Here is a 111,916-nt window from a genome sequence, read left to right as displayed (position 1 = left end):
GAGCAAATAAGTAGTTCAATTTAAAGGGAGTCAATATGTTTAAGCATTTATTGGTGCCAGTAGATGGTTCAGATGTCAGCAAAAAATCCTTAAAGAAAGTCGCCGCACTTGCTAAGGCAGATGGTGCTGCAGTTACGTTGGTATATGTTTCTGATCCTACACCTCCGATGGTTTATTCAGATAGCACCATGGGTTATGGAATTTCAAAGAAACAGCATACAGAAGCTTGTCAGGCATATGCACAGGATGTATTTAAAAAGTCGACAACGGCGTTGGGAGCTGTCGCTAAAGTGAAAAGTCTTCACATTGAAAATAGCAATCTATCTGAAGGTATTTTGGCTGGCGCAAAAAAAGCGAAAGCGGATGTGATCGTCATGGCGTCTCATAAGCGCACAGGTATCAAAGGGATCTTATTAGGTAGCGAGACCCATGAAGTGATTGTGCATTCCACATTGCCAGTATTAGTTCTGGGTTAATTTACCTAGCTTCAAGTTAAAAGGGTCCAATTGGACCCTTTTTTATATCAGCAGCATTCCTAAATTCATTTAGTTGTGCTTAATAGGGCTACCTAGCAGAAGCATCTCTCTAGTCAGTTGCCCGCTTTCGTTATCGCGCATGGACCATAAATCAAGTTGTGTTTTGGAGCCATAAGGATCTACGTAAATCCCATTTTTTCTTAATTCAAAATGTAGGTGTGGCCCCGTTGATCTCCCAGTTGTTCCTACGTAGCCAATTTCCAATCCGCGCCGCACTTCGTTGCCCAATTCAAGTTCTACGTTGTAATTGCTCAAGTGTGCATAGTAGGTGTGGTAATTGCCTGGATGCTCTAAAACAATTAAGTTTCCAAATGCACCACTAAAGCCTATGTGCACAACTTTGCCATTGGCAACACTAAAGATGGGGGTGCCGATTGGGGCGGCATAGTCAATCCCCATATGGGTGCGATAGCGTTGCTTTGTTGCTGGCGCCTGGGTTGGAGCCACTGACGCAGGATTCTTGCTGCGCTTACTTGAGGAGGCTCTTACCATGCCAACTCCCCGAGAGATACGGCGATAGCTTAATGGATTAGTCCAAAAAGAACGCTCAAGCGATTCTCCAGATCCTGTAAAAAACCCCCCGGGAATGTCACTGCGCTCCATCCAAAAGGCATTTGCATAAACGTCTTTAGTGTTGGGGTCAATAATTTCTGCAGCCCAAATTTGCGCCCATCTTTCTCGATCACCAAAGTCAACAATCAAGCGCACAACGCTGTTAGTATTTTCAAGAGAATTATTTTCTTCAGGATAGATTTGCTTGATCAGGGAATTTAATTCCCAAACCAGCTCAACTGGCAATTGATCGCTTACTTTTCGAGGGTCATACAAGACATCTCTTAAAGGAATCCGAATCTCGGTTAAGCGTTTGGACTCATCTTTGAGATAGTCTTGCTGAATTAAAAACCCACCAACAGCTGATGGTGTAAATGTCCATACTTCAGTTTTACTATCTTGGATTGGGCCATTCATGATGCTCAATGAGTCGAAACGATTACGACTTCCAAAGGCAACCGCGTAAGGGATACAATCTCCACGCATGTGATCAAAAAATGTTTTGGTCTGATTTTTGAAGAATTCAGCAAACTGACGATTATCAATTCCAACGCTAGCCGGTAGGCTATTTTCATTAAAATTGCGTCTTAGGCACCCTTGGGCTACTCGATAGTCAAGGTTTGCATCGCTGTCGAGCATCAACTCATCTGGGGCTTTTCGCTGAAATAGCGATGGGTTCAGACTCATGCTATTGGTTTTTGAGCCAGTACCCGCAGATTTATCTTTGAAGCCAACCTGCCTATTGGTTTGAACGGTAATTTTCTTGCGTGCTTGGGTAGTGCTTTGGGTTTGGCTACTTTGGGCTTGAGCTGCATAAGCCAAGCCCGGAGTTGAGCTAAGAAAGGCGCAGCCAGACAAAATGATTACTCCCCTAGTGAACAGGGAGCTAAGAGATACTTTTTTATTCACCCCTCAATTATCTAATAATGTGGGAGCATCTCTGAATAAATATGCTGTGCCGCAGCAAATTAGACTTAATCTTGATCCGGCGCTATTTTTGAGAGCTTCAAAGACTGCTTTCAGCCTTTGCTCATAATTTTGCTTTACAACGGACGCCTCATCGGCTGGCCAAGGTCTAAAACCGGCAGCTTTAGCAATGTCAGTTTTGCCACTTTTAACTAAATTTGTTGCACAACATGGTGGTTTGAGGATATTGGGGGGGTGAATGTATCAACTTTGCAGCAAATCTAACTTACAAGATGCCTGTTCGGATAGCAACCACTCGGCTCATTTTCGCCATGTGCATTTGTAATGGGATGGATTAATTATTCTTTATTTAGGCACCTGTCGGCACATTAAATTCTCGATACAATCAATTTTTGATTAAGGAGTTTAGATGCCGATTATTGAATCCATCCAAGTTGCCTCTGTAGCAGTACCTTTGGATAAAGTCACTTCATTTTCCACTCGCACTGTTTCTGAGCGTCACTATTGCCTGGTAAAAGTTCGCGGCAAGGATGGTAATGAGGGCATCGGCTTTTGCTATGTCGGCAGTGCCGGCGGAGATATTGCCAAACTTGCTGTTGAGCAATTACTGGCCCCCAAACTCATTGGTCAAAATAGTCACCGCAGTGAAGGTCTCTGGATGGAGATGTATAACGAATCTATTCTCCAAGGTCGTGCAGGTGCCGTCATGCGTGGTATCTCGATTTTGGATACGGCTTTGTGGGATTTAAATGCACGCTCAGTTGGCTTACCTTTGCATCAATACTTGGGTTCAGTGGTTGATGATCGGGTGCCAGCTTATGCTAGTGGTGGTTACTATCTTGAAGGTAAAACGCCTGCCAAGTTAGGCAAAGAAATGGAGTCTTACGTAAAGCAGGGCTTTAAGGCAGTCAAGATGAAGGTGGGGCGTTTATCGCCTTCAGAAGAGGAGGCGCGTGTAAAGGCGGCTCGCCAAGCTGTAGGTGATGATGTATTGCTTACTCTCGATGCAAATAATGCCTGGCGCGATCTACCTACGGCGCTTGAGTATGTACGTCGCTTTGAAGCATACAACCCGTATTGGATTGAAGAACCTTTTTCTCCAGATGCGATTGATTTACATGCTGCCTTGGCGCGCCAAACCAAAATCAACGTTGCTACCGGTGAGATGGAAGCGGGACGCTGGCGTTTTAGAGAGTTGATTGATGCTGGTGGTGCTGCCATCCTGCAATCTGATGCGGCTGTCTGCGGCGGTATTACCGAGTGGAGAAGAATTTCTGCATACGCTGATTTAAAGGGCGTCATAGTTTGTCCGCACTGGATGCATGATTTGCATGCCCCATTGGTGGCGGCTACGCCTAATGCACGCTTTGTCGAATTCTTCTTGGATGATCAGGTGCTGAACTTCCGTAGATTGATCAATAAGCAGCTGACTTTTAAGAATGGGGATTTGATTTTGCATAAAACCCCTGGTTTAGGCTTCGAGTTTGATGAAGCTGCTGTCAAGAAATATGCAGGTAAAGCCGCTTGGACCAAGATCTCTTAAGATAAGCAATTACTAGAAACAATAAGGCCCGCTCAAGCGGGCCTTATTGTTTTGAGGATGAGATCCGTCCACCTATCAGGTGTACCTTAAGAAGATCTGGGATTGAGTTTGAAATGGGTAATCGTTTGAGTCACTAGCACCAGGCCAAATCCAACGAAGCCAACTAAATCTGCCTCTGTGGAGGGGTAGGCAAGGGCAACCCCAGAGATCACCATGATGATTCGTTCAAAGATCTTGGTTTTCTCAATGAACCAACCTTGTAGTCCACCGGCTAGGCAGATGATTCCAACAACGGCCGTGAAAGAGACCCAAGCAATTTGCATCCAGTCCGCCTGCTCTAGAGCGCTGGTGGATCCCATTAATAACAAGCTAACGCCTGACTTATCTAAAACAAACATAAATGGAACCAAAATAGCTGGAGCAACATACTTCCAGGTTTGCAAAGTAGTCTTATAGGGGTTGCCTTTACAAATCGCAGCTGCAGCAAATGGCGAGAGTGCAGTCGGTGGCGATACTTCCGAAAGTACAGCGTAATAGAAGATAAACATGTGAGCTGCAAAAGCAGGCACGCCTAAATTAATCAAAGCAGGCGCTGCGATTACTGCACAAATAATGTAAGAAGCTGTTACTGGAACAGCAAGACCAACTACCCAAACTACAAGGGCGGTAAAGATAGTCGTCAGCAAGAGCGAGCCACCTGCGTACTGAATCACAATCGAGCTAAATTTCAGGCCAAGACCGGTTAAGGTAACGGTACCCACAATGAGACCGGCACCAGCACAGGTGGCAGCGATAGCTAAGACACCAGTTGAACCAGTTGCAAGCGCCTTGGTCAGGTTGGAGTTGTATAGGCCAGAGAGAATGGGCTCTTTGCCTTTAAACCATGCCCAAGGAATGATGGCAGTATCTTCACGCAGCATGCTTGATAAAGCCGAAACTACTGTCGCCCAGAATACGGACATGACAGGAGAGAAGCCCATCAACATAAACACCACAATCGAGATGAGCGAGAAGAAGTGAAACCAGTATTTCTTAGTGAGTTGCCAGGCTGTTTCAGCAGACTCAAAGTGAATGTTTTTCATGCCATATTTGCGTACATCAATTTCGACCATCACAAATAAGCCAAGATAAAAAAGGATAGTTGGGATGGTTGCCATCAGCAATACATCTAAATAGGATATCTTGAGAAAATCTGCAATCAAGAATGCAGCTGCGCCCAGTACAGGAGGCGAGATAATGGCACCAAGACCACCCGCTGCCAAAAGTCCGCCAGCAGCATTTTTCTCGTAACCTACTTTATCCAACATGGGAGCTGCAACTGAGCCCACAGTAACTGTTGTTGCTACACCGGATCCTGATGGTCCGCCGAGCAAGAAGGAGGACATTACGATGGTTCTACCAACCCCAGAAGATTTTCCACCCATTGCTGCGAATGAGAAATCAATAAAGAACTTTCCTGCGCCAGTAAATTGCAAGAAAGCGCCGAAGATGGTGAAGAGAATAATGAGGGTTGCAGAAACATCAACAGCAGTGCCATAGATGCCTTCTAGAGTCATATACATATAACCCACTAAACGATCGAGATCGTAACCCTTGTGAGTCCAAGGCGCCGGTAAGTAGTTGCCAAACAATGCATAGAGCAGAAACAGGATGGTTACCGAGACCAAGATCAAGCCATTGGTTCTGCGCACGCTTTCTAAGATGAGGAGAATTAATGCAATACCCACCATGACATCCGTAGAGTTGGGTGCGGTGTTGCGGTCCATAAAGTCGTCGCCACCACTCAGAATGTAATAGGCAATTCCAACGGATACGAGCGCAAAAACGATATCCCAGGGCATTAAGCGATTTTTGAAGCGATCGGCTATTGGAAAGCTGAGGAATACTAAGAATAAAACCAGAGCAACGTGAATGACTCGCAATTCTTGTGTTGGAACAATAGAATAGGCCGCATATAAATGAAAGAGAGACATGCCTACTGCCACCAGGGTGATGAACTTCGCTAGCAGTCCCTTGTAGTCATTAGAGTCGCCTTCCTCTTGCTTGATAAAAGCGTCTAGTTTTTCTTGGGTTTCGTTGTCAATAACGTTTTGATTCATGTCTCAACCTCTGTAATTATTTTTATGCACTACTTTATTTTTTCACTATCGTAAAACGAAAGGGGTGAGATTGACTCACCCCAGATACAAACATCAACTTAATTGAGTTTGACGTTCTTTTCTTTAAAGTACTTAAGTGCACCTGGATGAAAGTCAACTGGGGTTGCTTTTGTTTTTTGATTTTCCAGGCTGACGTTCATGTATTCCTGATGTGTGCGAACCAGATCAAGTTTGTTGTCAAACATGGTTTTGACAATCTTATAAGCTTGATCATCAGGCATGTTGGCATTGACTACTAAAATATTGGCAACGGCTGCAACTTTATTGTCCTTGGCCATGCCGCTATACATGGCCTTAGGAATAATGGCCGTGAAATACAAATTGCCATATTTCTTATTCATGATAGGTACCTCATCAGAGGTATCCACCATGACAATTTTCATGCCAGGACTATTAGCCAAATCAGTTACAGCTGCAGTTGGAAGGCCACCAACCCAAAAGAAGGCATCAATCTTGCGATCTTTCACCGCATTAACAGATTCAGCTACGCTTAAACGCTCACGCTTGACATCTTTATCCTTATCAAGACCAGCGGCTTCTAATAAACGAAAGGCCATCACTTCTGTTGCGCTACCAGGAGCGCCAGTACTAATGCGCTTGCCCTTGAGGTCTTTCATAGATTTGATGCCGGTGGAATCAACGGTTACTACGTGCATCAGGTTTGGATAAAGAACTACCAGAGTGCGTAAGTCCACTTTTTTACCAGCAAACTTACCTTCGCCAATCTGAGCATCTTTAGCGGCATCAGCCATCGAGAAACCAACGTATGGCTTGCCTGTACCGATGAGGTTTAAGTTATCTACCGAGCCCCCGGTCACTTCTGCAGTAGCAGACATTCCAGGCACCTTGCTCGAGAGAACAGAGGCAAGACCGCCACCCATTGGGTAGTAAACGCCACCTGTACCGCCAGTGGCGATGGAGATATTTTGTGCGCTAACACTTGCGCAAAGAAGGCTAAGCGATAAGGCAATGGCTTTAAACAGTTTCATTGTTGTCTCCTAATTATTTTTTATTTTTTGAATTACAAGCCTGGCATGTTGAAGTTAATTGCTTTGAGCTCGCTGAGCAGTTGCACTTGTTGCTCAGCGCTTAACTGCATCAATGGCGGACGTACTCTGAGCCACTCAGAATCCTTGGTGTAATGGGCTACGGCAGTCTTCATACCTGCGATCATTTGATACTTGGCAAAAATTCCACGTACTTGATCTAAGCTTGCCTGACGATCATCGGCATTCGAATCTTTCCAGTTCGCTGCCAAATCAGCAATCGCTTTTGGATTGACGTTGGCAGTAGCGGAGATACAGCCAACACCGCCAGCACGCAAGGTGCGCATCAGGAATACTTCGCTACCTGCATAGACACGGAAGCCTGAAGGTGCTAATAATTTAATGACCGATTCTGTATAAGACCAATCGCCAGAGCTGTCTTTCATGCCCACGACGGTCTTTGGATACTCTTTTGCTAAGCGCTCAAGCAAAGAGAGGCTTAAGGTCACCTTAGTAACCGGAGGAATGTTGTAGATATAAATCTGCAAAGCAGTGCTACCTACTTTTTGAATCACTTCAGAAAAATAGGCGAATAGACCATCATCAGTAACGTCTTTGTAGTAGAAGGGTGGCAACATTAATACGCCCGCGCATTTATGGTTGACTGCGTGACGTGTCATATTCACCGTGGCATCAATCGATGTTGCTCCAGTACCTGGCATTAAGTGCTCAGGTTTTAATCCACCCTCTACTAATGCTGTTAAGGTGCTCATCTTCTGCGGAGCAGACATCGAGTTTGCTTCTGAATTCGTGCCAAAGATAGCCTGCCCAACACCATTAGCTTCTAGCCATTGGCATTGTTTCAATAACTTAGAAGCATCTGGACTGCCGTCCGCCTTAAATGGGGTGATGACAGGGGATAACACCGCTGGCAAGGTGGAAGGGTGCAGAGAAATCGTCATGCTGGCTCCGTTTTTAGTTATTGACTTCGGATGGAAGTGTTTGTTGGTTAAAGAAGGCTTCTAAATTATCTACGGCTAAGTTGGTCATGGCTATTCGTGTTTCCGAGGTAGCACTTCCAATGTGCGGTGTTAACAATACATTATCAAGTGTTAAAAATTCATGACTTGGGTTAGGTTCGTTCTCAAAAACATCCAAGGCCGCACCAGCAATCTTTTTATGTTGCAGTGCATATAAAAGTGCCCCCTCATCGACCACACTGCCGCGGGCAATATTGATTAAATATCCCGATGGACCCAAAGCTTCTAAAACCCTGGTATTAATCATGTTGTCTGTATCGGGGGTTGCTGGGCAAGCTAAAAATAAGATGTCGCAGGCCTTGGCTAATTCTTGAACATCTGGATGGTAGGTATAGGGCAGAGATTTTTTATTTGGCCCTGAATACGCTATCTCAACTTTGAATGGCTCTAAACGTTTAGCCAGGTCTTGCCCTATTCGACCCATGCCAGCGATACCTACTCGTTTACCAGCCAAGGTGGTGGTGAGCCTAAAGGGCGCTTTTGACCAAGCAGTGCTTTTGACATATTCCTGAGCCTCAGGTAGTTGGCGCAGTAGGGCGAGCATCATGCCAATGGCCAGCTCGCATACAGAATCGTTTAGGACGCCAGGGGTGTTGCTTGCTTTAATCCCTTGTTCTTTGAGATAAGCCAAAGGAAGGTTGTCATAACCAACCCCACAAGTGGTAACCATACGAATACTGGGAATCTGTTTAACTAGGGCCTCGGGCAGCTTGGTATTGGAGCGAATCAAAATCGCCTGAAAGTTTCCGGTGGGAGCGGGCGCTTGAGGATCGGGATGGTGAAAAGGGGTAAAGCGCCGATCTATTTCTGCCTGCATAATTTCAGGGAAATGGCCGACCTGTAGCACCGAATTGACGGGGATCATGTCTCACTAACTTTTTTATTGAAATAATGACCCCATTGTAAGAGGATTTTTCAGAAAAAGTCCGCCCCCTTTTAGGAGAGTATTCATGTTATTTACCCCAGCTGAAACCAAGGTAGTTATTGTCGGTGGCGGCACTATGGGTGCAGACGTTGCAGCCGTTTGTGCACGCGGTGGCTGTGCAGTCCAGGTGGTTGAGCCAACTACAGAGCGACGAGCCCTTCTGCCGGATTATTTTGCAAGCACCATGGGGGATCTCGGTTATGAGCATCGCATTCATTTGCTGTCTGTGGCGGGTTCGCTCGAAGAGGTTGATTGGTCTGATATTGATCTGATGATTGAGTGTGTGCCGGAGCGTCTAGACATCAAGCGAGAGTTATTTGCTAAGTTGGAAAAATATGCAAAGCCTGAGGCGGTATTGGCAAGCAATAGTACGAGCTTCCCAATTAGTGAAATTGCCAACGGCCTAAAAACAGCTGCCCGCATGATTGGCTTACATTTCTTTATGCCTGCCCATTTAGTGCCTTGTGTAGAGGTGGTATATGGTGCAAAGACTTCGCCGATGGTTGGCGAAAGCCTCTCACGTTTAATGACAGCGTGTGGCATGGTGCCTGTTACTGTGAAAAAAGATCTGCCAGGATTTTTGGCTAATCGTTTGCAGCATGCGTTATCGCGTGAGGCTTTTTCAATGGTTGATGAAGGCATCTGTACACCAGAAGATATTGATAAAGCCGTTCGTTTTGGTTTTGGCTTTCGCTATATCGCCGCAGGCCCAGCCATGCAACGAGATCATGCTGGCCTTGAGGTACACGGTGCTGGAGGCGCAACCATCTATCCAACCTTAAACAATTCACCAACGATAGCAAAGTGCTTGAGTGATCGCATCGCTAGTGGCAAGTTTGGCATGAAAACTGGCGAAGGATTTTTCACCTGGACTGCTGAAACAATTAAGGCTGAACGTGAGCGCTATCAAAAAGCATTACGTGCTGGTCTGAAGATTATTCAGAAAGATCTTCCTGAAATTAAATAGCAACTAGTTGTTTAGTTGCTCACTAAGAAATATCTTTCAGATGGAGCTTGCCAAGGTGCGGGGCCAGTCGATAAGTAATCAGGACAATGGCAATCGTCGCGACCCCACCAAATACGATAGATGGCACTAAGCCAATCATGCTGGCAGCAATGCCAGACTCAAGTGCACCCAATTCATTGGATGAACCAATGAAGATGCCGTTAATGGCGCTAATTCTGCCGCGCATATGATCTGGTGTGGTGAGCTGCATGATGCTGCCGCGAATCACCACTGATATCGAGTCAAAGCATCCAGAGATAAATAGAAAGAATGCGCAGAGCCATAAATTGCTGGAGATGCCAAAGGCAATAATCGCTGCACCAAATCCTGCCACTGATATCAGAAGATATTTTCCTGAGTCGTTTAGCACGGGACGCCGAGCAAGGTAGATTCCGGTAATCACTGCCCCAGCCGCGGGCGCAGCACGCAATATTCCTAGGGTTTCTGGGCCCGCATTGAGTACCTCCTTCACAAAGGCTGGAAGAATAGACACCGCACCACCGAAGAGAACAGCAAACATATCGAGCGCCATGATGCTCAAAATAAGTTCATGTTTTCTGACGTAATGAAACCCTTCCAAAAAGCTCTTTAGAAAGTGCTTAGATAAGCCGCTCGATTTTTCTTGCACAGCAGTAATGAAAGTAATTCCGTACAAACCGACTGCTCCACAGAAGGCGGCGAGTAGATACGTCCATTCAAGACCAGCAAAGCCAATCATCAGTCCGCCTAGTCCTGGACCTGCTACTACGCAAATCTGAAACGCTGAAGATGCATACGCTGTGTAACGCGGTAGTTGGTCTCTCGGAATGATTTGTCCAAAAAGCGCTTGATAAGAAGGTCTTAATAAAGCGCGCCCAATACCAATAAATGCTACTGCGGTATAGATCAATGGTATTGGTGGGCTAAGCCATCCCAATGCGATGACCGTTAAAAATAATCCAACCGCAATATGAATGAGGCAGGCGATTGCAGCAATCCACTTGCGGGAGTGGTGATCAACCGCATGACCTGAATATAGAGCCAGCGCAAAGTAGGGAACGAGCTCTGCAAGACCTATCAGCCCGAGTGAAACTACGCTATTGGTGATTTCGTAAAGATGCCAACCCACCGCTACCATCGTAATTTGGTAGCTTAGGGTTGCGCCAACGCGGTACAGCAGTAGGGTTCTAAAGGCTTTGCCGGGATTCATGAATTCCCTCCATTTTAGAGGAGAAGAGGATTATCCTTAAAGGATGAAGAAAATTATTCGAGTATGGGATCTACCAATCCGCGTATTTCATTGGTTGCTGGTGATTTGTATAGCTGGTAGCTTTGTGACCATCAATTTGGGTGATGAATTCATTCAATGGCATGCTTATTTCGGTTACAGCATTTTGACCTTGTTGATCTTCAGAATTGTCTGGGGTTTTGTTGGATCCACCCATGCGCGTTTCACCTCTTTCTTGCCAACTAAAAAAGCGATTTTTGATTACTTAAGTGGAAGTTCGCCTCGCGTTCTTGGACATAACCCGATTGGTGCAATTTCTGTATTTGCACTCATTTTTGTTTTATGCGTTCAAGTGCTGACTGGCTTATTTGTCGACGATGAGGTCTCCTTTCAGGGGCCACTAGCAAAGTATGTGTCTGGTTCGATATCTTCATTTTTATCGGAGATTCACGAAGGTAATCAAGTGGTGATTTGCACCCTGATTGCAATTCATATCGCAGCAATTTGGTATTACAAGAAATTCAAAGGTGAGAATCTCATTAAGCCAATGATTAGTGGCGATAAAGAAATCGACCCAAGCGAAGAGGCTCAATACCTGCCTGCTGACTTGGGTCGTGACTCCAAGGATGGAGTGTTACAGCGCGGTTTCGCTTTGATACTTTTAAGCGTGATCGCGGTAGCGGTCGGTTACTTAATTACGAAATAACGATCACTAAAAATTACTTATTTCTTTTTGAAATCGTCATGGCAGCCTTTGCAGGTTGCTCCTGCTGCGCCAAAAGATTTTTTAATGCTTTCTAAGTCGCCTGACTGAGCGGCTTTATTAAGGTCTACAACCGCCAGTTGCATTTTGTCCGCTGCCGCCTTGAACTTGGCGTTATCTAACCATACATCAGGTTTTGCTTTGCCGCCTTCAGTGCCAGGACCAAAAGCTTGCCAAGGTAAAGTAGACATCATTGCTACGATCTCCGCATTTTTGCTCACATCCTCTTTGTTATAAGGGGCCGCACCTTTAACAACAGCGCCAATTCGTCCGAAATGAGTGCCAATGACTGTCATGACACTTTGACGATATTCAATTGCTTTTTCTGCATTTTGAAATTGAGCAAATGCAGCGCCTGCGCCAATCGCTAAAACAGTTGCAGTACCTGCTAAAACAAATTTCTGTAGTTTCATGATTGCTCTCCCTTGGTCAATTGGACTGCTTATTTTGAGCATATCCCAGAATAGTCATTTTTGCCCACTTAAAAAATCATTCTAAGGGGGGTCATTAGAAGATTAATGATGCCCAGGAAAAAACTGCTGAGGGGCTCCATCCACAGGGTGCCAATAATTCCCGTAAAGACGAGACCGAGCACAATAAAGAATCCCCATGGCTCTAATCTGCCTAGGGCAATAGATTGGCGTGCAGGCAAAAGGCCGGCCAAAATTCTTCCGCCATCAAGGGGTGGCAGCGGAAACAGATTAAATACCAGTAAACCGATATTCCACATTACTCCTGCTTTTGCCATTGAAGTCAGGAAGGGTTCATCAATTCCGAAGCCCTGCACTAGGACCCAAAAGACCGCCCAAATGATTGCCTGTACGAAATTCGATCCCGGTCCCGCTAAGGCAACCCAAATCGAGTCAATTCTGGGGTTTCTGAGTCGTCCAAAATTGACTGGTACCGGCTTGGCATACCCCACCAAAAAAGGAGACCCTGTCAGAATTAAGACGAGTGGAATCAATAGGGTACCTACTGGGTCTATATGTTTAGCGGGATTGAGGCTCACCCGTCCCAGCATGTAGGCGGTATTATCGCCAAATCTGCGGGCTGCGTAGCCATGGGCTGCTTCATGGATGGTGATGGCAAAAATCAGGGGAATCGCATTAATTGCGACAGCTTGGATAGAATAGTCAGTAATCATGGCAATATGATATCCATAGGAGCTCAAAGTGACTGACGAAAAGAAACCCGATTCAAAAACCCCGGCAAAAGCGCTAGCAGCTAAGCCGCCAGCACGTCCACCCGTCCCCAAAGGACCCTCTGGCCCAGCCGGAAGGCCTCAGGCAGGCTTTGGTGGGGGAAAAGGCATGATGCGCAAGGCTGGTCGCGGTCGATAGTGGATAATTACCCTATTCATTAATGAGTTTATAGAGGATTTAGCATGAACGAATGGCATAACGAATCTAAAGAAGAGATCAACAAAAAGATCATTACATTGGTCGTGATGTTGGCCGCTGCTACTAGCTTGGCTATTTTGTTTGCATTGGTTGCGGCTCATACAGGTTACGTATTCGGTTAATCAGTATTAATGACTAGCCATCGCCAACCTGCAATATTTGCTGGTCATGGCAGTCCGATGTATGCCATAGAGCCCAACCGCTATACAGCGGCATGGTCGGCTCTTGGAAAATCATTAAAGCGTCCTGACGCTATTTTGATGATCTCAGCACATTGGGTAACCCGCGGAGTTTGGGTTACTGCAATGGCTAAACCAAAAACGATTCATGATTTCGGTGGCTTTCCACAAGCACTGTTTGATGTTCAATATCCAGCGCCAGGTAGCCCTGCATTAGCTGATCGCGTGCAAGAATTATTGAGCGTCCCCGTCGTACTTGAAGAGAATGAATGGGGTATTGATCATGGCGCTTGGTCGGTTCTGAAATACATGTACCCCAATGCGGATGTGCCTGTAGTGCAGTTGAGTCTCGATGGTGCGATGTCAGCACGTGAACACTATGAGCTTGCTAAGCAATTACGCCCCTTGCGCGATGAAAATATTTTGATTTTATCTAGTGGTAATGTGGTGCATAACTTGCGCACCATCCATTGGCAGGAGGGTGCTGAGCCTTACCCATGGGCAAAAGAGTTCAATGATTTTTTTGCTTCAGAAATGCGTGCCAATCATCATGAGGCATTGATTGACTGGGAGCGTTTTGGTGATGCAGCACACCTCTCTATTCCGACCGCAGAGCATTATTGGCCAGCCTTGTATACCTTGGCCTTGCAGGAAGCGGGAGAGCAGGCCAAAATCTATACAGATGGAATTGAGATGAGTTCAATTGGCATGCTGGGTTTTTCAATTCAATAACAAGAGCAGATTATGTGGCTTCCTATCTTTGCAATCTTTTTTGGAGCAGGCTTCGGCGCTTTATTAAGGGCTGGCTTTAATTTCGCTACCGTTGGGATGGCTTCTGCGCTGCCATTAGGTACTTTTATATCGAATATGGTTGGCGGATACTTGATTGGGATTGCAGTTGCCTTCTTCGGTAACAATCCAAGCCTTTCTCCAGAGTGGAAACTGTTAGTGGTCACTGGTTTCTTAGGGGGCTTGACTACCTTCTCAAGCTTTTCTGCTGAGGTGGTTGGCTTTATGCAGCGCGGGGAATTTACCTGGGCCTTGGGCACGGCGCTGCTCAATCTCATTGGCTCGCTCGCTTTAACTTTCTTGGGTATCCTTACTTATCAGGCCCTCAAATAAAATTGGGGGCACTAAGCCCCCAATGCCACTCAATTTAGAATTCCTTACTCTGGCCTGATATTGGCTGTTTTTACAACAGCACTCCATTTGGCACTCTCAGCTTTAATCAGGCTGGCAAATTCAGCTGGACTCCCTCCACCAATCTCATTCCCTTGTGAGAGCATGAGTTCACGTAGTTGAGGATCTTTGAGCGCCTCATTTGCGGCGGCATTTAATTTATCAATAATGGCTTTAGGCGTTCCCTTAGGAGCAATGAGTCCTTGCCAATTGAGAACCTCTACTTTTGGGTAGCCTAGCTCTGCAAAGCTGGGGACATTAGGTAATAAAGGAGAGCGTTTTTTGCTGGTAATGGCAAGTGGGCGAATCTTGTCAGCCTTAATGCTAGGAACAGCGGAATACATTTGATCGAACATGAGGTCAACGTTGCCACCCATGAGGTCTGTTAGTGCCGCAGAGCCACTTTTGTATGGCACGTGAATCATCTGAATGCCCGCATTTTGTTCAAAGAGTTCGGCAGACAGTTGGTGGCTTCCTCCGATGCCGCCAGAAGAGAATGTAAGCACCCCAGGCTTTGCTTTAGCAGCAGCAACAATATCTTGTACAGATTTGTAAGGGGAGCTTGGATTGACTACTAATACCAAAGGCCCTTTTTCAATCAATATGATGGGTGTTAAATCTATCTCCGGGTCATAACGCAAATTACCAAAGAGCGTTTTATTGACCGACATAGGGGCGAAGTTACCCATGCCGATGGTGTATCCATCAGGTGCGGCACGAACAATCGCTTCTGTACCAATATTGCCACCAGCACCTGGCTTGTTATCTACGATGATTGGTTGCTTCAGAATGACGCTCATCTTTTGTGCAATTTGGCGACTTCTGGAGTCAGCGCTACCTCCAGCACCATAAGGGACGATGAAGTTAATTGGCTTATTTGGGTAATTACTTTGGGCAAAAGCTGCAACTGAAAATAGAGCGAGCAGACAAAGTAGGTGGGCTGAAAATTTTTGTAAAAGTCGCATATTTTTCTCTTAAGCGGTCTAAATAAATCCTAAAACACCCAATGCTCCACCAATAACAATGAGATAGAGTGGGTGCCAGCGTGTGAATAATGTAAAGCCGATAGTCGCAAGGGTCAAGGCGTAGGCTGCCGCGCTATGGTTAATTTGAATAGCAATTTGCCATGCAGAAGAAAGAACCAGCCCAATAGCTAGTGCTGCCGCTGCGTATTGAATAGATTTCTTCTTGATGGGATCTTGAATACCCATAATAAAGCGCTGCAAAAAATAAATCAGGATGGATGAGGGCCATGCAATTGCCAGTGTGGCAATAAGCGCACCTAGTACACCATAAATATGCCAGCCTAATAGCGTGACAGTCATAAAGTTAGGGCCGGGTGCTGCTTGCGCTATGGCAAAGTAATCTGAAAAAGTTTGCAGATCAATCCAATGCTCTTGATAGACGGCTAAGTTCAACAACTCTGGTAGCAATGCATTTACGCCGCCAAACGCAACAAGCGAGAAGGCGGATAGTTTCAGAAAGACACTAAAAAGCATACTCATGAACTAAGCGCTTTTTTACGTGCCAAGAACAGTGCCAGCGGTAAAACAGTAAGCACAACCCAGCCCAGACCGAGATGAAAGTAGGTAACTGCACAGATGGTGATGACCACTACTAGCAGCATCAGAGGAAAGCGAAACTCATCGCGTAGCATCTTGAAACCAGTTGAAGCGATGAGACCTACGCCTACTGCAGAGATGCCCCGCAATAGTCCTTTTACTGTATCCAAATAGCTGTAGTGTTGATAGAGTATGGCGAGTAACAGCACAATGGCAATTGGTCCGAGGGTCAGACCAAGAACTGCAGCTGCCGCCCCTCTTGCTCCCGCAAATCGAGAGCCAACGCAAACAGCGAGGTTAACAATATTGGGGCCTGGAACGATCTGGCAAATACCAAGGATGGCACTAAATTCCTCGGAAGTCAGAATTTTGTCCCGCTCCACTAGGGTTCGTCTAGCCCAAGGGAGCACACCACCAAAGCCTGACATACCAATTTTACTAAAACTAATAAATAGCTGTGACGGCGTTAGGCTACTCATCGAGGTCGCTTTTTGTAAATAAATTATTGAGGCTTAAAGGGGTGCGGTACAGGCTTGTTTTCTAACCATGCTTCGAGAGTTTCTGTAATGCCTTTTGAGAAGGTCTCAAAAATGGGTTCAGCAATAAAGCCTAAATGAGGCGTCACTAAAAGATTGGGAGTGTTGCGTAGTGCATCTTTTTCAGGAAGGGGCTCAACATCAAATACATCGACTGCTGCTTGTCCAGGTCTACCTGCGGCAAGTGCCTTTTGGAGGTCGGGCATATTAATGAGTGCAGCACGTGAAGTGTTGATCAGAATCGAATCTGGACGCATTAGCGCCAATTGATCAGCGCTAATCAATCCCTTAGTTCCGGGGCCAGCTACTAAGTGCATGGATACCACCTTAGAGGTTTTGAGTAACTCATCTAAGCTAACGGCTTTTGCATTTTCAGCTGCTGCACGTTCTGGAGTCATGCGCGGACTCCACGCTACAACCTCCATACCAAAAGCAGCACCAACACGTGCCACACGACTACCAATAGCACCTAAGCCCATAATGCCCAAGCGTTCGCCAGAGAGCATTGGTAGGAGAGAAAACGCATCGCGCCAGCCACCAGAGGCGATCAGTTTATTTTCTTCAATCAGGCGCTTAGATGCGCCCAGAATCAAAGCCCAAGTAAGCTCGGCGGTAGTTTCTTTTGAGGGCCCACCTGGCGTGCAGCCCATGGGGATATTTCTGGAAACTAGAGCAGAGGCTTCTAGGGTGCCATTGCGTTCGCCAGTAAACATTAAAAACTTGAGCTTTGGTAAGCGCGCGATCATGGCCTCATTGAAGGGCGAGCGATCTCTTACGATAGCAATTGCGTCGGCATCTTTTACTGCTTCATATAAGGCTTCATCACGCAAAGGCTCATGGTAGATGGTGAGCTTAGCTTGTTGGTCTAACTTATCCCAGTTAGAGAAGCGACGTAGAGCGCGCTCATAATCTCCAAGAATAACGATGTTCGGTAATGAAGCCATAAATGAAAAAACTTTCAGGTGAAATTAGTCTGGAGTGCAAAGGCTTAAGATTTTCTTGAGGTCTGGCGCTTGTCCTAATTTCCAGAGTGCAGAAATCAGTTGAAGGGTTTTCTCTTTGCCGATCACTGGCTCGGCCAAGCTTGTAAATTTTTGCTCCAAGTTGGCATCGCTCATTGGATTTTCTACAGAGCCAATCGCATTCTTTACAAAGATATGCACTTCTTTACCATCCTTAAGGAAGGCTTTAACGTCCACAGATGCTTCACTAATAGAGGTATCGGTAGTCGCGTTCACTTTGGCGCGCAAAGCTACAACGTCAGGACGGTTGACGATCTCATCCGCATATTCACCTTCACCTGCTTGACCAAACATCAAGCCCACAGCGCAACCGTGATATACGCTGAACTTGCCTTCTAACCCATCTTTAGGTGTTTTCTTGCCAGTTAATTCGAGTACCAGTGGGTGAACACGCAACTCAATGCGTTCAACGTCTTCTGCCTTGACACCTTGGGCGCGTAATTGGGCGCAAGCATCAATGGCTGGGTGAATCACAATTCCACAAGCAAATGGTTTGTAGGTATTTAAAGAAATCTCAAAAGATTTTCCGAGTGCGCGATCAATTTCTGACCAGTCATACTTAGTAGAAACGGTTTGCATATAGCCACGACCCGCTTCAAGCGCTTTAGAGCTTGCAGTAAAACCATGTTTTGCCAACAACGCAGAAAGTTGACCTGCACGTGCAGCGCCACCCGGATGAAAAGGTTTGGTCATCGTGCCAAATTGCTCGCGCATACCAACCGGTTGTGAGGCAGCAATACCCAGAGCCATAATTGTTTTTTGCAGATCAAGACCCATTAAGCGTGAGCATGCAGCAGCAGAACCCAACATCCCTGTGGAGCCGGTGATATGCCAGCCACGATGGTAGTGATCTGGATACATTGCATTACCGACTCGACAGGCAACATCAATGCCCAGAACAAGAGAGTCAATCATTTGGCGACCATTGGCGCCAATGTGTTCGCCTAAGGCTAGGATTGCAGAAGCCACTGGGCCAGCTGGATGAATCACGGTTTTGAGGTGAGTATCGTCAAAGTCAAAAGTATGTGAGCTGATGCCGTTAATCAATGCTGCTCCGCCCATATCTACTTTGTCTTTGCGACCGAGGATGCTGGCTTGTGGCGCTGGTTGAAATTCACGAATAGCGGCTAATGAGGATTCAACACTCTCATGATTAGCTGCACCGATCGCACAACCAAGCCAGTTTAAGAATGTACGATGCGCTTCGTGTTCAACCTCTGGAGACCATCCTTGGCTTGGGTGAGTATTAACAAACTCCGCCAAAATTTTGGTGACTGGTGGTGCATTGAGATCAGCTGCTGCAGCAATAGCGTGAGACATATAAATTTCCTATGAATAAGTGTGAGTATTTTTAAATAAGTGGGTATTGAAAATTAATCGATTTCAATATTGCGGTCTTTGGCAACCTTAGCCCAGCGTGCAATATCTTCTTTGATGTAATTAGTAAATTGAGGAGGTGTCATTGGCATCAATGTCAAAGCCTCGCTCGTCATTTTTTCTGAGAAGTCTGGTAGCGCGAGAACTTTGTTTAATTCAGCATTGAGCTTCGCAACGATGGCGGGGGGTAAATTAGCGGGGCCTACTAAGCCATACCACTGTTGGCCATCAAAGCCGTTATATCCAAGCTCTTTGAAGGTGGGAATATTAGGCGCTACTGGGCTGCGTTTGGCACCAGTAACAGCAAGCCCACGAACCCTATTTGTATTGATGTATGGCAACGCTGCAAATAGAGTAGGGAACATCGCTTGAGTTTGGCCTGCCAATAAATCAGTGTAGGCAGGACCTACGCCACGATAAGGCACATGCACCATAAATATTCCAGCTGCTAGCTTTAGTTGCTCCATGCCGAGATGTGTCAGAGTGCCTGGACCAGCAGATCCATAACTTAACTTGGCAGGATTCTTCTTGGCGTAATCTACAAACTCTTTGAAATTCTTGATTGGTAGATCAGGATTGATAATGAGTACGTTAGGTGTTGCACCAATCATGCCAATCGGTGTGAAATCTTTAATGGCGTCGTAAGGTAGTTTGCGGACAGCAGGGTTAGTGCCGTGTGTTCCTACATAAGCAATCATCAGCGTGTAGCCATCAGCTGGTGCTTTAGCGGTTGCTTGTGAGGCAATGGATCCGCCACCACCCCCCATATTTTCTACAACCACTGTTTGACCAATGGATCGAGAAAGTTTTTCCGCAACAGCGCGCGCAATATTATCTAGTCCGCCACCAGCAGCTACTGGTGCAATCAGTTTGATAGGTTTGGTTGGATAGGTTGCTGCACTTTGCGCCTGCGCATTGAAATGGAATGCCAATCCCAAAAAAGCAAAAAGAAGGGATGACAAAAAAATCGGCTTTTGCCGATTGATCGTATTAGACATGTCTCGAGTCCGAATTGTTGTTGTAAGTTAGTTTTGTACAGCCAAGTCATTTTACTATTGATAGCGTTAGCCCTGCTCAGGCTTGGCTGGCTTTGAGTTTCTTTCGAATGGAGTGTTCTACGGGGATGGAGTCTAGGTTTGGCTCCAATGCCTCACGCTCATCAAAGACAAAGCAACTGCCTTGGTAATGTGCGGAACCCACCTCTTCGAAATATTTCAAAATACCGCCTTCTAGCTGGTAGCTATGCTCCATGCCAATCTCCCGCATATACAAGCCAGATTTTTCACAGCGAATACCGCCCGTACAAAAGCTGACCAGCGTCTTATCGGCTAAATCATCTTTATGTGCAGAAATTGCTGCTGGAAACTCGGTGAACTTTTCAATATTGAAATGCAATGCATTCTCAAAAGTGCCGTAGTCGACTTCAAAGGCATTGCGTGTATCAACCATCACTACAGGGCGACCTAGATCGTCAGTGCCGCGATCTAACCACTCTTGCAATTTTTTTGGGCTAATGAAATTAGCGCGTCCTTCCTCAGGACGAATCGCTGGATGATTCATGCGAATAATTTCATTTTTGAGTTTGATCAACATCTTCTTGAAGGGCTGATCCTCGGACCAACTTTCTTTTGCTTGAAGTGGGGCAAAACGGGGGTCAGTACGGAGCCAATTCATAAATCCACGTAGCTCATCTGTTTTGCCGGCCAGGAACATATTGATGCCTTCACCAGTCAACAAGATGGTTCCCTTCAACTGGCGGGCGGTACATTCATCCAGCATTTTGGCGCGCAGCTCTGGCAAGCCATCTAGGCTGACAAATAAATAGGCTGCAATATTTAGAATCGACTTCATTTTTCTCTCACTGGGCTACAGCAGCATTATCGAGCAAATAGGCTGAGGGGGTGTTAATCTTGAGGTCTTATCTAGAGGAGACAAAGTCCATGCAGGATTTAGTGAAAATGGCTAAAAAAGCCCTTAAAAACAGCCTATTAGCCATTTTGATGGCCTTAGGAGTTAGCGGTGTTGCTCTGGCGCAAAATGCGGGTGTTGGCACATGGCCAACTCAAAAGCCAATTCGTTTAATTGCGGTCTTTCCACCAGGTGGCTCAGTTGACCAGGTTGCTCGTGTATTGGCACCTGCTTTGCAAGCAGAGTTAAAGCAAAACGTGATTGTCGAGAACGTTGGTGGTGCTTCTGGAGTAATTGGCACCTCTGCAATGACTCGGTCCGATCCGGATGGCTATACCTTTGCAGTGGTATTTGATACCCATGGTGTGAACCCTAGTCTCAAAGACAAACTTCCCTATGACACGATAAAAGATATTGCTCCCGTGATTTTGGTTGGCACATCACCGATGGTATTGGTTGCCAGCAAAAAATCTGGTATCACCAGCTTTAAACAATTAGTGGATCTTTCCAAGACAGGTAAGCAATTTAGTTACGGTTCCATTGGAATTGGTAGCTTGGGTCACTTAGCAATGGCGCGCCTTGCAAAACAAGCGGGCTTTGATTGGAACCACATTCCTTATCGTGGTGGCGGTCCTTTAATGCAAGATGCTTTGGGCGGTCAAGTGGAGTTGGCGGTAGGCTCAGAATTTTTGGTGAAGCCTCATATCGATAACGGTGGAGTTATTCCGCTAGTGATTACGACTGCCAAGCGTTCACCATCATTGCCTAATGTACCAACAATTTCTGAGAGCGGCTTCCCGGGCTTTAGTGCCCCAGCTTGGTGGGCAGTATTGGCCCCTGGTAAGACATCTCCAGCAGTGATCGATGCAATGAACAAGGCGTTAAATAAAGCCCTAAAGACACCTGCTGTCGCTGAGAAGTTTAAAATGCAAGGCATTCAAATTGTTGGTGGCACCCCTGTTGCTGCACAAGAGTTTATCGGCAAGCAAATTGGTATCTGGGGCAAGTTCGTCATTGAAAATAATATTAAAGAAACTGCTCAGTAAGAGTTGTTGATAAGCAGTATTAATAAAAGGTAAGTATGTCAGAACGTTTAATTCCGTATCAGCCAATGGATTTGGCAGAGCCAGCAGAGTTGGTCGCTGCTATTCGCACAAGACGTGGTGGTCAATTTATTAATTTGGACCGCATGCTCTTGCATAGCGTTCCTATTGCAGAGGGCTGGAATCACTTTATCGGCGAGATTCGTAATAACCTCTCTTTGGATCCAAAGTTACGTGAATTGGCCATGTGTGGAGTAGCCGTGTTGAACGGTGCTGAGTATGAGTTCTTTCATCATGCGCCACCTTTCAAGAAAGCGGGCGGCACGGAGGAGCAGGTTCAAGGTTTGCGACTCATTGGACAGCCGAATTTTCCAAAAGATCTTTACTCTTCAGTAGAAAATGACGCCGCCGATTTGACTTTTCAGATGACGCGCAACATCAAAGTGGATCCTGAATTAATGAAGCGCTTGCAAAAGGCTTTGGGAAGCACGGATACCGTGGAATTAGTCACGGTAATTGCCGCTTACAACATGGTGTCTCGATTCTTGATAGCGCTAGATGTCAATCCTGAGGATCATCCTCCAGCTTAAAGTTAAAACTTAGCCAAAGCCAAGTCAAAACATTCATCAATATGATCCGCAACATCCAAACTATTATTCCTGGCATTGCCACCTCTGATGGTGCAGGTGTGAAATTGCGCCGTAGTCTGGGCGGTCAAAATCAAGTCAGGTTAGATCCCTTCTTGATGCTTGATGAGTTTTCCTCTAATGATCCAAATGATTATGTAGCGGGCTTTCCAGCCCACCCTCATCGAGGTTTTGAGACGGTGACCTACATGCTAGAAGGCCATATGCTGCATGAGGATCATTTAGGCAATCAAGGCCACCTGAAGACTGGTGGGGTGCAATGGATGACGGCAGGGCGCGGCATTATTCATTCTGAGATGCCACAGCAAGTGAGTGGTGCTATGCGCGGCTTTCAGTTGTGGATTAACTTGCCGGCTAAAGAAAAAATGAAAGCGGCTGGCTATAAGGATATCCAGGTTGAAGATATACCCAAGACTGCTTTGGTAAATGGGGGCTCAGTCAAGGTCATTGCGGGCACATACGATGATGGTGGCAAAGCAGTTCAAGGCCCAATTCAAGGGATCACCACTGCGCCATTATTTCTAGATGTGCATTTACCAACTAATGGTGAGTTCGAACACCGTATTCCAAAAGAGCTAAATGCTTTCGTTTATGTTTACGAGGGCGCCCTAGAAATAGGTGGGCCAATGATGCCCGCCCCAAAGCAGGCAGCTATCGTTCTTGGGGATGGTGATCGCTTAAAGGTGAGGTCTGGAGAGCTAGGGGCACAGTTCATCGTGCTAGCAGCATTACCACTACATGAGCCTATCGTTCAGTACGGCCCATTTGTAATGAATACTCGCGCTGAAATTGAACAAACCATCGATGATTATCAAAACAATCGCTTTGTGGTTTCCTAAGTGACACAATCAGCAACCCTTCAATGGGAAGAGGGCGGACAAATCTGTTCCGCTCATTGGCATTCTGAAAATGGGATTGTGCCGCATAAAAAGATTCAGATTGCGGATGACACGCTGACTGCTGATATTGCTTATCGCTTAGCTTGTGAAGGCACTGCGATGCTTTACAGGGGCGACTTTCAGAATGCGCGGCAACTCTTGCAGGCTTTGGTCAGAAGGGTAGATAAGCCCTCCAAGAAATCCACTAGAGCTGACAGAGTTACCAAAGAGAAAACCAAAAGTCCCTTGGATGCATTCAACCTGCATCGCCTTGCCCAATCCCAACGCGCACGTATTCTGGGAATGATTTTGATACAGGTCAACGCCGACCATAGTATCTCTTTAAGGCGTGCGCCGGATGTTGCTCAGGCCTGCCTTGAGGCTTATGGAGCACAAGAAAATGCTTATGTAATTTCTTTACGTGAGTTGCTTGGCGTTATTAGCGCTCATGAGTGGCGCAAGACAGGTGTTCAAGTTCTGACAAGAGATGATGAAGAGGTTCGCATTCATCCACACTATGGTGTTTTCTCTCCAGTGCGCAGTGAATATATTAGCTTGGTGCTGAAAGCCCCTATACCTCAAGCAATAAAAGATGGCTCTATAGCTTTTGATATTGGGACGGGTACCGGAGTGTTGGCAGTGATTATGGCTCTGCGAGATATTCAGAAGATTATTGCGACCGATCTAAGTGATCGAGCAATTGCTTGTGCGAAAGAAAATATTGACCACTTGGGCTTGAATTCACAAATTGAAATTCAGAAAGCCAATCTTTTTCCAGATGGCAAAGCAGCACTCATTGTTTGTAATCCACCATGGCTACCAGCAAGACCAAGCTCCCTGCTAGAGCATGCGGTGTATGACCCTGAGAGTCAGATGCTGAAAGGTTTCTTGAGCGGTTTAAAAGATCATCTGTTGCCAAATGGTGAGGGTTGGCTCATTCTTTCTGACTTAGCAGAGCAGGTAGGCTTGAGAACAAGAGAAGAGCTTCTGAATTGGATTGAGAAGGCCGGCTTGAAAGTGATTGCGCGTTTAGATACGAAGCCAACGCACAACAAGGCATTTGATAAAGAGGATGCATTGCATGCAGCGAGATCTAAAGAAGTCACTTCACTGTGGCGATTAACCCAAAAGTAGTACCACATTAAATAGCCCTACAAGCCCCGTCCCCATTGGGATCATGGTTGTTAAACCACTACATCATCTTTAAAATCATTGAGAGCAGTAGTTAACTTACTACACATTTTTTTGGTAAGTTGAATATAGTTTTTCTCATTTATTTTTTAAGGGTGTCATTTGCTTTCTGGTGCATTGTCTAGAAATGTATTGCTAATATCAGGGGTAACTTTCTCTCATTTATTAGCACTATTGATACTTTTATCGGGATCATTTGCGGGGTCCACATCATCCGCTCCAGATTTTCTGATGGTAAATCTAGTAGGTAAAAGTACATTGTCATCTCAACAGAAAAAATCCTTGTTTGCACCCCAAATCAAGACACCTTCCAGCAATGAGCGCGATAGTTCCAGTGCTGTAAATGAATCCCATGCGCATAGTGATAGCAAGGGAGTTGGGCGTCACGCATTAGGTACAGCTAGACAGGTTATATACAGCCCTAAACCCCATTACCCCTTAGCCAGCAGACAACTTAAGGAACAGGGTTTGGTTATTGCAAGATTATGTGTAAGTGAGCAAGGCCTTGTGCAAGAAGTTGGTATCACCCAAAGCTCAGGCTTTCAGGGTTTGGATCGCTCTGCCATCAAGGCTTTGGCTCAGTGGAGATTTGAACCCATTTCAATAGCTCCTGCCCAGGTTTCTTTGCAATGCTTTCAAACACCCATTCAATTTACTTTGGAAGGCTAACTTGAGCGAGAAAAATACCTTAGATCTTGATTCAAAATGTATTCGATCAAATCAACTTTTGCCTAGATGCATTCCAAGCGAAACCTTATTGGGCCGCACAAAGCAGATCTTCATTTTGCATGATGGGCATTCATATCAATTGCGCATCACTAAATTAGGGAAACTCATTTTGACGAAGTAAATATGAATTAACTTACTAGCCAGCAAGAGCATTTTCATATGCATATAGCCAGCGATTTTTTGTTTTTATCACTGGAGATGGTATATGAAGCATCAAGAAGTTTTTCGTCCTCGAAATCAGTTAGTCTGGCTTTCATCTTTTGTATTGCTATATGGAGGATCTTTTTCGGTTTGGGCAAATGCTCAAGATATTGAGTTACCTAGGATTGATATTGTTGGGCGAGAGGAAAATGCGCTGTATAAAATTCCTGGTACGGTTGATGTCATTAATCAACAGAGGATGGAGGAGTTGCAACCTCAGTCCCTACAAGATGTATTAAAGACGGTTCCTGGTGTTAATGTCCGCGGAGATGAGGGTGGCCTGGGGTCTATTCCAAATATTGGTATTCGGGGGTTAAATCCGAGTCGCAGCTCCAAGGTTCTTCTTCTGGAGGATGGTGCCCCCATTCAACCAAGTCTCTTTATTTCCAATGCTTCCTATTACAGCCCGCCTGTTGAGCAAATCGGTGGAATTGAGGTTTTAAAGGGCGCATCGGGCCTGAAATATGGCCCATCCAATATTGGTGGCGTAGTGAATTACCTTAGCAAAACACCTGCTCCAGGATTGAAGTTAACCGGTAAAGTGGGTAACTACGGATATCGCTTAGCAGAGCTTGAGGCAGGGGGAAAATCGTCATCGAATGGCGCCATTGGAGGAATAAACCTGATTCAATCTGAGTCCAATGGATACCAGGACAATGGTTTCAAGATGTACGACATCTTGGTGAAAGGGGGAATGGAGATTGCACAGAATCAGTGGTTAAGTCTGAAATACACCCATTACGATAACAATATCAATACCTCTTATGTAGGTCTGCGTCCAAATCAGTACAGCACTCACTCAAGAAATAATCCAGCGCCAAATGACCGCTTTATTACCCAAAGAAATGCAGTAGATCTCAACCATGCTATTGAAATCAGCCCAGAGACCAAAATCAATACCTTGATGTATTGGAGTAGGTTATCTAGGGATTATTGGCGGCAAAGTATTGTTAAACGCACACAGGAATCGACAGTCTTGAGAGCCTGCAACATAGGTACTGATTGTCTGATTGGGCGAAATCGAGAATTTCAAATGTTGGGCATCGATTCTCGGGTAAGTCATGCCTATAAGGCTCTAGGGATTTCTAATGAAGCAGAGTTTGGATTGCGCATGCATACCGAATCTCAAATCAATCAATTAGTGAGCTCCAAAACTTTAGCCTATTCTGGTCGACTCACTTCGCAGGAAGATAACAAGGCTAATTCAGTGGCGGTCTATGCACAAAACCGTTTCTTGCTGAGTAAAGACTTTGCACTTATTCCTGGGGTACGAGTGGAAAGTTATAACCAGACCCGTTCAAATGCTGCCTCTGGTAAAGCCGGTAGCGCCAAGAATGTAGAAACTATTCCGCAAATTGGTGCTACCTGGCAGCTTGTTCCCCAAGTGCAGGCGTACGGTAGTGTTTATAAAGGTTTTGCGCCAGCACAGTTAGCCACCGCAATTGATGACAAAGGAGTTGATCAGCAGTTAGCCCCAGAACGCTCAACTAATGCGGAGCTCGGGCTGCGTGGTCGCTCGGGTGCTTTTACTTATGATTCAGCTATTTTTAGCATGAACTTCAGTAATCAAATTGTGAATCAGAGCTTAGCTGCCGGAATTTCTAAAGCCAATGGAGGTAAAAGTTTGCATCAAGGGGCTGAGATGTCCTTGGCTTATGCGCTAGGAGGAGGGTGGGGCATTAACGGTAATGCTACGTACATCCCGGTGGCTAAGTTTGTTGGCACGAGTTCTTTGGGGCGAGATGGTAATCGCATTCCGTACACGCCTAAATTAACTTCAAATTTGGGTGTTAGCTACGAAAAGAATGGCTTCAATACTTTAGTCAATCTGAATTATGTTTCTACTCAGTATGCGGATTCGGCAAATACGGTTGCGCAAAATGCCATTGGAACTTTAGGCGAGGTTCCTGCTTTTACAACAGTCAATTGGAGTGCTAACTACGCCATCAACAAAGATTGGAAAGTATTTGGAGTGATTAATAATGTATTTAATAAGAGATATATATCCAGCCGGAGTCCTGATGGGATTTTTGCTGGAGCGCCTCTCAATTTCCAAGCCGGAATGAGCTATCAATTCAATTAATAAGAATGATGGATTCTTGAGACAAAAAAACGCCACCCATCTGGGTGGCGTTTGACTGTTACTTCAAAATGGTGGAGTCGGCGGGAATCGAACCCGCGTCCGCAAATCCTCCACAACAAGTTCTACATACTTAGTCATATCATTTAATTTAGCCAGCTAGGCACAGATTGACACGTTCCACGCTGACGATTCACTAAGTTTTCGAATCATTCCCCGTGACATGAAATGATCTTATCTCTTGTAAATGACCCTGATCTAGCTTTCGCTAGCTGACCCAAGAGAGAATCAGTTCAGGGGCAACCGCAATTAAGCGGCTAGTGCGAAACGTTCGTCGTTTGCAGTTAAAACATTCCCATTGATTTACGAGATAACGGGTCCTCGGTATGCCCTTGATGCTTTGTAATCCACGTCGAAACCATGTCGACCCCGGAGTTCATGCATTGGAAACCTTATTTTAAGGCCGTCGACCTTAAATTGCTGAATATCTTTGGTTTATCCCCTGCTGGGAAAGATGATTTGCAGTAGCTCGAGAGGCTTATTGACGATGTAATCGGCCCCCCAAGCCTCTGGAGGCTCTTTACAGCCACAGTAGCCATAAGCGGCTGCGACAGTCTTCATTCCCGCTGCTTTGCCTGCTAGAACATCTCTAATGTCATCGCCCACATAAAGCGATTTTGTAGGATCTACTTTAGCTATTCTGGCGGCGTGCAAGATCGGCTCAGGATGGGGTTTTGAATACGCTGTTGTATCGCCTGAGACCGTAGAAATGGCTCTTTGGCGTAAACCCATTAATTCGGTAAGAGGGTTAGTAAAGCGCTCACTTTTATTCGTAACGATGCCCCAGGGGAGCTTGGCTTGATCCATTTGATCGAGTAGATGGCTCATGTCATCGAATAATTTACTTTCTACCAGCATTGCTTTTTCATAATTACTGAAAAATTCATCACGCAATGAAATGAAATCCGCATGATCGGGGCTAATGCCAAAGGCGCCTTCGAGTAATCCTCTGGCGCCAGCGGATGCATAGGGGCGCAGAAATTCATAAGACTTAGGCGCAAGATTGCGTGCAACCAGCAATTGATTAGTTGCCGCCACTAAATCAGGTGCGGTATCAGCTAAGGTGCCATCTAAATCAAAAAAGATTCCGGCGTAAGGGCTAGAAAGATTACTCACTATTGCATTACTTTCTGACGGCAATCATGTAATTCACATCGACATCATCATTCAAGCTATAGACCTGAGTGAGTGGGTTGTAGCTCATACCCTTCATGCCAAGCATTTCTAAGCCCGCATGGCGAGTAAAGGCTACGAGCTCAGAAGGTTTGATGAATTTAGCGTATTCGTGAGTACCTCTGGGAAGTAATTTCAGAATGTATTCAGCGCCAATAATGGCAAATAAGTAGGACTTAGGACTGCGGTTGAGGGTGCTAAAAAATAAAGTACCACCAGGCTTACAAAGTTTGGCGCAAGCGTGCACTACCGAAGCGGGGTCCGGCACGTGTTCCAGCATCTCCATGCAGGTCACCACGTCATACTGTTCAGGTTGCTCATCAGCGAGTGCCTCTGCTGAGATGGAGCGATAAGTAAGGTTTGCGCCTACCTCTAAAGCATGCAATTCGGCTACTTTGAGAGCTTTTTCAGATAAATCGATGCCCGTAGTGTCTGCGCCTGATTGGGACATGGATTCCGCCAAGATGCCACCACCGCAACCAATATCAACCACCTTCTTACCTTCCAAGCTAACAAAGGACTTAATCCAGTTCAGGCGCAGTGGGTTGATGGCGTGTAAGGGTTTGAATTCGCTATTAGGATCCCACCAACGATGGGCTAGAGCGCTAAATTTGGCGATTTCTGACTGGTCGACGTTCATATGAATTGCTTATCTGTAAGGCTGTAGGAGAAGTCTATGAATATAGCGGAAATAAAAAAGCCCGCTAGAAGCGGGCTTTTTTACAAGTAAAGTGAATTACTTAGCTGCTGTACCAACAACTTCGATGTCAGTACGGCGGTTCTTAGCGCGGCCTTCAGCAGTTGCATTTGATGCAACTGGATTGCTCTTGCCTTTTGATTCTGTGTAGATACGGCTACCGTCAACACCTTTGCTTGTCAGGTAAGTCTTAACTGACTGAGCACGACGCTGACCGAGGGCCATGTTGTAAGCATCTGTACCAACGCTGTCAGTGTTACCTACAGCGATGATTACTTCTAACTTGATCTTGCTTAAGTCAGCAGCGATCTTGTTCAAAGTAGCTTTACCTTCTGGTTTCAAGTCAGACTTGTTGAAGTCATAAAGTGTGTCAGCTTGCAAAGTGATTTTGCTTTGGCTAACGCCAGCAGCAGCAGCTTTAGCAGTCAGGGCACCGTCACAACCTTTAGCTGCAGTTGCAGGAGTCCAGTTGTTATCGCGCCAGCACAATGTGCCATCGCCGTTTTTCCAGTTTAGGGCGCCATCGCCGTTTTGCCAGTTATCAGAAGCCATTGCTGCAGTTGCAGAAACAGTAATAACAGAAGCGAGCAACACTCTTAGGGTTTTGTTCATTTTTAGTCCTCAAAAATCTCTTTTTTAATTAAAGTCAAACTTAAATGTAATTCGCCCTACCTTGATGCAAAAACTGCAAAGCGACACATCTCAATTTCGTACAAACTGACAGAATCTTAGCATAGGGCCTACCTGTCATCAAAATGATATTATTTCTAGATGGAACAAGCCGCTAAAGAAACACTACCAATATCCCTCGAAGACGAAATGCGGCGGTCCTATTTGGACTACGCAATGAGCGTCATAGTCGGCAGAGCCCTGCCAGACGTGCGTGACGGCCTCAAACCGGTTCACCGCCGGGTCTTATTCGCTATGTATGAATTAAACAACGATTGGAACCGAGCTTACAAAAAATCTGCCCGTATAGTTGGCGATGTAATCGGTAAATACCATCCGCACGGTGATTCTGCGGTGTATGACACGATCGTTCGGATGGCCCAGGATTTCTCTCTGCGCTATATGCTGGTTGATGGGCAGGGTAACTTTGGCTCCGTAGACGGCGATAACGCTGCTGCAATGCGATATACCGAGATCCGCCTGCGCAAGATAGCTCATGAGCTTTTGGCCGATTTGGACAAGGAAACGGTCGATTTTGGGCCAAATTACGACGGTAGCGAGAAGGAGCCCCTGATTCTGCCTGCCAAAGTACCTAATTTGCTCATAAATGGCAGTTCTGGCATTGCTGTAGGTATGGCGACCAATATCCCTCCCCATAACTTGGATGAGGTAGTTACAGCCTGTTTACATGTACTTCACAACCCAGAATGCACGATAGACGAGCTGATCGAGATCATTCCAGCCCCGGATTTCCCAACCGCCGGCATTATTTACGGCGTTCAAGGCGTCCGCGAGGGTTATCGCACTGGCCGCGGCCGTGTGGTGATGCGCGCTAAGACGCACTTTGAAGATTTGGATAAGGGCGCGCGTCAAGCCATTATCGTTGATGAATTGCCATATCAAGTAAACAAAAAGAACTTGCTCGAGCGTATCGCTGAGTTAGTGAATGAGAAAAAAGTTGAGGGTATCTCTGATTTGCGTGATGAATCAGATAAATCTGGTATGCGCGTTGTGATTGAATTGAAGCGCGGCGAAGTGCCCGAGGTCGTTCTCAATAATTTGTATAAGAGTACTCAGTTGCAAGATAACTTCGGTATGAACATGGTGGCCTTGGTAGATAACCAGCCACGTTTGTTGAACTTGAAGCAGATGCTTGAGTACTTCTTGCAGCATCGTCGTGAAGTAGTGACACGTCGTACGATTTTTGAATTGCGTAAAGCGCGTGATCGTGGCCATGTCTTGGAAGGTTTGGCTGTTGCATTGGCAAACATCGATGAGTTCATTGCGCTTATTAAAGCTGCTGCGAACCCAGTGATTGCTAAGCAAGAGTTGATGGGCAAAGCTTGGGATTCATCAATGGTGCGTGAGATGTTGGCGCGTGCTGAGACTGATACGCCAGGCGGCCGTAACGCTTATCGCCCAGAGGGATTGTTGCCTGAGTATGGCATGCAAACTACGGGCTTATATCGTCTCTCTGATAGTCAGGCGCAAGAAATTTTGCAGATGCGTTTGCAACGCTTGACTGGTCTTGAGCAAGATAAGATTGTTAACGAATACAAAGAAGTGATGTCAGAGATTTCGGACTTACTTGATTTGTTGGCAAAGCCAGAGCGCGTGACTCAAGTGATTGAATCTGAGTTGAAAGAAGTTCAAGCAGAGTTTGGTATTGCTGGTGGTGATACAGGTCGTCGTTCGTTCATTGAAATGAATGCAACAGAACTCTTCACAGAAGATTTGATTACACCTCAAGATATGGTGGTGACCCTTTCGAATACTGGTTACATGAAGAGTCAGCCGCTGAGTGAATACCGTGCACAAAAACGCGGTGGACGTGGCAAGCAAGCTGCAGCTACTAAGAATGAAGATTGGATTGATACGCTCTTCGTTGCCAATACCCACGACATTATTTTGTGCTTCTCCGATCGCGGCCGTATGTACTGGCTCAAAGTTTGGGAAGTGCCGCAAGGTAGTCGCACCTCTCGTGGCAAACCAATCATCAACATGTTCCCGCTGATTGAAGGCGAGAAGATCACCGTGATTCTGCCGATCAAGGGCTACCAGGATGATCATTACGTCTTTATGGCTACTAGCTTGGGCACTGTGAAGAAGACGCGCTTGTCTGACTTCTCTAACCCACGCAAGGCCGGCATTATTGCGGTTGACTTGAATGAAAACGACTTCTTAGTTGGTGCAGCGATTACCGATGGTCAGCACGATGTGATGTTGTTCTCTGACGCTGGTAAAGCCGTGCGCTTTGACGAGAATGATGTTCGTCCAATGGGTCGTACCGCACGCGGTGTACGCGGCATGAACTTAGGCGAAGGTCATCAAGTGATCGCTATGTTGGTTGCTCCAGCAGAAGCTGCAGAAGGTGCTGAAGCGGCTGTGGTTGATGCAGACGGCATTGCAATTCCAAGTAGCGTATTGACAGCTACAGAGAATGGTTACGGTAAGCGTACGCCAATCGCTGAATACACTCGTCATGGTCGCGGCACGAAGGGCATGATTGCCATTCAGACTTCAGAGCGTAACGGTAAGGTAGTTGCGGCTGCATTGGTATCTCCAGAGGATCAAATTATGTTGATTACTACTGGCGGTATCTTGGTCCGTACGCGTGTTTCTGAAATTCGTGAAATGGGGCGCGCTACTCAAGGCGTTACTTTGATCAATGTGGATGAAGGTACGCGCTTATCAGGTCTCCAGCGTATTGCTGAGAGCGATTCGGACGAAGAAGTTGATGGCGTAGAAGAAGGTGATGTATCTGCTGATCCAACAACCGACTCTAATGACGATACGGCAGGTGACGCTTAAGCGTCACCCTTAGACTAGACACATCATGACTTTTGACCGCCGCATTTTCAATTTCGCTGCGGGGCCTGCTACTTTGCCTGAAGAGGTGCTGAAGCAGGCTGCCGATGAAATGCTCAATTGGCGTGGACTCGGTACGAGCGTGATGGAAATCAGTCATCGCAGCAAAGAGTTTATGGAAGTGTATGAGGAGGTGGTGCAAGATTTACGCACCCTCATGAACATTCCTGATAATTATGAAATTTTGCTCTTACAAGGCGGTGGTCTTGGGCAAAATGCAGCCATTCCCATGAACCTGATGCCTTTAGCCAAGAACGGACCGAAGGCGGATTACATCGTTACTGGCGTGTGGTCAGAAAAATCGTATAAAGAAGCGCAGAAGTATGGCACTGCAAATTTAGCCGCCTCTTCAGCCGCAGAAAAATTCAATACCATTCCGGCAAGATCAACTTGGAAGTTATCTGGTGATGCGGCTTATGTTCTCTACTGTGCTAATGAAACGATTGGCGGTGTTGAGTTCCCAGACGTGCCAGACGTTGGCGATATTCCACTAGTTGCGGATATCTCTAGCAATATTCTTTCTAAGGAAATGGATGTGAGTAAGTGCGCCGTTTGGTTTGGTGGTGCGCAAAAGAATATCGGCCCCTCTGGCGTGACGATTGTGATTGTGCGTAAGGACTTAATTGGACATAGCATGGGCATTACTCCCACGATTTGGGACTGGGCTGTGCAAGCTAAAACTCAGTCGATGATCAATACGCCGCCGACATTTTCGATTTATATGGCTGGCCTAGGCTTTAAGTGGTTGCTTAAGCAAGGTGGAGTGAAAGCCATTGAAATGCGTAATCAAGAAAAAGCGGATTTACTTTATAACTTCTTAGATCAAAGCAGCCTGTATGAGAATCGTGTCACCAAGGAATATCGCTCACGTATGAACGTGACTTTCTTCTTAAAAGATGAGAACCTGAATGCAGAGTTTTTGGCGCAATCGAGCGCGGCTGGCTTGGTTGCCTTGCGTGGCCATAAAGCTGCAGGCGGTATGCGTGCCAGCATTTATAACGCAATGCCTATTGAGGGTGTAAAAGCCTTAGTTGAATTTATGCGCGACTTTGAAAGGCGGGCTTAATGAGTACTGAAGAACAGCGCTTAGCGCCCTTGCGGGAAAAAATTGACGCGCTCGATGCGCAGATCTTGGATTTGCTTACTCAGCGTGCACAAGCAGCCCAAGAAGTAGGCCATGTTAAAGGCGGCTTCGCATCACCAGTCTTTCGTCCTGAGCGTGAGCGCCAAGTTGTCGCACGCCTTCAAGAGATTAATAAAGGCCCATTACTTCCAGATGGTATTGCTGCCATTTGGCGCGAAGTGATGTCTGCATGTAGAGCTTTGGAGGCTCGCCAAACCATTGCTTACCTTGGCCCAGTAGGAACATTTTCTGAGCAAGCAGCACAAACCTATTTTGGTCATTCCATCGCTGGATTGCCTTGCGCCAGTTTGGACGAGGTTTTTAAAGCGGTAGAGAAGGGCGCGGCACAATTTGGCGTAGTGCCTGTTGAGAACTCTAGTGAAGGTGCGATTTCTCGCACATTGGATTTATTGCTCGACTCTTCTATGCGTATTAGCGGCGAAGTCGTATTGCCAATTCGTCATCACTTATTGACTAAGAGTGGCAAGCTTGATGGCGTAACTACTGTTTGCGCTCATGCTCAAGCATTGGCTCAGTGCCAGCAATGGTTAAGCGTGCACGCTCCACAATTAAAGCGTCAAGCGGTGAGCAGTAATGCGGAAGCAGCTCGCATGGCGGCAAGTGATCCAACTCTGGCTGCAATTGCTGGCGATCCTGCGCAAGAGGCGTATGGTTTGCAAGCGGTAGCTGCACAGATTCAGGATGATCCGCATAATCGCACCCGTTTTGTTGTGGTCGGTAACTACGCCTGCCAGCCAACCGGTAAAGATCAGACCTCTTTGGTGCTCTCTGTTGATAACCAGCCTGGTGCTGTCCATCGTTTATTGGCGCCTTTGGCAAAGCATGGCGTCTCTATGAATCGCTTTGAATCTCGTCCTGCACGTAAAGGTACTTGGGAATATCACTTCTATATTGATATTGCTGGTCATGCAGATGATGCGAAAGTAGTGAAGGCGCTTGAGGAGTTAAAAGGGGTTGCAGCTTTCTATAAGAACCTTGGCTCTTATCCCCACTCTACTTAATCCAAGATTAACTGTAACTAACTGTGTATTAGTAAATAAATTAGTAAAGCTCGAATGACTTCTAAGATTGGCTTAAAACATATTCATGCGATCGCCCCTTATGTTGGTGGTCGCCCTATCAGCGAAGTTGCGCGTGAGTATGGTCTTGATGAAAATAAAATTGTGAAGCTAGCTTCCAATGAAAATCCATTAGGCATGCCAAAGTCGGCACAAGATGCCATGCTCAAGGCTGCAGGTGACTTAGGCCGCTACCCAGATTCCAATGGATTTGAGTTAAAGAACGTCTTAGCCGATCGATTGGGTGTGCCAACAGATTGGATTACCTTAGGTAACGGCAGTAACGATATTCTGGAATTGGCTGCACGTGCAGTTGCACAAGCCAGCGACGAAGTGATCTTCTCAAGACACGCTTTTGCTGTTTATCCTTTGGCTACCCAGGCTGTTGGCGCCAAGGCAATTGAAGTGGCTGCTACGGATATTTATGGTCACGACCTACCAGCCATGTTGGCGGCAATCAAGGCATCTGGCGACAAGGCGAAGTTGGTGTTTGTGGCTAATCCCAATAATCCAACTGGTAGTTATTTAACTGCTAAAGAGATCGAGGACTTTTTAGTGGCGCTGCCATCAAATGTAGTTGTTGTGCTTGATGAAGCCTACAACGAGTACCTCACGCCTGAGCAACGCTACGATGCCATTGCTTGGGTAAAGCGCTTCCCTAATATGATTTTGTCGCGTAGCTTCTCCAAGGCTTATGGCTTAGCCGGTCTGCGCATTGGTTATGGGGTTGCACAACCCCACTTAACTGATCTGCTGAATCGAATTCGTCAGCCGTTTAACGTGAATAGCCTGGCGCAGGCTGCTGCTATTGCAGCCTTTCAGGACAAAGAATTTTTGCAGCAAGGTTTTGAGCTCAATCGCGCTGGCTATGCCCAGCTCACCAAAGCTTTTGATGAACTAGGTTTACGCTATCTGCCATCTGCAGGCAACTTTGTTCTTGTCAAAGTGGGTGATGATGACCAAGCTGGTGCTCGTATTAATTTGGAATTACTTAAGCGCGGGATTATTGTTCGCCCAGTTGGTAATTATGGTTTGCCGCAGTGGTTACGCATCTCGATTGGCTTGCCAGAAGAAAATACAGCATTCATTGATTCTTTAAAACAAATACTTTCCTAATGACCATCATTAATCCAGCAAGCAATTACGGTACCGTCACCATCGTTGGTGTTGGTTTAATCGGTGCCTCATTGGGTTTGGCACTCAAGCAGGCGGGTGTGGTGACTAAAGTTTTGGGCGTAGGTCGTAGCAAGGAAAATTTAGAGCAAGCGCAAAAGATGGGTGCTATTGATGGTGTGGTGGATTTGGTTGAGGCCGCTAAGCAATCTGATGTCATCGTGCTTTGCGTGCCTGTAGCGCAAATGCGCACTGCCTTTGAGGTGATGGAGCCACATCTTGAGCCTCGCACCATGGTTACCGATGCTGGCAGCACTAAAGGCGATGTGATTTTGGCTGCCAAGGAAGTGTTGGGTAAGAAGGCATGTCAATTTGTGCCGGCTCATCCGATTGCAGGTGGTGCTCAGCACGGAGCCAGTGCGGCTAAGGCAGATTTATTTCAAGGTAAGCAAACCATTATTTGCCCTTTACAAGAAAATTCACCTGAAGATACGGCTTTGATTACTGGTTTTTGGGAATCCGTTGGCTCTGAAGTGAAAAAGATTGGTGTTGTACAGCATGATGCGATTTATGCAGCGGTTTCACATCTGCCTCATATCCTGTCTTACGCATTAATGGCTAGCGTAGTGAATTCTGAAGACGCTGATCAAAAGCTTAGTCATGTGGGTGCTGGCTTTAAAGATTTCACACGCATTGCTGCATCCAGCCCAGAGATGTGGCGCGACATTTGCTTAGGTAATCGCACTGCAATTCTGAAAGAGTTGGATCGGTATCTGTTGATTGTGAATCACATGCGTAAACTGATTGCTGAGAACGATGGACCTGGATTGGAAAAATTATTCAACAAGGCGAGTAAAGCGCGTCAAGATTTGGATGTACTTTGATGAGCGGTTTGCCAGATATTAGTATTGGTCCATTCAGGCGAGCCGAGGGCTCGATTGTTTTGCCGGGGTCTAAGAGTATTTCGAATCGGGCATTGCTACTTGCAGCCCTTTCCAGTGGCACAACCACTCTCAAGAATTTATTAGATGCAGATGACACTCAAGTTATGCGCAGTGCTTTGCGTCAATTAGGATTGACCGTTACCGATCAACCTAATCAAGTATGCGTAGTCGAGGGTTGTGGTGGTAAGTTCCCGGTGCAGGAGGCGGACCTCTTTATGGGTAATGCTGGTACGGCGATGCGTCCATTAACCGCAGCTTTAGCAATGCAAGGTGGTAACTATCGTTTATCTGGTGTTGCCCGCATGCATGAGCGACCAATTCGGGATTTAGTGGATGGTTTGCGTCAAGTGGGCGCGAAGATCGACTATGAATTACAAGAAGGCTATCCACCGATCAGAATATCCGCTGCAGCGATTCAGATTAAAGATGTCGTTAAAGTACGCGGCGATGTATCAAGCCAATTTTTAACTGCATTGCTCATGGCCTTGCCTCTGGTTGCGATAGAGCCGGTATGTATTGAAGTAATTGGTGAGCTCATCTCACGTCCGTACATCGATATCACTCTGAAGTTAATGGCACGTTTTGGCGTGACGGTTGCTTGTCCTGATAAACAGGCATTCATTATTCCTGCAAAAAACTCTGATTCGGTTTACAAAAGTCCTGGTCAGCTATCTGTTGAGGGTGATGCTTCTTCTGCATCCTACTTCTTGGCTCTTGGTGCCATTGGCGCTGGTCCCATAAAGGTTCTTGGCGTTGGTAAAGATAGTATTCAAGGTGATGTAGCTTTTTCTGACGCGCTTGCGCTGATGGGCGCCAAGATCAATATGGGTGAAGATTGGATTGAAGTATCTGGCGTGAAAAATGCCAATGGCAAACTCAATGGCATCACCATTGATTGCACTGAAATTCCTGATGCTGCGATGACCTTGGCTGTTGCTGCTTTGTTTGCAGAAGGTCCAACGCGTTTGAACAATATTGCTAGCTGGCGCGTTAAAGAAACAGATCGCATTGCGGCAATGGCAAAAGAATTGAAAAAAGTTGGTGCAATCGTTGAAGAAGGTGTCGACTACATTGTTGTGCAAGCTCCTGCATCACCCAGTGACTGGAAGTCTCCAGCTGAAGGTATTGATACGTACGATGACCATCGTATGGCGATGTGCTTCTCACTTGCTGCATTTGGTCCAAATACGCTCAAAATTAATGATCCCAATTGCGTTGCAAAAACCTTCCCGACTTACTTCGCAGAGTTTGCAAAGGTAGTGAACTAAGTTCATGAGTTCTTTTCCAGTCATTGCTATTGATGGTCCAACCGCTTCGGGCAAAGGCACTGTTGCTTTTCTCGTTGCAGAAACGTTGGGCTTTCATTATTTGGATAGCGGCGCCCTTTATCGCCTGGTGGCTTTAGCTAGCGAAAAACAGGGAATTGACGTTAAAAATGGCTCAGAATTAGGACTTTTGGTTCCTAAGTTATTGATTTCATTCAAAAATAGGCGAATTTTACTTAATGGCGAGGATGTCACAGACGCTATTCGCACAGAAAGTATGGGTTTAAGGGCCTCCGCTTTAGCTATCCACCCTGAGGTGAGGTCCGCTTTGGTGGGCCTACAGCGCAGTTTTCGCCAATCCCCTGGGCTGGTAGCCGATGGTAGGGATATGGCCAGCGTCATATTCCCAGACGCCGTTTTGAAGGTTTTCTTGACTGCAACAGCCGCTGCCAGAGCTGAGCGTCGCTATAAGCAATTGATAGCTAAGGGAATTTCTGCTAAACTTGAGGACTTGCTGCAAGATTTGCAGGAGCGCGATGCCAGAGACAGTAGTCGAGGTACCGCACCCTTGTTAGTTGCAGATGGTGCAAAAGTGCTTGAAACATCAGATTTATCTATAGATCAAGCAGTTAAGACGGTTTTAGATTGGTATCAATCGACAATCGCCTAGTTTGTATGTAGCTGGCTGTATGCAGTAGTTTTTGGTGTCTTAAGAAACTCCACAACGCGACTTTTCATTAGCGTGTTTCTTGAAGACTTTTTTAATCTAACCCGTCAGGCCTTCTGGCGGCACAAAGTGAATACACATGTCTGAATCATTTGCAGAACTATTTGAAGAATCATTAACCCGATCGAATATGAAGACCGGCCAAGTTATTTCGGCTGAAGTTCTCCGCATCGACCATAACTTCGTCGTTGTTAACGCTGGCTTAAAGTCTGAAGCGTTTATTCCTGTTGAAGAATTCCATAACGACGCTGGCGAGATTGAAGTAGCTCCTGGCGATTTCGTTTCTGTTGCTATTGACGCTCTTGAGAACGGCTATGGCGACACCATCCTTTCCCGTGATAAAGCAAAACGCTTGGCATCATGGATGAATTTGGAAAAAGCGCTTGAGCAAGCTGAGATCGTTACCGGTACTGTTACCGGTAAGGTTAAAGGCGGCTTGACTGTTATGGTTAACGGTATCCGCGCATTCTTGCCTGGATCACTCGTTGATACACGTCCAATCAAAGACACCAGCCCTTACGAAGGTAAGACGATGGAGTTCAAGGTTATCAAGCTTGACCGTAAGCGTAACAACGTAGTGTTGTCACGTCGTGCAGTGGTTGAAGCTAGCCAAGGTGAAGAGCGTGCTAAGTTGATGTCTAATCTTAAAGAAGGCGCAGTTGTTACTGGCCTCGTTAAGAACATTACTGATTACGGCGCGTTCGTTGACCTCGGTGGTATCGACGGCCTCTTGCACATCACTGACTTGGCATGGCGTCGTGTACGTCACCCAAGCGAGATGTTGACTGTTGGTCAAGAAGTTACCGCGAAGATTTTGAAGTTCGATCAAGAAAAGAACCGTGTTTCACTCGGCGTGAAGCAGCTTGGTGATGATCCATGGGTTGGTATCGCTCGTCGCTATCCACCTAATACCCGTTTATTCGGCAAAGTAACTAACTTGACTGATTACGGCGCATTCGTTGAAATCGAATCTGGCATCGAAGGTTTGGTACACGTTTCTGAAATGGACTGGACTAACAAGAACGTTGCTCCAAGCAAAGCTACTGCATTAGGAACCGAAGTTGAAGTAATGGTTCTGGATATTGATGAAGACAAGCGTCGTATTAGCTTGGGTATCAAGCAGTGCAAAGCTAATCCATGGGAAGAATTCTCACGTGCCCAACAAAAAGGCGATAAGTTATCTGGCGCAATCAAGTCTATTACTGACTTTGGTGTGTTCATTGGCTTGCCTGGCGGTATCGACGGTTTAGTTCACCTCTCAGACCTTTCATGGAATGAGCCAGGCGAAGAAGCTGTTAAGAAATACAAAAAAGGTGATGAAGTTGAAGCCACTGTATTGGCAATTGATGTTGAGAAGGAACGTATCTCTCTCGGTATCAAGCAATTGTCTGGTGACCCATTCAACAACTACACATCTGTCAGCGACAAGGGTAGCCTCGTAACTGGTACTGTGAAAGCGGTTGATGCTAAGGGTGCAACAATTCACTTAGCTGATGAAGTTGAAGCTTACTTACGTGCTTCTGAGATCTCAACAGATCGCGTTGAAGATGCACGTAATGTATTGAAAGAAGGCGATAGCGTTACTGCAATGATCATTAATATTGATCGCAAGTCACGTGTTATCAATCTTTCAATCAAAGCAAAAGACAGCTCTGATCAACAAGATGCAATGAGCAAGCTCCAAGGTGATGCGCAGTCTGGCACAACCAATTTGGGTGCTTTGTTAAAAGCAAAATTGGATAATCAAGGCTAAATCAATATCGCCGCTTTCCATTAGGGGAGTGGCGATTTTTTATTGATAGATCATGACAGATCAAGAGCAACAAGCAATCACCCGCTCCGAACTAGTGGAGAGCCTCGCGGAACAGTTTCCGCAGCTTCTGCCTAGGGATGTGGAGTTGGCGGTAAAAACTTTGCTGGACACAATGACTCATGCTTTGGCTGAGGGCAAGCGTATCGAGTTGCGTGGCGTGGGTAGCTTTGTGCTTCACCATCGTCCTGCGCGTACTGGTCGCAATCCAAAGTCTGGTGAGACAGTATTGATTCCAGAAAAACGCGTTCCCCACTTTAAGCCTGGCAAAGAGTTGCGTGAGCGAGTAGATTACAAGCCGTTGAAGCAGGCGGGCCCCAAAGAGGGTTCTGGTGCCTAAGATTCAGGCTCAACCTCAGTGGTCCATTCGGGCCATTTTTTTATTTAAATTCTGCGCACTATGATCCAGATAGCTACCGCTTGGTTGTTGCTGCTGCCAATGATGTTTGGCATCGGTTGGTTGGCAGCGCGCTGGGATTTGCGTCTTGAAAACCGCATGGATGAACGTGAGCGCATGCGTCAGCAGCGCTCTACCTTTAAAGGCTTGAGTCTTTTGCTCAATGAGCAGCCTGATCAGGCGATTGAAACCTTAGTCAAAATTGCACAATTAGATCCAGAGACTATTGAGCTGCATTTCTCATTGGGTAATTTATTTCGCCGTCGTGGTGAAACAGAGCGCGCTATTCGCATTCATCAGCACTTGGCTAATCGTGATGATCTGAAGCCCCGCGATCGTGATCACGCTGCCTATGAGTTGGGCCGTGACTTTTTGCGTGCTGGCTTGCTTGATCGAGCGGAAGCTTCTTTAAATCGTGTAGGCAATGGCAAGTATGCTGAGCCTGCAAAAGAGAGTTTGTTGGAGATGTATCAGATTGAGCATGATTGGAAAAAAGCCATCATTGCTGCAAGTGAGCTTGAAGGGTTGCAAGGTAAATCGCACCATACTGAAATCGCACAATTTCACTGTGAGCTTGGTCAAGAGGCCTTACGGCGCAAAGACTTGGATGAGGCGGAGCAGTCCATCCAGCGCGCTCTTCAGGCTGTCCCGAATCATGCGCGCGCTTTGATCTTGCAAGGTGATTATTTGATGGCAATGGATCGTCCTGCTCAAGCGATTGAGGCTTGGAGTGTGATTGCTAGTTCTCACCCTGCTTATATGCATTTGTTGGCCGATCGTTGGATGCTTGCTCACACAGCAATTAATAAAGAGGGCGCCGGTTTAGATCGCCTCTGCGAATTGCTAAAAACACAGGCCACTGGTGAGTTGCTCGATATCGTACACAAGCACCTGATGAAAATTCGGGGTCCACAGGCAGCAAATGTAATGTTGTCCGATGTGATGCAGCATTCACCAACTTTGATTGCATTATCTAAAATGGCTGAAACCCGTCTTGCATTAGAGGAGGGTAGCGCTAACCCAGAAAGACTGTTGGAGTTGCAGTCTATTCTGAAGCTTCTGCGTCAACGTACTACTAGCCTAGCTCGCTACACTTGCGGTAATTGCGGTTTTAGAGCGAGAAGATTCTATTGGCAATGTCCTGGCTGCAATCATTGGGAGGCATACTCTCCAAGACGGAGTGAGGGTGCTGCGCCAAGCGGTCCTTCAATGTAAATTAATTAAACCGTCATGATTTCAATGTGTAATGATGTATTCAAATAAAAACTTAATGGAGATCAATTGAAAGTCACCATCATCGGTAGCGGTTACGTAGGTCTTGTTACTGGCGCATGTTTAGCCGAGCAAGGAAACAATGTCTTTTGCGTTGACGTCGACTCCAAAAAGATTGAGATTCTCAATTCTGGCGGCGTACCTATTTACGAGCCTGGTCTTAAAGAGATGATTGAGCGCAACAAAGCTGCTGGCCGTTTGCAGTTCTCGACTGATATTGCAGCCTCAGTTGCTCATGGTGAAATTCAGTTTATTGCTGTAGGTACGCCTCCAGATGAAGATGGCTCAGCTGACTTGCAATACGTTGTAGCAGCAGCGCGCAATATTGGTCGTCATATGACCACCCCTAAAGTGATTGTCGATAAGTCGACTGTGCCAGTGGGTACTGCCGATAAAGTGCAAGCGGCCATTACTGAAGAGCTGGAAAAAAGAAACTTATCTACCGAGCTGTGCTCTGTAGTCTCTAACCCAGAGTTTCTCAAAGAAGGCGCCGCTGTAGAAGACTTTATGCGCCCAGATCGTATTGTGATTGGCACTGAAAGCACTCCAGCAGGATTGCATGCTAAAGAGCAGATGCGTAAGCTCTATGCTCCCTTTAATCGCCACCATGAACGCACCTATTACATGGATGTCAAAAGTGCGGAGCTCACTAAATACGCTGCCAATGCGATGCTAGCGACCCGCATCTCCTTTATGAACGAGTTAGCCAATTTGGCTGACCTAGTAGGCGCTGATATTGAAGCAGTGCGTCAAGGTATTGGCTCAGACTCACGCATTGGCTATGGCTTTTTGTACTCGGGTACTGGTTATGGTGGTTCTTGCTTTCCAAAAGACGTGTCTGCCTTATCAAAGACTGCGAAAGAGCATGGACGGGATCTGAAGATTTTGGATGCTGTAGAAGCGGTTAACGAACTGCAAAAGTACATCTTGGTCGAAAAGATCGAAAAGCGCTTTGGTAAAGACCTCAAGGGTATGAAGTTTGCACTGTGGGGCCTGGCCTTCAAGCCGAATACTGACGATATGCGTGAAGCGCCTAGTCGTGTGATCATTCAAGAATTAGTTAAACGTGGTGCTCAGGTGGTAGCCCATGACCCAGTAGCTATGCCAGAAGCAGGGCATGCGCTAGAAGTAGACTTTAAGGGCAACCCAACAGGCCTTGCCCAAGTATCGATGACCGATGATCCCATGAGCGCCTTAAATGATGCTGATGCCCTAGTTATTGTGACGGAGTGGAAGGCCTTTAGAAGTCCAGATTTTGAGCAAGTGATGGAAAAGCTCAAGCGCCCCATCATCTTTGATGGCCGTAACCTCTATGAGCCCGCTTCTATGCAAGAATTAGGTATTGAGTACCATGGCATTGGGCGACATAATTAAAGTAGACGCAAATGGAAAAAGCAAACCGCGAACAGTTTTCTAAAGCCCGCCTTCTAGTGGTGGGTGATGTCATGCTCGATCGCTATTGGTTTGGCGATACTAATCGTATTTCTCCTGAGGCGCCAGTGCCGGTGGTGCAGGTAAGCAAGATTGATGAGCGTCTTGGTGGTGCTGCTAACGTAGCGCGTAACGTAGCTGCGCTCGACGCCAAGGCAACTATTCTCGGTATTGTTGGTAATGACGAACCCGGTAAGCGTGTAGTTGAGTTATTAAAAGCCGGTGGTGTGGATAGTCAATTAGAAATTGATGCAGACGTTCCCACCATTGTGAAACTCCGTGTAATTGCTCGTCAGCAACAGCTCATTCGCTTGGACTTCGAAGAAACCCCCAGTGCAAAAGCGCTTGCGCATAAATTAGAGCGTTTTGAAAAGCTTGTTGGTGCTGCTGACGTAGTCATACTTTCCGATTACGGCAAAGGTGCATTGGGCCAAGTAGCTCATATGATTGAGCAGGCTAGAGCACAAAACAAAATGATCCTAGTTGACCCTAAGGGTGAAGACTATGAGAAGTATCGTGGCGCCACTGTTTTAACGCCTAACCGTAGTGAATTACGTCAAGTGGTTGGCCAGTGGACAAGTGAAGAAGACTTGACTAAGAGAGCTCAAAACCTGAGAAAGTCTCTTGACTTACAAGCCTTGCTCCTAACGCGTTCCGAGGATGGAATGAGTCTATATACCGAATCTGGTGTGAGTCATGTCAAAGCGCAAGCTCGTGAGGTATTTGATGTTTCTGGTGCTGGCGATACTGTGATTGCAACATTGGCTGTAGCCTTAGCTGCGAAGTGGCCTTTAGAAAAAGCCATGGCACTTGCAAATCGTGCAGGTGGCATCGTTGTTGGTAAGCTGGGAACTGCAACCGTTACTTCAGAGGAATTACAGTGACTATTATCGTAACCGGCGCAGCTGGATTTATTGGTGCCAATATTGTTCAAGCGCTTAATGCGCGTGGTGAGAAAAATATCATTGCAGTAGATGATCTTCGTCCTGCAGACAAGTATCGTAATCTCGCTGATTTGGACATCATTGATTACCTCGATAAAGATGAGTTTCTAGAGGCATTTAGAAGTGGTCGTTTTGGTAAGGTTAAGGCAGTATTTCATGAGGGTGCTTGCTCTGACACCATGGAGACTGATGGTATTTTCATGATGGCGAATAACTATCGCTACACCATGGATTTATTGGATATCTGTACTGAGCAAAAAGTACAACTCCTCTATGCTTCTTCTGCTGCAACTTATGGAGGCTCAGACGTATTTGTAGAAAGTCGTGAGCATGAGAAGCCTCTTAATATTTATGGCTACTCTAAGTTCTTATTTGATCAAGTCATGCGTAAGCGCTTTGCTGAAAAAGCCAATACTGCGCAGGTGGTTGGTTTCCGTTACTTCAATGTCTATGGTCCGCGTGAATCTCATAAAGGTCGTATGGCATCGGTTGCCTTTCATCAATATCACCAATACAAAGCTAATGGTCATGTAAAGCTGTTTGGTGAGTACGGTGGTTATGCACCTGGTGAGCAAAGTCGCGACTTTGTATCTGTTGAGGATGTAGTTAAAGTTAACCTCTTCTTCCTGGATCATCCAGAAATCAGTGGCATCTTTAATTTGGGTAGCGGTCGTGCGCAACCCTTCAATGATGTAGCGCATGCAGTAGCTAACTCTATGCGTAAGTTAGATAAAGCGGCGCCTGCAACCCTTCAAGAATTGGTTAAAGAAAAAGCGATTGAGTACATTCCATTTCCGGACGCACTCAAAGGTAAATACCAGTGCTTTACTCAGGCTGATTTAACCAAACTCAGATCCGCTGGCTATACAGAGCCCTTCCTCAATGTGGAGCAGGGCGTAGGAAAATATATCGAGTGGTTGGAGGCCAATGCTGGTTTTCTGGCTAACCCCCTATAAATAGTCAAAAACACGTTTTTCAAGCATAAATCTAGAGGCTTGCCGGCTTAGCCTAGTAAGCCATTTTTTTGTTATCGTTCTGAGCTACTATATTGCTTATAAAAATTATGACTAGGGGATTCCTATGCGCAAACCTTCTCTGATTCAACTCTTAGCGCTGTTATGCAGTATTTTCATATTTGCAAATCAATCTTTTGCAGCCCCAGGCAAAGATGATGTGGATGTAGAAATTGTTAAGGCGCCACCACGGGATGTGAAGGATATTTTGCTGGTTTTAAATCAGGCTCGTCCCGATAAAACTTTGATTGACAAAGCCACTAAAATTCTTGCCTTGCCAATACCCAGTGCAAGCGACCCAGAAACATTGAATCATTATTACTATCGAAGGGCTAAGGCTGAGGAGGTTTTAGAAAATAGTAAGGGCGCTCTGGATGCAATCAAAAAAGCCGTAACTGAATATCCATCTCCGCAGATTGATTTGCGTATTGATGAAATGGCTCAATATATGATGAGTGAATCTATTCAGGGAAGCTTGTTGCAAGCTAAAAAAATTGCCGAAGAGGCTAAGTCAATGGTTCCCCAAAACCAACGAGGTTGGGTGTTAAATTTTGATAGGCAAATTATTAGCTTTTGCTTGAATTTAGGTGATTTTGATTGCGCAAAGACGTGGTTAAGTACCTTGGAATCAGATTACAGCGCATTAATCAGTGCCGCTAAAAATCCTAATTTTTTATATCGATTGGCCTGGGAAATTAGCTTAGAAATGGGCCGTGGTAGATATTTTCTTTCTGAGAGTAAATTTGTAGAGTCAGAGCGTTCTTTTAGAAGGGCCTTATCACTCAATCAACAAGTACTAGACACTATTAAAGATAGGGGTAGAGATGTTTTAGATAATGATAAGCGCGTACTACAAGACACGACGACGAATGTAAGTGGGTATTACATGCAACGAGCATATCTCATGAATGATATGTCTAAGGCATTTTTAGGACAAAGACGCTTAATTGATTCTGAGTATTGGGCCCGAGAGGCAACGCTATTGTCAATTACGCAGTTTGGCCCTAATTCTGGCAGAACTGCTCAAATGTTGCTAACTCTGACTAGAGTGATTGCTGAACAAGGTCGAAATGCAGAAGCAGTGTTGCTAGGAACTGCTGCATTGAAGGTTGCGCAGCAATCTACCAACTATCCGGGTTCAGTATTAATCGCTAATGCTCGCAAGACTCTTGCATCTACATTGGTGGCTGATGGCAAATATGCTCAAGCAGAAAAAGTCTTTTCTGAAATGGTTGAGGGGGTTAAAGGAGACCCTGAAGTTTCTGCACGTTTCTCTGCTCAGGATTTAGATTGGGCCTTAGCGTTAATTAAGACTGGCAAAGCATCGCAAGCGGCGGTAATGACATCTGCCATGCTTTCGAAGGATGGCGCAAGAATGGAGAAGGGCTCAACAAGACTGGCAATGTTAACAGCCTTTAATGCATCCGCTCTTCAAGCTTCGGGCCAATCTGCACAAGCGCTTTCTGAATTTAAGCAATCGGTACCAATCTTAATTAACCAGGCTCGTAACGATACTGAAAACGCCACTGAGAGTATTCGCCAAACTCAGCGCATGACTTTTATTCTTGAGAGTTACCTGGCATCCCTAGCGCAGCAAGCTAAGGTAGACTCATCTGCAGCAGCTGAGGCTTTCCAGATTGCTGATTTAGCACGGGGTAGTGGCGTGCAGCGCGCATTAACCTCTAGTGCAGCACGTGCTAATATTACTGATCCTCAGCTTGCATCACTTGCTCGTCGTGAGCAAGATATGCAGCAGCGTATTACTACCCTCTCAGAATTGTTGACGGGTTTATTGTCAGCACCCCCTGATCAGCAGCTACCTGCAGTGCAAGCAAAAATCCGCTCCGATATTACCGGCTTTAAATCGCAACGTGATGATCTTAAAAAAGAGATTGAGCGCAAATTCCCTGACTATGCAGAATTAATTGATCCTAAACCGGCTTCAGTAGAGCGGACTCAAAAAGCACTCAAGCCAGATGAGGTTTTGGTATCTTGGTATTTTGCTGATAACGTCGGTTATGTTTGGGCGATTACTAAAGACACTCCTGCACAATTTGCACAGCTCTCTGTGGGGCGTACGCAAGTTGCTAAAGAGGTTGCGCAATTGCGTAAAGCACTCGATCCTGGAGTGGCGACGATTGATGAGATTCCACCCTATGATGTTGCTTTAGCGAATCAACTGTATCAACAAGTATTAGCACCCGTACAAGCGGCTTTTTCTGGCAAAAAAGTGATGCTGACAGTGCCGCATGCTGAGCTTGGCCAGCTACCTTTATCACTTTTGGTGACTAAACCTGTTGCACAGCCCGCTAAGGGTGGTGCCACCCCATTCATTGGTTACAAGACCGTGCCTTGGTTAACGAGAGAGATTGCTGTTGCTCAAGTGCCATCTGTCACCGCTTTGACAGCCTTACGCTCTCTACCTGCCGGTAATCCAAACCGGAAGAATTTTATTGGCTTTGGCGATCCTTACTTTAGTGCGCAGCAAGAGCAGCAGGCGGATAAGCAAGCAAAGGCAACGCAATTAGCAACTCGCGGTAAGCCGCTTAATCTACGGAGTGCGCCAAAGACCTCTGGAGTTAGCTCTGCGGAATTAGCGCTATTGCCGCGTCTGCCAGATACCAGTACTGAATTAGAAGAAATCGGTAAGGCAGTTGGCGCTAGTGATGGCGATATCTTCTTGCACCGTCAGGCCTCAGTGAAGCAGGTGATGTCCACCGATCTATCTAACCGTAAGGTAGTGATGTTTGCTACCCATGGTTTAGTGCCGGGAGAGTTGAATGGCTTGACCCAGCCAGCTTTAGCCCTATCCTCTCCAGATGTCACAGGAGACAAGGACGATGGTCTGCTCACAATGGATAAAGTGCTCACCTTAAAGCTCGATGCTGACTGGGTAGTGCTGTCTGCTTGTAATACTGCAGCGGGTGAAGGTGCTGGCTCTGAGGCGGTCTCTGGCCTTGGCCGCGCCTTCTTCTTCGCCGGCGCTAAAGCCCTATTGGTCTCTAATTGGCCGGTAGACTCTGTGGCCTCGAGAACGATGATGACTGATTTGTTCAAGAACCAGCAGAAGGCTCAAGGCACCAGTAAAGCTGAGCTACTCCGGCAAGCGATGCTGAACCAAATCGACCAAGGTGGCATGAGCGAGGGCGGTAGCATTAAGTATGCCTATGCACATCCCTTATTTTGGGCCCCCTTTGTCGTCGTTGGGGATTGATTTAAGATTGCTACCATTGATATATAAATCTTGAGGCTATTATGAAACTGATTCAACTAACACTCGCCGTAGCTTTGTTTGCTACTACTCAGATGACTAGTGCAGCATCTTTGATTAGCGTCAAAGAGGCCGCTCTTCCACCTGCGGCAGGAACTTTAGCCACTCGGGGTATTTCTCGAGGGCCAGCCATTAAGTTGGCATCACCTGAGGCCGATACACCAGTAGTTGCCCCATTTGATTTCAAGGTGACTTTTGAGCCGCGCGGTGATGCCAAGATTGATCCAAGCTCTGTAAAGGTGGTTTATATGAAGTCACCATTTGTGGATCTCACACCTCGCCTGAAAAGCGCCATCTCTGCAAATGGCATTGATTTTGCAAAAGCGGAAGTTCCTCCAGGGAATCATACGATTCGTGTCACAGTAAAAGACTCTGAAGGTCGTGAAACAAATTCAGTCTTGAATTTGGTAGTAAATAAATAATGAATTGCCCATACTGCCTTTCGGAGGTTTCTGAGGAGGCTTACGTCTGCAAAACCTGCAGTCGTGATATCTATTTGCTGAAGCCAATGGTGGCTAAAATTGCTGATTTAGAAAGTAAAGTAGCGGCAATTCCAAGCCCAGAGCTTTATGAACTCAGAATCGCTGAGCTTGAACAATTGCTCGATGAACAAAATCATCAGCTTGAAAAAAGGTCTTCTCTGCAGTGGATATCCGATATTGCTATATATCTCATCATTCCTCTGCTGTTGCTGCTCGTCGCACATTGGTTAATTGCAGTGGTATACGACACCAAAATGATCTATCTGCGTATTATTTCAATGGTGTTGCCACTTCCATTTGCTTATGCATTATTTAATAAGCATGCGCATAAATTATTTCCTTGGTTTGTTGGCGTAATTTTTTTGGCAATTGCTTCAGTTATTGGCATGAGTTGGATTACTAGTATGGTCGATCATTCCCCAGTATGGCCGCAGAACCTATTTGAGTGGAAAGAAGTACTGGAATATTCCGCTAGTATTGCGTTTAGCTTTTTAACAGGCATGTTGCTTGGTGGCGTTGCTTATGCTGCAAAGCAAAGAGCGCGTAGGGCGGGTCTGGTAAGTTCAATGATGAAAGTTGCCTCACTTAACTTTAAAGATGGCGGGGCTTCTCTACAAAGTGTTCATGGCTTAATGAAGACATTGCAGGAGTACGGTGGCACTATTGTGGCCTTAGGAACTACAGCGGTATCTATATATACCGGTCTCAAGGGCATCATTGGCGCTTAAGTTTTTATTTGCAGCCTGGGTTTATCTTGTGACTGCCACCGCGCAGTCACAAGTAATCGATATTCCTCATCAGCAAGAACCACCCACTAGAACCCTTCTAGTCCCAGCAACAAATGCAAAAGCATTGGTACTATTGTTTCCGGGTGGCGGGGGCATGATGCGACTCAAAGATGATGGCTCAACCAAAAATCAACATACCTTTATTCGTTCAATCAATTTATGGGCGCAGTATCAAATTGATGCGGTATTGGTCGACACTCCTTATGATTTGGGCGATTTAAAACGAGGTGATCTGAGAGGTCGCGGTGACCATCTAGAGAGAGTAGGTGAAGTTGTTCGTTATTACAAAAATAAAACGAAGTTACCCATCTGGATTTTTGGCCATAGCATGGGAACCTCTACAGCTAGCTATTTCGTCAATCAATTCAATGAACAATCTCAATTGCTCTCTGGGGTCGTCATCGCTGGCACAGTTAGAACTGCCACCATTAGTGATAATGTAAATTTGCCTGTTGAGGCGATTCACCATATGAACGATCAATGCCCCGGCACTCCAATATCTGCCTCTGAAAATATTATCTCCGGGCGCCCAAAAAATACCATTGCTCAATTAGAGATTATTGAAGGCGGTATTAGCGCAGGGAACGTCTGCGATTCTTTTGCCTATCATGGCTTTAATCAGACTGAGCCTGAACTCATAAAGCGCGCCGCCCAATTTATTTTGAGTCAATAGACGTGACACCCATCAGTATTTACTGATTAATAGGTATGCTCAGGTTTTAGGTCAACCAAACTCATCACTATTCGTTGTAAACGATCCACGCGCACTTTGTGTCCGTGGATTTTTTATTTACTACTGGAGAGAAGATGATCAAAAATTTAACTTTGGGTAAAGTTCAGACTTTAGTTAGAGCAGTAGCACTAGCATTATCTGTATTGGTATTGGGTTCTGGGGCGGCTTACGCATCACCCATTAATGTCAATACTGCCACTCAAACGGAGCTTGAGAGCATTAAGGGTATTGGTCCTGCTAAGGCAAAAACCATTATTGCTGAACGTTTGGATGGCGGCCATTTTCAGGATGCTAATGATCTGCAGAAGCGGGTTCGTGGCATTGGTATGAAATCAGTTGAAAAAATGGTCGATAACGGATTAACCATTGAGGCACCGAGCTCTTTTCGGGAGCCCAATGGCCGCACGAAGAAAGAGGGCGGGGCCTCTGCCCGACGCAATGCGCGTAATCAAGCTAGTCCTCGCAATCAGCAGGAGCGTTCGGGATCAGGTCGCAGAAATTAAACCCTTCCGTGTGTAAGGCGGCTTATGGCTAAAATGGCTTCATGAGCAAACCTTCCTACCTTACTATTTCGCAGACTGTGGGCAATACGCCTTTAGTTCGCTTGCAGCGTATTCCTGGTTTAGAAAACGAGAATCGCAATAATGTGATCTTAGGTAAGTTGGAAGGAAACAATCCAGCCGGGTCGGTGAAGGACCGACCTGCGCTGTCGATGATCTCACGTGCACAAGAGCGCGGTGAGATTAAACCTGGCGATACATTAATTGAGGCAACCAGCGGTAATACGGGTATTGCTTTAGCAATGACTGCCGCGATGCTCGGTTACAAAATGATTTTAGTCATGCCAGAAAATCAAAGTATTGAACGTCGTCAAAGTATGGCAGCTTATGGGGCTGAATTAATATTGACCGCAGCTTCTGGTGGCATGGAATTTGCCAGAGATTACGCCTTGCAGCTGCAAAGAGAAGGTCGCGGCAGATTGCTAGATCAGTTTGCCAACCCTGACAATCCGAGAGCGCATATAGAAAGTACTGGACCAGAAATTTGGCGAGACACTGATGGGCAGGTCACACATTTCATATCCGCCATGGGAACAACTGGCACCATTACAGGTGTCTCTACTTATCTCAAATCCATGAATCCTACGATTCAGATTATTGGCGCACAACCAGAAGAGGGGTCTCAGATCCCGGGTATTCGGAAGTGGGCGCCAGAGTATCTGCCTAAGATTTATCAAGGCGATAAGGTAGATCTGATTGAGTATGTTTCGCAAGCGGATGCAGAGGAGATGGCACGTCGTCTAGCAGCGGAGGAGGGTATTTTCTGCGGCATCTCTGCAGGAGGTGCTTTGGTGGTGGCTTTGCGCATAGCGCGCCAGGTTGAAAATGCCACGATCGTCTTTATTGTCTGTGACCGTGGTGACCGCTACCTATCTACCGGCGTTTTTCCGGCTTAAGACTTTACTTTTTTCTTAGCGCTGGATTTCTTGGATTTAGACTTTTCAGTAGCTGCCTTTGACCCACTGCTTTTGGTTGGGTTTTCTACTGGCACAACACTTTGGTTTTTATATCCTAAGGCTTGGGCAAACTCAGCAACACTTTGCGCATAAAAATAGCTGCGGTTGTATTGCACAATCGTCAGAAAATTATTTAAGCCAACAAAATATTGCACCTGTTCTACACCATCTTTATCTGGATAGGGTAGGTCAACGATGAAAGCTTTGCTTTGTGGCTCTACCCCACCACTTTGAAGATCGCCCTGTTGCTGAGTCAAGATTTCTTTTTCAATGAGCTCTTGTACAGTAAATTTCAATTGCGGTTCACCATCAGCCATTGCTTTGGCAGTACTGATGCCATTTTCTTGAACTGGAAATGAAATCGGCATACCGGGTTGCCAGCCATGTTTTTTCATGAAGTTGGCAACACTCGCAATAGCATCCTTAGGGCTTTGCCTTAGATCAATTTGACCATCGCCGTCACCATCGACTGCAAAGCTGCGAATACTGCTGGGCATGAACTGTGGCAGGCCGATGGCGCCAGCATAAGAACTATTCTGATTTAGGCAAGCATGAAAGCGTGCGCTATTGATGCCTTGACTACTATTTTTAGAGGGCAACTTGCCACCCGCCCCGGTCCAACACATCAGAATGAGTTCTTTGAGTTGATCCTTGAAGAGTTGTTCACGTGCTGGTTTATTTGGGGTATCTGGGTAACTAAAGGCGAGGGTGGATAAAACATCTTTCACCCTGAAATTACCAGTTTGGCGCCCATAGATGGTCTCGATGCCAATAATGGCCACAATAATCTCAGCTGGCACCCCTGACTCTTGCTCAACTTGGCTCAAAAAGGCTTGATTTTGGTCCCAAAAGACCCTGCCAGCCTTAAGGCGCACGGGCTCAATAAAGCGTTTGCGATAAGCCAGCCAATTCTTCTTAAATGTAACCGATGGGGGTAATACCAATTTCCGAATTGAGGGAACCGTTTTAGCATCTAGGAAGCCCATTTCTAGGGCTGGGAGTGGGATTTCTTGGTTCTGGGAGACCTGGGTAAGGAGTTCGTTGAGGTTCTGGCTAAAACGCGCCTCGGTAGCGACATCGTCAGTCTGGTTTACGATGGGCTGTTGCGATTGGGTTGGTTGTGTGGAGGTGCTAGAGCACCCTGCTAAAAACGCAAGAGCAAGCAGTAGGTAGGAGACGTGAAAGTTCATGCCTAAGATATTTTTATTGGTATTGGATTTTCGAATGTTGAGCACGTTTAATTAGATTATAAAAATAACAAATTTGCTATTGAGGATTTCGAGTAATGACAACAGGATACATAACTCATCCAGACTTTCTGAAACATGAGATGGGAAGCCATCATCCAGAGTGTCCAGAGAGAATTCAGGCGATTAATGATCAGCTGATTCGCAGCGGTGTTGATCAATTTTTGCATCATTTAGATGCGCCATTGGCAACCGAAGACCAATTGGAATTGGTCCATAGTCCTGACCACGTTTCTTTTGTTCGGGATCGTGCCCCAGAGAGTGGGTATTTCATGCTCGATGGTGACACCATCATGAATCCTCATACTTATAGAGCATCACTCAGAGCGGCAGGCGCTGCTATTGCAGGCGTAGATGCTGTGATGAAGGGTGAGGTTGAGAACGTATTTTGTGCCGTAAGACCGCCAGGACATCATGCGGAGCCAACGCGTTCTATGGGTTTTTGTTTATTTGATAACGTGGCGATTGCTGCGCGATATGCAATGGAAACATACGGCATTGAGCGTGTCGCCATCATTGATTTTGATGTCCATCATGGCAACGGTACTGAAGCTGCTTTTTTCAATGACCCTAATGTCTTGATGTGTAGCTTCTTCCAGCACCCTTTTTATCCATACAGCGGCCTTGATCACGCAAACAATATGGTCAATGTACCTTTGCCTGCTGCGACTCGGGGCGATGTGGTGCGCTCCATTGTGGAAGAGCAGTGGTTGCCAGCTTTGCGTAATTTTGAGCCTGAGCTCGTGATTATTTCAGCAGGGTTTGATGCCCATCGCGAGGATGATTTAGGTCAGATGGGCTTGGTGGAGGATGACTATGTCTGGATTACCAAACGTTTAAAAGAGATTGCTAATGAGTATGCGCAAGGACGCATTGTGAGCTGCTTAGAGGGTGGTTATAACCTCTCTGCTTTAGGCCGCAGTGTGGTGGCCCATATTAAAGCGCTAGCAGATATTTAATAAAAAATTTAGTAAAACAGAAATCGAAAGCTGAAGATGGCAAATATTTATGAACAAGGTTTGGCTCGCAATCCAGCCAACTACACCCCAATTACACCGCTCTTATTTTTAGAGCGCTCAGCAGAAATTTACCCCAATAAAACTGCCGTTATTCATGGGAAATTACGTCAGACCTGGGCGCAAACCTATGAGCGTTGCCGTCGCTTGGCTAGCGCCTTGCAAAAGCATGGTGTTGGTTTGGGTGACACCGTAGCGGTGATGTTGCCCAACACGCCTCCAATGGTAGAAGCCCACTTTGGTATTCCGATGGCGGGTGCAGTTTTGAATGCTCTTAATACTCGTTTAGACTCAGAGACAGTGGCTTTTATGCTGAATCATGGCGAAGCAAAGGTAGTCATTGTTGATCCTGAGTTTTCAGGGGTGATGAAAAAAGCGCTTGAGATCGCTAAGAAAGATTCTGGCCGTGATTTCTTGGTGGTGGATGTTGAAGAAAAAGAGTTTGATGTTCCTGGAGAGAAGTTAGGCAAACTCACTTATGAGAAATTACTCTCCGAAGGGGATCCAAATTTTGCATGGCAAGTTCCCGCAGATGAGTGGCAAGCGATTTGCTTGAACTACACATCAGGAACTACTGGCAACCCTAAGGGCGTGGTGTATCACCATCGTGGCGCTGCAATTAATGCCGTTTCCAATGTGCTGGACTGGGATATTAATAAGCATCCCATCTACCTCTGGACTTTGCCAATGTTCCATTGCAATGGTTGGTGCTTCCCATGGACGATCGCTGCTCGCGCTGGTGTCAATGTCTGCTTGCGTCGGGTTGATGCGCAACATATTTTTGCGGCAATTAAAGAGCATGGTGTGACGCACTACTGTGCGGCACCTATCGTGCATAACTTGTTGGTCAATGCGCCGGATGAGCTGAAGGTGGGAGTGCCTACAGGGGTCAAAGGTTTGATCGCGGGCGCCGCACCACCTGCATCCATTATTGAGGGTATGGAAAAGTTAGGATTTGATTTAACTCATGTTTATGGTTTAACTGAAACCTATGGGCCGGCAGCTGTGTGCGTTAAACAAGACGAGTGGAATAATGTTGATATCGGTGAGCGTGCTCGCTTAAATGCACGCCAAGGTGTGCGTTATCACATGCAACAGGCAATTGCTGTTCTTGATCCAGAAACCATGCAGGCCGTTCCAGCAGATGGTGAAACCATGGGTGAAATTATGTTCAAGGGCAATATCGCCATGAAGGGGTATCTGAAGAACGAAAAAGCAACCCAAGAGGCATTTGAAGGTGGTTGGTTCCACTCGGGTGATTTGGCGGTAATAAATCCAGATGGTTATGTGAAGATGAAGGACCGCAGCAAAGACATCATTATTTCTGGAGGTGAAAATATTTCCTCTGTAGAGGTTGAGGATGTACTCTATCGACACCCAGCTATTAACGCTGCTGCGGTGGTTGCTAAGCCTGATCCTAAGTGGGGTGAAACGCCTTGTGCCTTCCTGGAAATCAAACCTGGCTCAGAAGTGACTGCCGAGGAGATTATTGCCCACTGTAAAAAGCATTTAGCAGGCTTTAAGGTTCCGAGAGCCATTGTGTTCTGTGAACTACCAAAGACCTCAACTGGCAAGATTCAGAAGTTTGAGCTTCGGAAACAAGCGGGTTCAGCTACCGCAATTGATGTTTAATTTGGCAAATATTCAGGTAAAATAAAACGATCGTGCTTTTTATTGAGGGTTTATCCTCGATTTATATATATTGGAGAGGTTTGAGGGATGAAAGTCTTAGTGGCTGTAAAACGCGTTGTAGATTACAACGTCAAAATTCGGGTGAAATCAGACAACTCTGGTGTTGATTTAGCGAACGTCAAAATGAGTATGAATCCCTTTGATGAAATCGCAGTAGAGGAAGCGGTGCGTTTAAAAGAGGCGGGTGTCGCAACTGAGGTGGTTGTAGTGTCTGCTGGTGCAACCCAATGCCAAGAAACCCTCCGTACCGCTTTAGCAATTGGCGCGGATCGTGCCATCCTGGTGGAGACAGATGTAGAGCTGCAACCTTTAGCAGTAGCGAAGATTCTCAAGGCGCTCTCTGATAAAGAGCAAGCGCAAATCATCATTCTTGGTAAACAAGCAATTGACGATGACAGCAATCAAACCGGTCAGATGTTGGCTAGCTTGCTGGATATTCCTCAAGCAACCTTTGCTTCTAAGGTTGTAGTTGCAGACGGCAAGGCCACTGTGACTCGTGAAGTCGATGGCGGCTTAGAAACTATTGCGCTAACTTTGCCGGCAGTGATTACCACTGACCTGCGCTTGAATGAACCACGCTATGTCACTTTGCCGAACATCATGAAGGCCAAGAAGAAAACAATTGATATCGTGAAGCCTGAAGAATTGGGTGTCGATATTGCCCCACGCCTGAAAACACTTAAAGTAGAAGAGCCGCCAAAGCGCTCTGCTGGCGTGATGGTTGCTGATGTGGCAGCCCTTGTAGAAAAACTCAAAAATGAAGCGAAGGTGATCTAAATGGCCGCACTTGTTATTGCTGAACACGATAATCAATCTTTAAAGGTTGCAACGCTTAACGCTGTAGCAGCTGCTTTGCAGTGCTCTCCTGAAGTGGATGTACTCGTTGCTGGTAGTGGTGCTGATGCTGCTGCCGCTGCCGCAGCGCAAATTGCTGGCGTGCGCAAAGTGATTCAAATTGATGCCGCTAATTTGGCTGATCAATTGGCTGAACCTTTGGCTGCACAGATCATCTCCATTGCGAATGGCTATAGCCACATTCTCGCTCCTGCAACAGCTAATGGGAAGAATGTTTTGCCACGCGTTGCTGCTAAGTTAGATGTAGCTCAGTTGTCTGACATTACCAAAGTCATCTCAGCGGATTCTTTCGAGCGTCCAATTTATGCGGGCAATGCGATTGCAACCGTGCAATCCACCGATCCAGTCAAAGTGATTACTGTGCGTACTACTGGTTTTGATCCAGTCGCTGCAACTGGTGGTTCAGCTGCTGTAGAAAAAGCTGCTGCTGCTGATAGTAAAGCTTCATCATCCTTTGTTGGTCGTGAGCTGACTAAATCTGATCGTCCAGAATTGACCGCCGCCAAGATTATTGTTTCTGGTGGTCGCGGTTTGGGTTCTGGTGAAAAGTATCAGGAGCTCATTGCTCCTTTGGCCGACAAGCTCGGTGCTGCTTTAGGTGCATCCCGTGCTGCGGTGGATGCAGGTTATGTTCCCAATGATTACCAAGTGGGTCAGACTGGCAAGATTGTGGCTCCTCAGCTTTACATTGCCGTAGGTATCTCAGGTGCCATCCAGCATTTGGCTGGTATGAAAGATTCCAAAGTTATCGTAGCAATCAACAAAGATCCAGAGGCGCCAATATTTGGTGTTGCTGACTATGGTCTAGTGGCGGATTTGAATACTGCTGTGCCGGAGCTAACAAAAGCACTTGGTTGAGCTGAAGATTGAAGTCAAAGATTAATTAAGTATCAAATTGTATAAAGAGGAGTTGTAATGCCATACGTAGCCCCAGTGAAAGATATGTTGTTTGTGATGAATGAACTAGCTGGGCTATCAGATGTTGTTGCCTATCCCTCCTATGCTGACGCGGGTGCGGATGTAGATTTAGCCCCTGCGATCTTGGAGGAGTCAGCCAAATTTAATCAAGATGTAGTGGCACCCCTCAACTGGACTGGCGATCAAAACCCAAGCTCTTTAAAGGATGGTGTAGTGACAACCACCCCTGGCTTCAAACAAGCTTTTGAGCAATACGCTGCTGCTGGTTGGCAAGGCGTAATTCATCCCGCAGAGTTTGGTGGACAAGGCTTACCAAAATTGATCTCTACTGCTTGTTTGGAGATGGTCAATGCAGCCAATCTTTCTTTTGCACTATGTCCATTACTTACCGATGGTGCTATTGAAGCTCTCTTAACTGCTGCTAGCCCAGAACTTCAGGAGCAATATGTTCCGAAGATGATTTCTGGTGAGTGGACTGGAACAATGAATTTGACTGAGCCACAAGCTGGCTCTGATCTTGCGATGGTTCGCTCACGCGCTGTTCCAGAGGGTGACGGTACTTACAAGATTTTTGGTACCAAAATTTATATCACCTATGGTGAGCACGATATGGCTAAGAATATTATCCATTTGGTGTTAGCCAGAACACCTGATGCACCAGAGGGCGTAAAGGGTATTTCATTATTTGTAGTGCCGAAGTTTATGGTGAATAAAGATGGTTCATTGGGCGAACGTAATGATGTACATTGCGTTTCGATTGAGCACAAGTTAGGTATTAAAGCGAGCCCAACTGCGGTTCTACAATTTGGTGATCATGGCGGTGCGATCGGCTACTTAGTTGGCGAAGAAAATCGCGGTCTTGAATACATGTTTGTGATGATGAATGCGGCTCGCTTTGCAGTAGGTATGCAAGGCGTAGCGGTAGCTGAGCGTGCCTATCAAAAGGCGGTTCAATATGCAAAAGATCGAGTACAAAGCCGCGATCTAGCGGGTTCACCGGGCCCAGTTGCAATTATTCATCAGCCGGATGTAAAGCGGATGCTCATGACCATGCGCGCCTACACAGAGGCATCACGTGCTTTAGCTTATTACGCTGCTTCTGCCTATGATGCACAGCATGCCGCCCCTGATGAAGCGGTTCGGAAAGCTAATCAAGCTATCTATGAATTCTTAGTCCCAATCGTTAAGGGCTTTTCTACAGAAATGTCGATTGAAGTCGCTAGTCTGGGAGTTCAAGTGCATGGTGGCATGGGCTTTATCGAAGAAACTGGCGCAGCGCAGTATTACCGTGATGCCCGCATCTTGACGATTTACGAAGGCACTACTGCAATTCAGGCGAATGACTTAGTTGGTAGAAAAACGGTTCGTGATGGCGGTGCGATTGCCAAAGAGCTTTCCCAAAGAATTGCTGCCACTGAAAAAGATTTAGCTGCCAGTGGAAGCGCTGATGCTAAAGCAGTGTTGAAGCAGTTAACATTGGCGCGTGCCGCATTCGAGCAGGCAGTTGCTTACGTTGTAGCTAATGCAAAGACGGACATCAAAGCGGTCTATGCCGGTAGCTATGCGTACTTGCGCTTATCTGGCTTGGTATTGGGCGGTTGGCAAATGGCGAGAGCGCTGTTAGCTGCCGAGGGTTTGCGTGATGGCGATCCAAAATTCTATGATGCGAAGATTGCTACAGTCCGTTTCTTTGCTGAGAATCTCATGCCTCAAGCACAAGCTCTGGCAACCTCGATTGTTGAAAGCGGTCACTCTACCAATGCTCTAGAAGTAGAGCAGTTTTAAAGAAGCACAAAAGAGAATAAAAAAACCGCTCATAAGAGCGGCTCTTGCAAATTAAAGCTATCTGCAATTATTGGGATAGCTTTTTTGCTTCATGGATTTGAGAGATGAAGAATTGCTCAAAAGAGACTGCTAAAAAAGTCATCATCACCCCAGCGCCCAATACCAAAGAGAAAATCACTGTTAGTATCTCGAGCCAGCCAGAGCGGCTGCGTCGGTGATCTTCAATGCCGGGATTAAATTGGGCATCCCACTTCTCATCTAAGCGAAGACCAAAGGCAATCGTGGTTAACCAGCTTGCTTCAATAGTCATAAAACCAAAAGTAACGAGCACCCATCCTGGTGCCGAATGAAAGTGGGTGTCCTTGAGAATGACCCAGCCTACTGCGCCACCTATCAAGGCAAATAGCTGAACCCAGGCCCAAAAAGATTTAAGTCCTTGTAGATAAAAACAATTGAGGCCACTGCCCGGAAGGAGTAATCCGAGCGCGCAAAAAAGAAGTTTGGATTTTTTCATGAATCTTTCAGTGATATTGCTAATGAATAATTGAGTGCTTACTTAGTGTTGTTTGGCTTTTGAATAAAACTGAGTACTTCACGATCAGTGCCGATCATGAGTAATTGATCACCATTGCGCACAATGCTGCGATAGTCATTTAACTCATAGAGGAAATCATTTTCTAATTCCATACGCTGAGGGTTACAAGCCATCTTGGTGCTAGCGATTTGCTTGAGAGAAAAACCGCGGGCGTCTTCATCAAGGGTTGCAGTAAACCGATTGCATCCTGTCGAGCCGCTCAGCCGTTGTCCGCTAGCATCAAAAATGATTTGAATCGGGTTGCTGGCATCGCCTTGCGGAATTTGGCGGGTGCGCACCTCTCCATTGCTATTGGGGGGTAAGTTCCAGCGGGTCAGCTCCCATTTGGTATTTTTGAGTTCGCTGCTTGGTGGGCTTATTTTGGCTCCACATGGGGGGATGACGTTTGCGCAGCCACTTAAAAGTCCAAGACTTAGGCAAGAAAGTGTCAGAAAGAACCCTTTTGAAGGCCTTCTGAGGGAGTCTAAAAGTCTGGATTTAAGGACCATATTTATCTAAGTTATTGTTTTTAATGTAGATTTTATTTAAGCAGACATTCTATTCTACTGTCTTAGATGCTTAAATAGGTGGAAGAAGTAGGGGTTTTCGTCTAGAATATGAGGTTTTCCGGTCTACCGTATCTTTATTTGGTGAGCTGGAGCCCAAGGTTTTTTGTAGAAATTTCATTGGGTTGTAATCAACCTGTTTTCATTTTAGATTTTAAGGAATAAGTATGGTCGTCATTCGACTGGCACGCGGCGGTTCTAAGAAGCGCCCTTTTTACAGCATTGTTGCTACTGATAAACGCAACCGTCGTGACTCGAATTTCATCGAGCGTATTGGTTACTTCAATCCACAAGCAGCGGCAACTGAGCAAGCAATGCGTATTGCTCAAGACCGTTTGACTTACTGGACTGGTGTTGGCGCGCAGGTTTCCCCAACAGTAGTTCGTTTGATCAAAAACAATCCAGCTGTTTAATATTCGATTGCTAAAAACTTCATCGATGTGATGAGGTTTTTAGCGGCAGAATTTATAGTAGTTCTATTTTGGGAAAATAAGGTGTCTTACAAATGAGTACGCCTTCCCTGAATGATTTGATTGAGCTTGGCGCCATATCTGAGGCGCAAGGTTTGCAAGGCCAAGTGAAGGTAAGACCTCACTCATCAGAGCCTGTAGCACTTCTTTCTTCTAGATCTATTTGGCTGTCTCTGATCCCTCGTAGGGATGCGGGCGTTTCTGCGTCTCTAGAACAAGCTTCCTTGACACAATACAAAGTGAAAAGTGCCAAGATGCACAGCGGCAATGTTGTGATGTCGCTAGAGGGTGTAAGCGATCGTGATCAGGCGCTCGCATTAAAAGGTTCTCGTATCTTGGTGGCGCGCGATGCGTTTCCAAAGGCAGATAGTGATTCCTATTACTGGGTTGATCTAATTGGTTGCAATGCCGTGAATTTGCAAGGCGAAGCCCTTGGTGAAGTGATTGATGTTACTGAGAATGGTGCACATGGCGTTATCGCAATTGGTAATCCAGTAACTAAAATGATTGTGTATTTGGTGCCGTTTGTAAAAGAAGTAGTGCAAAACGTCGACTTGCCAAATAAAACGATTACTCTTGATTGGCAGTCTGACTGGCAATAAGAACGCAAAGATCAATTTCAAAATTAATTACCGATATGCGCTTTGATGTAGTCACCTTGTTTCCGGAAATGTTCTCTGCATTGACACAGTGGGGCATTACTGGTCGCGCATGTGGACAATCGTTAGCCAGCGTTCATCTTTGGAATCCTCGTGACTTTTGCGCTGATCCTCGTAAAACAGTGGACGACCGTGCTTATGGCGGTGGACCTGGCATGGTGATGCTGGCCAAGCCCTTAGAAGATACAGTCGCCGGAATTAAGGCAGCCCATCAGGCGGCAAACATCAAATCAGGCCCAATTTGCTTATTGGCACCCCAGGGCGAGCGTTTTTCTCAGAAGATAGCGGCAGATATCCTGGATTACGGCAATTTGAGCTTTATTTGTGGTCGATATGAGGCGATTGATCAACGTTTTGTTGACCGAAACGTCGATTTACAGCTTTCTATCGGTGATTTTGTGCTTTCTGGGGGCGAAATTCCCGCTATGGCGATGATGGATGCGGTGATTAGATTGATTCCAGGAGCACTTGGAGATGGCGAATCTGCCACTCAGGATAGCTTTATGAACGGTCTTTTGGACTATCCGCACTACACCCGCCCCGAAATATATGAAAATTTATCTGTCCCAGACGTGCTTTTGGGCGGACATCACGCTAAAATAGCGGATTGGCGTCGGCAGAAGTCTTTAGAGCTGACGTTCAGGTTAAGGCCGGACTTAATTGAATCGGCCAGAGCCAAAGGGTTGCTAACCCGAGAAGATGAACAATTTCTTCGCTCTCTGTAAATACTTTCAGTAGTGTGCAGTGGTGAAAAGGTGGTTTAGTTTTTGGTTTAGTGAAATTGTTTTAACTGCATCCTCTATTAGGTCCGTTGATTTAAATCTCGGGATTAAACGCTAATACGATGTTTAAGGATTAAAAATGAATTTAATTGAAAAAATTGAGCAAGAAGAAATTGCTCGCTTAAGTGCTAACAAGGTTTTGCCGAGCTTTGCTCCTGGCGATACAGTAGTTGTTGGCGTGAACGTTGTTGAAGGTGCGCGTAAGCGTACTCAGGCGTTTGAAGGTGTTGTGATTGCAAAGCGCAATCGCGGACTCAATTCCAGCTTTATCGTTCGTAAGATTTCATCTGGCGAAGGTGTAGAGCGTACATTCCAAACTTACTCACCATTGATCGCTAGCATTGAAGTGAAGCGTCGCGGTGATGTACGTCGCGCTAAGTTGTACTACTTGCGTGATCGTTCAGGTAAGTCTGCACGTATTAAAGAGAAGCTTCCTGCACGTAAAGTGGCAGTAGCAACTCCAGCCGCATAATTAATGCTGGCTTGATTTAAAAAGGCGGCCTCGGTCGCCTTTTTTGTTGCCTTAGAATATAAATATGCCCAAGACCTCAACACCTGAAGATAATGCAATCAATGTTGCTGCGCCTCCAGGATTTGATGCGCAGGCGATTCCGATTCATGCGGTGTGTGCTGGTGAAAAAAAGGTAGCACCAGAATTTTTGGAGCCCACTGGTTTAAAAGCGCGTTTGCAATCACCGCCCCAATGGGAGCCAGAGATTACTGATGAAAATCGCCATGTGATTGCGGCTGACATTATTGCCAAGCGCCAAGCCGTCGGAAAGGTTACTAAAGCAGCGGTACTGATTCCACTTCTATTGAAGGAGGATGGCTTGTCAGTATTGCTCACGCAAAGAACCAATCATTTACGCGATCATGCGGGGCAAATTAGTTTTCCAGGGGGTCGTATGGATCCTGAGGATCAAAGTCCTAATGAGACCGCCTTGCGTGAGAGCAAAGAAGAAATCGGATTAGATCCTGAGCTAGTGGAGATCATTGGTCATTTGCCACAGTATTTAACGGTTTCTGGCTATAGCGTCACTCCAGTAGTAGGATTGGTCCAAGCTCAGGCAGAATATGTCTTAGATGAGTTTGAGGTGGCCGATGTCTTTGAGGTGCCCCTGAGTTTTTTGTTGGATCCCGCTAATCATCAAGTCAGATTGTGGCAAAGTGAGCAGGGTGGACGACGTTTTTATTCAATGCCTTATGAGAACCGCTTTATTTGGGGTGCCACTGCGGGAATGTTGCGTAACCTTTATCATTTATTGAAAGTATGACTTTCTTTTCTATTCTCTTCGCCCTCATTGCTGAGCAATACCGCCCAGTCACTTCAAGCCATTGGATTGCGCGTGTATGCGCTCGCTGGTTAGACTGGGTCGCCGCTGAGTTCGGTGGTAAGACTGAAGACGGTGCAAGCCCTATCGGTGCTCGCATGGCCTGCTTGGTGGCCTTCATACTGCCAACTTTTTTAGTCTTCATTGTGTATGTCACTTGTATGGTGACTTATCCAATCTTGGGTTTTCTTTGGAATATCGTCATCGCTTATTTGTTTTTTGGTTTTCGTCAGTTCAGTCATTCTTTTACTGCTGTGCATGAAGCAATTGAAGCGCATGACTTACCTACTGCGCGTGCAGCCTTGGGTGAGTGGTATGGCCCTGAATTAGACACTTCCAATCTTTCAGAAACAGAAGTGATTTCTTTGGCACTAGAGCGCGCCATCATCGGTTCACACCACCATGTGTTTGGTGTGTTGTTCTGGTTCATGATGCCAATGGGCCCGGCTGGTGTTGTGCTCTACCGCTTGGCTGATATTGCCTCTCAACGTTGGTCAGAGCGTGGTGACTTTAACCTGAGCGAATCTGCCCGTCATTTCTTCTACGTTTTAGATTGGGTTCCTGCGCGTATTACCGCGATGGGCTTTGCCATTGTTGGCAATTTCGAAGGTGCTGTATATGGCTGGCGCTATCTCACGCAAAAATGGTCAGACTCTTTGTCTGCAGTAATTTTGGCGGCAGGCAGTGGTGCATTGGGTGTGCGTCTTGGTGAACCAATGAGTGAGCCTGATAGTGATGAAGTTTTGCGTATGGCTGAAGCTGGTGAACCGGTTATTTATGAAGTAGGTCTTGAGCCTACTGAGCGTACGATGCGCTCTGCAGTAGGATTGGTATGGCGCTTAGTTATCGCTTGGATGGCTTTGTTGCTAATGCTGACCATCGCTCTTTGGCTTGGCTAATTCCCTGAATTTGTACATCAGCTGTTTTTGAATCCGAGTGCAGCTGTCTAAATAGCGCCAGTCTTTCTGGCGCTATTTCATTTCTATCTACCGCTTCTCTTACTGCGCAATCTGGCTCAGTCAAATGCGCGCAGTTATGAAAGCGGCACTTTCCAAGCAAGTCTTTAAATTCCCTAAAGGCATGCTGCAATTCACTAACAGACATGTGCGCCAAACCAAACTCCTGAAAGCCTGGTGAATCAATCAGGGCGCCAAGCTTACCTGTCGCATCTCTGCCCCAAGCCTCAGGTAATTCAAAATAACGGCATGCAGTAGTGGTATGTTTGCCGGTATCTAGGCGCACAGAATATTCTTGGGTCAGTGCGGCCGCATTCGGTATCCAGGCATTTAATAGGCTGGACTTGCCCATGCCTGATTGGCCTACAAAGACAGAGACCTTGCCCTGCAGAGCAGATTGCAAGGAATCGATTGAGGCTGGATCAAATTTGGCAGAGACTTCGCTGACTTGGTATCCCATGCGAGCATAGGGCGCGATGATTTTGCGTGCGTGTTCTAAATTATCTGTAAGGTCACACTTGTTGAGCAAAATGTGTAGACCAATTTGATTGGCTTCAGCAGCAACTACTGCTCTTCCCAATAAGTCTGGCGAGAAAGCAGGTTGAGTGGCAAGTACTACTAAGATTTGATCTACATTCGAGGCAATCAACTTGCTCTTAAATGCATCCGAGCGATAGAGAAGATTTTCTCGGGGCTCAATTTGGATGATTCGTGCTTGATCAGCTGAAGTCATTTCAAGCAACATGCGATCACCCACAGCTCCGATATGTTGCTTCGCTGGAGTGCTGACTTGTATTAATGGACCATCAGGTGATTCTTGTCCAGCAGCATCTGCAATTAAACGCTGCGCTAAATAATGCCTTCCGTAGGAGGCAATCAGTAGCGCATGAAATTGCTCCATCCTTATGAGCTAAACCGCTGTAAGTTGGCAATGCGCAAGGGCGCAGGTGGATGCGAGCTATAGAAGGCGGTATAGATCGGATCGGGCGTGAGGGTCGAGGCATTATCTTGATATAACTTCACTAGCGCCGCGATTAAATCTTTCGCGGAAGATTTCTCTGCGGCAAATCCGTCCGCTTCATACTCATGCTTGCGTGAAGCTAGGCTAGAAAGTGGTGTGAAGAAAAAACTAAATACAGGTGAGACCAGCATAAAGAGTGCCAATGCGAGGCCACCGTTATAACCATTGAGGTTAGGCATCACGCCTAAGTCAGTGTAGAACCAGACTTTGGTGCTGATCCAACCCAATAGAGCAAACATCCCAAAGCTAAGAGCGAACGAGACCAAGAGACGTTTACGAATATGTTTGCATTTGAAATGGCCAAGCTCATGTGCGAGCACCGCCTCGACCTCGCCCGGATTCAGCTTTTCAATCAAGGTGTCAAAAAATACGATGCGCTTGGCTTTACCCATGCCGGCAAAGAATGCATTGCCGTGAGCGCTACGTTTACTGCCATCCATCACAAATAGGCCCTGGCTCGCAAAGTCGCAGCGTTTTAGTAGTGCTTCAATCTGTGTTTTTAAAGGCCCATCCTCTAAGGCTTGAAACTTATTGAAGAGGGGTGCGATAAAAGTAGGGAAGATCCACTGCATGAGCAAGCTAAATGCTGTCAATACTGCCCATGCCCAAAGCCACCATAAATCACCAGCCTTGGCCATCAATGTCAGGATGACCCAGAGTAATGGAATACCAATGGCGCCGCCTACTGCCATTCCTTTAATCATATCCGTGAAGAATAGTTTTTTACTCATGCGATTAAACCCAAAGCGTTCCTCTAAATGGAACTGCTTGTACCAGGAGAAAGGCATATCAATCACGCCAGAAATGATCACGACGGAAACCAGCAGGGCAATTTGTTGAGCAATGCCTTCGCCCAAAAACTGCAGTAATGCTATGTTCAGAATCTGCAGGCCACCCAATAAGGTGAAGCCAATTAAAATGATAGCGCTGACCCCATTCTCTAAAATACCAAGACGTAATTTAGCGATGGTGTAGTCAGCTGCTTTTTGATGTTCAGCTAAAGTCACTTTTTCAGCGAAATCTGCGGGTACGGCATTACGATGCTGTGCCACATAGCGAATTTGACGTTGGGAGAGCCAATGGCGTAAGCCAAAGCTAGCAATAAAGGCAATTAGAAAAACAATTGTGAATGTCATGAGATCATTATAGATATGAGCGAGCAAACTAACACAACTGCCACGGCAGCAGTCACAGCGGCAACCAAGGCGGCGTCAGCGAATGAACACCTGATTTGGGTGGATATGGAGATGTCAGGCCTAAACCCGGAAACCGAACGGATTCTGGAAATTGCCATTATCGTGACGGACGCCCACCTCAATACTATTGCCACAGCCCCAGTTTGGGTGGTGCATCAGGAGGATGCCGTTTTGGATGCCATGGATGCCTGGAATAAAGGGACGCATGGGCGCTCTGGTTTGATCGATAAAGTGAAGGCATCCACTTTGGATGAGGCAACAGCGGAGGCAGAATGCATTGCCTTCTTGAAAAAATATATTAAGGCTGGTATCGCTCCAATGTGTGGCAATACGATTGGGCAAGACAGGCGTTTTATGGCGAAGTACATGCCGAAGTTAGAGGCTTACTTTCATTATCGAAACATTGATGTTTCTACTTTGAAGGAGCTCTGTAAGCGTTGGCATCCTGAGTTGGTGAAAGGCTTCACAAAGAATCAGGCGCATACAGCATTAGCAGACATAGAAGAGTCTATCGAAGAGCTGAAGTATTACCGCGAGAAGTTTATTGTGCCTTTACCTCAGTAATTTGATGTATGTCTTAATGGGAATAGTAAAAGAAAAGGTCCGCAATGCGGACCTTTTTATTGATGGTTAGAGCCAATCAAGCCCCAGTTTTCTTAAGAGCACTTTTGGGTCTAAAGACCTTAATGACCGTTTCGTCAGTTTCGATATACGGGCCGCCAATTAAATCAATACAGTAAGGCACGGCAGCAAAGATGCCGGGAACAATGGACTTACCGTTTTCATCCTTGAGGCCTTCAAGCGTTTCTGCAATTGCTTTAGGTTGTCCGGGCAGGTTAATGACCAGGGCAGTATGACCATCAATTTCTCTTAGGACGGCTGTCTGTCTAGAGAGAATGGCGGTCGGTACAAAACTTAAGCTAATTTGACGCATTTGTTCCCCAAAACCAGGCATCTCACGAGTGCCGGCTTCACGAGTAGCCTCAGGGGTGACATCTCTTCTGGATGGGCCAGTACCCCCTGTAGTGAGCACTAGATCGCAGCCTAACTCGTCTACCAATTCAACAATCGACTCGGTAATAGCTTCAGACTCGTCGGCAATGAGGCGTTCATGAAAAACACAGGGATTGCTAATGGCCTTAATGAGCCAGGTTTGTAGGGTGGGAATGCCCTCATCCTGATAGACGCCCTTACTGGCGCGATCCGAGATGGATATGAGGCCAATTTTGACCTCATTAGGACTGTTTCGTTTTAGGGCTTCTGTATGCTTCATGTTTCTATTCTAGCTATTATTAGGGTATGTTTACATACACATCTAACCAGTTTCAAGAAATCATCGATTTCATGCTTAAAGAGGCCAAAAGAAGGGGTGCCTCAGATGCTGTAGCGGAGATTTCAGAGGGTCAGGGCCTCTCCGTTACCGTTCGCAAGGGTGAGGTCGAGACTATCGAGCAAAGTCTGGATAAGCAAGTGGGGGTCACGGTATTTTTAGGTCATCACCGCGGTAACGCCAGCACTAGCGATTTCTCTAAAGCATCATTAAAGGCAACGGTAGATGCTGCCTATCACATCGCACAACACACGGCAGAGGATCTATGTGCAGGTCCTGCTGAGGCTGAGCTCTTAGAAAAAAATCCGCTGGATTTAGATTTGTTTCATCCATGGAATATTGATGCAGCTGCTGCCGTAGAAATCGCACGTAGTGCTGAGGGTGCGGCATTTTCAGTGAGCAAACAAATTCAGAATAGTGATGGCGCATCGGTATCCGCACACCATGCGCATTTCATGATGGGAACGTCCCATGGATTTATGGGTGGCTATCCTTTTTCTCGCCACTATATTTCCTGCGCACCAATCGCTAGCGAAGGTGGCAAGAAAGCCCACATGCAACGTGACGATTGGTACTCCAGCTCTCGCATTCCTGAGGAGTTGGCTGATCCTACTGCAATCGGAACCTATGCAGCTCAGAGAGCCTTGTCACGACTCAAGGCTAGATCTTTGACAACTCGACGTTGCCCGGTGATCTTTGAGGCGCCTCTCGCTGCGGGTTTATTGGGAGGTCTAGTACAAGCTGTTTCAGGCGGTGCTTTGTATCGCCGCTCCAGCTTTCTACTCGATAGCCTGGGCAAGCAAGTGTTGCCCAAACATATCAGCTTGTTTGAAGATCCGCATCTGAAGTCAATGAGTGGTAGTGCGCCATTTGATGAGGAGGGTGTCAAAACTTCTGCTAGAACAGTGGTAGATAAAGGAATACTCGAAGGTTATTTTTTATCGACTTATTCTGCTCGGAAGTTGGGCATGAAAACCACCGGTAATGCTGGTGGATCACATCACCTGACTTTACAAAGTAAGAAAACGCCTAAGGGTGGCTTGCCTGCACTATTAAAAGAAATGGGCACCGGTTTATTGGTGACAGAATTAATGGGGCAGGGGGTCAATTACGTGACGGGTGATTATTCACGAGGTGCATTTGGTTACTGGGTTGAGAATGGAGTTATTCAATACCCTGTTGAAGAGGTTACGATCGCTGGTAATCTGCGGGATATGTTGATGGATATTCAGTTAATTGGCAGTGATACCCTCATTCGTGGCACTAAAGAAACGGGATCAATCTTACTGGGCTCAATGACAGTCGGTGGAAAATAATGCAAGACAATCAATGCGAACTCTAAAAATAGTATCAATATAAAACTTCATTATTTTTAAACGGGGTGACGGAAATGCAAAGACGTTCATTTTTAAAGAAAGCCACTATTGGTGCCGGAGTTGCTGCCTTAGCAGCGCCATCGCTTGCACAAAGTTTGCCAACTCTGAACTGGCGTTTGGTTTCGAGCTTCCCTAAATCATTAGATACTTTATTTGGTACGCCTGAAGTATTTGCTAACGCTTTGCGTAAAGCTACTGACGGAAAATTTAACGTTAAGGTATTTGCAGCTGGTGAAGTGGTTCCAGCGCTACAAGTATTGGATGCCGTACAAAATGGCACTGTAGAGTGCGGACACACTGCGAGTTATTACTACCTTGGTAAAAACAGTGCTTTCATATTCGATACCGCTGCACCATTTGGTTTGACCGCACGCCAACAATCGGCTTGGATGCTGTATGGCAATGGTATGAAGTTAATGCGCGAACTCTATGCCAGCTACAACATTGTGAATTTCTTAGGCGGTCAAACTGGTACACAAATGGGTGGCTGGTTTCGCAAAGAAATTAAATCACCAGAAGACCTGAAGGGCCTGAAATTCCGTATCGCTGGATTTGCAGGGCAGGTACTTGCAAAACTCGGTGTAGTGCCACAACAGCTTCCGGCCGGTGAGATTTATTCGGCTTTAGAAAAAGGCACGATTGATGCTGCTGAATTTGTTGGACCCTATGACGATGAAAAGCTAGGCCTGGCAAAGGTTGCCAAGAATTACTACTACCCAGCTTTCTGGGAGGGTGCCGCCGGACTTTCTTTCTTGGTCAATAAAAAGCAGTGGGATTCTTTGCCGCCTGCCTATCAGGCAGCATGGGAGTCGGCTTGTTTCGAAGCCCATACCGATATGTGCGCAAAGTACGATGCGCTCAATCCGCCAGCATTACAACGTCTCCTGCAAAACGGCGCCGTACTTCGCAAGTTCAACACTTCTATCCTAGATGCGTGCTTTAAAGCAAGCCAAGAAACGTATGCAGAGGAGTCTGCCAAGAATCCGCAATTCAAAAAGATTTTTGAGGACTACCGTGCATTTAGAAACATGGAGGCGCAGTGGTTTAATGTGGCCGAGCAAGCATTTGCTCAATATAGTTTTAGCAAGAAACTTTGAGAGTGAAATCAATCAGCATAAGATCTCTCTATTAAAGACTACACTCAAAGGATGATCTTTTCACCGCAACCCATATGAATCTCTCGGAAATCTGGGTCCGCATTAAGCAACATCCTTTATCTCGGGTAGGTCCGGGATTGGTGACGGGTGTAGCGGATGATGATCCAAGTGGGATCGTCACTTATTCTCAAGCGGGTGCGCAATTTGGTTTAAATATGCTTTGGACAATGCCATTTGCATATCCTTTGATGTCGACAATTCAAGTCTTATGTGCTCGTATCGGTAGGGTGACTGGCCGTGGTTTATCCGCCAATATGAAGTTGGCTTTTCCGCCGGTTGTATTGGTTACTCTAGTTTTGCTGCTGTTGATTGCCAATGTTCTCAATATCGCTGCAGATATTGCTGCGATGGGTGAGGTGGCACAGTTAGTTACGGGTGTTAATTGGCACATCATGACCGGTATCTTTGTATTGTTGACTTTGGTTTTGCAGATACTGATTCCTTATCGCCACTATGTTTTCTTTTTGAAGTGGTTATCACTTTCCCTGCTGGCATATGGTGCTGTCCTTTTTACGGTGCATATTCCTTGGGGTGATGTGATCTGGAGTACCTTCCTCCCTCAGCTGACCTGGAGTGCAGATTCGGCTGCAGTAGTGGTTGGTATCTTTGGCACTACTATCAGCCCCTATTTATTTTTTTGGCAATCCTCCCAGGAAGTGGAGGACATGAACTTGCGTGAGCAACCAAGCCTGCTCGAACAAAACAATCCTGAGATAGTTACTGCAGAGCTTAGAAGAATTCATTGGGATACATGGAGCGGTATGCTGTACTCCAATGTGGCTGCGTACTGCATTATTCTAGCTACAGCAGTAACGCTTCATGCTGCAGGCATACGCGATATCAATACTGCTGCTCAAGCTGCATCAGCACTGAGACCTCTCGCCGGCGAGTTTACTTTTCTGCTTTTTGCACTGGGGATCTTGGGCGTCGGGCTGATGGGTGTGCCCGTTCTTGCTGGTTCGGCTGCCTATGCTTTGTCAGAAGTATTTGGCTGGCGCTCTAGCTTGGAAGATAGCGCTGCTCAAGCAAGCAAGTTTTACGCCATCATTGCCTTGAGCGTGTTGATTGCCCTCGCGATTCAATACTCGCCCATTAGCCCTATGAAAGCCTTGTTTTGGAGTGCGGTAATCAATGGGATTGTCGCTGTACCACTCATGGTGGCCATTATGGTTTTGTCATCAAAACAGTCTGTGATGGGGGCTCATGTCGCCTCTTTGAGCATGAGGATTTTCGGATGGCTAGCTACAGGCTTTATGGCCGTAGCCGCTGCCTACCTATTCATAGCTTGGTAAGATCGCTGGATGCTTGATTTACTCTTTACCCCCTTGGTGCAATCTTTTCACGCACATTCACTTGCTTTTTTTGTATGTGCGGTCATCAGCGTGACCATTCTGGGTATATCTAAAAGCGGCTTTGGCGCTGGGCTTGGCACTCTCTCGCTACCTTTGATGGCTAGCCAAGCTCCAATTAATGAAGCCTTAGCAATCATGCTGCCACTCTTAATTGTGATTGATTTAGTGGGTTTGCGTCGATACATTCAAAATGCGAACTGGGGCATTCTTAAGATTGTTATTCCGCCGGCCATAGCAGGTCTTCTGTTGGGAATGATTTTCTTTACTGCCATCACGCCTCAGGTATTGACACTGTCGATTGGTATTTTTACCCTCCTCTTTTTGATTCAGAATCTTGCTATGTCTCGCATAGAGGCGAAGGAGACAAAGTCCTATCCTTGGCTTGGGAGAGCTATGGGGTTGACGTCTGGCTTTACTTCCTTTGTTGCACATATTGGTGGGCCACCGATTACGGTGTACATGCTCAGAGAAAAGCTCTTGCCAATGGTTTACACCTCGACCTTAGGAGTCTTTTTCACGGTTATGAATTTTGGGAAGCTGGGGCCTTATGCCTATTTAGATCTATTAAATTACAAGCAATTGGCAACCTCAATCATCTTGTTGCCTTGCGCACCTGTAGGTGTCTACTTTGGCTTTTATTTGGCTAAAAGAATCTCAATGAAATGGTACTACCGAACAGTGAGATTCTTTTTGCTGATTGCTAGTATCAAGTTAATTTCGGATGGGCTTATTTAGCCGCCAATACTTCTTGCAAGAAGCGCGAGATATCCATGAGCTCTTCATGATTAACGGAGTGTTCCATGGGATATTCATTCCAATCTACTTGATAACCCATTTGTTCTAGTAAGGCATGCGATGCTTGGGCGCGATCAAGAGCAACCACGGGATCATATGTGCCATGTGCCATAAAGATCGGTGTCTTAACATTGGCAGTATGCTTTTCAATATTGGCAGTCATTGCTAAGGGTAGGTAGCCTGACAGGGCAATAATGCCGGCAAGTTTGTGTGGAAAACGTAAGCCAATATGCAAGGCCATTGCACACCCTTGAGAAAAGCCAGCCAACACAATCTTGTCATAGGCAATCCCGCGCTCAGCCTCTTTTTCGATTAACTGAACAATCGCCGCTGCCGATTTTTGAATGCCTGCCGCATCTTCTTGATCCATCAGGTTTCTGCCAATGATGTCATACCAGGCTGGCATGACGTAGCCACCATTAACGGTGACGGGCATGCTTGGGGCGCTGGGAAACACAAAGCGAATGCCAGGGCATCCAGATAGTTTTAACTCAGGAATGATGGGTACAAAATCATTGCCGTCTGCTCCAAGGCCGTGCAACCAGATAACGGCGGCCGTAGGATTCGGGCTGGTTTCCAATTCAATACAAGGGAGCATATTTATTTTCTCTAAAGTATGTTTAGTTGATGATTATCGACGGATACGGGTTTCTTCATTCTAAGTTGATACCCTGAGGGGTCTAAAGATGGGTAGAATCTTCCTGTTCTCCTCATTCATTAGGCCATCCATGAACTCTAAAAAGCTAACTCACTTTATTCTAGGGGCGATGGTCTTGGGTGTCTTGGTTGGCTATCTTGTCAACTTATACGGTGCAGGAACTTCTTTCCCCGATCAGTACGTCCTTTACATTTCAATCTTGACGGATGTCTTTTTGCGTTTGATTAAGATGATCATTGCTCCCTTGGTATTTGCCACCTTGGTTGTTGGTATAGCCAAAATGGGTGATGCCTCGACTATCGGTAGAGTGGGTTTAAAAACCTTCTCTTGGTTTATTTCTATGTCGCTGGTTTCTTTATTGCTGGGCTTGGTCATGGTCAATATTCTGCATCCGGGTGTTGGTGTGGAATTAACTCTGCCGGAGATCGCGGCCAATACTGGATTAAATAAAGCGAGCCTTAATTTTCCAGATTTTGTGAGACATATTTTCCCGGTCAGCATCTTTGATGCGATGGCTAAAAACGAGATCTTGCAGATCGTAGTTTTTGCTGTTTTCTTTGGGGTTGGCGCAGCAGGCATGGGAGCTAGAGCGGATGAGTTCATTCGTAATCTGGATATGCTCTCCCACATCATGCTCAAGATTACGACTGCAGTGATGAAGATGGCTCCTATCGCAGTCTTCTCGGCAGTTTCTTCCGTCATTGCTGAAAATGGTGTCAGCATATTGATGACCTACGGAAAATTCATGCTGAGTTTTTATGCTGCTATTTTCACCTTATGGATCGTCATCATTCTGATTAGTTCCTTGGTATTAAAAAATCGCACTTGGACTTTAGTGAAGATGTTGCGTGAGCCGGCTTTACTTGCGTTTACGACGGCGAGTTCAGAAGCGGCTTATCCAATGACTTTAGAGAGAGTGGAGCGCTTTGGCTGTAAAAACAAAATTGCTTCTTTTGTTTTGCCGGTGGGATATTCCTTTAACTTAGATGGGTCGATGATGTATTGCACATTTGCTGCAATCTTTATTGCGCAGGTCTACGGTATTGAGATGGAGCTCAGCCAACAGCTCTTGATGTTGCTAGTGTTAATGATCACCTCAAAGGGGATAGCGGGCGTACCGCGAGCCTCATTGGTGGTCATTGCTGCAACCCTATCCCAATTTAACTTGCCAGAAGCGGGCGTCCTATTGATCCTTGGGGTAGATCACTTCTTGGATATGGCGCGTTCGGCAACCAATGTATTGGGTAATGGCTTGGCAACGGCCGTTATCTCTAAATGGGAAGGTGAGCTTGAGGGGTAGATATATACCTTCAAATGAATCCCACTTTAATAAAGCTCAGGTGTAAGATGGTTTTATTAACCTGATCTAGCTAAGAAAAATAAGGGGGCTCAAATTGAAACCGTTTTATATCGACTACCCCCAAGAGAAGATTGAAGAGCACCAACATGCTTATCGGTGTCTTCATTGTAAAATCCCAACTACCATTATTTTTGGTTTGCTAGAGAATCATGCTGAGCATTGCGACTACCGAATCCATCAAAGTAAATGGACTCAGCTAGCAGTAAAGCTCCGGCCTCAAAAGACGCATTTTGATGAACCCCATGTTGACGAGGTAGATTGATGAAAACATATCCGATTGCTCTGGAATTAACTGTTTGGGAAGATTTGGGTCTTAATCAATACGAGGTGACGATTGATGAGGTCTCCAAGATTTCTATTAAGCGCACAGATGATGTGCTGCGTACCCGAGAGTTAACGGGTAATGAGGTGAGTACATTAATTGCTGCTATCGAGTCCTTACGCGTTCCTGTCAGTGATGAGCCTAAGGGGGTTGAGAGTAATAAGGTGTCTACTAGTTATGAGCTGATTGTCGAGTCTGCCCATTTCTCCTTGGAGTTCAACTGGGAGGATATTGATACTGGTGGTGTTAATTCAAAAGCATTTGAATCTGTTTCTGCAATGACAGCGGTAGTAGTGAGTCTAGATTTAGCCCACTGAGATCGGAGCTCAGGCTTCCATCACAATAAATTCACCTAGTGAGACTCTTTCTCTAAATTGTGAGAAAGAAAAAAGGGCTTTTATTTTCCGCGTATTGATCACCTCAATCTTCCCATCGGGGGTGAGGTTGGCAAGATAATCCCCCTCAGGAAAGAGGGCCTCAGGAATGCTTTCGGTCTCGAGTATTTGGGCCGGCAATACCAGGCTCTTTGTAATTTTTATACGCATGCACGTATCTTAGGTTTTAATAATTAGAACGATATTTGGCTTTGCACAACTTCAAATCCTATGCACCAAAGAGGGGTTTGGTGGGTGGGAGCCTAAAAAGCCTTTAAAAAATACCCTTCCAGCCAAATCAAGTAGAAAAGAGCCATTATTTGCACTGAAGTAGTGCATTACTTCAGTTTTTTTAGACATTATGGTTAAGCAGATTAATCACCGGTAGATACGGCATTTGCTACATGCCGAGGAATCATTAGATCTCCTTGTGCATTCGGAATGGCTTTAATGGAGACTGTGGGTGTTGACCCTCGCACAGAGCCAAATATAGTAGCAATGGAAGTATCAGCTGCATCCCTGCCGGTACTGAGTCTTACAAATCCCATGGGTATTGCAATTCCAGAGGGGTCAAAAATAAACCAATGACCGCCAAGATATGCCTCTACATACGCATGAAAATCTGTGGGGCCAAGAATGGGGTCTGAGCCATAGTCAATGCCAGTAACAAATCTCGCGGGGATGTTGAGTGCTCTGCATAAGGCAATCATCAGGTGGGCAAAGTCACGACACACACCCGCTTTACTTAAATAAGTGTCTACCGCAGTAGTGTGCTCTGTAGAGGTGTTATTACAAAAGCGAACGTGATTAGTAACCCAATCCTTGATTGCTTGAACGCGACTATAGCCTTGAGCCATATTGCCGAATATCTTTACAGCGATATCTTTCATGAAATCAGATTGGCAGTATCTACTTGGATATAAATAGATCAATACCTCCCCGGGCAAACTATTTATGGACATTTCATATATTTGGGAAGGTGGTGCTAGATAGTGGTTGAGATCAACCGCTCCACCATATTCCAACTTTAAGATTCCGGGAAGCCCTTTAAGGCGAAGCAATTTATTGTGACTACTCGGATCGGTATAACTTCCCAATGGAATATCTTGATTCACATTGAGATATTCGCTAATGATCAGCTGATGATTGGTTTGACACGCCTGAATGCTGAAGATGAAATCACTTCCTGGCTGGTCAATCTCGTAGTTGAGACCAATAGAAAATTCTAATCTGATGGGGTTATCGTTCATGTATATGGTCAGCTAGCTATGATTTAAAAAGAATTGAAGTGCGAAGTCTGTCTGCTGGCGAACACATTACATTCTTCAATTTATTTCTATGTCCGCTAACAGACAGACGAATAAGTCACTCATTCTTTAGAGTAAATGTTCGTAATCTAAAGATAGAAAGAGAAGGTGACTTATGAAAAAAATTGCAATCGTATTTGCAGCTCTATTGACATGCTCAGGCATAGTAATTGCTGCAACTGGATCACCGATGGCGATAAGCACTCAAGAATTAGCTGGCGTCTGTGGCGATCAATCCACTCCGGAGCCTCAGACTTACTGTGATGTATATGGTCAAGGCGTATACGATGGGTATTTGGTAACACGACACCCCAGGAAGGCTCCTGAGTTTATCTGTGTAGTGCAGCCAGCTCCTTCACGTAGGGAGGTGATGAACCAATTTATGGATTGGGTAAAAGCGAATTCCCAGTACAACACTGCACCAGCCGCGGATACTTTGCTGCGCTTTTTAGCGGTGAGATTTCCGTGTAAGTCATCCGTAATGTCTCCTGCAAATGCAGTAAGCAAAATTATTCGCTAAGCAAAAGGTAATTTATATGAAAACTACATTGATCGTGTTATCAACCTCCGGCTTGCTGGCTTTATCGGCATGCACTGGGATGAGTGATACTCAGCAACGGACGCTATCCGGTGCAGCCATTGGCACTGCTGCAGGTGTTGGCGTAGGCGCTCTCACCGGTGGCGGCTTGTTGTGGGGTGCAGCTGGTGGTGCTGCAATTGGTGCTGTCGGTGGTTATGCTTATGACCAGTATGAAAAAGATAAGGTGAAGAATCCTCCTAAGCCTAAATCAACTAAATCTACAGTGAACTAAAGATTCTCGGTAGACAATGTAAAAAAGCCGCTTAACGCGGCTTTTTTATTAGTACAAAGTTACTTGGAAATTACCAGCTTATTGTTGACGGATTTAACGCCTTCAATTTGTTTGGTTACGCTCGCTGCCTGAACTTTGTTTTCTTGAGTGTCAGCAGACCCTGTGAGGGTAACTACGCCATCCTTAGTAACAACCGTAATTTTTAGTGACTGCATTCCAGGTTCATTTAGCAGTGCAGCCTTTGTCTTGGCAGTAATTTCAGTGTCGTCCATAGCTTTGCCAGCAATCTTGCCCTGCTTACTTACAGAGTCATTGGCTTTTTCAGCGGCATTGGAGGTTGAGGTTGAGACATTTTCTACTGCCTGGTCTATTTTCTTGCCAGCTGTTTCTGCTGTCCCTGGTTTATCGCAAGCCACTAACCCGGACACAATCATCATCGAGGCAAAAATCGCTTTAAAGCTGTTATCAATTTTCATTTTATTTCTTTCTTAAAAAGTATTAAATACGGCCGGTCAAAATTAAAATAATGAGGATCACTAAAACTAGACCTAAACCACCGCTTGGTGCGTAACCCCAGTTCTTGCTGTGGGGCCAAGCCGGTATAGCGCCGATGAGCATCAAGATCAAAATGACTAAAACAATGGTTCCTAGCATGGAGAGCTCCTTGGTAAATTGCTACCTACCAATCTACTGAATTAATCTGCGCATGACTGTTCGGTATCAGACCTATAAACATTTTTTTATAAATTGAATGATGCGTTCGGTATCGAACAAAGAATATATTTAGCCTTGAAGTAGGATAAATTTTCGATAGATGTCTTACTAACCAATGCTCAAGATTCCGGTTTTAGTACTTTCCTTGGCGATCACGCTTGGAGCAAGCTCGAGCTGCTTTAGCCAATCATATGGCCCAATAGAAGTCATCACTCCTGCTCAGAAAAATACTCTATGGATTAATCCGGGAATCTATTCATATCACTTTGATCAGAGCAGGGATTTCAATTCAGTCAATTACGGCTTGGGATTGGAGTATCAATTCTCTAGTGTGGCTTCTGTAACGGTCGGCACTTATCGCAATAGCTACTACCAAACATCCAATTATGTGGGTGCTTACTGGATGCCATTGGCTGTAGGCCCTTTTCATCTGGGGGTGGTGGCCGGAGGATTTAATGGCTATGCCAACACTCAGAATGGCGGCTGGTTCCCAGCAATCCTTCCTGTAATTTCAATCGAAGGTGAGCGGGTCGGACTTAATCTCATTGTTATCCCCTCTATTGCAGATCGAGTCGCAGGATCTCTTTCATTTCAACTGAAGGTCAAAGTCTTTGATTGATTCTAGGTTAGCCAATAAACGTAGAGTAGATCTTCCGATTCTGTAGATAGCAGCTACAAGATGCTGCCATCAAAGCGGGGCGATTAAGAATTTGCATTTCGCCTCGCCGATATTCAATTAACCCATTCCTTCTAAATTCTGCAGCCGCGGTAGTAATACCAACACGCCTTACTCCTAACATGAGGGAGATGAACTCATGGGTCATCAGGAAGGTTGTGGATTGGGCGCGATCTTCACTCATCAGGAGCCACTTTGCCAGCCGGGGGCCTATTTCATGAAAGTGTTCACAAGCGGCTGATAGGCTTAACTGCTTAATTCGCACAGCCATATACGAGAGAATGATGTTCTTTAGCTCTATATGGGTCTTAATGATTTCCAAGAAATCATTTTTTTCAAGCCTCAAAGCATTTCCAGAGCCTTGAATCAGGGCGCCGAAAAGATTTTTTTGGATACCTAAGGCAATTTCTGCGCCTAGGACACCCTCTCTGCCAATCATTCCAACTTCCAGTGGGGGATGTTGATCCAAGCTCTGGACTAGTGAGATGAAGCCATCCGTTGGAAAGTAGATATATTCGATGGTCTCATCTACAACGCAGACAATTTTTGATAGGGTGAGGTCAATGAGCTCACCTTTATAAAAAATTAACTCTTGAATCTGCTTTGGCAGTAATTCTATTAAGCTATTCTTATTCATCAGCCTTGACCCCGGAGTTGAATGCGAAACCCTTACTCGGGCAATAGGGTTCAAATGACTTAAGTGATAACTATCCCAAATTCAGTTTCTAGCAATTGGAATCATTTATCTGTCTGATAGCGAACTATAAATTGAATTAAATTGCTAACTTACTTGGAAGTAGACGTTCATATTCGGTTTTCACAACCTTGTAACACTCACAAGTGCGTTTTTCTAGGCCTGCACGATCTAAGATGGTGATGTGGCCACGGGAATACTGAATCAATCCAGCTTTTTGTACCTTGAGCGCTGCTTCAGTAACCCCTTCTCTGCGAACCCCCAGCATGTTAGCTATGAGTTCTTGAGTCATATTTAATTGATTGCTTGTTAAGCGGTCTAAACTGAGCAGTAGCCAACGACAGAATTGTTGATCCAGGGTGTGATGGCGATTACAGACGGCAGTTTGAGACATCTGCGTAATTAATGCCTGGGTATAGCGCAGTAATAAATGCATTACCGGTCCAGAGCGATTAAATTCTTCTAAAAAAATACTTGATTTGATGCGATAGCCATTTCCAGCGCTTTGAACAACGGCTCTGCTAGAGGTAGATTCTCCACCCATAAAAATAGAGATGCCCACAATGCCTTCGTTACCAACAATGGCTATCTCTGCAGAAGAGCCATTCTCAAGCGCATAGAGAAGTGAAACAATTGCGCTAGTCGGAAAGTAGACGTGACTCATCTTCGTCCCGGGTTCGTATAAAACTTTTCCTAAAGGCAATTCAACCTGTTCGATATGGGGAAGCAGTCTTGCCCACTCACTTTCGGGGATGGAGTGAAAAAGATAATTTTGGTCTTTGAGAGCTTTAGTTTCCATACAATTACCTATCTTTTGATCGTCAGCTTTAGACAGCTTCAATGTATTGGCTGGAATGATTAGAGTATGTACGATAGCGCACATATGATGAGCTTACACGATAAAAAACCCACCAAATGAACTGGTGGGCCTAGATTTCTAAATTTAGACGAATTCTTAAAAATTCCCCTCAATTTATTTCAGAAATCGTTTACTTCACTGCTGGTGCTGCAGCAGCAGTTTTTTTGCATGCAATGTCACTATGTTCTTGAGCTTGAATAGTGTGACCTTGAGCAACGGCTGCGTGGTAACCAGCGTGCTTTGCATCACCAGCTTCAACATGTTTAGCTGCTTCTTTGTGGGCCAATGAAGCAGCGTCACAATGTTCTGCTGCTTTAACGTGGTTATGGTGAGCATTAGTTGTATCAGCAGCGTGCGTTTTTGTATCAGTTGTCATGTATATCTCCAAAGAATTTGAATAGAGAGTTCTCTAGTCATGTAAGTAAATAACTCACAGGTCACTCTACGATCAACAATGTAATAGGGTGAGTCTGTTGGCGAACATAGTAGAAAAAAAGCCACCGAATAATTCGAGTGGCTTTTAAACTTCTAAAGTAGAAATAGTATTTCCAAATTAGAACTTATACCCTAGGCCAATCGTAGCAATTGTCGTGCTAGGTTTAAAAGTGACACCAGAGACAGTCGATGAAGAATATTTCACTTGCTGTCCTTCGACCTTCAGATAAATATTTTTATCTAATAAGGTTTCAATACCAATGCCATAACCAATACCGTTCAAATTGCTTGTACCGGTATAGCCGTTGTTATTTAAAGTCCCTGACATACGGTTGTAGCCAAGCAATGCATAAATCATATTGCTGGTACCTAGAACATATCCAGGTTTGAAGTTAATGCTGTAATGCTTCTTACCAACCAGGTTTGCGCTGCCATCAGAACCACCTTTAGTATCGGCTAAATCGTATGTACCAGTTAATCCCAGTGCAACTTCTTTGGTAAGACCAAATGCATAACCAGCATCAATAGTCGGTACAACCGATTGTTGCCCCATGTTTGCGGAACGGGTGCCAGATAGGTCAGTGCTGCCGCCAACGGAGCTTACGCTGACGCCAATAGATGGGCCTTCAAATGGATTGGTCTGTGCGTTGTTTTGAGCCATTGTAGCTGTAGCTGAGATGGAAAAAAGTGCTGCTACTAGTAATTTCTTTTGCATATATATACCTATAGAGAAGTGAGAACTATAGGGACTATAGGACTTGAATCTGTAAACCTTAGTCTGCTGCCGCACACAGTAAAAAATATTCCTTATGTCTGATATCGAACGTGGATACAGGATTATTTCCTTTAGCCTAAATTCGTACCTAAGCAATCACTAGATGATTTGTTGGGCCAATAAAACCATCATTGAAAGAATTTTATGAACCTAATTCAAAAAATTACAGTACTACTATTTTCTGGAGTGTTAATTTCTCTAACCGCTTGCGCTGCTTCGGACACCAAGGAAAGCACAGGGCAGTATGTCGACAATAGTGTCCTTACAGCAAAAGTTAAAACAGCCATTTTTAATGAGCCAACACTGAAGTCTTCCGAGATTACCGTGCAGAGCTTTAAGGGCGAAGTTCAGTTAAGTGGCTTTGTTAGCAGTATTGAGCAAACCAATAAGGCCGTAGATATTGCCAAAACTATTCCTGGGGTTACCTCAGTCAAAAATGATATGAGGGTTAAAGGTAGCAATAACCCATTTTATAAATAATGAATTCAGTTTTTTGTAGTTCCGTTGTTCAACCATATCAAAGGATTTACCATGAATAAAGATCAAGTAAAAGGCCGTGTAGAGACTGTAAAGGGTGCAATTAAAGAGGCCGCAGGAAACCTGGTGGGAAATAAATCGCTGGAGACTAAGGGTATGGTTCAGCAAGTGGTTGGGAAAGTTCAATCTAACCTAGGCGATGCAAAATCAGAGTTGAAAAGTAAACTCTAAATTCTGATTCGGACATCTGTATTGTCCGGAGTTTGGCTAGAAGATAGCGTCCAGTAGTTTATGGGCGCTATTTTTTATCTCATTTTAAGTAGGTCTGATTCGACTACTTTTGCGTGTTTTTTCATAGAAGGCGTCTGGCTTACCTTCTACCCATTGAATAAATTTCTTCATCTCCGGATGTTCTCTCAAAATCTGGGCATGATGGTATTGCTGGGCTAACTCAGATTCGGTAAACAAGGCATGTATTTGCTTATGGCAAATGCGATGAAGATATTCGGTCCTCTTCCCACCCTTAGATTTGGGGATAAGGTGGTGGGCATCCTTCTGGGAATCTGGGATGGGTCGATCACAGATAGGGCAAATGATTGCCGCCGGCTTTTGTATGGCCGGAATCTCTTGAGAAATCAGTTTTTGACGAATTTTTCCAATCATGGGCTCAAGCTAGTTTATTGAATAAGTCTTAAACTTGCAGAGTGCCAAAACTAGCCCCCAAGACCCTCGCAGAACCCGATTTATCTCGCCTCATTGAAATGGCTTGGGAGGATCGCACGCCATTTGATGCGATTGAGAAGACCTTTGGTCTAGGTGAGCCTCAGGTGATTGCCATTATGCGCAAAGAGCTAAAACGCAGCTCCTTTGAACTTTGGCGCAAGCGGGTAACTGGACGAGCAACAAAACATAGCGCTTTACGTAGTGAAGATGTGACTCGGGCCTATTGCCCCACTCAATACAAAAATAAATGAAGCAGCCAGTCAAGCAGCAAGCTAAGCAGCAAACCAAGGAGCCTAAGCGCTTAGTTCTGATTCTAGGGGATCAGCTCGATTTGCAGAGCGCCGCATTACGAGGCTTTGATCCTCAAGCAGATGAAATCATCATGATTGAATCAGCTAATGAAGCTCAGTATGTTTGGTCGCACAAAGCCAAAATTGCTTTATTTCTCTCGGCAATGCGTCACTTTGCAGTTGAGCTGAAAAGGCTGGAATACCCGCTGACTTACGTTCAAGGCTCTCATCTGCCTATTGTCGAGGTTCTCAAAGAGCATATTCTGCAAAAGAAGATAAAGCATTTAGTTTGCATCGAACCTGGTGAATGGCGTCTAAAGCAGTCGATTGAGGCATTAGCAAGAGAGCTCAATATTGAGCTGGTAATGCTTGAGGATGACCATTTCTATTGCTCGCGACAAGAGTTTGTGGAGTGGGCGGCAAACAAGAAAGAACTCCGGTTGGAGTACTTTTACCGCCTAATGCGTAAGAAGCACCATGTGTTGATGGATGCTGATGGCAACCCCGAGGGTGGTCAGTGGAACTTCGATCAAGATAATCGCAAGCCCTATCCGAAAAAGGGACCTGGCATCATCGATGCTCCAGCGGCGTTTGAAGTAGATGCGATTACCAAAGAAGTATTGGCATTCGTTACAAAGACTTACCCAGATCATCCTGGATCTCTGGAGTCATTTAACTGGCCCGTTACCAGAAGCCAGGCTCTCCAAGCTCTGGAGTATTTTGTCGAATACCGCCTCAGAAATTTTGGTGTGTATCAAGATGCTATGTGGACTGATACCCCCTTTGGATGGCATTCTATTTTGTCGAGCGCATTGAACCTAAAGCTAGTAAATCCTCGCGAGGTGATTGATGCGGTCATCATGGCTTGGAAAAAGTATGCTTTGGATCTATCAACAATCGAGGGCTTCATTCGGCAAATATTAGGCTGGCGTGAATTTGTCCGAGGTATGTATTACCTTGACATGCCTAAGATGGCGCAAGATAACTACTATCAGCATCAGCGCTCATTACCCAAATGGTATTGGACTGGGCAAACCCAGATGGCTTGCATGAAAGATGCTATTGGCCAAACATTGCAATATGGTTATGCACACCATATTCAGCGCTTAATGGTGACAGGAAACTTTGCACTTCTAGCTGAAATTCTGCCTCAAGAAGTGTGTGATTGGTATCTGGCAATTTACGTAGATGCGATTGAGTGGGTGGAGTTACCTAATACGGCTGGGATGGCCTTATTTGCCAATGGCGGACGCTTTACTAGTAAGCCTTATATCGCCAGTGGCGCATACATCAAACGCATGAGCAATTATTGTGGTTCATGTAAATACAAGCCTGAGATACGTTATGGGGAAGAGGCATGCCCCATCACAACTTTGTATTGGAACTTTTTGATCAAGCATCGCGCTCAGTTTGAAGCGAGCCCGCGTACTAAGTTAATGACGGCCAACCTCAAAAGAATTAGTGATGAAGATCAAAAAGAAATTGTGCTGCATGCCCAAAAGATTCTGAATCAGCTCGACGCGCTATAAAAATACTCATGAAGACGACGTTTAAGGGAAATAAAAGCGCTCTTCCAAGTAAGATTTGTGTTGTCTGCAAAAAAGAAATGACCTGGAGAAAATCCTGGGCTAAAAATTGGGAATCAGTCAAATACTGCTCTGATGCTTGTAGGAAGAAAAAACTCCCTTAAGACCTGCTTACAAAAGTATTTAATTTGATAGCGTCAACCCACCTTAAGGCTGATCCGTTATGTAGGAAAGGGCTTAATGCCTTTATGAATGGGGGTCTATATGAAAAAAATACTAATATGCCTGCTTACAGGAGTCATGCTTGCGGGGGTGGCCACATCAGCCAGCGCTCATGGTGGTAGGGGTTGGTATGGTGGCTATGGTGGTTGGCGTGGCGGCTGGGCGCCTTTTGCGGTTGGTGCGGTGGCCGGAGTTGCTGTTGCTAATGCGTACTACAGGCCTCCACGCGTCTATTACGCCCCACAATATGTTTATCCACCGCAACCACAAACTGCTGCCTATTGCCCTGAAAATGGACTGTACTATCCGCAGACACAGGCCTGCCCAAGTGGCTGGCAACGGGTGACCTATTAGTTGCTGGGAGTAAAGTGCTTGCATGACGCCCACTTTGTATTCTTATCGAAGATGTCCATATGCCATGCGAGCCCGCATGGCATTGAAGTATGCGGGTATTCAGGTTGAACACCGAGAGATTGAGTTGCGTAATAAACCACAATCGATGTTGCAACTCTCTCCCAAGGGAACCGTCCCCGTTTTATGGGTGGATGATCTCGTAATAGATCAAAGTCTGGATATCTTGCGCTGGGCGTTGCAACAGTCTGACCCGCATGGGTGGAAAGACGTTGATGAGTCTGTCGCCAACTCTTGGATTGAAAAAAATGATGGCCCATTTAAGACTCTATTGGATCAATACAAATACCCTAATCGATTCCCAGAGCTAGATCCAGAAGCAGTGCTCGATGAAGCATTGCAAGTCATGTTGATTCCTATGGAGCAGGTGTTGCAAAACTTCCAATACCTAATGGGGAGCAGATTATCCTGGGTAGATGTGGCCATCTTCCCATTCATCAGGCAGTTTTCAATGGTTGACCCCAAAAAGTTTGAGCAACTCCCTATACCCGCAGTCAAAAAATGGCTCAATCAGCAGCTTGAATCTGAATTATTCGATTCAGTGATGCAAAAACATCCTACCTGGAAAGATTGAGTAACCCCCCACCATAAAAAGAGCTATGTTTTAGGCTAAGAAAATGGACTTTTATTAGATCAATTGCTGATTGATTTAAAGTACCCACTTAGGGCATAAAAGCATAATTCAGAGGATTTGATGGAGCCATTATCAAAGTTAAAAGTCGTAGAGATGGGGCAACTTATTGCTGGGCCATTTGCGGCTAAGACCTTGGCTGATTTTGGTGCTGATGTTATCAAGATCGAACCACCCAAAGAGGGCGATGCATTGCGCAAGTGGCGCCTTCTTAAAGATGGCACTTCAGTCTGGTGGCAAGTGCAGTCACGTAATAAGAAATCACTCTCCTTGGATTTAAGAAAAGCGGAAGCGCAAGATATTGTCAGGACACTGGTAAAAGAGGCGGATGTATTAATCGAAAACTTTCGCCCTGGAACATTGGAGGGCTGGGGTCTTGATCCAGAAAAATTACTCCAGCTGAATCCCAAATTAATTGTTCTTCGTATCAGTGGTTATGGTCAGACAGGTCCATACCGAGATAAACCAGGATTTGGTGTGGTTGCAGAAGCTATGGGCGGTTTGCGACATCTCACTGCTGAACCTGGCAGAGTACCAGTGCGGGTTGGTATCAGCATCGGCGATACCTTAGCCTCTTTGCATGGTGTGATTGGTATCTTGCTAGCTCTTCAGGAGCGCCATAACAGTGGCAAAGGTCAGATTATTGATATTGCATTGTATGAAGCAGTCTTTAATTGCATGGAAAGCCTGTTGCCTGAATACAGCGCATTTGGTGAGGTACGCCAAGCGGCTGGTAGCGCCCTACCTGGTATTGCCCCAACCAACGCCTACCAGTGCGCTGATGGCGGCTATGTATTGGTTGCTGGCAATGGCGATAGTATTTTTAAGCGCCTGATGACAGTGATTGGGCGCGAAGATTTAGGTAATGACCCCCAGCTGGAAACCAATGATGGTCGCGTCAAACGAGTGGCTGAGCTTGATCAAGCTATAGGTGAGTGGGCTAAAACAGTGAGTACTGCCAAAGCATTGGAGGCGCTAGATTCTGTATCCGTGCCAGCCGGAAAAATTTATACCGTTGCCGATATCGCAAGCGATCCGCACTACAAAGCCCGTGAAAATATACAAACAATTCAGATGCAAGATGGCACGAAGTTGGATGTGCCGGGCGTGATTCCGAAGTTATCGCGTACGCCGGGATCCATTAAGACTCTTGCCCCAGATATTGGGCAGAACACCGATGAAATACTCAAAAGTATTGGTTTGAGTGATGATCAGGTCGCCTCTTTAAAAGAGCGCGGCATTGCATTTACTAAATAAAGATAAAACCATGACCAGAATTTATTTCAATGACGTCGTAATGCGGGACGGTTTCCAGATTGAGCCCAATTTTGTACCAACAGACGATAAGGTAAAGCTGGTTGATGCGCTCAGTGAGTGTGGCTTTGCCAAAATTGAAGTGACCTCATTTACTTCGCCTAAGGCGATTCCGATGCTACGAGATGCCGAGGAAGTGATGGGGCGTATTAAGCGTGTGCCTGGAGTGGAGTACACCGTCTTAGTCCCCAATTTAAGAGGTGCCGAGCGCGCTTTGGAATCTAAGGCTGATGAGTTCAATCTAGTAATGTCGACTTCAGAGACGCATAACTTAGCCAACCTACGAATGGGTCGAGAAAAGAGCTTTGCTGGATTGGCTGAAGTAATTAAGTATGTTGATGGCAGAACACCTATTAATGTTTCCCTTTCCACTAGTTTTGGCTGCCCCATGGAAGGGGAGGTTTCTCAAACGGTGGTTAAAGGGTTCGCTAAACGTTTTGCAGACCTCGGTGTAAGAGGTGTAACAATCTGCGACACCACAGGCATGGCAAATCCTGACCAAGTAAAGAGAATGTGCGACTCATTGCAGAAGCAATTCCCAAATCTACAGCTGACGTTGCACTTCCATAACACTAGAGGCATGGGCTTAGCCAATGTCTTAGCTGCAGTACAGTCCGGTATTGTTCGTTTTGACGGTTCATTGGGTGGCCTGGGCGGATGCCCGTATGCACCAGGTGCAAGTGGCAATATTTCCAGTGAAGATGCGATTCATATGCTCGATGCGATGGGTTATGACACCGGCATGAATATTCCCAAGCTAATACAGCTGGCAAGAGAATTGCCAAAGATTGTGGGGCACGAGGTCCCTGGGCAGGTGGCAAAGGCCGGCACTACCCATGCATTGCACCCTGAGCCAGATTACGTTAATGAATTACGCCGTGCTCAATAAAATCTAGATCAGAAGACAAACAGGATTGACCATTTAGATCATTTTGTATTTGAAGGCTAGGGCATGCGCCAGATCTAAAAAAAGATCTTAATGCTGCTAATACACTATCAGCTGTCATGGCAAGAAGGCGGGCATATATGATGGAGTATCACTCTGACCGATCAAACCCTTCGGATGCTATAGATCCCGATATGACAGGGGGATATCCATCTGTCGATGATGTTGAAAATCTTGGGCGCATGTAGGGGGGGGGTCGGGATTCTACTGTGATAGCTAGTTCAATGAAATAAATGAAATACACTTCCTAGGAATTTGACCTCAAAAGAAGCAGCTACCCGAAGGTGGGCTTGTATAACTAGTGGGTCTGGGGAGATTGGCTGCGCCGAAACTACGTTTTCGAGCTCGGGCCCAACGGATTGCCAAGCCACTTTTAACGGTATCTAGGGCTGTTATAAAGGTGATTTGTTGGTAAATAGTCTTTTGTTACTAAAGTAGAGTAAAATACATTTAACGATTTTCAAGCTAATAGTGTTGTTGTACTAGTAATTAATACCGCAGTTCTGCGATAGTTCTTCTTAGCATCTCCCCCGCCATTCTTGACTTTCGCCTCATTTGGGGCTTAGCCCCTTTTATATTTTTTTAAGGAATAGTCATATATGGCAAACGGAATTGTGAAATGGTTTAACGACGCTAAAGGCTTCGGCTTTATTACCCCTGAACTCGGCGGCGAAGATTTATTTGCCCATTTTTCAGCAATTAATAGCAGCGGATTTAAGTCTTTGGCTGAAGGTCAAAAGGTGACTTTTGATATTACTACTGGCCCTAAAGGCAAGTTAGCATCCAATATTCAACCTGTTTAAATCAGCAGCAAATACCAGGCAGAAATTATTTGCCTGGCCTAAAGCCCAGCATGACTGGGCTTTTTATTTTTATTAAGGATGTTAAATGGCAAAAGAAGAATTGCTTGAAATGGAAGGTCTTGTTGATGAAATTCTGCCAGATTCTCGTTATCGGATTACTTTAGATAATGGCCATAAGCTTATTGCCTATACAGCGGGGAAGATGAAAAAAAATCACATCCGCATATTGGCAGGAGATAAGGTTTCTTTGGAGATCTCCGCTTATGACTTGAGCAAAGGCCGTATTACATTTAGACATCTTGAGAAGAAGCAATCTTTCGCTGGTGCGCCGAAGAGGCGATATTGATAGCTTTGAAGTTTAAAACTGCAAGTTAAATGAATGTTTGCAAAGAATCTCAGGCTCTGGTCGATGCTGCCCCAGGCAAGCAAGAAATAGTAAAACCACCTTCGGGTGGTTTTACTTTAATCGCCTATTGCCACCATAAGTTACCGACACATTCCAAACAAGCAAAAGATGGATTAAAAGATGTCCTCATTATGATCAACAGTATTCAAGCTGCTCACTAAAATCTGCCTGATGTCTATTGCAATAATTGGGTATCAGCAGTGCAATTGAGTTGCAAGGTCCGTAAGATCTTTGGCATGGTAAGTGGTAAATTCTTCACGATGCAAGTCTTGCCTTGAGAAGTTAGGGCCAAACTCTAGCGGTCTTTCAATGAAGGCCGTTTGAAGCCCGCAGGCATTTGCTGCCAGAAGATCATCTTTGTGAGCTGCCACAAGCATCACTTGTTCGGGGAGGACATTGAAAATCTCCGCGACACCTAAATAAGTTTCTGGATCAGGCTTGTAGTGACGAAATACTTCTGCTGAAAGAATTAAGTCCCAAGGAAGTCCCGCATTCTTAGCCATATCTGCAAGTAGGCCGAGATTTCCATTGGATAAGGTAACGATAGTAAATTTACTTTTTAATCTTGTCAGCCCTTCGACTGTATCTAGCCAGGGATTGAGGCGATGCCAAACTAGATTTAATTCTTGTACTTGTGATTCCGACAACGAGGTAATATTGAATGTCTTCAATATGTCATCAAGGATCATACGATGCAAATCATCAATCTTTGTCCATGGCAGAGTTCCAGAGCGCACCTTGGCCATTGCTGGTTTATAACCATTACGCCATGCGGTAGCGAATTCATCTGCATCAACTGGCAGGCTGAGTCTTTTGGCTTCGGCCGCGATTGATCCATGCCAGTCAACCACTGTTCCAAAGACATCAAAGGCTAGTATTTTGGGATCTGTACTCATTTTTAAAGTTCTTTTTGGGTTGGTATGTAGTGGAAAGGAGCCCCTCTTATCGGATATTAGCGGAATTCCAAATAAAAAACTCCCGAACTTTCATTCTTAGGCTTCATATCACTTGTGGGTCGGGCGAGATTCGAACTCGCGACCAACGGGCTTAAAAGAAGTCATATCTCTTTAAAACTCTATATAAATTAATGGTCTAAAGGGCCAAAAAATGATTGTGCGATTGGGTGTGCGATTGATCTTTTTTGAAAAGTTAACACTTGCAATCCCAGCCTCGAGTTCTTAAAGTCGATATGTATTTATTGTTGAGTAGCTGGATCTTAGAAATTCTCTGTAGCGCAAGAGACTTTGCCTGATTTAATTGCCTTTAAAAATGTAGCATAGTCAGCTTCATTTTGTTTGCTGTAAGCAATCGAGAACTTGACGAGAGCATCATCTAGGGATTCACTTTTTCCACAATAGCCAGCAAGAACGGCAGGATCTCCTGAACGGGCATGGGCGTTGGCTAATGCCCATCCAAATAGTTTTGCAAAATCAGGAAATACTTTAGTGTTGATGCCGTCTCCCCCAACTGAAATTCCACCCTTCATGTCGCGCAGCTGCCGTACATAAAAATCTAATTCTGCTGTTTTGCCAAAACCGAGAAAGAGGTCTGGAGCTCCTTGGATTAAGCATTGCCCATGAACGACACGTTCTCCTTCAGACTGAAATTGCGTATCAGGGAAAAAGGAAGCTAGAACTGACTTTTGCGCCTGTTTCGTTTGGAGGAAAAGCGGGTCATTTGCATCGCGTCCCTCAAAGTACATTACCCAGCAAGCGGTGCCCACGCTACCAACCCCAACAACTTTTCTTGCCCAATCAATCCATTTATAGCGTGCTAATAAATGTCTGCGATCTGGTGCTAAAGACTGAATGTAGGAATTAAGGCCTTGATCATTGAGCTCAGTAATCCTTCTTCCATGAGGCGAGAATTGGGGGTGCTCTATGAGCGGGGGATTATTAATGAGTCGAATTCCCTCGCTACTTAGTTCAGTGAGTTTTCCAAGCATGCCATGACCACTATTTTTCCGAGCCTTATCCAATAAACCTTTTAAATACTGTTGGCTTGCATCAGTTGCATTTTTTGCTGCGATACTTGTTAATGATTTGTCATCTATATAAGTGCGTTTGAGGTCTATATAGGGTATCGAGGCATATTGATGAAGATTATTTCTATATGCTCTGGAGATATTTCGCACAATATTTTCTCCATAAGTCTGATCTTGACCAAGTAACTTCGAGGCAATCATCGCGCTAGCTGTCAGCCGCTTTAAATCCCAGTCAAAATTTCCGGGAAGAGTTTCATCAAAATCATTAATTCCAAACACTAATTGGTGTTCAGTTGTGGAAAAGAACCCAAAGTTACTAACGTGCATATCTCCGCATAATTGAACTTGAATGGAGGGGCTTGGGAGTTTGGCCAAGTCATGTGCCATAGTTGCAGCGCCGCCTCTAAAAAACGCAAAAGGATCAGCCGCCATTCGAGCATAGCGAATTGGAACGTATTCAGGAATTCGGGTTTTAGCTTGAGCAAGCAGAATCTCAATTGGTCCTTGGCGCTTGCTTACTTCAGTAAATTGTCCAATTGAGGACCTATCAACCTCTTTGCGAATCGATTTTCCTAAAGTAAGTCGCTCTTGAGGGCTTGGATTATTTTTAAGGAATGATTCATATAGTTTGCTGTTCATGACTCTATGATCTCATAGACTCTGGGCAGTAAAAAGCCCCGCAGAGCGAGGCTTAGTAATGCCTAGTGGGTCGGGCGAGATCTGAACTCGCGACCAACGGGCTTATAGAGGTTTAGTTGGCTCAGACAGTGTTCTTGTATGAAATAACAGCAGGTTTGTTGGGTTAGCCGACTGAGGGCAAGGGGCTGCTTTCGACCAGTAAGAGCCCCCTCAATAACCCTTAGAAGAGTTATTCGCTGAGTATCAAAGTAATTCGGTATAGTTGGTACTCAATAATTTTTATAATCATTTCCATTAATAGGCTTTCATGAAAGACTCTTTGGCTCGTATTGTGTTCTGCATATTTTTTGGATTACTTTCCAACACTGTTTATGCTGATCCACCAATGGCGCCTTTTTATGCTGCCGTTATGAAAATGAGTCCTGATGGCAAATTGGGTCAGGTCATTAAGAAGGAAAAAATTAAGTCTGCAATCCAAGGCACACAAGCATGGAAGATTGCTTATATCTCATCAGATGTTGCTGGGCGCAAGACAATTTCCACCGGCTTGATTGTCGCCCCTATTGGACAAGCGCCCAAAGAGGGAAGACCAATCATGGCATGGGCTCATGGCACAACTGGATCCGCTCAAAATTGTGGTCCTTCACAGATCACGAATCCAACCGCCCCTTTAAATGAATATTTTTTAATGGATGGAAATTCTTGGAGCGATTATGGAATTCCTAACGTAGAACAATTTATTAAAGAGGGTTATGTCATTGTTGCTACCGACTATCAAGGCATGGGCGGTGGTGGCAGGAATCAGTATGCAGTTGCAGGAACTAATGCGATGGACACTATTAACTCTGCAAGGGCGGCTAGCTCCATGAAAGAAGTAGGCGCTGGCAAAAAAACCATTATTTATGGTTGGTCTCAAGGCGGCGGAGCAGCCATTGCTGCTGCAAGTCTGATCGATTACCAAGCGCTTCAAGGTACAACTGCGGATAACTTGCAGTATCTTGGGTTTGTTGGTTTGGCCCCAGACGATTTAGCGGCAATGTTGTCTAGGCCCGCTGATGAGGCCGATGCCAATAAGATATTGACTGGTTTTTCCAAGGTCAATGCCGCCAATATATTCTCATTCTCCCATTACTTAATGCTTATTTGGGGTAATGAAGCGGCATATCCGAATATCAAGATGACAGATATTTTGACTGTAGAAGGCGCTAGAGTCGCCGACCAGTTATCCAGTAATAAATGTGTTCATGTCATGGCTGATTCTTTGAACTACGCTTACGGTGATCAATATCAAACCTTGCTTAAGCCGCAGCCCATCAACTCCATGGCTTGGGTGAATGCGTTAATAGATGGCAGCGTCAAGCCAGTCAAGCCTGTAGCCCCAGTGGTTATTTACTGGGGATCAAAAGATACTGGAATTCCTCCAATCATGCATGAGAATTATCAAAAGAAAATGTGCTCCCTCGGGGGTAATGTTGCGACAATTCAATTGCCTGGCGAACAAACTCATTACACAACACCTGGATCCTCGGCGCCTTTTTATCTAGCTTGGGTAAAGGATCGGATTGCTGGAAAACCACTTGAGAATGGGTGCCCAGTTAACTAGATCTAGATATCCTGAGCTTTGGTGGGTTGCACCCGGGCCCCCCAAGAATATAAATGGCCCACTTGTTGGGCTATTTTCTTTTATGGCTTAGCTGAGTTAGGCGTCCTTAATCTCGGATCTCCCCATCAAGAAGCGCCCTTCAAAAGGACAAATCACAATATGGCATCCATGTGTCAGTCGATGTCGTTTAAAACGACAGAATCTATAAGCCCCTAAAATCAGCCAATGAAATGGTTTTTAACACTCGCTTTAACGTTCTTTCTCTCATCGAGCTTTGCTCAAGATAATACCAATCCCTTTGATGTGCAGGTGAACGTGAGTCGTATCGATGGTCAATTTCATGTTCAAGCAAGTTACTCTGTACCAATGAATATCTGTAGTGCCTATACATTCATAACTGACTATGAGGGCTCTAAAAATATCCCAGGAATAGTTGAAGCAAAGATTGTTTCAAGGGTAGGCAATAAAGTTCGCGTGTACAGGGTAGTTGAAGAGCAAATTCTCTTTTTTTCTATTGATATGAAATCAACAGTGGAATATACGGAGCTCCCAAATAAATCTTTAACTTTTGAGCAAATCAGTGGCGATACTAGATCTTACAAAGGTACTTGGAAGCTATTAGAGGAAAAAGATAAAACAGTTTTTAAGTATGACTCTCAAATAGAGCCAAACTCATTTATTCCTTTAGCCATCGTTGAATATTTTATAAAAAACAGTATGCGAGGACGATTTGAATCGATGGCACAAAGAGCCAGTCAATATAAGCCTATTGAAGCTGTGGTCTGCAAATAGCAATTGCCTTTCTGGGTGCGCTAACGTAATCAGCGTCGCCAACTAAGGCTTTAGTCTTGGCGCGGGTTTATGTCCTAGGTCCTTGTTCGATACCGCCCCGGGAAACCAAGAAACGCCAAAACTACCTCCGGGTAGTTTTTCTTTTCCATCAATAGCCTCTTATGGGCCCTCAACCGCCTGCCAACCAACTGCCCATGAAATGTCTGGTTACCCGACAAACTGTCGCGTTTCGAGACGCTCAGTTTCTTCCGGCGCAGTCCATCCCCACTCATTACGGCCCAATAGATCTTCTATTGAGTTTATACAGTTGCCAATACATTCCATCTACCCAAAAGAAAAGGGACCACATTTCTGTGATCCCTTTGTATAACTGGTGGGTCGGGCGAGATTCGAACTCGCGACCAACGGTGTTTAGGCCGTAAGTTGGCGCTGCTTAATGAGTTCTGCGGCAGGGATCCGCACTATCTTGCCATCAATGGTAGTTACGATTGCAGTATTGGTTTGAATTGCCAAGTCTATTGCAGCTTGTCCAGCAAGTTGCATGGCGTAGTAGGATCCAGCAATATCAGGATCTGATGAATTACGTATATCTTTGCTTGGAGTTACCGCAAAAGGCTTTTCTATGGGATTATTTTTTTCCATAAGCAGCATCATGATCTGGTTCAATTAATAAAACCCTTAGGAAATGATCTTCTCTGAAGCCAATTCCCCGGATTGATTTGCTAACTCGAAATGAGTAGAGTGCATCAATGCCTTTTGGTGTGGGAATGCTATGAATCTTTTCCCACTTCAATCCCTTATCGCGGTAAACCTGGTTCCAGGTCAATTGCGTGATTTTCTCAAAAGTGGCTAAGGCTTTCTCTTGTTCGGATGGCTCCAAACTCTCCCAGGTAGATTGGAAGATGGGGCTATTCAGATCAAGCTCAACTAAAGGCTCAGGCTTTGCGTTTTGCGCCATGAGTTTTAGCCATTTTTAGTTTAGAAAGGTCAGTTGCTTTGGCTGGGGTTTTTTGTGCCCAAGCCAAGGCTACTGATAAATCCTTTTTAATGGCTGGCGTATGTACCCAACGCTCATTGTCGGGGATAACTGTGGCGGTACGAATTACCCAAACGCCAGGTTCAGGCGTTTCCACCAATACCTGACGTCCCGCATGCTCTTTGCCAAGCGAGATCTGCCCACTGGATCCAATGGATTTAATAACTTGATGATCTATCACTGCGCCCATGGCATTCTCCTGTATTCATGCTGCATGATTGCATTATAGCATGATATTAAAATAAGATGCTAACTAAGGCCTCAATAGAAAAAGGGTAATGCCAATTAAGCCGATTGGTAAAAGAAAAAGCCCCGCAGAGCGAGGCTTAGTAATGTTTGGTGGGTCGGGCGAGATTCGAACTCGCGACCAACGGATTAAAAGTCCGCTGCTCTACCGACTGAGCTACCGACCCAGTTAAGCCGTAAATTATAGCAAGAAGTTTGTAGGCCTTCCCTGGGTTTGTGGGGTCTGCCCTTCAGCCCTTGTACTTACATGCTCCTAGGAGTTGACCCGTCTGGCCACCGGAGGATTTTTAGAAAAATAGTCCTTTATTCCCTTCAAAATAGCCTCTGCAATCCGGTCTTGGTAGCCATCATCGTTCAATCGGGCCTCTTCCTGCGGATTACTGATAAAAGCAGTTTCTACGAGGATTGAGGGAATGTCTGGAGCCTTCAAAACCGCAAAACTGGCTTGCTCCACCTTCCCCTTATGTAGGGGGGCAAATCCACCGATTTGCTTCAGAATGGAGTTGCCTACCTGTAGTGAGTCTTTGATCTGGGCCGTAGTCGACATATCCAATAGCAAGTTAGCAACTTGCCTGTCTTGAGTCTTGATATTGATGCCGCCAATCAGGTCGGAAGCATTTTCTTTGTTGGCCATCCATCTGGCAGCAGTACTACTAGCTCCCATTTGAGAAAGTGCAAATACAGATGCTCCCTTGGCATTTCTTTCAATAAAGGCATCTGCATGGATTGATACAAATAAATCGGCTTCAACACGTCGTGCTTTTTGAACTCTGACATGTAGTGGGACAAAGTAATCACCATCTCTAGTTAAGAAAGGGCGCATATAGGCTTCGCCTTCAATCTTATCTTTGAGTCTTTTAGCAATTGCAAGTACTACATTCTTTTCTCGTGAGCCTGCTGCGCCAATGGCGCCAGGATCTTCGCCGCCATGGCCGGGATCTATGGCTATTGTGATCAAGCGCTTGTATTTAGCAGGTGCTGGTAGATCCTTCTGTTCTGGAATAGCTTGCGCAACTGGCGCTGCTGGAACTTTGGCGAGTTCTTTTTCTTTCTTGGTGGCGAACTGCGCAATCAGATCCACTTCTTCATTGGATTTTTCAAGAGCACTTTCTTTTTTGGCGCTACTTCTCACTAAAGCCATTAATGGATCTGGTGGCGTAGTGGGGTAGAGGTCAAACACCATGCGGTAGTTGTACTCACCGATGGGATCAAGCGTAAAGAGCTGTGGCTTGATGGGTTCTTTTAAGTCAAATACCAAACGCACCACTCCTGGCTGAAACTGGCCAACGCGAACTTGCGAGATATAGGGATCGTTTGGCTTTACTTTGGCTACCAAATCTTTCAATGTCGGATTGAGTTCTAGTCCTTGCACATCAACCACTAAGCGATCGGGGTTGGTCAAAATCTGTTGGGTAATAGGCAATGGTGTATCGGACTCCAAGGTAACGCGGGTGTAGTCCTCGGAAGGCCAGACGCGTACACCTAAAATCTTGGCACCCCAGGCAATATCCACCTCGGTAAGCAGAAGGGCAAAGCTCAAGAACTTCGCAGAAGTCTTAAGATGCCGCCTTCTAGAGAGGTTGATCTTTTTATTACTCATTCACTATTTAGTCATTACTAAGGGATGTGAATATCATCGACTACAGCTTTACCTTGAATAGATAAGGCATTAATAGTGATCGAGCGCTCATTCTCATCTGCGCCTACAGATAACAGAATCTGAATATCAAATGCAGGTAAAGTGCCCTCGGCTTTTTCTGGCCACTCAATTAAGCAAATACCCGGGACATCAAAATATTCTGCAAATCCCGCCTCTTGCCATTCCAGGGGATCACGCATGCGATACAAATCAAAGTGGTGAACAGTGATTGCTTGATCTTTTAAAGTGAGTGGATAGGGTTCGCACAAAGTGTAAGTAGGACTCTTTACCTTGCCCTCATGACCCAATGCTTGAATGAGGTATCGCGCAAAAGTTGTTTTGCCGGCACCAAGATCACCCTCTAAAGAGATGTTTAAGTGTGAATTAGGCTGCTTAGTCAGAAAGTGCTCAAAACTGGCTGCCAGATGCTTAGCAAGAGAGGCGGTATCGGCTTCCTGCCTACAATAGAGATCTATTGCAGTGAGCGGAATTGCCGAGGTTGCCTGTGTTTGAGCCATTCCCCTAGTTTATTCAATTATTGCGCTACATTCTGTATTCCATATGTCTTTATCTACCAGTTCTCAACCTTTAGATGAGTCCAATCTACGTGATTGGCTTGGGGAGCAGGCTGCATCCTTGGGATTTGATGGCTTACGCATTACCGACACCCATTTAGGGCTTGCAACAGAACGTTTGCAGGAATGGCTGGCTGAGGGACGTCATGGCCATATGAAGTACATGGAGCGCCATGCCGAATTACGCTCTCATCCCGAGCTATTGGTTCCCGGTACAGTGCGCGTCATTTGTGTATCCATGAACTACCTCCCACCCGACACTGATTTCGATACTGAGTGGCAAAGGTTGGAAGATTCTACCCAGGCGGTGGTTTCGATGTACGCCAGAGGGCGTGATTATCACAAGGTACTTCGTAATCGTTTGCAAGAATTTGCCCAACGCATTGAAGAACGGATTGGGAAGTTGGGCTATCGCGTATTTACAGATTCAGCGCCATTGATGGAAGTAGAGTTGGCACGTAAAGCGGGTTTAGGTTGGCGTGGCAAACACACGCTCTTACTGAATCGAGAATCTGGCTCAACATTTTTCTTGGGTGAGATCTTGGTGGATGTACCACTTCCATTGGATCAAGAGATTGAGGAGCATTGCGGCACATGCACCTCCTGTATTGATATTTGTCCTACTCAAGCCATTACTGCGCCATATCAATTAGACGCACGTAGATGCATCTCTTATCTCACCATTGAAAATCCTGAAGCGATACCAGTTGAATTTAGAAGCGCCATGGGTAATCGCGTCTATGGTTGCGATGATTGCCAGCTGATTTGTCCTTGGAATAAATTTGCCAAACGCACAGAGTTACCAGACTTTGCAAGACGTCATGGTTTGGGGCGGGCATCACTTTTACACCTGTGGTCCTGGACTGAGGCTGAGTTTGAGCAACGCCATGAAGGCAGTGCCATTCGCAGAATTGGTTATAGCCGCTGGCGTCGCAATCTGGCTGTAGCAATGGGTAATGCGCTGGCAAGTTCCGCTGTAGCAGATAGCGATAAGTCAGCTATACGCACAGCTTTAAGTGAGGTACTTGCCCAAGCTGATCCTCTAGTAGCTGAGCATATTGAATGGGCCCTAAAGGCTTAGAAGTCCTGCAAAGATTACAATTAAGTCATGTCATCTGCAGACCAGCCCTACATTGATCCTAGCGAAATCGCGCTAGAAGAGTCTGCGGCAGAGCGCTTTAAAAATCCCAGCGATGCATTTTGGTCTGGTATTCGGGATGCGGCAGGTGCTCCTGCGATGGTGCTCTTTGCTGGCATGGTGGGCTTCGGAGCAATGGGTAAAACCAATGGCTTTGATGTTTGGTTTACGACCTTTACTTCCTTCTTTATGTTCGCATTACCAGGGCAGGTTGTCTTGCTCGAGATGGCCATTACCGGCTCATCTGTTGTAGCTATTGCTTTAGCAGTTACGCTCACATCTACGCGCTTCATTACGATGACGGTGACACTCTTTCCGCAGTTTCATCAAAAGGATCGTAATCGCAGTCTGTATGCTTCGGTTCATCTACTGGCGATGACGGCATGGGCTATCTCCATGCGCGAGTTTCATGCGATTGAGGTGAGGCATCGCCTGAGTTATTTTGTTGGTTTAGGATTGCTGTGTTGGTTGATCTCTATTCCGGGAACCATTCTGGGTTTTTATCTGGCAGGAATGGTGCCACCTGCTGTGACCCTAGGTTTGGTCTTTATTAACCCCCTGTTTTTCTTGCTGACATTTACTGAGGTAAAGCCTTGGATTAACCGCATTGCAATTTGCTTAGGGTGCATCTTTGGCCCCATCTTCTTTATAGTTGATCGCGATACCAGCCTATTAACCGCAGGATTAGTCTCCGGAACCATTGCTTACTTTATTGACCGTAAGTTCTTGCGCAAGAAAACTGGAGTAGTTGGGTGATGAGTACGATCAACACCATGACTAACGCGCTCTCGGGTTGGGGTTTGTGGATTGCTTTAGTGGGCGCCTGTCTGGGTACTTACTTCTGTCGCGCAATTGGCGTCCTGCTATCGCAAAGTATCAACCAAGATAGCGAGATATTCCGCTGGTTGGCTGCTGTGACCTATGCGATGGTTGCCGCTTTAACTATACGCTTGATTGTGATGCCACTTGGCCTGATGGCAACCGTACCTTTGTGGATACGAGCGCTGATTTGTTCCTTGGCTATCGGCGTAATGATCTCTAAATCCACCAAGCGATTGGTTCCTGCCTTACTGACGGGAACTTTGCTGATGGTGGGTTACGGCGTAATTCGTTAAATAAAAATACGCCGTCCCATCCTTTTTTGCTCTTATAGGTGCGCCGCTAAAATTCTGGCGATATGCACAGCTTCTCTTTGGGTGCCATCGGCTATTTGATGGCGACAACTAGTGCCGTCAGCTACCACCCAGCTGCCTGGTGATTTCCGAATACTAGGTAAAAGACTAGCTTCTGCCATTTGCTTAGACACTTCAATGTGCTCGGCTTCATAACCAAAGCTACCAGCCATACCGCAGCAAGATGATTCAATTAGCTTAGGTTCTGCATTCGGAATAAGTTTGAGTAATTCCATTGCAGGGGTCACTGCAGCAAATGCTTTCTGATGACAGTGACCATGAAACAGTACTGACTTATCGGCTGCTTTAAGATTCAATTTGAGTTTTCCTGCTCGTACTTCGCTAGCCAAAAACTCTTCGAGCAATTGCGCTTGTTTAGAAACTCTGACAGCACGCTCACCAAAGCCCATCACCAAGGCTTCATCCTTCAAGGTAAATAAGCAGGAAGGCTCTAAACCAATAATTGGAATGTTCTTATCTGCGTAGGGCGCGAGGTGATCAACCAATTCACCAAGAGTTTCCTTGGCCTTATCAACCATACCAGCAGCTAGATAGGTTCTGCCACAGCAAAACTCTTTAGAGCAGCCACTTTTACTTGTTTGTTTGGTGGTGTTGCTTTGACTCTTATGAGGAATATGCACGCGATAGCCAGCAGCATTCAGTACTTTTAATGCTGCCTGGAGATTCTCATCTTCAAAGTAGGCGTTAAAGGTATCTGCCAATAGAACAACGCCTTTGCCATCAGCATTACTAGTCAATTCTTCTGGGCTGTATTGATAAGTGTTTGCCGCTTTCTGATTCCAGAAAGTTGTACTCTTCCAAATCGGCAAACTTCTTTGCGCAGAAATCCCCATGACCCACTCTTGAAGTGTTGCAATAGGTTTAATGTGATTGCGTAAGTTGAGTAAGGCTGGCAAGAATGGAATGGCACTAATCGTGTTGGCATATTTAGGTAAATAGGCAACTGCTAGATCTCGTAATGAATAACCAACACGTTTCTTATAGGCAGATAAGAACTCAATCTTCATCTTGGCCATATCCACGCCAGTAGGGCACTCACGACGGCAGGCTTTACAGCTCACACACAGCTCCATCACATCTTTTATGGCGTCGCTTGCTAATGGAGAAGATTCGGGCGATGTTCCACTTTTTAGATCAAGTTGATTCGAAAGCGCTAGACGCAAGGTGTTTGCTCTGCCGCGGGTGAGGTGTTTCTCATCACGTGTTACGCGATAGCTTGGGCACATCACTTCAGCGTCAAACTTGCGGCAGTGGCCATTGTTATTGCACATCTCCACTGCTTTAGCTAAGCCCATGGCGGGATCACCGCCAGTGCCAGATGCGGTAGTTGCCTCTGTGACGGGATCGTTCTGAACGTTCCAAGCAGACCAATCTAATGCAGGTTGCAATGGAATAACTTTATAGCTTGGTGAAAATCTAAAGTTGCTTGCATCATCCATCTTGGGTGGATTGATGATCTTGCCGGGATTAAATAATCCCTTAGGATCAAAAGCGTATTTGATTTCTGCGAGGGCTTCAGTGATCTTGGGGCCAAACTGCCAAGAGATCCATTCGCCACGACAGAGGCCATCGCCATGCTCACCGCTATAGGCCCCTTTGTACTTACGTACCAAGGCAGAAGCTTCTTCAGCAACCGCACGCATCTTCTGAGCCCCATCTCTGCGCATATCCAAAATAGGGCGCACGTGCAAGGTGCCTACAGAAGCATGGGCATACCAAGTGCCACGTGAGCCATATTTAGAAAACACATCCGTTAAGGCTTGAGTATATTCAGCCAAGCTTTCTAGTGGAACGGCGCAATCTTCAATAAAGCTCACTGGCTTGCCATCACCCTTGAGGCTCATCATGATATTCAGACCCGCTTTGCGTACTTCCCATAAGTTTTTTTGTGGTGAAGCATCGTGCATCGGCACAACAGATCCAGGCAAGCCCAGGTCACTCATCAGTTCTTGTAAGGCTTTGAGCTTCTCAAGCAATGGTGCATGAGACTCACCAGAAAACTCAACCAACAAAATGGCTTCTGGAGTCTGGGCTGCGTGATCAATTAAGGCGGTCTCGATCGTTTTCTTGAAGCTGGGATTGCTACGCGCTAAATCAATCATGGTGCGATCAACCAACTCAACAGCGGTAGGGCCAAGCTTCACAATATGTTGTGCACTATCCATTGCTTTGTAGAAGCTGGCGAAGTTCACAATACCCAGTACCTTATGTTGTGGCAAAGGCGCGAGCTTGAGTTTGAGGGACTTAAAGTACCCAAGAGTACCTTCGCTACCAACTAGAAGGTGGGCCAGATTGACACTGCCATCTTTTGTGTAAGGTAATTCACTCTGTGGATGAAAGATATCGAGGTTATAGCCAGCTACACGTCGCAATACCTTCGGAAAGTGCGCTTCGATTTCTGGTTGGAGGGTGGTGGCTAGATTTTTAACAAAGTCACCTAACTGCTTAGCAGCCCCAGTGCTACTTGCGTAATCGCTGAAGTTGGCAATTCTGCCATCTGCTAACCAGGCATCAATACCCAATACGTTATGCACCATATTGCCGTAAGCAATTGAGCGGCTACCGCAAGAGTTATTACCGGCCATACCACCAATCGTGGCTTGTCCTGCAGTAGAAACATCGACTGGATACCAAAGACCATGTTGCTTGAGTGAGCCATTGAGATGGTCCAGAACAATGCCGGGTTCAACTTCAACATAGCCTTTGTCAAGGTTGAGATCTAAAACGTTTCTGAAGTACTTGGTGTTGTCAATAACTAGTGCTGCACCAGTAGTTTGACCGCACTGACTTGTACCACCGCCACGTGGTAGCACCGGCACGCCCATCTCTGCTGCTATCTGAATTGCGCTAGCAATATCTTGAGCAGTTTTCGGTACAAAGACTGCAACAGGCATTGCTTGATAGATCGAGGCATCGGTTGCATAGCGCCCGCGACTCGCACTATCAGTCATCACTTCACCTGAAGTCTCCTTGCGAAGACGTGCCGCTAAAGCCGCTTGATCAACCATGAGTTCTTTAAGATCTAAGGGTTTATTCATGATTTGGCAGCTTCTGACAGGGATTCTGATTGGAGTAATTGAGCAACGACATCGCGTTTATTTCTGACGTGTTGGATCATAATTTTTCTCATGCGGACACTATCTCGTGCCTTAAGGGCATCAAGCATTTCTTGATGTTCTTCCACAGCCTTTTCCCACTTAACGCCATCTTGATTGGAGCGAAAGCGTAGTGCTTCAATGCGCGCATTTACTTGGGTAAAGAGTTTTGATAAAACAGGATTGTTTGCTGCCTGATTAATCAGATGGTGAATGCGTAAATTGAGTTTGTAATAACTCGATAAATCACGGCGCGCATAAGAGGCCATCATTTCATATTGGAGGGCTTCTAATTCAGAGAGGGTGGCATTGCTGATATTATTGGCTGCCAATTCCCCAGAGAAACCTTCTAGGTCTGCAATGACATCGAAGGTATTCAATACATCTGCAAGGCTGAGTTGTACGGCGATGGCACCGCGATTAGCAATTAACTCCACCAGGCCCTCAGCTGCCAAACGTCGAATTGCCTCCCGAATGGGAGTGCGGGAGACGTTGAGGCTCTCAGCCAATTCACGTTCATTCAATTTGCTACCAGGGGCAATCTTTCCCTCGACCAAGAGGGATCTCAGCTTCTCGAAAGTCGCTTCATGCAAATTTTGTGAATTTGGCTGTTCTACTACCGTCATGGATCAACCTTTAGTTAAGCTCTTGGCTCATTAATTTGTATACAAAATAAGAATAAACGATCTTAAAGCATAAATACAGCCTTTAAATGCTTAATTTAGGCTTTATCCAAAGGATAATTTTAAATAAATTGTATACAAAATGGAAATTTCCCAAAAATTGTCATACACTAACAGCAGAAATAACTACCTATAAACACTTTAAAAGTGAGACAAAGCATGTTGAAACTTGATAATCACGCATCAGGACGCCATTTTTTACATATCCCTGGCCCAAGTCCTGTGCCTCCACGCGTACTTCGCGCTATTAGCTATCAAACTATCGACCACCGTGGTCCAGAGTTCGGTGCATTCGGTCTGAAGGTATTGGAAGGTATTAAAAAGATTTTTAAAACTGAGCAACCGGTCATTATTTATTCCGCATCCGGAACCGGCGCTTGGGAAGGTGCATTAGTCAACGTTCTCAATCCTGGTGACAAAGTGTTGTTCTATGAAACTGGTCAATTTGCAAACTTGTGGCGTGCACTTGGTAAGCGTCTTGGCTTAGATGTTGAGGTGGTCGGTAAAGCGGGGCAAGATTCTTGGCGTTGGGGTGTGGATGCATCCGTGATTGAAGAGCGTTTACGTAAAGACACTGGTCATGAGATCAAAGCTGTTTGCGTAGTGCATAACGAAACTTCAACTGGCGTTACCTCCAATATTGCTGCCGTTCGCAAAGCAATTGATTCCTTAAAGCATCCAGCCTTATTGCTCGTAGACAGTGTATCTGGCTTGGGTTCAGCTGATTACGAGCATGACAAATGGGGCGCGGACGTAACTATCTCTGGCTCACAAAAAGGCTTAATGTTGCCCCCTGGTATCGGCTTTAATGCTTTGTCACCACGCGCAATTGAAGCTAGTAAAAATAACAAAATGCAAAAAGCGTATTGGGCTTGGGATGAGATCTTGGAGTCTAATAAAAATGGATATTGGCCAACGACTCCCAGCACCAATTTGATGTACGGTTTACATGAAGCCATGGACATGATGATGGCCGAAGGATTGGATACGATCTTTGCGCGTCACCAGCGTTTAGCTGCTGCATGTCGTGAAGCAGTCAATGCATGGGGTCTAGAAATTCAGTGTCAAGATAAAGACTGCTACTCACCAGTGTTGACTTGTATTGCAACACCAGAGGGTATGGATGCCGATGTATTGCGTAAACATGCGCTGGAGAAATTCAACCTCTCCTTGGGAACAGGTTTAGGCAAGATCAAAGGCAAGGCATTTCGCATTGGCCATTTAGGCGATTGCAATGAATTGAGCTTGATGGCCGCCCTCAGTGGGGTAGAGATGAGTCTGGGTTCTATGGGTTACAAACCGAAGGCCAGCGGAGTCGTTGCAGCCCAAGAGTTCCTTAAATAAGAAGTACTTAGGGCAACTTAGAGCAAATTAGGGTGGGTGGAGCTAGATTCCTCAGGTTCAATCTGGCTACACCCCTTATAATTCAAGTACTTATATAGAAGTGCATGAAATAAATACACCATATTCGAGATAGAAAGATTAAACATGACTGCAACTAAACCTTACCTCACTCAAGCTGATGCCCAAAAGATTTTGGATGCAGCAAATAAGCATGCGGCTGCCAATAATTGGGCTGTAACGATTGCCGTTTGTGATGATGGTGGTCATATGTTGGGTTTAATTCGTCGTGATGGTTGTGCTCCGGTATCTGCATATATTGCACAAGAGAAGGCGCGTACTGCTGCAATGGGTAAACGCGAAAGTCGCGTCTATGAAGAAATTATTAATAACGGCCGCACCTCTTTCTTATCTGCCCCACATATTTCGGGCATGTTGGAAGGTGGGGTCAATATCGATGTAAATGGCTTTACCATCGGCGCAGTCGGCGTTTCCGGCGTTAAATCGACCGAGGATGCTGAAACCGCTAAGGCCGGCATTGCGGCCATCCTGTAAGTTACCTTGACAAATATTGCTACTGAAATAAATTCTTCTATAGGGGTTAGCGACAGCGCTACCCCTAGTACTACTAACACTGCTCCTCCAGCAGCAATCACTTTTGCTGACTTTGGTTTAGACCCGAAAATTCAAAAAGCTGTTCTTGAGCAGGGTTACACCATTCCTACTCCGATTCAAGCGCAATCCATTCCGCATGTATTGGCGGGTAGTGATTTGATGGGTGCAGCACAAACTGGTACTGGTAAGACGGCCGCCTTTGTATTACCGATCATTCAAAAGATTTTGCGTCACGCGAGTAACAGCGCATCGCCAGCACGTCATCCAATCCGTGCATTGGTTCTCACTCCGACCCGTGAGCTGGCAGTGCAAGTAGCTGAGAATGCGGCAAGCTATTCCAAGCACACTGATTTACGTGCTGCCGTTGTTTATGGCGGCGTCGATATGAAAGAGCAAGTAGCGATACTGCGTAATGGCGTAGAGATCTTGATCGCCACTCCAGGACGTTTACTGGATCACATTGGCTCTAAAGTTGCCAACCTCTCTCAAGTAGAGATTTTGGTTTTGGATGAAGCTGATCGCATGCTCGACATGGGCTTCTTGCCTGACTTGCAACGCATCATTAATTTGATTCCAGCACAAAGGCAGACCCTGTTGTTCTCTGCAACGTTCTCACCAGAAATTAAGAAACTGGCACAAAGTTATCTGCGTACTCCAGTAACAGTTGAGGTGGCTCGTCAAAATGCCGCGGCTGATACTGTGAAGCAAGTAGTGCACATGGTTTCTTCTGCCGATAAGCAACGTGCGATTGTCAAAGTGCTAGAAGCACGCACTCGTGCTGGTTTATCACGTCAGTGCATTATCTTTACCAATAGCCGTTTGGGTTGCGCAAAACTATCTCGTGCCTTAGAGCGTGACGGTATTAAAGCGGGCGCAATTCATGGTGACAAGAGTCAGGGTGAGCGTACTTTAACTTTGGATGCCTTTAAGTCTGGTGCAATCGAAGCATTGGTAGCAACCGATGTGGCTGCTCGTGGTTTAGATATTCCCGATATGCCGTGCGTGATTAATCACGAGCTGCCTTACAACGCAGAAGATTTTATTCACCGCATTGGTCGTACAGGTCGTGCCGGCAGCAAAGGGGACGCGATTGCCTTAGTGGACGCTAGTGAAAAGCGTTTGCTTGACGATATCGAAAAGTTAATGAAGCGCAAGCTGGATGTACAGCCTTTACCAGCAGGCGAGCCTTCACAAAGTCGTCCTTCATCTAGTGGTTATGGCAGCTCCAGTGGTTCTAGCAGCTCAAGAAGTGCACCAGCAAAAATGTCTGACCCTTTCTTCTATAAGCCTTACGAGCCAAGTGCAGCGTCTGTATCTACTGCAGATGCCGCTAAGCCAGACGAGAAGAAGGCGGGCATTACTCCCGCTAAACCTGCTGTTGGTGCTTTACTCGGCGGCTTTAAGAAAAAATAATTAACTGAGTAATTAACTTCGCCATGCATGAGTGGCTGCCAATAGCCACTCTGCAATGGTGACATTCTCGCCATCCGGCAAATTCTGTAATCCCAAATGTGTTGCTGCTTTACGTAGCTCTATCAGCGAGTGCTTCTCATCTTGCATATTAATTTGTGTTGCTAAAGTTTGCTTGCTCAGTTTTTCACCATGCTCATCGAGCACCAGTGGAAGATGAAGATATTCTGGCCGCTTGTATCCCAAAACTTCTTGCAGATAAATTTGTCTTGCAGTGTTGCTGAGTAAATCTTCACCGCGAACAATGTGGGTGATGCCTTGTTCTGCATCATCAACTACTACAGCTAACTGATAAGTAAATAAGCCATCACTCCTGCGTAGGACAAAATCACCCACTTCTGTATTGAGGTTTTGGCTTTGAGAGCCCAGAGCTAAGTCGTTAAATTCAATATGGCACTTTTGGGGAAGGCCAATCCGCCAAGCCCGCTGCAATTCCCCGAAAGATTCTGTGGGATTGCTGATTAAGTGTGCAGGGCGACAGGTGCGGGGATAGACCATCTCTTGATTGCGAGGGGTCTCGATTCCGAGCTTGGCCAGGGCATTGGTGATGGTTTGTCTTGAACAGGTGCAGGAATACAGGCATTGAAGCCCATTTAAGCGCCCTAAAGCCCTTTGATAAGCCTCTTGGCGCTGAGATTGATAAATGACCTCCCCATCCCAAGAAAGGCCGCAGGCGAGCAATTGAGCCTGAATTTGCTCGGTTGCCTGGGGGATGCATCTCGGGGTGTCCAAATCTTCGATTCTGAGCAGCCATTTACCCCCATTTTTACGGGCATCTAGCCAGCTTCCGAGGGCTGCAACCAGGGATCCGGCATGTAGCGGACCGGTGGGCGAGGGGGCAAATCGCCCGCGATAGCCGTCGGTTGGGGATGGAGGGTTTTTGAGGGTGGACACAGCTAAAATCATCTCATGGCTTCACCCCGATTTGTTCATCTTCGCATCCATTCCGAGTTTTCGATTACGGATGGAGTCGTGCGCATTGATGATGCGGTAGCCGCCGCCGTCAAAGATGAGATGGGCGCTTTAGCGATTACGGATTTAAGTAATTTATTTGGTTTGGTGCGGTTCTATACCGCCGCGCGATCTGGCGGGATCAAGCCGATTGCCGGAGCAGATGTTTGGGTGAGCAATCCTCAGGATCCAGATCAGCCTCATCGCTTATTGCTCTTGGTACAAAATCATTCCGGTTACCTCAATTTATGTGAGCTGCTCAGTAGGGCATCTCTCGACAATCAATCCCGTGGTCGTGCTGAAGTCGATTCCGCTTGGTTTGGTGAGCCTGCTGCCAAAGCAGAAGATAAGGCGGCCAAGCGCACTCTCTCTTATGGCTTGATTGCACTTTCTGGCGCACGCATGGGTGAAATCGGCATCGCGCTATTGGCTGGGCAAGAAGATCATGCCAAGACTGTTGCTAGACGCTACGAAAAACTCTTTCCGAAATCTTTTTATATCGAAGTGCAGCGCGGCGGTAATCCTCAAGATGAAAAACAACTCCAGCTTGCTTGTCATCTCGCCAGTGAACTAAATCTACCGGTGGTTGCAACCCACCCAGTGCAGTTCATGCAAAAGAGCGACTTTACGGCGCATGAAGCCCGTGTTTGTATTGCTGAAGGGGAGTTGCTAGGTAACCCGCGCCGCGCTAAAAAGTTTAATGACGAACAGTATTTTTTAACGCAAGATGAGATGGAAAAGCGTTTTGCTGATTTGCCCGCAGCATTGGCAAATTCAGTGGAAATTGCCAAGCGTTGTAACCTCTCATTGGTATTAGGTCAACCGCGTTTACCGGATTTCCCAACGCCTCCAGGTATTACGCTCGACGATTACTTGTTGCAGCAATCGGAAATAGGTCTTAAGCGCCACATGGAGCGCAATTTCCCGGATGCAGAAGAGCGCGAAACAGAAATGAAGCGCTATTACGAGCGTCTCGTGTTTGAGGTCAAGACGATTTCTCAAATGGGATTCCCGGGTTACTTCCTGATCGTGGCGGACTTTATTAACTGGGCTAAAAATAATGGCGTGCCTGTAGGCCCTGGTCGCGGATCTGGTGCCGGCTCTTTAGTGGCGTACTCACTCGGCATTACCGATTTGGATCCGCTCCGTTACAACTTGCTCTTTGAGCGCTTCCTCAATCCAGAGCGGGTATCGATGCCCGACTTCGATATCGACTTCTGTCAGCATGGTCGCGACCGTGTGATTCAGTATGTAAAAGATAAGTACGGTAAGGATGCGGTGAGTCAGATCGCCACCTTCGGAACCATGGCAGCTAGAGCGGCGATTCGTGATGTGGGGCGTGTACTAGAGCAGGGCTATAACTTCGTAGACGGCATCGCCAAACTCATTCCGAATAAGCCAGGTCAGTACATGACCATTGAAATGGCAAAGAAGGAAGAGAAGCAATTAGCCGAGCGCGAAAAGAATGAAGATGAAGTGCGTCAGCTACTATCCTTGGCGCAGCAGTTAGAGGGCATGACCCGCAACGTCGGCATGCATGCGGGCGGTGTATTAATTGCCCCAGGGCGCCTCACTGATTTTTGTCCGCTCTATACGCAAGAAAGTAAAGATCAAGACAGTAGCTCTGTGATCAGTCAGTTTGATAAGGATGACGTAGAGGCGATTGGTCTGGTGAAGTTCGACTTCCTGGGTCTGACTACGCTGACTATTTTGGCAGCAGCTGAGCGCTGGATTAAAGCGTTACATTCTGATCGCAGAGACTGGAATATCGGTGAGATTGCGCTCGATGATGAAAAAGCTTTTGATGTTCTGAAGCGCGCTAATACTGTCGCAGTATTTCAGCTAGAAAGTCGTGGCATGCAAGGCATGCTACGTGAAGCCAAGCCTGACCGATTTGAGGACATTATTGCCTTAGTGGCTTTGTATCGTCCGGGCCCAATGGATTTGATCCCAGACTTTATTGAGCGTAAGCATGGGCGTCAAAAAGTGGAGTATCCCGATCCTCGTATTGAGCCTGTTCTGCGCGAGACCTACGGCATCATGGTTTACCAAGAGCAGGTAATGCAAATGGCGCAGATGATTGGTGGCTACTCATTGGGTGGTGCCGACATGTTACGTCGTGCGATGGGTAAGAAAAAACCAGAAGAAATGG

General features: G+C 45.8%; 119 protein-coding genes, 1 tRNA gene, 1 other RNA gene and 1 pseudogene (1 of these 122 only partly in view). 76 read left to right on the top strand and 46 right to left on the bottom strand.

Annotated features, from left to right (window positions below; all coding sequences use genetic code 11):
* Positions 1-35 precede the first annotated feature (35 nt).
* Positions 36-476 carry a universal stress protein gene (locus tag ICN44_RS02425; protein WP_216262533.1) on the top strand — a complete coding sequence of 147 codons (441 nt, stop codon included), beginning with the start codon at positions 36-38 and terminating at the stop codon, positions 474-476.
* Positions 477-545: 69 nt separating this feature from the next.
* Here ICN44_RS02425 and ICN44_RS02420 read toward each other — a convergent pair whose 3' ends face one another.
* Positions 546-1,997, bottom strand: coding sequence for a M23 family metallopeptidase (locus ICN44_RS02420; RefSeq protein WP_370624850.1), 1,452 nt, complete (start codon positions 1,995-1,997; stop codon positions 546-548).
* A 427-nt stretch (positions 1,998-2,424) separates the two neighbouring features.
* Between ICN44_RS02420 and ICN44_RS02415 the strand changes: the two genes are divergently transcribed.
* Positions 2,425-3,558 carry a mandelate racemase/muconate lactonizing enzyme family protein gene (locus ICN44_RS02415; protein WP_216262532.1) on the top strand — a complete coding sequence of 378 codons (1,134 nt, stop codon included), beginning with the start codon at positions 2,425-2,427 and terminating at the stop codon, positions 3,556-3,558.
* A gap of 86 nt (positions 3,559-3,644) precedes the next feature.
* On the opposite strand, the gene ICN44_RS02410 is transcribed toward ICN44_RS02415, so the two are convergent.
* From ICN44_RS02410 to ICN44_RS02395, 4 genes are all read right to left on the bottom strand, one after another.
* Complete coding sequence (locus ICN44_RS02410) at positions 3,645-5,657, bottom strand: TRAP transporter fused permease subunit (RefSeq protein WP_216262531.1); 2,013 nt, start codon at positions 5,655-5,657, stop codon at positions 3,645-3,647.
* Between the two features lie 98 nt (positions 5,658-5,755).
* Complete coding sequence (locus ICN44_RS02405; protein ID WP_216262530.1) at positions 5,756-6,706, bottom strand: TAXI family TRAP transporter solute-binding subunit; 951 nt, start codon at positions 6,704-6,706, stop codon at positions 5,756-5,758.
* A 32-nt stretch (positions 6,707-6,738) separates the two neighbouring features.
* Positions 6,739-7,665, bottom strand: coding sequence for a dihydrodipicolinate synthase family protein (locus ICN44_RS02400; RefSeq protein WP_216262529.1), 927 nt, complete (start codon positions 7,663-7,665; stop codon positions 6,739-6,741).
* A 13-nt stretch (positions 7,666-7,678) separates the two neighbouring features.
* Positions 7,679-8,608 (bottom strand): 2-hydroxyacid dehydrogenase, encoded by a 930-nt coding sequence (locus ICN44_RS02395; protein ID WP_216262528.1) that lies wholly within the window; start codon positions 8,606-8,608, stop codon positions 7,679-7,681.
* 85 nt (positions 8,609-8,693) lie between these two features.
* Between ICN44_RS02395 and ICN44_RS02390 the strand changes: the two genes are divergently transcribed.
* Positions 8,694-9,635 carry a 3-hydroxyacyl-CoA dehydrogenase family protein gene (locus tag ICN44_RS02390; RefSeq protein ID WP_216262527.1) on the top strand — a complete coding sequence of 314 codons (942 nt, stop codon included), beginning with the start codon at positions 8,694-8,696 and terminating at the stop codon, positions 9,633-9,635.
* A 22-nt stretch (positions 9,636-9,657) separates the two neighbouring features.
* On the opposite strand, the gene ICN44_RS02385 is transcribed toward ICN44_RS02390, so the two are convergent.
* Positions 9,658-10,863 carry an MFS transporter gene (locus ICN44_RS02385; protein WP_216262526.1) on the bottom strand — a complete coding sequence of 402 codons (1,206 nt, stop codon included), beginning with the start codon at positions 10,861-10,863 and terminating at the stop codon, positions 9,658-9,660.
* Between the two features lie 43 nt (positions 10,864-10,906).
* Here ICN44_RS02385 and ICN44_RS02380 point away from each other — a divergent pair, with 43 nt between their 5' ends.
* The gene (locus ICN44_RS02380) at positions 10,907-11,587 is read left to right on the top strand and encodes a cytochrome b/b6 domain-containing protein (RefSeq protein ID WP_216262525.1); all 681 of its coding nucleotides are present in this window, start codon (positions 10,907-10,909) and stop codon (positions 11,585-11,587) included.
* Positions 11,588-11,604: 17 nt separating this feature from the next.
* On the opposite strand, the gene ICN44_RS02375 is transcribed toward ICN44_RS02380, so the two are convergent.
* Together ICN44_RS02375 and ICN44_RS02370 are read right to left on the bottom strand one after the other, a co-directional pair.
* The gene (locus tag ICN44_RS02375) at positions 11,605-12,057 is read right to left on the bottom strand and encodes a cytochrome c (protein WP_216262524.1); all 453 of its coding nucleotides are present in this window, start codon (positions 12,055-12,057) and stop codon (positions 11,605-11,607) included.
* Between the two features lie 68 nt (positions 12,058-12,125).
* Positions 12,126-12,788 (bottom strand): site-2 protease family protein, encoded by a 663-nt coding sequence (locus ICN44_RS02370; protein WP_216262523.1) that lies wholly within the window; start codon positions 12,786-12,788, stop codon positions 12,126-12,128.
* Between the two features lie 28 nt (positions 12,789-12,816).
* Between ICN44_RS02370 and ICN44_RS02365 the strand changes: the two genes are divergently transcribed.
* The 4 genes from ICN44_RS02365 to crcB are packed head-to-tail and all read left to right on the top strand — an operon-like array spanning position 12,817 to position 14,345.
* The gene (locus ICN44_RS02365; protein WP_158009059.1) at positions 12,817-12,984 is read left to right on the top strand and encodes a hypothetical protein; all 168 of its coding nucleotides are present in this window, start codon (positions 12,817-12,819) and stop codon (positions 12,982-12,984) included.
* Positions 12,985-13,028: 44 nt separating this feature from the next.
* On the top strand, positions 13,029-13,166 hold the full coding sequence (locus ICN44_RS02360; protein ID WP_169709848.1) for a hypothetical protein: 138 nt from the start codon (positions 13,029-13,031) through the stop codon (positions 13,164-13,166).
* A gap of 9 nt (positions 13,167-13,175) precedes the next feature.
* Positions 13,176-13,955: a 4,5-DOPA dioxygenase extradiol gene (gene ygiD / locus ICN44_RS02355; protein ID WP_216262522.1), complete on the top strand. Its 780-nt coding sequence runs from the start codon at positions 13,176-13,178 to the stop codon at positions 13,953-13,955.
* A 12-nt stretch (positions 13,956-13,967) separates the two neighbouring features.
* Positions 13,968-14,345: a fluoride efflux transporter CrcB gene (crcB, locus tag ICN44_RS02350; protein ID WP_215358238.1), complete on the top strand. Its 378-nt coding sequence runs from the start codon at positions 13,968-13,970 to the stop codon at positions 14,343-14,345.
* Between the two features lie 44 nt (positions 14,346-14,389).
* Here the strand turns inward: crcB and ICN44_RS02345 are convergent, their stop codons facing one another.
* From ICN44_RS02345 to ICN44_RS02315, 7 genes are all read right to left on the bottom strand, one after another.
* Entirely contained in the window at positions 14,390-15,367 is a 978-nt protein-coding gene (locus tag ICN44_RS02345; protein WP_216262521.1) for a tripartite tricarboxylate transporter substrate binding protein, read from the bottom strand.
* 18 nt (positions 15,368-15,385) lie between these two features.
* Positions 15,386-15,907 carry a chromate transporter gene (locus ICN44_RS02340; RefSeq protein ID WP_216262520.1) on the bottom strand — a complete coding sequence of 174 codons (522 nt, stop codon included), beginning with the start codon at positions 15,905-15,907 and terminating at the stop codon, positions 15,386-15,388.
* Positions 15,904-16,443 carry a chromate transporter gene (locus tag ICN44_RS02335; protein WP_216262519.1) on the bottom strand — a complete coding sequence of 180 codons (540 nt, stop codon included), beginning with the start codon at positions 16,441-16,443 and terminating at the stop codon, positions 15,904-15,906. The genes ICN44_RS02340 and ICN44_RS02335 overlap by 4 nt, the downstream gene beginning before the upstream one ends.
* 23 nt (positions 16,444-16,466) lie before the next feature.
* Positions 16,467-17,444, bottom strand: coding sequence for a D-2-hydroxyacid dehydrogenase family protein (locus ICN44_RS02330; protein ID WP_216262518.1), 978 nt, complete (start codon positions 17,442-17,444; stop codon positions 16,467-16,469).
* Positions 17,445-17,468: 24 nt separating this feature from the next.
* On the bottom strand, positions 17,469-18,842 hold the full coding sequence (locus tag ICN44_RS02325) for an MmgE/PrpD family protein (protein WP_216262517.1): 1,374 nt from the start codon (positions 18,840-18,842) through the stop codon (positions 17,469-17,471).
* A gap of 53 nt (positions 18,843-18,895) precedes the next feature.
* On the bottom strand, positions 18,896-19,897 hold the full coding sequence (locus ICN44_RS02320) for a tripartite tricarboxylate transporter substrate binding protein (RefSeq protein WP_255537345.1): 1,002 nt from the start codon (positions 19,895-19,897) through the stop codon (positions 18,896-18,898).
* A gap of 76 nt (positions 19,898-19,973) precedes the next feature.
* Entirely contained in the window at positions 19,974-20,750 is a 777-nt protein-coding gene (locus ICN44_RS02315) for a sulfurtransferase (RefSeq protein ID WP_216262516.1), read from the bottom strand.
* Positions 20,751-20,839: 89 nt separating this feature from the next.
* Between ICN44_RS02315 and ICN44_RS02310 the strand changes: the two genes are divergently transcribed.
* The 7 genes from ICN44_RS02310 (at position 20,840) to ICN44_RS02280 (ending at position 27,579) form a co-directional block, all read left to right on the top strand.
* Positions 20,840-21,853, top strand: a complete 1,014-nt coding sequence (locus ICN44_RS02310) for a tripartite tricarboxylate transporter substrate binding protein (protein WP_216262515.1) — start codon at positions 20,840-20,842, stop codon at positions 21,851-21,853.
* Between the two features lie 35 nt (positions 21,854-21,888).
* Entirely contained in the window at positions 21,889-22,440 is a 552-nt protein-coding gene (locus ICN44_RS02305; protein ID WP_216262514.1) for a carboxymuconolactone decarboxylase family protein, read from the top strand.
* Positions 22,441-22,481: 41 nt separating this feature from the next.
* Positions 22,482-23,336: a pirin family protein gene (locus tag ICN44_RS02300; RefSeq protein ID WP_216262513.1), complete on the top strand. Its 855-nt coding sequence runs from the start codon at positions 22,482-22,484 to the stop codon at positions 23,334-23,336.
* On the top strand, positions 23,337-24,509 hold the full coding sequence (locus ICN44_RS02295; protein ID WP_216262512.1) for a methyltransferase: 1,173 nt from the start codon (positions 23,337-23,339) through the stop codon (positions 24,507-24,509). It begins immediately after the preceding gene.
* Positions 24,510-24,848: 339 nt separating this feature from the next.
* Positions 24,849-25,235: an energy transducer TonB gene (locus ICN44_RS02290; protein WP_216262511.1), complete on the top strand. Its 387-nt coding sequence runs from the start codon at positions 24,849-24,851 to the stop codon at positions 25,233-25,235.
* Position 25,236: 1 nt separating this feature from the next.
* A complete protein-coding gene (gene hemP / locus ICN44_RS12400) occupies positions 25,237-25,416 on the top strand; it encodes a hemin uptake protein HemP (protein ID WP_216262510.1) in 180 nt (59 codons plus the stop codon).
* 84 nt (positions 25,417-25,500) lie between these two features.
* Positions 25,501-27,579: a TonB-dependent receptor domain-containing protein gene (locus ICN44_RS02280; RefSeq protein WP_216262509.1), complete on the top strand. Its 2,079-nt coding sequence runs from the start codon at positions 25,501-25,503 to the stop codon at positions 27,577-27,579.
* A gap of 69 nt (positions 27,580-27,648) precedes the next feature.
* On the opposite strand, the gene ssrA is transcribed toward ICN44_RS02280, so the two are convergent.
* The 4 genes from ssrA to ompA form a co-directional block, all read right to left on the bottom strand.
* Positions 27,649-28,007: a transfer-messenger RNA gene (ssrA, locus tag ICN44_RS02275) on the bottom strand.
* A 64-nt stretch (positions 28,008-28,071) separates the two neighbouring features.
* Positions 28,072-28,752: an HAD-IA family hydrolase gene (locus ICN44_RS02270; RefSeq protein WP_216262508.1), complete on the bottom strand. Its 681-nt coding sequence runs from the start codon at positions 28,750-28,752 to the stop codon at positions 28,072-28,074.
* 7 nt (positions 28,753-28,759) lie between these two features.
* Positions 28,760-29,449: a bifunctional 2-polyprenyl-6-hydroxyphenol methylase/3-demethylubiquinol 3-O-methyltransferase UbiG gene (gene ubiG / locus ICN44_RS02265; protein ID WP_216262507.1), complete on the bottom strand. Its 690-nt coding sequence runs from the start codon at positions 29,447-29,449 to the stop codon at positions 28,760-28,762.
* 96 nt (positions 29,450-29,545) lie between these two features.
* Complete coding sequence (gene ompA / locus ICN44_RS02260) at positions 29,546-30,118, bottom strand: outer membrane protein OmpA (protein WP_216262506.1); 573 nt, start codon at positions 30,116-30,118, stop codon at positions 29,546-29,548.
* Between the two features lie 159 nt (positions 30,119-30,277).
* On the opposite strand from ompA, the gene gyrA reads away from it, so the two are divergent.
* From gyrA to cysM, 19 genes and pseudogenes are all read left to right on the top strand, one after another.
* Positions 30,278-32,986 (top strand): DNA gyrase subunit A, encoded by a 2,709-nt coding sequence (gene gyrA / locus ICN44_RS02255; protein ID WP_216262505.1) that lies wholly within the window; start codon positions 30,278-30,280, stop codon positions 32,984-32,986.
* 25 nt (positions 32,987-33,011) lie between these two features.
* A complete protein-coding gene (serC, locus tag ICN44_RS02250; protein ID WP_216262504.1) occupies positions 33,012-34,109 on the top strand; it encodes a 3-phosphoserine/phosphohydroxythreonine transaminase in 1,098 nt (365 codons plus the stop codon).
* Positions 34,109-35,188: a prephenate dehydratase gene (pheA, locus tag ICN44_RS02245; protein WP_216262503.1), complete on the top strand. Its 1,080-nt coding sequence runs from the start codon at positions 34,109-34,111 to the stop codon at positions 35,186-35,188. The genes serC and pheA overlap by 1 nt, the downstream gene beginning before the upstream one ends.
* 54 nt (positions 35,189-35,242) lie before the next feature.
* Entirely contained in the window at positions 35,243-36,361 is a 1,119-nt protein-coding gene (gene hisC / locus ICN44_RS02240; RefSeq protein WP_216262502.1) for a histidinol-phosphate transaminase, read from the top strand.
* Complete coding sequence (locus ICN44_RS02235; protein WP_216262501.1) at positions 36,361-37,242, top strand: prephenate dehydrogenase/arogenate dehydrogenase family protein; 882 nt, start codon at positions 36,361-36,363, stop codon at positions 37,240-37,242. The genes hisC and ICN44_RS02235 overlap by 1 nt, the downstream gene beginning before the upstream one ends.
* An 8-nt stretch (positions 37,243-37,250) precedes the next feature.
* Positions 37,251-38,570 (top strand): 3-phosphoshikimate 1-carboxyvinyltransferase, encoded by a 1,320-nt coding sequence (aroA, locus tag ICN44_RS02230; RefSeq protein WP_216262650.1) that lies wholly within the window; start codon positions 37,251-37,253, stop codon positions 38,568-38,570.
* Between the two features lie 4 nt (positions 38,571-38,574).
* Positions 38,575-39,237 carry a (d)CMP kinase gene (cmk, locus tag ICN44_RS02225; protein ID WP_216262499.1) on the top strand — a complete coding sequence of 221 codons (663 nt, stop codon included), beginning with the start codon at positions 38,575-38,577 and terminating at the stop codon, positions 39,235-39,237.
* Positions 39,238-39,373: 136 nt separating this feature from the next.
* The gene (gene rpsA, locus ICN44_RS02220; protein WP_216262497.1) at positions 39,374-41,047 is read left to right on the top strand and encodes a 30S ribosomal protein S1; all 1,674 of its coding nucleotides are present in this window, start codon (positions 39,374-39,376) and stop codon (positions 41,045-41,047) included.
* Positions 41,048-41,099: 52 nt separating this feature from the next.
* Positions 41,100-41,438 (top strand): annotated as a pseudogene (locus tag ICN44_RS02215) (integration host factor subunit beta); the annotation flags it as partial.
* Between the two features lie 66 nt (positions 41,439-41,504).
* A complete protein-coding gene (gene lapB / locus ICN44_RS02210; RefSeq protein WP_216262492.1) occupies positions 41,505-42,716 on the top strand; it encodes a lipopolysaccharide assembly protein LapB in 1,212 nt (403 codons plus the stop codon).
* Between the two features lie 66 nt (positions 42,717-42,782).
* A complete protein-coding gene (locus tag ICN44_RS02205) occupies positions 42,783-44,147 on the top strand; it encodes a UDP-glucose/GDP-mannose dehydrogenase family protein (RefSeq protein WP_216262491.1) in 1,365 nt (454 codons plus the stop codon).
* An 11-nt stretch (positions 44,148-44,158) separates the two neighbouring features.
* Positions 44,159-45,088 carry a D-glycero-beta-D-manno-heptose-7-phosphate kinase gene (rfaE1, locus tag ICN44_RS02200; protein ID WP_216262489.1) on the top strand — a complete coding sequence of 310 codons (930 nt, stop codon included), beginning with the start codon at positions 44,159-44,161 and terminating at the stop codon, positions 45,086-45,088.
* Complete coding sequence (gene rfaD / locus ICN44_RS02195; protein WP_216262487.1) at positions 45,085-46,104, top strand: ADP-glyceromanno-heptose 6-epimerase; 1,020 nt, start codon at positions 45,085-45,087, stop codon at positions 46,102-46,104. Before rfaE1 ends, rfaD begins: the two co-directional genes overlap by 4 nt.
* A 124-nt stretch (positions 46,105-46,228) precedes the next feature.
* Positions 46,229-49,375 carry a CHAT domain-containing protein gene (locus ICN44_RS02190; protein ID WP_216262485.1) on the top strand — a complete coding sequence of 1,049 codons (3,147 nt, stop codon included), beginning with the start codon at positions 46,229-46,231 and terminating at the stop codon, positions 49,373-49,375.
* Positions 49,376-49,416: 41 nt separating this feature from the next.
* Complete coding sequence (locus tag ICN44_RS02185; RefSeq protein WP_216262483.1) at positions 49,417-49,854, top strand: hypothetical protein; 438 nt, start codon at positions 49,417-49,419, stop codon at positions 49,852-49,854.
* Positions 49,854-50,642: a hypothetical protein gene (locus tag ICN44_RS02180; RefSeq protein WP_216262481.1), complete on the top strand. Its 789-nt coding sequence runs from the start codon at positions 49,854-49,856 to the stop codon at positions 50,640-50,642. Before ICN44_RS02185 ends, ICN44_RS02180 begins: the two co-directional genes overlap by 1 nt.
* 28 nt (positions 50,643-50,670) lie before the next feature.
* Positions 50,671-51,375, top strand: coding sequence for a hypothetical protein (locus ICN44_RS02175; RefSeq protein WP_216262478.1), 705 nt, complete (start codon positions 50,671-50,673; stop codon positions 51,373-51,375).
* 134 nt (positions 51,376-51,509) lie between these two features.
* Complete coding sequence (locus ICN44_RS02170; protein ID WP_216262476.1) at positions 51,510-51,938, top strand: helix-hairpin-helix domain-containing protein; 429 nt, start codon at positions 51,510-51,512, stop codon at positions 51,936-51,938.
* Positions 51,939-51,979: 41 nt separating this feature from the next.
* Complete coding sequence (gene cysM / locus ICN44_RS02165) at positions 51,980-52,891, top strand: cysteine synthase CysM (RefSeq protein WP_216262474.1); 912 nt, start codon at positions 51,980-51,982, stop codon at positions 52,889-52,891.
* On the opposite strand, the gene ICN44_RS02160 is transcribed toward cysM, so the two are convergent.
* Positions 52,888-54,141 carry a lytic transglycosylase domain-containing protein gene (locus tag ICN44_RS02160; protein ID WP_216262471.1) on the bottom strand — a complete coding sequence of 418 codons (1,254 nt, stop codon included), beginning with the start codon at positions 54,139-54,141 and terminating at the stop codon, positions 52,888-52,890. The genes cysM and ICN44_RS02160 overlap by 4 nt on opposite strands.
* A gap of 95 nt (positions 54,142-54,236) precedes the next feature.
* Here ICN44_RS02160 and ICN44_RS02155 point away from each other — a divergent pair, with 95 nt between their 5' ends.
* The 5 genes from ICN44_RS02155 to ICN44_RS02135 all read left to right on the top strand — a co-directional run bounded on the left by ICN44_RS02155 (position 54,237) and on the right by ICN44_RS02135 (position 60,464).
* Positions 54,237-55,157 (top strand): histone deacetylase family protein, encoded by a 921-nt coding sequence (locus tag ICN44_RS02155; protein WP_216262470.1) that lies wholly within the window; start codon positions 54,237-54,239, stop codon positions 55,155-55,157.
* Between the two features lie 36 nt (positions 55,158-55,193).
* Positions 55,194-56,846, top strand: coding sequence for an acyl-CoA synthetase (locus tag ICN44_RS02150; RefSeq protein ID WP_216262468.1), 1,653 nt, complete (start codon positions 55,194-55,196; stop codon positions 56,844-56,846).
* 87 nt (positions 56,847-56,933) lie between these two features.
* Entirely contained in the window at positions 56,934-57,683 is a 750-nt protein-coding gene (locus ICN44_RS02145) for an electron transfer flavoprotein subunit beta/FixA family protein (protein WP_072583657.1), read from the top strand.
* The gene (locus ICN44_RS02140; protein ID WP_216262467.1) at positions 57,684-58,619 is read left to right on the top strand and encodes an electron transfer flavoprotein subunit alpha/FixB family protein; all 936 of its coding nucleotides are present in this window, start codon (positions 57,684-57,686) and stop codon (positions 58,617-58,619) included.
* A 57-nt stretch (positions 58,620-58,676) separates the two neighbouring features.
* Positions 58,677-60,464, top strand: coding sequence for an acyl-CoA dehydrogenase (locus tag ICN44_RS02135; RefSeq protein WP_216262466.1), 1,788 nt, complete (start codon positions 58,677-58,679; stop codon positions 60,462-60,464).
* 67 nt (positions 60,465-60,531) lie between these two features.
* Here the strand turns inward: ICN44_RS02135 and ICN44_RS02130 are convergent, their stop codons facing one another.
* Positions 60,532-60,978: a hypothetical protein gene (locus ICN44_RS02130; protein WP_216262465.1), complete on the bottom strand. Its 447-nt coding sequence runs from the start codon at positions 60,976-60,978 to the stop codon at positions 60,532-60,534.
* Positions 60,979-61,016: 38 nt separating this feature from the next.
* Positions 61,017-61,547, bottom strand: coding sequence for an META domain-containing protein (locus ICN44_RS02125; protein ID WP_216262464.1), 531 nt, complete (start codon positions 61,545-61,547; stop codon positions 61,017-61,019).
* Between the two features lie 224 nt (positions 61,548-61,771).
* Between ICN44_RS02125 and rpsP the strand changes: the two genes are divergently transcribed.
* The 6 genes from rpsP to ICN44_RS02095 all read left to right on the top strand — a co-directional run bounded on the left by rpsP (position 61,772) and on the right by ICN44_RS02095 (position 65,745).
* The gene (gene rpsP, locus ICN44_RS02120) at positions 61,772-62,017 is read left to right on the top strand and encodes a 30S ribosomal protein S16 (RefSeq protein WP_072583652.1); all 246 of its coding nucleotides are present in this window, start codon (positions 61,772-61,774) and stop codon (positions 62,015-62,017) included.
* Between the two features lie 92 nt (positions 62,018-62,109).
* Positions 62,110-62,676: a ribosome maturation factor RimM gene (rimM, locus tag ICN44_RS02115; protein ID WP_216262462.1), complete on the top strand. Its 567-nt coding sequence runs from the start codon at positions 62,110-62,112 to the stop codon at positions 62,674-62,676.
* Between the two features lie 35 nt (positions 62,677-62,711).
* On the top strand, positions 62,712-63,458 hold the full coding sequence (trmD, locus tag ICN44_RS02110) for a tRNA (guanosine(37)-N1)-methyltransferase TrmD (protein ID WP_216262460.1): 747 nt from the start codon (positions 62,712-62,714) through the stop codon (positions 63,456-63,458).
* 136 nt (positions 63,459-63,594) lie between these two features.
* On the top strand, positions 63,595-63,987 hold the full coding sequence (rplS, locus tag ICN44_RS02105) for a 50S ribosomal protein L19 (RefSeq protein WP_072583649.1): 393 nt from the start codon (positions 63,595-63,597) through the stop codon (positions 63,985-63,987).
* 64 nt (positions 63,988-64,051) lie between these two features.
* Positions 64,052-64,789 carry a CoA pyrophosphatase gene (locus ICN44_RS02100; RefSeq protein ID WP_216262458.1) on the top strand — a complete coding sequence of 246 codons (738 nt, stop codon included), beginning with the start codon at positions 64,052-64,054 and terminating at the stop codon, positions 64,787-64,789.
* On the top strand, positions 64,786-65,745 hold the full coding sequence (locus ICN44_RS02095) for a CobD/CbiB family protein (protein ID WP_216262456.1): 960 nt from the start codon (positions 64,786-64,788) through the stop codon (positions 65,743-65,745). Before ICN44_RS02100 ends, ICN44_RS02095 begins: the two co-directional genes overlap by 4 nt.
* Here the strand turns inward: ICN44_RS02095 and rsgA are convergent.
* Together rsgA and ICN44_RS02085 are read right to left on the bottom strand one after the other, a co-directional pair.
* Positions 65,690-66,703: a ribosome small subunit-dependent GTPase A gene (gene rsgA, locus ICN44_RS02090; RefSeq protein WP_216262454.1), complete on the bottom strand. Its 1,014-nt coding sequence runs from the start codon at positions 66,701-66,703 to the stop codon at positions 65,690-65,692. The genes ICN44_RS02095 and rsgA overlap by 56 nt on opposite strands.
* Positions 66,704-66,705: 2 nt before the next feature.
* Complete coding sequence (locus ICN44_RS02085; protein WP_216262452.1) at positions 66,706-67,959, bottom strand: M48 family metallopeptidase; 1,254 nt, start codon at positions 67,957-67,959, stop codon at positions 66,706-66,708.
* A gap of 15 nt (positions 67,960-67,974) precedes the next feature.
* Here ICN44_RS02085 and orn point away from each other — a divergent pair, with 15 nt between their 5' ends.
* Positions 67,975-68,583 (top strand): oligoribonuclease, encoded by a 609-nt coding sequence (orn, locus tag ICN44_RS02080; RefSeq protein WP_216262450.1) that lies wholly within the window; start codon positions 67,975-67,977, stop codon positions 68,581-68,583.
* A 76-nt stretch (positions 68,584-68,659) separates the two neighbouring features.
* On the opposite strand, the gene mog is transcribed toward orn, so the two are convergent.
* On the bottom strand, positions 68,660-69,292 hold the full coding sequence (gene mog / locus ICN44_RS02075; RefSeq protein ID WP_216262449.1) for a molybdopterin adenylyltransferase: 633 nt from the start codon (positions 69,290-69,292) through the stop codon (positions 68,660-68,662).
* A gap of 26 nt (positions 69,293-69,318) precedes the next feature.
* Here mog and pmbA point away from each other — a divergent pair, with 26 nt between their 5' ends.
* The 4 genes from pmbA (at position 69,319) to ICN44_RS02055 (ending at position 73,969) form a co-directional block, all read left to right on the top strand.
* Positions 69,319-70,665, top strand: coding sequence for a metalloprotease PmbA (gene pmbA, locus ICN44_RS02070; protein ID WP_216262446.1), 1,347 nt, complete (start codon positions 69,319-69,321; stop codon positions 70,663-70,665).
* A 74-nt stretch (positions 70,666-70,739) separates the two neighbouring features.
* A complete protein-coding gene (locus tag ICN44_RS02065; RefSeq protein ID WP_216262444.1) occupies positions 70,740-71,822 on the top strand; it encodes a TRAP transporter substrate-binding protein in 1,083 nt (360 codons plus the stop codon).
* A 74-nt stretch (positions 71,823-71,896) separates the two neighbouring features.
* On the top strand, positions 71,897-73,174 hold the full coding sequence (locus ICN44_RS02060; protein ID WP_216262442.1) for an NRAMP family divalent metal transporter: 1,278 nt from the start codon (positions 71,897-71,899) through the stop codon (positions 73,172-73,174).
* Positions 73,175-73,183: 9 nt separating this feature from the next.
* Positions 73,184-73,969 (top strand): sulfite exporter TauE/SafE family protein, encoded by a 786-nt coding sequence (locus tag ICN44_RS02055; RefSeq protein WP_216262440.1) that lies wholly within the window; start codon positions 73,184-73,186, stop codon positions 73,967-73,969.
* Here ICN44_RS02055 and ICN44_RS02050 read toward each other — a convergent pair.
* Positions 73,962-74,627 carry an alpha/beta hydrolase gene (locus ICN44_RS02050; protein WP_216262439.1) on the bottom strand — a complete coding sequence of 222 codons (666 nt, stop codon included), beginning with the start codon at positions 74,625-74,627 and terminating at the stop codon, positions 73,962-73,964. The two genes, ICN44_RS02055 and ICN44_RS02050, sit on opposite strands and share 8 nt — an antisense overlap.
* Before the next feature lie 130 nt (positions 74,628-74,757).
* Between ICN44_RS02050 and ICN44_RS02045 the strand changes: the two genes are divergently transcribed.
* Positions 74,758-75,987 (top strand): dicarboxylate/amino acid:cation symporter, encoded by a 1,230-nt coding sequence (locus tag ICN44_RS02045; protein WP_216262437.1) that lies wholly within the window; start codon positions 74,758-74,760, stop codon positions 75,985-75,987.
* Positions 75,988-76,308: 321 nt separating this feature from the next.
* Complete coding sequence (locus ICN44_RS02040) at positions 76,309-76,686, top strand: hypothetical protein (RefSeq protein ID WP_216262435.1); 378 nt, start codon at positions 76,309-76,311, stop codon at positions 76,684-76,686.
* Between the two features lie 9 nt (positions 76,687-76,695).
* Here the strand turns inward: ICN44_RS02040 and ICN44_RS02035 are convergent, their stop codons facing one another.
* Entirely contained in the window at positions 76,696-76,914 is a 219-nt protein-coding gene (locus ICN44_RS02035; RefSeq protein WP_216193915.1) for a hypothetical protein, read from the bottom strand.
* Between the two features lie 203 nt (positions 76,915-77,117).
* Complete coding sequence (locus ICN44_RS02030) at positions 77,118-77,993, bottom strand: transglutaminase family protein (RefSeq protein ID WP_216262433.1); 876 nt, start codon at positions 77,991-77,993, stop codon at positions 77,118-77,120.
* A 172-nt stretch (positions 77,994-78,165) separates the two neighbouring features.
* Here ICN44_RS02030 and ICN44_RS02025 point away from each other — a divergent pair, with 172 nt between their 5' ends.
* Together ICN44_RS02025 and ICN44_RS02020 are read left to right on the top strand one after the other, a co-directional pair.
* Positions 78,166-78,570 (top strand): Rap1a/Tai family immunity protein, encoded by a 405-nt coding sequence (locus ICN44_RS02025; protein WP_216262431.1) that lies wholly within the window; start codon positions 78,166-78,168, stop codon positions 78,568-78,570.
* A 16-nt stretch (positions 78,571-78,586) separates the two neighbouring features.
* Positions 78,587-78,862: a YMGG-like glycine zipper-containing protein gene (locus ICN44_RS02020; protein ID WP_255537339.1), complete on the top strand. Its 276-nt coding sequence runs from the start codon at positions 78,587-78,589 to the stop codon at positions 78,860-78,862.
* A gap of 59 nt (positions 78,863-78,921) precedes the next feature.
* Here the strand turns inward: ICN44_RS02020 and ICN44_RS02015 are convergent, their stop codons facing one another.
* Positions 78,922-79,338, bottom strand: a complete 417-nt coding sequence (locus tag ICN44_RS02015; protein ID WP_216262429.1) for a BON domain-containing protein — start codon at positions 79,336-79,338, stop codon at positions 78,922-78,924.
* Positions 79,339-79,360: 22 nt separating this feature from the next.
* Entirely contained in the window at positions 79,361-79,516 is a 156-nt protein-coding gene (locus tag ICN44_RS02010; RefSeq protein WP_216262427.1) for a DUF3309 domain-containing protein, read from the bottom strand.
* A gap of 175 nt (positions 79,517-79,691) precedes the next feature.
* On the opposite strand from ICN44_RS02010, the gene ICN44_RS02005 reads away from it, so the two are divergent.
* Positions 79,692-80,195: a hypothetical protein gene (locus tag ICN44_RS02005; protein WP_216262425.1), complete on the top strand. Its 504-nt coding sequence runs from the start codon at positions 79,692-79,694 to the stop codon at positions 80,193-80,195.
* Between the two features lie 7 nt (positions 80,196-80,202).
* On the opposite strand, the gene ICN44_RS02000 is transcribed toward ICN44_RS02005, so the two are convergent.
* The 4 genes from ICN44_RS02000 to ICN44_RS01985 form a co-directional block, all read right to left on the bottom strand.
* On the bottom strand, positions 80,203-80,889 hold the full coding sequence (locus ICN44_RS02000) for a Crp/Fnr family transcriptional regulator (RefSeq protein WP_216262423.1): 687 nt from the start codon (positions 80,887-80,889) through the stop codon (positions 80,203-80,205).
* Between the two features lie 136 nt (positions 80,890-81,025).
* On the bottom strand, positions 81,026-81,745 hold the full coding sequence (locus ICN44_RS01995; RefSeq protein ID WP_216262421.1) for a Crp/Fnr family transcriptional regulator: 720 nt from the start codon (positions 81,743-81,745) through the stop codon (positions 81,026-81,028).
* A 190-nt stretch (positions 81,746-81,935) separates the two neighbouring features.
* Positions 81,936-82,181, bottom strand: a complete 246-nt coding sequence (locus ICN44_RS01990; RefSeq protein ID WP_216262419.1) for a hypothetical protein — start codon at positions 82,179-82,181, stop codon at positions 81,936-81,938.
* A 177-nt stretch (positions 82,182-82,358) separates the two neighbouring features.
* Positions 82,359-82,955 (bottom strand): outer membrane protein, encoded by a 597-nt coding sequence (locus tag ICN44_RS01985; RefSeq protein WP_216262417.1) that lies wholly within the window; start codon positions 82,953-82,955, stop codon positions 82,359-82,361.
* Positions 82,956-83,159: 204 nt separating this feature from the next.
* Here ICN44_RS01985 and ICN44_RS01980 point away from each other — a divergent pair, with 204 nt between their 5' ends.
* Positions 83,160-83,495 (top strand): BON domain-containing protein, encoded by a 336-nt coding sequence (locus ICN44_RS01980; RefSeq protein ID WP_216262415.1) that lies wholly within the window; start codon positions 83,160-83,162, stop codon positions 83,493-83,495.
* Between the two features lie 51 nt (positions 83,496-83,546).
* Positions 83,547-83,723, top strand: coding sequence for a CsbD family protein (locus ICN44_RS01975; protein WP_216262414.1), 177 nt, complete (start codon positions 83,547-83,549; stop codon positions 83,721-83,723).
* Between the two features lie 84 nt (positions 83,724-83,807).
* Here the strand turns inward: ICN44_RS01975 and ICN44_RS01970 are convergent, their stop codons facing one another.
* Positions 83,808-84,155 (bottom strand): HNH endonuclease, encoded by a 348-nt coding sequence (locus tag ICN44_RS01970; protein ID WP_216262413.1) that lies wholly within the window; start codon positions 84,153-84,155, stop codon positions 83,808-83,810.
* 41 nt (positions 84,156-84,196) lie between these two features.
* Here ICN44_RS01970 and ICN44_RS01965 point away from each other — a divergent pair, with 41 nt between their 5' ends.
* The 10 genes from ICN44_RS01965 to ICN44_RS01920 all read left to right on the top strand — a co-directional run bounded on the left by ICN44_RS01965 (position 84,197) and on the right by ICN44_RS01920 (position 90,925).
* Complete coding sequence (locus ICN44_RS01965) at positions 84,197-84,466, top strand: TIGR03643 family protein (RefSeq protein ID WP_215320506.1); 270 nt, start codon at positions 84,197-84,199, stop codon at positions 84,464-84,466.
* On the top strand, positions 84,463-86,034 hold the full coding sequence (locus ICN44_RS01960; RefSeq protein ID WP_216262411.1) for a cryptochrome/photolyase family protein: 1,572 nt from the start codon (positions 84,463-84,465) through the stop codon (positions 86,032-86,034). The genes ICN44_RS01965 and ICN44_RS01960 overlap by 4 nt, the downstream gene beginning before the upstream one ends.
* An 8-nt stretch (positions 86,035-86,042) precedes the next feature.
* The gene (locus tag ICN44_RS01955) at positions 86,043-86,195 is read left to right on the top strand and encodes a DUF2256 domain-containing protein (RefSeq protein ID WP_215357779.1); all 153 of its coding nucleotides are present in this window, start codon (positions 86,043-86,045) and stop codon (positions 86,193-86,195) included.
* Positions 86,196-86,295: 100 nt separating this feature from the next.
* Positions 86,296-86,607, top strand: a complete 312-nt coding sequence (locus ICN44_RS01950) for a hypothetical protein (protein ID WP_216262407.1) — start codon at positions 86,296-86,298, stop codon at positions 86,605-86,607.
* Positions 86,608-86,629: 22 nt separating this feature from the next.
* Positions 86,630-87,238, top strand: coding sequence for a glutathione S-transferase (locus tag ICN44_RS01945; RefSeq protein WP_216262405.1), 609 nt, complete (start codon positions 86,630-86,632; stop codon positions 87,236-87,238).
* Between the two features lie 120 nt (positions 87,239-87,358).
* Positions 87,359-88,552 (top strand): CaiB/BaiF CoA-transferase family protein, encoded by a 1,194-nt coding sequence (locus tag ICN44_RS01940; RefSeq protein ID WP_215357767.1) that lies wholly within the window; start codon positions 87,359-87,361, stop codon positions 88,550-88,552.
* A 10-nt stretch (positions 88,553-88,562) separates the two neighbouring features.
* Positions 88,563-89,498, top strand: coding sequence for a hydroxymethylglutaryl-CoA lyase (locus tag ICN44_RS01935; RefSeq protein ID WP_216262403.1), 936 nt, complete (start codon positions 88,563-88,565; stop codon positions 89,496-89,498).
* A gap of 656 nt (positions 89,499-90,154) precedes the next feature.
* Complete coding sequence (locus tag ICN44_RS01930) at positions 90,155-90,358, top strand: cold-shock protein (protein WP_072583619.1); 204 nt, start codon at positions 90,155-90,157, stop codon at positions 90,356-90,358.
* An 85-nt stretch (positions 90,359-90,443) separates the two neighbouring features.
* On the top strand, positions 90,444-90,704 hold the full coding sequence (gene infA / locus ICN44_RS01925) for a translation initiation factor IF-1 (RefSeq protein ID WP_072583618.1): 261 nt from the start codon (positions 90,444-90,446) through the stop codon (positions 90,702-90,704).
* 29 nt (positions 90,705-90,733) lie between these two features.
* On the top strand, positions 90,734-90,925 hold the full coding sequence (locus tag ICN44_RS01920) for a hypothetical protein (protein ID WP_216262400.1): 192 nt from the start codon (positions 90,734-90,736) through the stop codon (positions 90,923-90,925).
* A 33-nt stretch (positions 90,926-90,958) separates the two neighbouring features.
* Here the strand turns inward: ICN44_RS01920 and ICN44_RS01915 are convergent, their stop codons facing one another.
* Positions 90,959-91,660: a haloacid dehalogenase type II gene (locus ICN44_RS01915; protein ID WP_215320471.1), complete on the bottom strand. Its 702-nt coding sequence runs from the start codon at positions 91,658-91,660 to the stop codon at positions 90,959-90,961.
* A gap of 320 nt (positions 91,661-91,980) precedes the next feature.
* On the bottom strand, positions 91,981-93,387 hold the full coding sequence (locus ICN44_RS01910) for a DUF2252 domain-containing protein (protein WP_216262397.1): 1,407 nt from the start codon (positions 93,385-93,387) through the stop codon (positions 91,981-91,983).
* A gap of 307 nt (positions 93,388-93,694) precedes the next feature.
* Here ICN44_RS01910 and ICN44_RS01905 point away from each other — a divergent pair, with 307 nt between their 5' ends.
* Positions 93,695-94,990, top strand: coding sequence for a lipase family protein (locus ICN44_RS01905; RefSeq protein ID WP_216262395.1), 1,296 nt, complete (start codon positions 93,695-93,697; stop codon positions 94,988-94,990).
* Between the two features lie 225 nt (positions 94,991-95,215).
* Entirely contained in the window at positions 95,216-95,782 is a 567-nt protein-coding gene (locus tag ICN44_RS01900; protein WP_216262393.1) for an SRPBCC family protein, read from the top strand.
* A gap of 411 nt (positions 95,783-96,193) precedes the next feature.
* On the opposite strand, the gene ICN44_RS01895 is transcribed toward ICN44_RS01900, so the two are convergent.
* The 6 genes from ICN44_RS01895 to tsaE all read right to left on the bottom strand — a co-directional run bounded on the left by ICN44_RS01895 (position 96,194) and on the right by tsaE (position 99,221).
* Positions 96,194-96,436 (bottom strand): hypothetical protein, encoded by a 243-nt coding sequence (locus tag ICN44_RS01895; protein ID WP_255537336.1) that lies wholly within the window; start codon positions 96,434-96,436, stop codon positions 96,194-96,196.
* Complete coding sequence (locus ICN44_RS01890; protein ID WP_215361591.1) at positions 96,411-96,740, bottom strand: hypothetical protein; 330 nt, start codon at positions 96,738-96,740, stop codon at positions 96,411-96,413. Before ICN44_RS01890 ends, ICN44_RS01895 begins: the two co-directional genes overlap by 26 nt.
* On the bottom strand, positions 96,718-97,008 hold the full coding sequence (locus tag ICN44_RS01885) for a hypothetical protein (protein WP_216262392.1): 291 nt from the start codon (positions 97,006-97,008) through the stop codon (positions 96,718-96,720). The genes ICN44_RS01890 and ICN44_RS01885 overlap by 23 nt, the downstream gene beginning before the upstream one ends.
* A 147-nt stretch (positions 97,009-97,155) precedes the next feature.
* Positions 97,156-97,231: transfer RNA gene (locus ICN44_RS01880), tRNA-Lys, on the bottom strand.
* Positions 97,232-97,317: 86 nt separating this feature from the next.
* On the bottom strand, positions 97,318-98,664 hold the full coding sequence (locus ICN44_RS01875; RefSeq protein ID WP_216262391.1) for an N-acetylmuramoyl-L-alanine amidase: 1,347 nt from the start codon (positions 98,662-98,664) through the stop codon (positions 97,318-97,320).
* Positions 98,665-98,681: 17 nt separating this feature from the next.
* On the bottom strand, positions 98,682-99,221 hold the full coding sequence (gene tsaE, locus ICN44_RS01870) for a tRNA (adenosine(37)-N6)-threonylcarbamoyltransferase complex ATPase subunit type 1 TsaE (protein ID WP_216262390.1): 540 nt from the start codon (positions 99,219-99,221) through the stop codon (positions 98,682-98,684).
* Between the two features lie 43 nt (positions 99,222-99,264).
* On the opposite strand from tsaE, the gene queG reads away from it, so the two are divergent.
* Genes queG through ICN44_RS01855 form a run of 3 tightly spaced genes read left to right on the top strand, consistent with a single transcriptional unit; the run spans position 99,265 to position 101,531 of the window.
* Positions 99,265-100,359 carry a tRNA epoxyqueuosine(34) reductase QueG gene (queG, locus tag ICN44_RS01865; protein ID WP_216262389.1) on the top strand — a complete coding sequence of 365 codons (1,095 nt, stop codon included), beginning with the start codon at positions 99,265-99,267 and terminating at the stop codon, positions 100,357-100,359.
* A 27-nt stretch (positions 100,360-100,386) separates the two neighbouring features.
* The gene (locus ICN44_RS01860; protein WP_216262388.1) at positions 100,387-101,172 is read left to right on the top strand and encodes an AzlC family ABC transporter permease; all 786 of its coding nucleotides are present in this window, start codon (positions 100,387-100,389) and stop codon (positions 101,170-101,172) included.
* Positions 101,172-101,531 (top strand): AzlD domain-containing protein, encoded by a 360-nt coding sequence (locus ICN44_RS01855; protein WP_216262387.1) that lies wholly within the window; start codon positions 101,172-101,174, stop codon positions 101,529-101,531. The genes ICN44_RS01860 and ICN44_RS01855 overlap by 1 nt, the downstream gene beginning before the upstream one ends.
* Before the next feature lie 32 nt (positions 101,532-101,563).
* Here ICN44_RS01855 and ICN44_RS01850 read toward each other — a convergent pair whose 3' ends face one another.
* Together ICN44_RS01850 and ICN44_RS01845 are read right to left on the bottom strand one after the other, a co-directional pair.
* Positions 101,564-104,647, bottom strand: a complete 3,084-nt coding sequence (locus ICN44_RS01850) for an FAD-binding and (Fe-S)-binding domain-containing protein (protein WP_216262386.1) — start codon at positions 104,645-104,647, stop codon at positions 101,564-101,566.
* Positions 104,644-105,330 carry a GntR family transcriptional regulator gene (locus tag ICN44_RS01845; protein WP_216262383.1) on the bottom strand — a complete coding sequence of 229 codons (687 nt, stop codon included), beginning with the start codon at positions 105,328-105,330 and terminating at the stop codon, positions 104,644-104,646. Before ICN44_RS01845 ends, ICN44_RS01850 begins: the two co-directional genes overlap by 4 nt.
* A gap of 216 nt (positions 105,331-105,546) precedes the next feature.
* Between ICN44_RS01845 and ICN44_RS01840 the strand changes: the two genes are divergently transcribed.
* The 3 genes from ICN44_RS01840 to ICN44_RS01830 all read left to right on the top strand — a co-directional run bounded on the left by ICN44_RS01840 (position 105,547) and on the right by ICN44_RS01830 (position 108,756).
* On the top strand, positions 105,547-106,731 hold the full coding sequence (locus ICN44_RS01840) for an alanine--glyoxylate aminotransferase family protein (RefSeq protein WP_216262381.1): 1,185 nt from the start codon (positions 105,547-105,549) through the stop codon (positions 106,729-106,731).
* Between the two features lie 144 nt (positions 106,732-106,875).
* A complete protein-coding gene (locus ICN44_RS01835; RefSeq protein ID WP_072583972.1) occupies positions 106,876-107,283 on the top strand; it encodes a heme-binding protein in 408 nt (135 codons plus the stop codon).
* Between the two features lie 6 nt (positions 107,284-107,289).
* Positions 107,290-108,756, top strand: coding sequence for a DEAD/DEAH box helicase (locus ICN44_RS01830; protein ID WP_216262379.1), 1,467 nt, complete (start codon positions 107,290-107,292; stop codon positions 108,754-108,756).
* A gap of 12 nt (positions 108,757-108,768) precedes the next feature.
* Here the strand turns inward: ICN44_RS01830 and gluQRS are convergent, their stop codons facing one another.
* On the bottom strand, positions 108,769-109,719 hold the full coding sequence (gene gluQRS, locus ICN44_RS01825; protein WP_216262377.1) for a tRNA glutamyl-Q(34) synthetase GluQRS: 951 nt from the start codon (positions 109,717-109,719) through the stop codon (positions 108,769-108,771).
* A gap of 3 nt (positions 109,720-109,722) precedes the next feature.
* Here gluQRS and dnaE point away from each other — a divergent pair, with 3 nt between their 5' ends.
* Positions 109,723-111,916 carry the 5' portion of a DNA polymerase III subunit alpha gene (dnaE, locus tag ICN44_RS01820; protein WP_216262375.1) on the top strand. Its footprint extends 1,424 nt past the window's final position, so 2,194 of the gene's 3,618 nt are visible here — the first part of the coding sequence; it begins with the start codon at positions 109,723-109,725; its stop codon lies off the right edge, out of view.

Source organism: Polynucleobacter sp. JS-Fieb-80-E5 (assembly GCF_018882015.1).
GTDB lineage: Bacteria > Pseudomonadota > Gammaproteobacteria > Burkholderiales > Burkholderiaceae > Polynucleobacter.
The sequence above is the reverse complement of the archived record's forward strand: the minus strand, read 5'-3'. Positions and strand labels throughout refer to the sequence as shown.

Bases quoted from the DNA above. Each gene is read 5' to 3' on its own strand.
- ICN44_RS02035 (WP_216193915.1), bottom strand. From the start codon at position 76,914: ATGCGTATAAAAATTACAAAGAGCCTGGTATTGCCGGCCCAAATACTC.
- ICN44_RS01980 (WP_216262415.1), top strand. From the start codon at position 83,160: ATGAACCTAATTCAAAAAATTACAGTACTACTATTTTCTGGAGTGTTA.
- ICN44_RS01920 (WP_216262400.1), top strand. From the start codon at position 90,734: ATGAATGTTTGCAAAGAATCTCAGGCTCTGGTCGATGCTGCCCCAGGC.
- ICN44_RS01905 (WP_216262395.1), top strand. From the start codon at position 93,695: ATGAAAGACTCTTTGGCTCGTATTGTGTTCTGCATATTTTTTGGATTA.
- ICN44_RS01895 (WP_255537336.1), bottom strand. From the start codon at position 96,436: ATGATGCTGCTTATGGAAAAAAATAATCCCATAGAAAAGCCTTTTGCG.
- crcB (WP_215358238.1), top strand. From the start codon at position 13,968: ATGTGGCTTCCTATCTTTGCAATCTTTTTTGGAGCAGGCTTCGGCGCT.
- ICN44_RS02130 (WP_216262465.1), bottom strand. From the start codon at position 60,978: ATGAAAAAATCCAAACTTCTTTTTTGCGCGCTCGGATTACTCCTTCCG.
- ICN44_RS02360 (WP_169709848.1), top strand. From the start codon at position 13,029: ATGAACGAATGGCATAACGAATCTAAAGAAGAGATCAACAAAAAGATC.
- ygiD (WP_216262522.1), top strand. From the start codon at position 13,176: ATGACTAGCCATCGCCAACCTGCAATATTTGCTGGTCATGGCAGTCCG.
- ICN44_RS02345 (WP_216262521.1), bottom strand. From the start codon at position 15,367: ATGCGACTTTTACAAAAATTTTCAGCCCACCTACTTTGTCTGCTCGCT.
- ICN44_RS02305 (WP_216262514.1), top strand. From the start codon at position 21,889: ATGTCAGAACGTTTAATTCCGTATCAGCCAATGGATTTGGCAGAGCCA.
- ICN44_RS02055 (WP_216262440.1), top strand. From the start codon at position 73,184: ATGCTTGATTTACTCTTTACCCCCTTGGTGCAATCTTTTCACGCACAT.
- ICN44_RS01935 (WP_216262403.1), top strand. From the start codon at position 88,563: ATGACCAGAATTTATTTCAATGACGTCGTAATGCGGGACGGTTTCCAG.
- ICN44_RS02380 (WP_216262525.1), top strand. From the start codon at position 10,907: ATGAAGAAAATTATTCGAGTATGGGATCTACCAATCCGCGTATTTCAT.
- ICN44_RS02190 (WP_216262485.1), top strand. From the start codon at position 46,229: ATGCGCAAACCTTCTCTGATTCAACTCTTAGCGCTGTTATGCAGTATT.
- ICN44_RS02135 (WP_216262466.1), top strand. From the start codon at position 58,677: ATGCCATACGTAGCCCCAGTGAAAGATATGTTGTTTGTGATGAATGAA.
- ICN44_RS02340 (WP_216262520.1), bottom strand. From the start codon at position 15,907: ATGAGTATGCTTTTTAGTGTCTTTCTGAAACTATCCGCCTTCTCGCTT.
- gluQRS (WP_216262377.1), bottom strand. From the start codon at position 109,719: ATGATTTTAGCTGTGTCCACCCTCAAAAACCCTCCATCCCCAACCGAC.
- ICN44_RS02045 (WP_216262437.1), top strand. From the start codon at position 74,758: ATGAACTCTAAAAAGCTAACTCACTTTATTCTAGGGGCGATGGTCTTG.
- ICN44_RS02385 (WP_216262526.1), bottom strand. From the start codon at position 10,863: ATGAATCCCGGCAAAGCCTTTAGAACCCTACTGCTGTACCGCGTTGGC.
- ICN44_RS01940 (WP_215357767.1), top strand. From the start codon at position 87,359: ATGGAGCCATTATCAAAGTTAAAAGTCGTAGAGATGGGGCAACTTATT.
- ICN44_RS02410 (WP_216262531.1), bottom strand. From the start codon at position 5,657: ATGAATCAAAACGTTATTGACAACGAAACCCAAGAAAAACTAGACGCT.
- ICN44_RS02170 (WP_216262476.1), top strand. From the start codon at position 51,510: ATGATCAAAAATTTAACTTTGGGTAAAGTTCAGACTTTAGTTAGAGCA.
- pheA (WP_216262503.1), top strand. From the start codon at position 34,109: ATGAGTACTGAAGAACAGCGCTTAGCGCCCTTGCGGGAAAAAATTGAC.
- ICN44_RS02415 (WP_216262532.1), top strand. From the start codon at position 2,425: ATGCCGATTATTGAATCCATCCAAGTTGCCTCTGTAGCAGTACCTTTG.
- ompA (WP_216262506.1), bottom strand. From the start codon at position 30,118: ATGAACAAAACCCTAAGAGTGTTGCTCGCTTCTGTTATTACTGTTTCT.
- ICN44_RS02400 (WP_216262529.1), bottom strand. From the start codon at position 7,665: ATGACGATTTCTCTGCACCCTTCCACCTTGCCAGCGGTGTTATCCCCT.
- ICN44_RS01900 (WP_216262393.1), top strand. From the start codon at position 95,216: ATGAAATGGTTTTTAACACTCGCTTTAACGTTCTTTCTCTCATCGAGC.
- ICN44_RS02325 (WP_216262517.1), bottom strand. From the start codon at position 18,842: ATGTCTCACGCTATTGCTGCAGCAGCTGATCTCAATGCACCACCAGTC.
- ICN44_RS02050 (WP_216262439.1), bottom strand. From the start codon at position 74,627: ATGCTCCCTTGTATTGAATTGGAAACCAGCCCGAATCCTACGGCCGCC.
- rsgA (WP_216262454.1), bottom strand. From the start codon at position 66,703: ATGGAGCAATTTCATGCGCTACTGATTGCCTCCTACGGAAGGCATTAT.
- ICN44_RS02370 (WP_216262523.1), bottom strand. From the start codon at position 12,788: ATGATTACTGACTATTCTATCCAAGCTGTCGCAATTAATGCGATTCCC.
- gyrA (WP_216262505.1), top strand. From the start codon at position 30,278: ATGGAACAAGCCGCTAAAGAAACACTACCAATATCCCTCGAAGACGAA.
- ICN44_RS02300 (WP_216262513.1), top strand. From the start codon at position 22,482: ATGATCCGCAACATCCAAACTATTATTCCTGGCATTGCCACCTCTGAT.
- ICN44_RS02315 (WP_216262516.1), bottom strand. From the start codon at position 20,750: ATGAAGTCGATTCTAAATATTGCAGCCTATTTATTTGTCAGCCTAGAT.
- ICN44_RS01975 (WP_216262414.1), top strand. From the start codon at position 83,547: ATGAATAAAGATCAAGTAAAAGGCCGTGTAGAGACTGTAAAGGGTGCA.
- ICN44_RS01845 (WP_216262383.1), bottom strand. From the start codon at position 105,330: ATGACGGTAGTAGAACAGCCAAATTCACAAAATTTGCATGAAGCGACT.
- ubiG (WP_216262507.1), bottom strand. From the start codon at position 29,449: ATGAACGTCGACCAGTCAGAAATCGCCAAATTTAGCGCTCTAGCCCAT.
- ICN44_RS02065 (WP_216262444.1), top strand. From the start codon at position 70,740: ATGCAAAGACGTTCATTTTTAAAGAAAGCCACTATTGGTGCCGGAGTT.
- ICN44_RS02330 (WP_216262518.1), bottom strand. From the start codon at position 17,444: ATGGCTTCATTACCGAACATCGTTATTCTTGGAGATTATGAGCGCGCT.
- ICN44_RS02335 (WP_216262519.1), bottom strand. From the start codon at position 16,443: ATGAGTAGCCTAACGCCGTCACAGCTATTTATTAGTTTTAGTAAAATT.
- ICN44_RS02390 (WP_216262527.1), top strand. From the start codon at position 8,694: ATGTTATTTACCCCAGCTGAAACCAAGGTAGTTATTGTCGGTGGCGGC.
- ICN44_RS01945 (WP_216262405.1), top strand. From the start codon at position 86,630: ATGACGCCCACTTTGTATTCTTATCGAAGATGTCCATATGCCATGCGA.
- ICN44_RS02100 (WP_216262458.1), top strand. From the start codon at position 64,052: ATGCCCAAGACCTCAACACCTGAAGATAATGCAATCAATGTTGCTGCG.
- ICN44_RS01875 (WP_216262391.1), bottom strand. From the start codon at position 98,664: ATGAGTAATAAAAAGATCAACCTCTCTAGAAGGCGGCATCTTAAGACT.
- ICN44_RS01840 (WP_216262381.1), top strand. From the start codon at position 105,547: ATGTTGAAACTTGATAATCACGCATCAGGACGCCATTTTTTACATATC.
- ICN44_RS02280 (WP_216262509.1), top strand. From the start codon at position 25,501: ATGAAGCATCAAGAAGTTTTTCGTCCTCGAAATCAGTTAGTCTGGCTT.
- hisC (WP_216262502.1), top strand. From the start codon at position 35,243: ATGACTTCTAAGATTGGCTTAAAACATATTCATGCGATCGCCCCTTAT.
- ICN44_RS02020 (WP_255537339.1), top strand. From the start codon at position 78,587: ATGAAAACTACATTGATCGTGTTATCAACCTCCGGCTTGCTGGCTTTA.
- orn (WP_216262450.1), top strand. From the start codon at position 67,975: ATGAGCGAGCAAACTAACACAACTGCCACGGCAGCAGTCACAGCGGCA.
- rplS (WP_072583649.1), top strand. From the start codon at position 63,595: ATGAATTTAATTGAAAAAATTGAGCAAGAAGAAATTGCTCGCTTAAGT.
- ICN44_RS02095 (WP_216262456.1), top strand. From the start codon at position 64,786: ATGACTTTCTTTTCTATTCTCTTCGCCCTCATTGCTGAGCAATACCGC.
- ICN44_RS02060 (WP_216262442.1), top strand. From the start codon at position 71,897: ATGAATCTCTCGGAAATCTGGGTCCGCATTAAGCAACATCCTTTATCT.
- mog (WP_216262449.1), bottom strand. From the start codon at position 69,292: ATGAAGCATACAGAAGCCCTAAAACGAAACAGTCCTAATGAGGTCAAA.
- ICN44_RS02000 (WP_216262423.1), bottom strand. From the start codon at position 80,889: ATGAATAAGAATAGCTTAATAGAATTACTGCCAAAGCAGATTCAAGAG.
- ICN44_RS02425 (WP_216262533.1), top strand. From the start codon at position 36: ATGTTTAAGCATTTATTGGTGCCAGTAGATGGTTCAGATGTCAGCAAA.
- ICN44_RS02140 (WP_216262467.1), top strand. From the start codon at position 57,684: ATGGCCGCACTTGTTATTGCTGAACACGATAATCAATCTTTAAAGGTT.
- ICN44_RS01970 (WP_216262413.1), bottom strand. From the start codon at position 84,155: ATGATTGGAAAAATTCGTCAAAAACTGATTTCTCAAGAGATTCCGGCC.
- cysM (WP_216262474.1), top strand. From the start codon at position 51,980: ATGAGCAAACCTTCCTACCTTACTATTTCGCAGACTGTGGGCAATACG.
- ICN44_RS02405 (WP_216262530.1), bottom strand. From the start codon at position 6,706: ATGAAACTGTTTAAAGCCATTGCCTTATCGCTTAGCCTTCTTTGCGCA.
- ICN44_RS01960 (WP_216262411.1), top strand. From the start codon at position 84,463: ATGAAGCAGCCAGTCAAGCAGCAAGCTAAGCAGCAAACCAAGGAGCCT.
- ICN44_RS01915 (WP_215320471.1), bottom strand. From the start codon at position 91,660: ATGAGTACAGATCCCAAAATACTAGCCTTTGATGTCTTTGGAACAGTG.
- ICN44_RS01995 (WP_216262421.1), bottom strand. From the start codon at position 81,745: ATGGAAACTAAAGCTCTCAAAGACCAAAATTATCTTTTTCACTCCATC.
- rimM (WP_216262462.1), top strand. From the start codon at position 62,110: ATGAGTACGCCTTCCCTGAATGATTTGATTGAGCTTGGCGCCATATCT.
- lapB (WP_216262492.1), top strand. From the start codon at position 41,505: ATGATCCAGATAGCTACCGCTTGGTTGTTGCTGCTGCCAATGATGTTT.
- trmD (WP_216262460.1), top strand. From the start codon at position 62,712: ATGCGCTTTGATGTAGTCACCTTGTTTCCGGAAATGTTCTCTGCATTG.
- ICN44_RS02145 (WP_072583657.1), top strand. From the start codon at position 56,934: ATGAAAGTCTTAGTGGCTGTAAAACGCGTTGTAGATTACAACGTCAAA.
- ICN44_RS02375 (WP_216262524.1), bottom strand. From the start codon at position 12,057: ATGAAACTACAGAAATTTGTTTTAGCAGGTACTGCAACTGTTTTAGCG.
- ICN44_RS02185 (WP_216262483.1), top strand. From the start codon at position 49,417: ATGAAACTGATTCAACTAACACTCGCCGTAGCTTTGTTTGCTACTACT.
- ICN44_RS02155 (WP_216262470.1), top strand. From the start codon at position 54,237: ATGACAACAGGATACATAACTCATCCAGACTTTCTGAAACATGAGATG.
- ICN44_RS02040 (WP_216262435.1), top strand. From the start codon at position 76,309: ATGAAAACATATCCGATTGCTCTGGAATTAACTGTTTGGGAAGATTTG.
- ICN44_RS02030 (WP_216262433.1), bottom strand. From the start codon at position 77,993: ATGAACGATAACCCCATCAGATTAGAATTTTCTATTGGTCTCAACTAC.
- ICN44_RS01990 (WP_216262419.1), bottom strand. From the start codon at position 82,181: ATGACAACTGATACAAAAACGCACGCTGCTGATACAACTAATGCTCAC.
- serC (WP_216262504.1), top strand. From the start codon at position 33,012: ATGACTTTTGACCGCCGCATTTTCAATTTCGCTGCGGGGCCTGCTACT.
- ICN44_RS02180 (WP_216262481.1), top strand. From the start codon at position 49,854: ATGAATTGCCCATACTGCCTTTCGGAGGTTTCTGAGGAGGCTTACGTC.
- ICN44_RS02010 (WP_216262427.1), bottom strand. From the start codon at position 79,516: ATGCTAGGAACCATTGTTTTAGTCATTTTGATCTTGATGCTCATCGGC.
- ICN44_RS02160 (WP_216262471.1), bottom strand. From the start codon at position 54,141: ATGAACTTTCACGTCTCCTACCTACTGCTTGCTCTTGCGTTTTTAGCA.
- rpsA (WP_216262497.1), top strand. From the start codon at position 39,374: ATGTCTGAATCATTTGCAGAACTATTTGAAGAATCATTAACCCGATCG.
- pmbA (WP_216262446.1), top strand. From the start codon at position 69,319: ATGTTTACATACACATCTAACCAGTTTCAAGAAATCATCGATTTCATG.
- ICN44_RS02085 (WP_216262452.1), bottom strand. From the start codon at position 67,959: ATGACATTCACAATTGTTTTTCTAATTGCCTTTATTGCTAGCTTTGGC.
- ICN44_RS02395 (WP_216262528.1), bottom strand. From the start codon at position 8,608: ATGATCCCCGTCAATTCGGTGCTACAGGTCGGCCATTTCCCTGAAATT.
- rfaE1 (WP_216262489.1), top strand. From the start codon at position 44,159: ATGGAAAAAGCAAACCGCGAACAGTTTTCTAAAGCCCGCCTTCTAGTG.
- ICN44_RS02025 (WP_216262431.1), top strand. From the start codon at position 78,166: ATGAAAAAAATTGCAATCGTATTTGCAGCTCTATTGACATGCTCAGGC.
- rpsP (WP_072583652.1), top strand. From the start codon at position 61,772: ATGGTCGTCATTCGACTGGCACGCGGCGGTTCTAAGAAGCGCCCTTTT.
- ICN44_RS01885 (WP_216262392.1), bottom strand. From the start codon at position 97,008: ATGGGCGCAGTGATAGATCATCAAGTTATTAAATCCATTGGATCCAGT.
- ICN44_RS02150 (WP_216262468.1), top strand. From the start codon at position 55,194: ATGGCAAATATTTATGAACAAGGTTTGGCTCGCAATCCAGCCAACTAC.
- ICN44_RS02320 (WP_255537345.1), bottom strand. From the start codon at position 19,897: ATGTCTAATACGATCAATCGGCAAAAGCCGATTTTTTTGTCATCCCTT.
- ICN44_RS01950 (WP_216262407.1), top strand. From the start codon at position 86,296: ATGAAAAAAATACTAATATGCCTGCTTACAGGAGTCATGCTTGCGGGG.
- ICN44_RS01890 (WP_215361591.1), bottom strand. From the start codon at position 96,740: ATGGCGCAAAACGCAAAGCCTGAGCCTTTAGTTGAGCTTGATCTGAAT.
- ICN44_RS01855 (WP_216262387.1), top strand. From the start codon at position 101,172: ATGAGTACGATCAACACCATGACTAACGCGCTCTCGGGTTGGGGTTTG.
- ICN44_RS01985 (WP_216262417.1), bottom strand. From the start codon at position 82,955: ATGCAAAAGAAATTACTAGTAGCAGCACTTTTTTCCATCTCAGCTACA.
- ICN44_RS02015 (WP_216262429.1), bottom strand. From the start codon at position 79,338: ATGAAAATTGATAACAGCTTTAAAGCGATTTTTGCCTCGATGATGATT.
- ICN44_RS02005 (WP_216262425.1), top strand. From the start codon at position 79,692: ATGCTCAAGATTCCGGTTTTAGTACTTTCCTTGGCGATCACGCTTGGA.
- ICN44_RS01860 (WP_216262388.1), top strand. From the start codon at position 100,387: ATGTCATCTGCAGACCAGCCCTACATTGATCCTAGCGAAATCGCGCTA.
- ICN44_RS02125 (WP_216262464.1), bottom strand. From the start codon at position 61,547: ATGGTCCTTAAATCCAGACTTTTAGACTCCCTCAGAAGGCCTTCAAAA.
- ICN44_RS01910 (WP_216262397.1), bottom strand. From the start codon at position 93,387: ATGAACAGCAAACTATATGAATCATTCCTTAAAAATAATCCAAGCCCT.
- ICN44_RS01955 (WP_215357779.1), top strand. From the start codon at position 86,043: ATGAAGACGACGTTTAAGGGAAATAAAAGCGCTCTTCCAAGTAAGATT.
- ICN44_RS01850 (WP_216262386.1), bottom strand. From the start codon at position 104,647: ATGAATAAACCCTTAGATCTTAAAGAACTCATGGTTGATCAAGCGGCT.
- ICN44_RS02235 (WP_216262501.1), top strand. From the start codon at position 36,361: ATGACCATCATTAATCCAGCAAGCAATTACGGTACCGTCACCATCGTT.
- ICN44_RS02310 (WP_216262515.1), top strand. From the start codon at position 20,840: ATGCAGGATTTAGTGAAAATGGCTAAAAAAGCCCTTAAAAACAGCCTA.
- infA (WP_072583618.1), top strand. From the start codon at position 90,444: ATGGCAAAAGAAGAATTGCTTGAAATGGAAGGTCTTGTTGATGAAATT.
- ICN44_RS01835 (WP_072583972.1), top strand. From the start codon at position 106,876: ATGACTGCAACTAAACCTTACCTCACTCAAGCTGATGCCCAAAAGATT.
- ICN44_RS01930 (WP_072583619.1), top strand. From the start codon at position 90,155: ATGGCAAACGGAATTGTGAAATGGTTTAACGACGCTAAAGGCTTCGGC.
- queG (WP_216262389.1), top strand. From the start codon at position 99,265: ATGTCTTTATCTACCAGTTCTCAACCTTTAGATGAGTCCAATCTACGT.
- tsaE (WP_216262390.1), bottom strand. From the start codon at position 99,221: ATGGCTCAAACACAGGCAACCTCGGCAATTCCGCTCACTGCAATAGAT.
- cmk (WP_216262499.1), top strand. From the start codon at position 38,575: ATGAGTTCTTTTCCAGTCATTGCTATTGATGGTCCAACCGCTTCGGGC.